This is a genomic window from Amycolatopsis sp. NPDC049868 (assembly GCF_044461365.1).
Taxonomy (GTDB): domain Bacteria; phylum Actinomycetota; class Actinomycetes; order Mycobacteriales; family Pseudonocardiaceae; genus Amycolatopsis.
In genome coordinates this window covers 168,350-283,692 of record NZ_JBITKV010000008.1, presented here as the reverse complement: position 1 = coordinate 283,692, position 115,343 = coordinate 168,350, and the positions used below count along the sequence as shown (strand labels likewise).

At 69.7% G+C, this 115,343-nt stretch carries 100 protein-coding genes (2 of these 100 running past the window's edge); 45 read left to right on the top strand and 55 right to left on the bottom strand.

The features are described 5' to 3' along the window. From ACIBTM_RS30385 to rsmD, 10 genes are all read right to left on the bottom strand, one after another. Positions 1–664, bottom strand: the start of a protein-coding gene (locus ACIBTM_RS30385; RefSeq protein WP_395880572.1) for a polysaccharide lyase 6 family protein. 695 nt of this gene lie to the left of the window's left edge; the window shows 664 of its 1,359 coding nt (coding positions 1–664); its start codon is at positions 662–664; its stop codon lies off the left edge, out of view. 111 nt (positions 665–775) lie between these two features. After that, complete coding sequence (gene rnc, locus ACIBTM_RS30380; RefSeq protein ID WP_395880571.1) at positions 776–1,522, bottom strand: ribonuclease III; 747 nt, start codon at positions 1,520–1,522, stop codon at positions 776–778. 15 nt (positions 1,523–1,537) lie between these two features. Then, positions 1,538–1,720 (bottom strand): 50S ribosomal protein L32, encoded by a 183-nt coding sequence (rpmF, locus tag ACIBTM_RS30375; protein ID WP_005160412.1) that lies wholly within the window; start codon positions 1,718–1,720, stop codon positions 1,538–1,540. 72 nt (positions 1,721–1,792) lie between these two features. Further along, positions 1,793–2,410 (bottom strand): YceD family protein, encoded by a 618-nt coding sequence (locus tag ACIBTM_RS30370; protein WP_395880570.1) that lies wholly within the window; start codon positions 2,408–2,410, stop codon positions 1,793–1,795. Between the two features lie 127 nt (positions 2,411–2,537). Beyond that, entirely contained in the window at positions 2,538–3,263 is a 726-nt protein-coding gene (locus tag ACIBTM_RS30365; RefSeq protein WP_395880569.1) for a DivIVA domain-containing protein, read from the bottom strand. A gap of 126 nt (positions 3,264–3,389) precedes the next feature. Beyond that, positions 3,390–4,145 (bottom strand): hypothetical protein, encoded by a 756-nt coding sequence (locus ACIBTM_RS30360; RefSeq protein ID WP_395880568.1) that lies wholly within the window; start codon positions 4,143–4,145, stop codon positions 3,390–3,392. Continuing rightward, positions 4,145–4,660: a SigE family RNA polymerase sigma factor gene (locus tag ACIBTM_RS30355; RefSeq protein ID WP_395880567.1), complete on the bottom strand. Its 516-nt coding sequence runs from the start codon at positions 4,658–4,660 to the stop codon at positions 4,145–4,147. The genes ACIBTM_RS30360 and ACIBTM_RS30355 overlap by 1 nt, the downstream gene beginning before the upstream one ends. A gap of 67 nt (positions 4,661–4,727) precedes the next feature. After that, positions 4,728–5,420, bottom strand: a complete 693-nt coding sequence (locus ACIBTM_RS30350; protein WP_395880566.1) for a ribonuclease domain-containing protein — start codon at positions 5,418–5,420, stop codon at positions 4,728–4,730. A 99-nt stretch (positions 5,421–5,519) separates the two neighbouring features. Further along, positions 5,520–6,002 carry a pantetheine-phosphate adenylyltransferase gene (gene coaD / locus ACIBTM_RS30345; RefSeq protein WP_016336395.1) on the bottom strand — a complete coding sequence of 161 codons (483 nt, stop codon included), beginning with the start codon at positions 6,000–6,002 and terminating at the stop codon, positions 5,520–5,522. 52 nt (positions 6,003–6,054) lie between these two features. Next, on the bottom strand, positions 6,055–6,609 hold the full coding sequence (gene rsmD / locus ACIBTM_RS30340; protein ID WP_395880565.1) for a 16S rRNA (guanine(966)-N(2))-methyltransferase RsmD: 555 nt from the start codon (positions 6,607–6,609) through the stop codon (positions 6,055–6,057). Between the two features lie 122 nt (positions 6,610–6,731). Between rsmD and ACIBTM_RS30335 the strand changes: the two genes are divergently transcribed. Next, entirely contained in the window at positions 6,732–8,846 is a 2,115-nt protein-coding gene (locus ACIBTM_RS30335; protein WP_395880564.1) for a HelD family protein, read from the top strand. 354 nt (positions 8,847–9,200) lie between these two features. Here the strand turns inward: ACIBTM_RS30335 and ACIBTM_RS30330 are convergent, their stop codons facing one another. After that, positions 9,201–12,995 (bottom strand): helix-turn-helix domain-containing protein, encoded by a 3,795-nt coding sequence (locus ACIBTM_RS30330; protein WP_395880688.1) that lies wholly within the window; start codon positions 12,993–12,995, stop codon positions 9,201–9,203. A gap of 185 nt (positions 12,996–13,180) precedes the next feature. Between ACIBTM_RS30330 and ACIBTM_RS30325 the strand changes: the two genes are divergently transcribed. From ACIBTM_RS30325 to ACIBTM_RS30270, 12 genes are all read left to right on the top strand, one after another. Continuing rightward, on the top strand, positions 13,181–14,176 hold the full coding sequence (locus ACIBTM_RS30325; protein WP_395880563.1) for an LLM class flavin-dependent oxidoreductase: 996 nt from the start codon (positions 13,181–13,183) through the stop codon (positions 14,174–14,176). A gap of 516 nt (positions 14,177–14,692) precedes the next feature. Further along, positions 14,693–15,487 (top strand): MlaE family ABC transporter permease, encoded by a 795-nt coding sequence (locus ACIBTM_RS30320; protein ID WP_395880562.1) that lies wholly within the window; start codon positions 14,693–14,695, stop codon positions 15,485–15,487. Continuing rightward, on the top strand, positions 15,487–16,338 hold the full coding sequence (locus tag ACIBTM_RS30315) for an ABC transporter permease (RefSeq protein ID WP_038509575.1): 852 nt from the start codon (positions 15,487–15,489) through the stop codon (positions 16,336–16,338). The genes ACIBTM_RS30320 and ACIBTM_RS30315 overlap by 1 nt, the downstream gene beginning before the upstream one ends. Continuing rightward, entirely contained in the window at positions 16,335–17,600 is a 1,266-nt protein-coding gene (locus ACIBTM_RS30310) for an MCE family protein (RefSeq protein WP_395880561.1), read from the top strand. The genes ACIBTM_RS30315 and ACIBTM_RS30310 overlap by 4 nt, the downstream gene beginning before the upstream one ends. After that, positions 17,597–18,604, top strand: a complete 1,008-nt coding sequence (locus tag ACIBTM_RS30305) for an MCE family protein (RefSeq protein WP_395880560.1) — start codon at positions 17,597–17,599, stop codon at positions 18,602–18,604. The genes ACIBTM_RS30310 and ACIBTM_RS30305 overlap by 4 nt, the downstream gene beginning before the upstream one ends. Beyond that, positions 18,601–19,590, top strand: a complete 990-nt coding sequence (locus ACIBTM_RS30300) for an MCE family protein (RefSeq protein WP_395880559.1) — start codon at positions 18,601–18,603, stop codon at positions 19,588–19,590. Before ACIBTM_RS30305 ends, ACIBTM_RS30300 begins: the two co-directional genes overlap by 4 nt. After that, the gene (locus ACIBTM_RS30295; protein WP_395880558.1) at positions 19,587–20,579 is read left to right on the top strand and encodes an MCE family protein; all 993 of its coding nucleotides are present in this window, start codon (positions 19,587–19,589) and stop codon (positions 20,577–20,579) included. The genes ACIBTM_RS30300 and ACIBTM_RS30295 overlap by 4 nt, the downstream gene beginning before the upstream one ends. Further along, a complete protein-coding gene (locus ACIBTM_RS30290; RefSeq protein WP_395880557.1) occupies positions 20,579–21,634 on the top strand; it encodes an MCE family protein in 1,056 nt (351 codons plus the stop codon). The genes ACIBTM_RS30295 and ACIBTM_RS30290 overlap by 1 nt, the downstream gene beginning before the upstream one ends. Continuing rightward, positions 21,634–22,827 carry an MCE family protein gene (locus tag ACIBTM_RS30285; protein WP_395880556.1) on the top strand — a complete coding sequence of 398 codons (1,194 nt, stop codon included), beginning with the start codon at positions 21,634–21,636 and terminating at the stop codon, positions 22,825–22,827. The genes ACIBTM_RS30290 and ACIBTM_RS30285 overlap by 1 nt, the downstream gene beginning before the upstream one ends. Further along, complete coding sequence (locus ACIBTM_RS30280; RefSeq protein ID WP_395880555.1) at positions 22,812–23,315, top strand: hypothetical protein; 504 nt, start codon at positions 22,812–22,814, stop codon at positions 23,313–23,315. The genes ACIBTM_RS30285 and ACIBTM_RS30280 overlap by 16 nt, the downstream gene beginning before the upstream one ends. Then, positions 23,312–23,914, top strand: a complete 603-nt coding sequence (locus ACIBTM_RS30275; RefSeq protein ID WP_395880554.1) for a hypothetical protein — start codon at positions 23,312–23,314, stop codon at positions 23,912–23,914. Before ACIBTM_RS30280 ends, ACIBTM_RS30275 begins: the two co-directional genes overlap by 4 nt. A 39-nt stretch (positions 23,915–23,953) precedes the next feature. Further along, on the top strand, positions 23,954–24,613 hold the full coding sequence (locus ACIBTM_RS30270; protein WP_395880553.1) for a hypothetical protein: 660 nt from the start codon (positions 23,954–23,956) through the stop codon (positions 24,611–24,613). A 63-nt stretch (positions 24,614–24,676) separates the two neighbouring features. Here ACIBTM_RS30270 and ACIBTM_RS30265 read toward each other — a convergent pair whose 3' ends face one another. Then, a complete protein-coding gene (locus tag ACIBTM_RS30265) occupies positions 24,677–25,591 on the bottom strand; it encodes an RCC1 domain-containing protein (RefSeq protein WP_395880552.1) in 915 nt (304 codons plus the stop codon). Positions 25,592–25,937: 346 nt separating this feature from the next. Here ACIBTM_RS30265 and ACIBTM_RS30260 point away from each other — a divergent pair, with 346 nt between their 5' ends. Together ACIBTM_RS30260 and ACIBTM_RS30255 are read left to right on the top strand one after the other, a co-directional pair. Continuing rightward, on the top strand, positions 25,938–26,564 hold the full coding sequence (locus ACIBTM_RS30260) for a DUF6801 domain-containing protein (protein ID WP_395880551.1): 627 nt from the start codon (positions 25,938–25,940) through the stop codon (positions 26,562–26,564). A 73-nt stretch (positions 26,565–26,637) separates the two neighbouring features. Continuing rightward, on the top strand, positions 26,638–28,014 hold the full coding sequence (locus tag ACIBTM_RS30255) for a DUF6801 domain-containing protein (protein WP_395880550.1): 1,377 nt from the start codon (positions 26,638–26,640) through the stop codon (positions 28,012–28,014). Positions 28,015–28,086: 72 nt separating this feature from the next. On the opposite strand, the gene ACIBTM_RS30250 is transcribed toward ACIBTM_RS30255, so the two are convergent. The 5 genes from ACIBTM_RS30250 to ACIBTM_RS30230 all read right to left on the bottom strand — a co-directional run bounded on the left by ACIBTM_RS30250 (position 28,087) and on the right by ACIBTM_RS30230 (position 36,248). Further along, the gene (locus tag ACIBTM_RS30250) at positions 28,087–29,370 is read right to left on the bottom strand and encodes a PucR family transcriptional regulator (RefSeq protein WP_395880549.1); all 1,284 of its coding nucleotides are present in this window, start codon (positions 29,368–29,370) and stop codon (positions 28,087–28,089) included. 231 nt (positions 29,371–29,601) lie between these two features. Further along, on the bottom strand, positions 29,602–30,396 hold the full coding sequence (locus tag ACIBTM_RS30245) for an arginase family protein (RefSeq protein WP_395880548.1): 795 nt from the start codon (positions 30,394–30,396) through the stop codon (positions 29,602–29,604). Positions 30,397–30,652: 256 nt separating this feature from the next. Then, positions 30,653–34,030 (bottom strand): pyruvate carboxylase, encoded by a 3,378-nt coding sequence (locus ACIBTM_RS30240; protein WP_395880547.1) that lies wholly within the window; start codon positions 34,028–34,030, stop codon positions 30,653–30,655. An 88-nt stretch (positions 34,031–34,118) separates the two neighbouring features. Continuing rightward, entirely contained in the window at positions 34,119–35,018 is a 900-nt protein-coding gene (locus ACIBTM_RS30235; protein ID WP_395880687.1) for a S8 family peptidase, read from the bottom strand. A 69-nt stretch (positions 35,019–35,087) separates the two neighbouring features. After that, positions 35,088–36,248 carry an erythromycin esterase family protein gene (locus ACIBTM_RS30230; protein WP_395880546.1) on the bottom strand — a complete coding sequence of 387 codons (1,161 nt, stop codon included), beginning with the start codon at positions 36,246–36,248 and terminating at the stop codon, positions 35,088–35,090. 31 nt (positions 36,249–36,279) lie between these two features. Here ACIBTM_RS30230 and ACIBTM_RS30225 point away from each other — a divergent pair, with 31 nt between their 5' ends. Then, positions 36,280–36,912, top strand: a complete 633-nt coding sequence (locus tag ACIBTM_RS30225; protein ID WP_395880545.1) for a TetR/AcrR family transcriptional regulator — start codon at positions 36,280–36,282, stop codon at positions 36,910–36,912. Between the two features lie 449 nt (positions 36,913–37,361). After that, positions 37,362–37,769, top strand: a complete 408-nt coding sequence (locus ACIBTM_RS30220; RefSeq protein WP_395880544.1) for a hypothetical protein — start codon at positions 37,362–37,364, stop codon at positions 37,767–37,769. Here ACIBTM_RS30220 and ACIBTM_RS30215 read toward each other — a convergent pair. The 5 genes from ACIBTM_RS30215 to ACIBTM_RS30195 form a co-directional block, all read right to left on the bottom strand. Next, the gene (locus ACIBTM_RS30215; protein ID WP_395880543.1) at positions 37,759–38,262 is read right to left on the bottom strand and encodes a GNAT family N-acetyltransferase; all 504 of its coding nucleotides are present in this window, start codon (positions 38,260–38,262) and stop codon (positions 37,759–37,761) included. The two genes, ACIBTM_RS30220 and ACIBTM_RS30215, sit on opposite strands and share 11 nt — an antisense overlap. Before the next feature lie 2 nt (positions 38,263–38,264). Continuing rightward, the gene (locus tag ACIBTM_RS30210; RefSeq protein WP_395880542.1) at positions 38,265–40,319 is read right to left on the bottom strand and encodes a caspase domain-containing protein; all 2,055 of its coding nucleotides are present in this window, start codon (positions 40,317–40,319) and stop codon (positions 38,265–38,267) included. After that, positions 40,316–40,696 carry a hypothetical protein gene (locus ACIBTM_RS30205; protein ID WP_395880541.1) on the bottom strand — a complete coding sequence of 127 codons (381 nt, stop codon included), beginning with the start codon at positions 40,694–40,696 and terminating at the stop codon, positions 40,316–40,318. The genes ACIBTM_RS30210 and ACIBTM_RS30205 overlap by 4 nt, the downstream gene beginning before the upstream one ends. 83 nt (positions 40,697–40,779) lie before the next feature. Continuing rightward, positions 40,780–42,933, bottom strand: coding sequence for an ATP-dependent DNA helicase RecG (gene recG / locus ACIBTM_RS30200; protein WP_395880540.1), 2,154 nt, complete (start codon positions 42,931–42,933; stop codon positions 40,780–40,782). A 4-nt stretch (positions 42,934–42,937) separates the two neighbouring features. Beyond that, positions 42,938–44,521 (bottom strand): DAK2 domain-containing protein, encoded by a 1,584-nt coding sequence (locus ACIBTM_RS30195; RefSeq protein ID WP_395880538.1) that lies wholly within the window; start codon positions 44,519–44,521, stop codon positions 42,938–42,940. Positions 44,522–44,654: 133 nt separating this feature from the next. Here ACIBTM_RS30195 and rpmB point away from each other — a divergent pair, with 133 nt between their 5' ends. Continuing rightward, positions 44,655–44,846, top strand: coding sequence for a 50S ribosomal protein L28 (rpmB, locus tag ACIBTM_RS30190; RefSeq protein WP_007031450.1), 192 nt, complete (start codon positions 44,655–44,657; stop codon positions 44,844–44,846). Positions 44,847–45,178: 332 nt separating this feature from the next. On the opposite strand, the gene ACIBTM_RS30185 is transcribed toward rpmB, so the two are convergent. Genes ACIBTM_RS30185 through ACIBTM_RS30175 form a run of 3 tightly spaced genes read right to left on the bottom strand, consistent with a single transcriptional unit; the run spans position 45,179 to position 46,877 of the window. Then, on the bottom strand, positions 45,179–45,856 hold the full coding sequence (locus tag ACIBTM_RS30185) for a uracil-DNA glycosylase (protein WP_395880537.1): 678 nt from the start codon (positions 45,854–45,856) through the stop codon (positions 45,179–45,181). Positions 45,857–45,867: 11 nt separating this feature from the next. Beyond that, on the bottom strand, positions 45,868–46,398 hold the full coding sequence (locus ACIBTM_RS30180) for a gamma carbonic anhydrase family protein (protein WP_395880535.1): 531 nt from the start codon (positions 46,396–46,398) through the stop codon (positions 45,868–45,870). 8 nt (positions 46,399–46,406) lie between these two features. Then, a complete protein-coding gene (locus ACIBTM_RS30175; protein ID WP_395880534.1) occupies positions 46,407–46,877 on the bottom strand; it encodes a GNAT family N-acetyltransferase in 471 nt (156 codons plus the stop codon). Between the two features lie 110 nt (positions 46,878–46,987). On the opposite strand from ACIBTM_RS30175, the gene ACIBTM_RS30170 reads away from it, so the two are divergent. Then, the gene (locus ACIBTM_RS30170; RefSeq protein WP_395880533.1) at positions 46,988–47,725 is read left to right on the top strand and encodes a GNAT family N-acetyltransferase; all 738 of its coding nucleotides are present in this window, start codon (positions 46,988–46,990) and stop codon (positions 47,723–47,725) included. Here the strand turns inward: ACIBTM_RS30170 and ACIBTM_RS30165 are convergent. After that, entirely contained in the window at positions 47,722–48,678 is a 957-nt protein-coding gene (locus ACIBTM_RS30165; protein ID WP_395880532.1) for a thiamine-phosphate kinase, read from the bottom strand. The genes ACIBTM_RS30170 and ACIBTM_RS30165 overlap by 4 nt on opposite strands. Positions 48,679–48,811: 133 nt before the next feature. Here ACIBTM_RS30165 and ACIBTM_RS30160 point away from each other — a divergent pair, with 133 nt between their 5' ends. Together ACIBTM_RS30160 and ACIBTM_RS30155 are read left to right on the top strand one after the other, a co-directional pair. Beyond that, a complete protein-coding gene (locus ACIBTM_RS30160) occupies positions 48,812–49,045 on the top strand; it encodes an Lrp/AsnC family transcriptional regulator (RefSeq protein WP_007031456.1) in 234 nt (77 codons plus the stop codon). Positions 49,046–49,064: 19 nt separating this feature from the next. Next, a complete protein-coding gene (locus ACIBTM_RS30155) occupies positions 49,065–49,607 on the top strand; it encodes a DUF3515 domain-containing protein (protein ID WP_395880531.1) in 543 nt (180 codons plus the stop codon). 4 nt (positions 49,608–49,611) lie between these two features. Here ACIBTM_RS30155 and ACIBTM_RS30150 read toward each other — a convergent pair whose 3' ends face one another. Then, positions 49,612–50,580 (bottom strand): zinc-binding dehydrogenase, encoded by a 969-nt coding sequence (locus tag ACIBTM_RS30150; RefSeq protein WP_395880530.1) that lies wholly within the window; start codon positions 50,578–50,580, stop codon positions 49,612–49,614. Between the two features lie 33 nt (positions 50,581–50,613). Continuing rightward, positions 50,614–51,972 carry a PLP-dependent aminotransferase family protein gene (locus tag ACIBTM_RS30145; protein ID WP_395880529.1) on the bottom strand — a complete coding sequence of 453 codons (1,359 nt, stop codon included), beginning with the start codon at positions 51,970–51,972 and terminating at the stop codon, positions 50,614–50,616. A 90-nt stretch (positions 51,973–52,062) separates the two neighbouring features. Between ACIBTM_RS30145 and ACIBTM_RS30140 the strand changes: the two genes are divergently transcribed. After that, positions 52,063–52,716 carry a pyridoxamine 5'-phosphate oxidase family protein gene (locus ACIBTM_RS30140; RefSeq protein ID WP_395880528.1) on the top strand — a complete coding sequence of 218 codons (654 nt, stop codon included), beginning with the start codon at positions 52,063–52,065 and terminating at the stop codon, positions 52,714–52,716. 89 nt (positions 52,717–52,805) lie between these two features. On the opposite strand, the gene ACIBTM_RS30135 is transcribed toward ACIBTM_RS30140, so the two are convergent. Both ACIBTM_RS30135 and ACIBTM_RS30130 read right to left on the bottom strand, forming a co-directional pair. Next, positions 52,806–54,242 (bottom strand): sensor histidine kinase, encoded by a 1,437-nt coding sequence (locus tag ACIBTM_RS30135; protein WP_395880527.1) that lies wholly within the window; start codon positions 54,240–54,242, stop codon positions 52,806–52,808. Then, the gene (locus tag ACIBTM_RS30130; protein ID WP_395880526.1) at positions 54,239–54,934 is read right to left on the bottom strand and encodes a response regulator transcription factor; all 696 of its coding nucleotides are present in this window, start codon (positions 54,932–54,934) and stop codon (positions 54,239–54,241) included. The genes ACIBTM_RS30135 and ACIBTM_RS30130 overlap by 4 nt, the downstream gene beginning before the upstream one ends. Positions 54,935–55,080: 146 nt before the next feature. On the opposite strand from ACIBTM_RS30130, the gene ACIBTM_RS30125 reads away from it, so the two are divergent. The 6 genes from ACIBTM_RS30125 to ACIBTM_RS30100 all read left to right on the top strand — a co-directional run bounded on the left by ACIBTM_RS30125 (position 55,081) and on the right by ACIBTM_RS30100 (position 59,960). Continuing rightward, complete coding sequence (locus tag ACIBTM_RS30125) at positions 55,081–56,418, top strand: ferric reductase-like transmembrane domain-containing protein (RefSeq protein WP_395880686.1); 1,338 nt, start codon at positions 55,081–55,083, stop codon at positions 56,416–56,418. A 17-nt stretch (positions 56,419–56,435) separates the two neighbouring features. Continuing rightward, positions 56,436–56,852 carry an FMN-binding protein gene (locus ACIBTM_RS30120; protein WP_395880525.1) on the top strand — a complete coding sequence of 139 codons (417 nt, stop codon included), beginning with the start codon at positions 56,436–56,438 and terminating at the stop codon, positions 56,850–56,852. After that, positions 56,849–57,586 (top strand): FAD:protein FMN transferase, encoded by a 738-nt coding sequence (locus ACIBTM_RS30115; protein ID WP_395880523.1) that lies wholly within the window; start codon positions 56,849–56,851, stop codon positions 57,584–57,586. Before ACIBTM_RS30120 ends, ACIBTM_RS30115 begins: the two co-directional genes overlap by 4 nt. A gap of 42 nt (positions 57,587–57,628) precedes the next feature. Continuing rightward, entirely contained in the window at positions 57,629–58,009 is a 381-nt protein-coding gene (locus ACIBTM_RS30110) for a VOC family protein (protein ID WP_395880522.1), read from the top strand. Next, entirely contained in the window at positions 58,006–58,830 is an 825-nt protein-coding gene (locus ACIBTM_RS30105) for a class I SAM-dependent methyltransferase (protein ID WP_395880521.1), read from the top strand. The genes ACIBTM_RS30110 and ACIBTM_RS30105 overlap by 4 nt, the downstream gene beginning before the upstream one ends. A 116-nt stretch (positions 58,831–58,946) precedes the next feature. Continuing rightward, positions 58,947–59,960 (top strand): asparaginase, encoded by a 1,014-nt coding sequence (locus tag ACIBTM_RS30100; protein ID WP_395880520.1) that lies wholly within the window; start codon positions 58,947–58,949, stop codon positions 59,958–59,960. Between the two features lie 8 nt (positions 59,961–59,968). Here the strand turns inward: ACIBTM_RS30100 and ACIBTM_RS30095 are convergent, their stop codons facing one another. From ACIBTM_RS30095 to ACIBTM_RS30085, 3 genes are all read right to left on the bottom strand, one after another. Then, positions 59,969–60,448 (bottom strand): cysteine dioxygenase, encoded by a 480-nt coding sequence (locus ACIBTM_RS30095; RefSeq protein ID WP_395880519.1) that lies wholly within the window; start codon positions 60,446–60,448, stop codon positions 59,969–59,971. 259 nt (positions 60,449–60,707) lie between these two features. After that, entirely contained in the window at positions 60,708–61,721 is a 1,014-nt protein-coding gene (locus tag ACIBTM_RS30090; RefSeq protein WP_395880518.1) for an NAD(P)H-dependent glycerol-3-phosphate dehydrogenase, read from the bottom strand. Next, a complete protein-coding gene (locus ACIBTM_RS30085; RefSeq protein WP_395880517.1) occupies positions 61,721–62,464 on the bottom strand; it encodes a lysophospholipid acyltransferase family protein in 744 nt (247 codons plus the stop codon). Before ACIBTM_RS30085 ends, ACIBTM_RS30090 begins: the two co-directional genes overlap by 1 nt. Positions 62,465–62,554: 90 nt before the next feature. Between ACIBTM_RS30085 and cofC the strand changes: the two genes are divergently transcribed. Genes cofC through ACIBTM_RS30070 form a run of 3 tightly spaced genes read left to right on the top strand, consistent with a single transcriptional unit; the run spans position 62,555 to position 66,454 of the window. Beyond that, the gene (gene cofC / locus ACIBTM_RS30080) at positions 62,555–63,160 is read left to right on the top strand and encodes a 2-phospho-L-lactate guanylyltransferase (RefSeq protein WP_395880516.1); all 606 of its coding nucleotides are present in this window, start codon (positions 62,555–62,557) and stop codon (positions 63,158–63,160) included. A gap of 58 nt (positions 63,161–63,218) precedes the next feature. Further along, positions 63,219–65,522, top strand: a complete 2,304-nt coding sequence (locus ACIBTM_RS30075) for an RNA degradosome polyphosphate kinase (RefSeq protein ID WP_395880515.1) — start codon at positions 63,219–63,221, stop codon at positions 65,520–65,522. Further along, on the top strand, positions 65,519–66,454 hold the full coding sequence (locus tag ACIBTM_RS30070; RefSeq protein WP_395880514.1) for an NUDIX domain-containing protein: 936 nt from the start codon (positions 65,519–65,521) through the stop codon (positions 66,452–66,454). Before ACIBTM_RS30075 ends, ACIBTM_RS30070 begins: the two co-directional genes overlap by 4 nt. Positions 66,455–66,890: 436 nt before the next feature. Here ACIBTM_RS30070 and ACIBTM_RS30065 read toward each other — a convergent pair whose 3' ends face one another. The 3 genes from ACIBTM_RS30065 to leuC all read right to left on the bottom strand — a co-directional run bounded on the left by ACIBTM_RS30065 (position 66,891) and on the right by leuC (position 69,871). Next, positions 66,891–67,556 carry an HU family DNA-binding protein gene (locus ACIBTM_RS30065; protein ID WP_395880513.1) on the bottom strand — a complete coding sequence of 222 codons (666 nt, stop codon included), beginning with the start codon at positions 67,554–67,556 and terminating at the stop codon, positions 66,891–66,893. A gap of 253 nt (positions 67,557–67,809) precedes the next feature. Continuing rightward, the gene (gene leuD / locus ACIBTM_RS30060; RefSeq protein WP_395880511.1) at positions 67,810–68,412 is read right to left on the bottom strand and encodes a 3-isopropylmalate dehydratase small subunit; all 603 of its coding nucleotides are present in this window, start codon (positions 68,410–68,412) and stop codon (positions 67,810–67,812) included. Positions 68,413–68,452: 40 nt separating this feature from the next. Next, entirely contained in the window at positions 68,453–69,871 is a 1,419-nt protein-coding gene (gene leuC / locus ACIBTM_RS30055) for a 3-isopropylmalate dehydratase large subunit (protein WP_395880510.1), read from the bottom strand. Positions 69,872–69,950: 79 nt separating this feature from the next. Here leuC and ACIBTM_RS30050 point away from each other — a divergent pair, with 79 nt between their 5' ends. Continuing rightward, the gene (locus ACIBTM_RS30050; protein ID WP_007031477.1) at positions 69,951–70,652 is read left to right on the top strand and encodes an IclR family transcriptional regulator; all 702 of its coding nucleotides are present in this window, start codon (positions 69,951–69,953) and stop codon (positions 70,650–70,652) included. 74 nt (positions 70,653–70,726) lie between these two features. Here ACIBTM_RS30050 and ACIBTM_RS30045 read toward each other — a convergent pair whose 3' ends face one another. The 6 genes from ACIBTM_RS30045 to eccCa form a co-directional block, all read right to left on the bottom strand. Next, entirely contained in the window at positions 70,727–71,119 is a 393-nt protein-coding gene (locus ACIBTM_RS30045) for a hypothetical protein (RefSeq protein ID WP_395880509.1), read from the bottom strand. A gap of 184 nt (positions 71,120–71,303) precedes the next feature. Next, complete coding sequence (locus tag ACIBTM_RS30040) at positions 71,304–72,485, bottom strand: hypothetical protein (RefSeq protein ID WP_395880508.1); 1,182 nt, start codon at positions 72,483–72,485, stop codon at positions 71,304–71,306. Between the two features lie 34 nt (positions 72,486–72,519). Next, positions 72,520–72,936, bottom strand: a complete 417-nt coding sequence (locus tag ACIBTM_RS30035; RefSeq protein ID WP_395880507.1) for a hypothetical protein — start codon at positions 72,934–72,936, stop codon at positions 72,520–72,522. Positions 72,937–72,947: 11 nt separating this feature from the next. Beyond that, a complete protein-coding gene (locus ACIBTM_RS30030) occupies positions 72,948–74,423 on the bottom strand; it encodes a hypothetical protein (protein WP_395880506.1) in 1,476 nt (491 codons plus the stop codon). Positions 74,424–74,432: 9 nt separating this feature from the next. Beyond that, entirely contained in the window at positions 74,433–74,816 is a 384-nt protein-coding gene (locus ACIBTM_RS30025) for a hypothetical protein (protein ID WP_395880505.1), read from the bottom strand. 91 nt (positions 74,817–74,907) lie between these two features. Then, positions 74,908–78,882: a type VII secretion protein EccCa gene (gene eccCa / locus ACIBTM_RS30020; RefSeq protein WP_395880504.1), complete on the bottom strand. Its 3,975-nt coding sequence runs from the start codon at positions 78,880–78,882 to the stop codon at positions 74,908–74,910. Between the two features lie 140 nt (positions 78,883–79,022). On the opposite strand from eccCa, the gene ACIBTM_RS30015 reads away from it, so the two are divergent. After that, positions 79,023–79,325, top strand: a complete 303-nt coding sequence (locus ACIBTM_RS30015; protein WP_395880503.1) for a hypothetical protein — start codon at positions 79,023–79,025, stop codon at positions 79,323–79,325. A gap of 4 nt (positions 79,326–79,329) precedes the next feature. Further along, positions 79,330–79,641 carry a hypothetical protein gene (locus tag ACIBTM_RS30010; protein WP_395880502.1) on the top strand — a complete coding sequence of 104 codons (312 nt, stop codon included), beginning with the start codon at positions 79,330–79,332 and terminating at the stop codon, positions 79,639–79,641. Positions 79,642–80,253: 612 nt separating this feature from the next. Here ACIBTM_RS30010 and mycP read toward each other — a convergent pair. After that, on the bottom strand, positions 80,254–81,534 hold the full coding sequence (mycP, locus tag ACIBTM_RS30005) for a type VII secretion-associated serine protease mycosin (protein WP_395880501.1): 1,281 nt from the start codon (positions 81,532–81,534) through the stop codon (positions 80,254–80,256). 118 nt (positions 81,535–81,652) lie between these two features. On the opposite strand from mycP, the gene ACIBTM_RS30000 reads away from it, so the two are divergent. Genes ACIBTM_RS30000 through ACIBTM_RS29985 form a run of 4 tightly spaced genes read left to right on the top strand, consistent with a single transcriptional unit; the run spans position 81,653 to position 94,260 of the window. Further along, a complete protein-coding gene (locus tag ACIBTM_RS30000) occupies positions 81,653–82,024 on the top strand; it encodes a YbaB/EbfC family nucleoid-associated protein (RefSeq protein WP_395880500.1) in 372 nt (123 codons plus the stop codon). Then, the gene (locus tag ACIBTM_RS29995) at positions 82,021–82,365 is read left to right on the top strand and encodes a hypothetical protein (RefSeq protein WP_395880499.1); all 345 of its coding nucleotides are present in this window, start codon (positions 82,021–82,023) and stop codon (positions 82,363–82,365) included. Before ACIBTM_RS30000 ends, ACIBTM_RS29995 begins: the two co-directional genes overlap by 4 nt. Positions 82,366–82,381: 16 nt before the next feature. Beyond that, positions 82,382–92,188: a toxin glutamine deamidase domain-containing protein gene (locus tag ACIBTM_RS29990; RefSeq protein WP_395880498.1), complete on the top strand. Its 9,807-nt coding sequence runs from the start codon at positions 82,382–82,384 to the stop codon at positions 92,186–92,188. Then, positions 92,188–94,260, top strand: coding sequence for a YrhB domain-containing protein (locus tag ACIBTM_RS29985; RefSeq protein ID WP_395880497.1), 2,073 nt, complete (start codon positions 92,188–92,190; stop codon positions 94,258–94,260). The genes ACIBTM_RS29990 and ACIBTM_RS29985 overlap by 1 nt, the downstream gene beginning before the upstream one ends. Before the next feature lie 79 nt (positions 94,261–94,339). On the opposite strand, the gene ACIBTM_RS29980 is transcribed toward ACIBTM_RS29985, so the two are convergent. The 5 genes from ACIBTM_RS29980 to ACIBTM_RS29960 all read right to left on the bottom strand — a co-directional run bounded on the left by ACIBTM_RS29980 (position 94,340) and on the right by ACIBTM_RS29960 (position 98,789). Continuing rightward, the gene (locus ACIBTM_RS29980; protein WP_395880496.1) at positions 94,340–95,302 is read right to left on the bottom strand and encodes a DUF6177 family protein; all 963 of its coding nucleotides are present in this window, start codon (positions 95,300–95,302) and stop codon (positions 94,340–94,342) included. Further along, positions 95,287–95,643 carry a hypothetical protein gene (locus tag ACIBTM_RS29975; RefSeq protein ID WP_395880495.1) on the bottom strand — a complete coding sequence of 119 codons (357 nt, stop codon included), beginning with the start codon at positions 95,641–95,643 and terminating at the stop codon, positions 95,287–95,289. The genes ACIBTM_RS29980 and ACIBTM_RS29975 overlap by 16 nt, the downstream gene beginning before the upstream one ends. Before the next feature lie 63 nt (positions 95,644–95,706). Next, positions 95,707–96,369, bottom strand: a complete 663-nt coding sequence (locus ACIBTM_RS29970) for a winged helix-turn-helix domain-containing protein (RefSeq protein WP_395880494.1) — start codon at positions 96,367–96,369, stop codon at positions 95,707–95,709. Positions 96,370–96,477: 108 nt separating this feature from the next. Beyond that, positions 96,478–98,136, bottom strand: coding sequence for a right-handed parallel beta-helix repeat-containing protein (locus tag ACIBTM_RS29965; protein ID WP_395880493.1), 1,659 nt, complete (start codon positions 98,134–98,136; stop codon positions 96,478–96,480). Next, entirely contained in the window at positions 98,136–98,789 is a 654-nt protein-coding gene (locus tag ACIBTM_RS29960) for a LuxR C-terminal-related transcriptional regulator (protein WP_395880492.1), read from the bottom strand. The genes ACIBTM_RS29965 and ACIBTM_RS29960 overlap by 1 nt, the downstream gene beginning before the upstream one ends. A 160-nt stretch (positions 98,790–98,949) precedes the next feature. Between ACIBTM_RS29960 and ACIBTM_RS29955 the strand changes: the two genes are divergently transcribed. Then, positions 98,950–99,615 carry a response regulator transcription factor gene (locus tag ACIBTM_RS29955; RefSeq protein WP_395880491.1) on the top strand — a complete coding sequence of 222 codons (666 nt, stop codon included), beginning with the start codon at positions 98,950–98,952 and terminating at the stop codon, positions 99,613–99,615. Further along, complete coding sequence (locus tag ACIBTM_RS29950; protein ID WP_395880490.1) at positions 99,612–100,865, top strand: sensor histidine kinase; 1,254 nt, start codon at positions 99,612–99,614, stop codon at positions 100,863–100,865. Before ACIBTM_RS29955 ends, ACIBTM_RS29950 begins: the two co-directional genes overlap by 4 nt. Before the next feature lie 89 nt (positions 100,866–100,954). Here ACIBTM_RS29950 and eccB read toward each other — a convergent pair whose 3' ends face one another. After that, entirely contained in the window at positions 100,955–102,388 is a 1,434-nt protein-coding gene (eccB, locus tag ACIBTM_RS29945) for a type VII secretion protein EccB (protein WP_395880489.1), read from the bottom strand. A gap of 4 nt (positions 102,389–102,392) precedes the next feature. Further along, positions 102,393–103,775 (bottom strand): type VII secretion integral membrane protein EccD, encoded by a 1,383-nt coding sequence (eccD, locus tag ACIBTM_RS29940; protein WP_395880488.1) that lies wholly within the window; start codon positions 103,773–103,775, stop codon positions 102,393–102,395. 102 nt (positions 103,776–103,877) lie between these two features. On the opposite strand from eccD, the gene ACIBTM_RS29935 reads away from it, so the two are divergent. Next, positions 103,878–105,296 (top strand): serine/threonine protein kinase, encoded by a 1,419-nt coding sequence (locus tag ACIBTM_RS29935; protein ID WP_395880487.1) that lies wholly within the window; start codon positions 103,878–103,880, stop codon positions 105,294–105,296. Positions 105,297–105,340: 44 nt separating this feature from the next. Here ACIBTM_RS29935 and ACIBTM_RS29930 read toward each other — a convergent pair whose 3' ends face one another. Genes ACIBTM_RS29930 through ACIBTM_RS29915 form a run of 4 tightly spaced genes read right to left on the bottom strand, consistent with a single transcriptional unit; the run spans position 105,341 to position 111,718 of the window. Continuing rightward, positions 105,341–107,512 carry a DUF3488 and DUF4129 domain-containing transglutaminase family protein gene (locus ACIBTM_RS29930; protein WP_395880486.1) on the bottom strand — a complete coding sequence of 724 codons (2,172 nt, stop codon included), beginning with the start codon at positions 107,510–107,512 and terminating at the stop codon, positions 105,341–105,343. Beyond that, complete coding sequence (locus ACIBTM_RS29925; RefSeq protein WP_395880485.1) at positions 107,509–108,636, bottom strand: DUF58 domain-containing protein; 1,128 nt, start codon at positions 108,634–108,636, stop codon at positions 107,509–107,511. The genes ACIBTM_RS29930 and ACIBTM_RS29925 overlap by 4 nt, the downstream gene beginning before the upstream one ends. Positions 108,637–108,638: 2 nt before the next feature. After that, on the bottom strand, positions 108,639–109,592 hold the full coding sequence (locus ACIBTM_RS29920; protein ID WP_016336476.1) for a MoxR family ATPase: 954 nt from the start codon (positions 109,590–109,592) through the stop codon (positions 108,639–108,641). After that, on the bottom strand, positions 109,589–111,718 hold the full coding sequence (locus ACIBTM_RS29915) for a fibronectin type III domain-containing protein (protein WP_395880484.1): 2,130 nt from the start codon (positions 111,716–111,718) through the stop codon (positions 109,589–109,591). The genes ACIBTM_RS29920 and ACIBTM_RS29915 overlap by 4 nt, the downstream gene beginning before the upstream one ends. A gap of 128 nt (positions 111,719–111,846) precedes the next feature. Between ACIBTM_RS29915 and ACIBTM_RS29910 the strand changes: the two genes are divergently transcribed. The 3 genes from ACIBTM_RS29910 to ACIBTM_RS29900 all read left to right on the top strand — a co-directional run bounded on the left by ACIBTM_RS29910 (position 111,847) and on the right by ACIBTM_RS29900 (position 114,205). Then, entirely contained in the window at positions 111,847–113,163 is a 1,317-nt protein-coding gene (locus ACIBTM_RS29910; RefSeq protein WP_395880483.1) for a type VII secretion protein EccE, read from the top strand. A gap of 86 nt (positions 113,164–113,249) precedes the next feature. Then, on the top strand, positions 113,250–113,996 hold the full coding sequence (locus tag ACIBTM_RS29905; RefSeq protein ID WP_395880482.1) for a nucleotidyltransferase domain-containing protein: 747 nt from the start codon (positions 113,250–113,252) through the stop codon (positions 113,994–113,996). A gap of 83 nt (positions 113,997–114,079) precedes the next feature. After that, positions 114,080–114,205 carry a hypothetical protein gene (locus ACIBTM_RS29900; RefSeq protein ID WP_007031507.1) on the top strand — a complete coding sequence of 42 codons (126 nt, stop codon included), beginning with the start codon at positions 114,080–114,082 and terminating at the stop codon, positions 114,203–114,205. A gap of 92 nt (positions 114,206–114,297) precedes the next feature. On the opposite strand, the gene ACIBTM_RS29895 is transcribed toward ACIBTM_RS29900, so the two are convergent. Further along, positions 114,298–114,912 (bottom strand): HSP18 transcriptional regulator, encoded by a 615-nt coding sequence (locus ACIBTM_RS29895; protein WP_395880481.1) that lies wholly within the window; start codon positions 114,910–114,912, stop codon positions 114,298–114,300. Positions 114,913–115,018: 106 nt separating this feature from the next. Between ACIBTM_RS29895 and ACIBTM_RS29890 the strand changes: the two genes are divergently transcribed. Next, positions 115,019–115,343 carry the 5' portion of an Hsp20/alpha crystallin family protein gene (locus ACIBTM_RS29890; RefSeq protein ID WP_395880480.1) on the top strand. It continues 116 nt past the right edge of the window, so the window shows 325 of its 441 coding nt (coding positions 1–325); the start codon lies at positions 115,019–115,021; the stop codon falls past the right edge of the window.

Here is a 115,343-nt window from a genome sequence, read left to right as displayed (position 1 = left end):
CGTCGGCCTTTTCGAACAGGTTGTACTCGACGACCCCGCCCGCCGAGTATTTCTGGTGGTGGCTCAGCCCGAACCGGATCGACTCGCCACCGTTCGAACCGGTGAACTTGTGGTTGGAGAAGTAGTTGTGATGCACCTTGACCCGCTTCGCCATGTCTTTGGCCGGGCCGAGCACCTGCAGGAAGACACCCTGGGTGGTGCGGTTCTGCAGCACGTTGTGGTCGAACTCGGTGTCGTCACCGTTGAGCGTGACCCAGTTGCCGCCGCCGGTGAGCTGGACGTCGAGCCGGGTCAGCCGGTTGTGCGTGCTGCCCACCGGAACGCTCATCGAGCCACCGTGCCGGAGCTTGAAGCCGCGCAGCACGACATGGGAAGCGCCCGAAGAGAACGAGAAACCCGCGGATCCCTTGATTTCGGCCTTGCCGACGTGTTCCGCGGTGATCGTGATCGGCGCGTTCGCCGTTCCCGACCGTTTGATCGCGATGGCCGAACCCGCCGAGTAGCTCCCGTCGGCCAGCCTGATCTCGTCGCCGGGAGCGGCCTTGTCGATCGCGGACTGCAACGCGCTCAACGACGTCACCCGGACGACTTGGGCGGCCGAAGCCGTGGCAGGACCTGTCACCAACGTCAAAATCGTCGCTGTGACCAGGCAGAAATGACGCATCCGCCGACCTCTCGACAGGCGACCTGAATGGTCGCGTCAGTGGCGGCGGACTGCGATGAGGTTACTGATTCACCGACTCGTGCGTCAACGAGCCGTCCCGGTGAAGGGAACTCAGGTCGTCTTCGGCGGCTGCTCGATGTCGAGTTCGGCCGAAAGCTGGCGCCAGGCCGTCTCAGCGGCCTTCTGCTCGGCTTCCTTCTTGGTCGTTCCCGAGCCGTAGCCGAGTTCACGCCCGCCGACGAGGACGGTGGCGCTGAACTCCTTGCGGTGATCGGGCCCGGTGTCCTCGACCTTGTACTCGGGCACGCCGAGCCCTGCCGACGCCGTCAGCTCCTGGAGGCTGGTCTTCCAGTCCAGGCCGGCGCCACGCAGCGGCGCCTCGGCGAGCAGGTCGTCGAACAGGTGGTGCACGAGCTTGCGCGCGACGTCGATGCCGTGCTGCTGGTACGCGGCGCCGATGACGGCTTCGAGCCCGTCGGCGAGGATGCTCGCCTTGTCCCGGCCGCCGGTGAGCTCTTCGCCCTTGCCCAGCAGCAGGTGCCTGCCCAGCCCGCCTTCACCGAGGCCGCGCGCGACCCTGGCCAGCGCGTGCATGTTGACCACGCTGGCACGGAGCTTCGCGAGCTGACCTTCGGCCAGGTCGGGATGGGTGTTGTAGAGGTGGTCGGTGACGACCAGGCCCAGCACCGCGTCCCCGAGGAACTCCAGACGCTCGTTCGGCGGCAACCCACCGTTCTCATACGCATAAGAACGGTGGGTCAACGACAGCGTCAACAGCTCGGGCTCGATCGTGATCCCGAGTGCTTCCAGCAGTGGTGCGGGGTCCGCGGGTGGTCCACCGGCCGACTTGCCCCCCATGTCGTCAGCTGCCGATCAGGCGGGCTCGACGACCTGGCGACCGTTGTGCTGGCCGCAGGCCGGGCACGCGATGTGCTGGAGCTTCGGCTGCTTGCAGGCGCGGTTGGAGCAGGGCACCAGCTGAACCGGAGCCGCCTTCCACTGGCTGCGGCGCGCGCGGGTGTTGGATCGCGACATCTTCCGCTTCGGGACGGCCACGAGTAGATCTCCTTCAGACGGTCTGCCCGCGGTCGCGAGCGAACTTGCTTCTCCGGAACGAGCTGGTGCTCGTCAGGCTTGCTTTCCGGGGCCATCGGCCTGGTCATCGCCCGTTTCGTTCTCGAAACGATCGACCAGCGCGGCCCACCGAGGGTCTATCTTCTCATGCCCGTGCCCGGGCTCGAGATCGGCCCACTTGACACCGCATTCGATGCACAGTCCCCGGCAGTCCTCGGCGCACAGCGGGGCCAGCGGCAGCGCCAGCACCACCGCGTCCCGGACCGTCGGCTCGAGATCGATCCGGTCGTCCACCAGGCGGGGGATCTCGTCCTCGTCGGTGGTCTCCTCGGTCGCGGAGCCGGGGTAGGCGAAGAGCTCGGTCAGGTCGACCTCGACGTCCTCGGTGATCGGGTCGAGGCACCGCGAGCAGTGCCCCGTCGCGACGGCGGACGCCGTACCGCTGACGAGCACACCCTCGACGACGGATTCGAGCATCAGGTCGAGTTCCAGGCTGGAACCGGCGTCGATGGTGATGACGTCGGGCACACCGAGCGCGGTCTCGACGGGGATGGTGCGTTGGACGGCCTTGCTCAGGCCGGCATGACGGCCGAGCTCGCGGGTGTCGAGCACCCACGGGTTCCGGTCGTCCAGCTGCGCAGGCCTGGCCTGCGGCGACTTGTTCTCAGACATCGGTTACCAGGGTACGCAGGTCCCGCCACTCACTTTCGGGCACGGTCCGCAACGCCATGAACGGTCCGTTCCTTGCAAATTTCGCAAGGAACGGACCGTTCATGGCACGCGTGTGAAGGGCCGGGGATCAGGACTGGTAGTCGTACAGCGAGGTCCGGCTGTTGCCCGGCAGGTTGACCGGCGACCGCAGGTGGTTGCGCCCGGAGTCGACCGTCCGCAGCGTGGTCGCCAGCAGTTCGGAGAACTCGGCCAGCTTCCCGTCGACGTAGGCGTCGCAGTCGCCGCGCTGCTTGTCGGCCTCGACGTGCGCCTCGTCGACGATGCGCGCCGCCTCGCCGTGCGCGGCCTGGACGACCTCGGTCTGGGCGACGAGCCGGGCCTGTTCGGCGCGGCCGTCCTCGATGGCACGCTCGTAGGCGTCGCGGCCCGCCTGGATCATCCGCTCCGACTCGGCGCGGGAGCGATCGGTGAGGCTCTGGAATTCGGCCTGTCCGGCGGCGACCATGCGCTCGGCCTCGCCGTGCGCGTCGCTCATCATCTGCTCGGCGCGGGCGCGGGCGTCGGCGAGGATGCGCTCGGCCTCGGCCTGCGCGTCGGCGACCGTGCGGTCGGCCTCGGTGTTCGCCGTGGTGATCGTCTCCGCCGCTTCGGTACGGGCGGTCTGGATCAGCTGATCACGTTTGTCCAGGACATCCTGCGCGTCGTCGACCTCGCCCGGCAGGGCGTCACGGATGTCGTCGAGCAGTTCCAGGGTGTCCCCGCGCGGGACGACGCAACTGGAGGTCATCGGCACGCCGCGGGCTTCCTCCACGATGGTGACGAGCTCGTCGAGCGCCTCGAAAACCCGGTACACGGCCCACTCCCTACCTACTGCTACAGCGATCCCCACATTCCCTGAGCTCAGTTTGCCCTCATCGCCGCCGTAAGGGGTGAAAGCGCGCGGTACCGGGCGTGTCCCCGCCGGTACCGCGCGCCATGATCACCTCGGGGCGAACGCCGGATCCAGGACCAACGCGAGCAGTTGCTGGTCGGTCAAGGACGGGGCACCGCGGTCGCCGTCGTCCAGCGTGCCGAGATCGGCGATGTTGACCGAGCCACCGCCGCTGGGCGGGAAGGCGATCGCGCCGCGGGTGACGACCCTCCCGGTCGTGAAACCTTGACCGAGGATGACGTCGCCGTCCGATTCCGCCGACTTCGGCGCGGTTTCGGAGATCACCACGAAGTTCCCGTCCGGCTGGGGAAGTTCCACGCACCTCGTCGGCTTGCGATCCGACCCGATCGCGTCGGCCCTCTTCGCCGGGTCACACCGGTTTTCGCGCGGATATCCGTCCTTCGTGGTCACCGGACCGGCGATCGTGAGGTTGACGCCCCGCGGCCTCCCTTCGGCATCGATGTACCTGACTTCCGAGGTCTTCAGGTCCCCGTACCCCACGAAGGCCCGCACTTCGATGTCCTTCGCGCCGGTGAGCACCTTCGGCATCACGTCCTTCAGATGCTGGAGCGGGTCCTTCGGTGCGGCCTGCGACGCCGCCGGCGCCAGCGGCGCGGGGCCACCCCCGGGCGCCACGAAGACCACCGCCGCCGCGATCACCGCCAGTGTCGCGACCCCCGTGGCGACCACCCCTCGCCGGTTCCGCACTTTCTTCGTCGCCTTCCCGGCGACCTCGTCCGGGTCGAAGCCGAGCGGGGGCTCGGCCAAGGTGATCCCGCGCAGCCTGTTTTCGAGTTCGTCCATCACGCGCTCCTCCCGGAGACAGCCTCGTCGTGCTGTCTCTGCAGGGCCGCGCGGAGGACGTCGAGTCCTCGCGCGGCCTGGCTCCTGACCGTCCCTTCCGAACAGCGCAGCGCGACGGCGACCTCCGCGACCGGGAGATCGGCGCAGTAGCGCAGCACGACGGCGGCGCGCTGTTTCGGGGGAACTTCGGCGAGGGCGCGAAGCAGCGAATCCGAGATCCCGGCGTCGGCCGGGGCCACGGGCTCTTCGGGGACGACACCGTCGCGGTTCTCTCTGTTCCGCCATGGTCGTCGCCGCTCGTCGAGCCAGCAGCGCAGCAGGATCTGCCTCGTGTAGTTGTCGACGGGCCCCTTCCGGCGGACCTTCGGCCAGACCCGGTAGAGCTTGATGAGCGCGGTTTGGACCAGATCCTCCGCGAGATGCCAGTCGCCGCAGAGCAGATACGCCGTCCGCCTGAGCGGTAGCGCCTTGTCCCTGGCGAACTCCCTGAAGCTCGCATCGTCCCCAGACCGCATCGTGCCTCCTCGTCCGTGTTCCGGTGTATCTCACGGACGGGGAGGCACGAAACGTTGCACGGACGGATCAGCCGGCGAGGTTCACCAGCTTGAAGGTGACGTAGCGGTCCGGCGTGTAGACGATCTCGCCGCCCTTGCCGGAGATCACGCGGTCGCTCGTGCCCACCGGGAACAGCTGGTAGTACCCGGCGGCGCACGACGGCAACACACCTTCGCGGTTCTCGTAGACCGTCCCGGTCGCGCCGCCGCGGGCCTTGTCCACCACGGACTTCGCCGCGGACGACAGCGTCGAGTAGCCGATCTTCGTCAGCTTCGAGGTGTCGCCGCAGGACGGCGCCGGGGTGCCGTCGACGTCGATCACGGAGAAGGTCTTGTAGTGATCGGCGGTGTAGAAGAACTCGCCGCCGTTACCGGTGACGATGCGCCGCGCGCCGCGGTCGGGCGAACCGGGCGTCGGGACCGTGTACTCGTGGTAGTAGGCCGAAGCGCACTTCGGGAGGATGTTCTCCCTGTTCGAGAAGACCGTGCCGTCCTTGTCCGGGTACGGGAACGGCCCGCCCTTCTTGATGAGGTCGTAGGTCGTCGTCGCCTCGGCGGGCAGCGACGAGAGCGATACGTGCTTGAACCCGGTGAGATCCCCACAAGGGTTCTGCTGGACGGAGACCGGGGCGGCCGTGGCCTGCGCGGCCCCGACCCCGCCGAAGAAGGTGACAAGCAGAACGAGCAGCGCGGCGGCGATCCGCGATCGTTTGTTGGTCATTTTCGGACCGTAACCCGATCGTGTATTCACCAGAAGGCGTCGAGATGAACTCTTCATCGCCGCCCGCGACTGCCCGACCAACGGCTTCGGCCGTTCGGGTCAACCTCGTTCGGAGTACTTCTCCGAGAGGCGTTTGAACACTATCGGCGGCACCAGGTGCTCGATGTCGCCACCGAGCGCGGTGACCTCCTTGACCAGCGAGCTCGACACGAACCCGTACGCCGGGTTGTTCGCCATCAGCAGGGTTTCGAGCCCGGTCAGCTCACGGTTCATCTGCGCCATCTGGAGCTCGTAGTCGAAGTCGCTGACCGATCGCAGGCCCTTCGCGACCGCGATGATGTCGTTCTCGCGGCAGTAGTCGACCAGGAGTCCTTGCCAGGAATCGACGCGCACGTTCGGCAGCTTCGCGGTGATCTCGCGCAGCATGTCCATCCGCTCCTCGGTGGTGAACAGGCCCTTCTTGCTCTTGTTCACCCCCACCGCGACGACGACCTCGTCGAACAGCTTCGCCGCCCGCTCGATGATGTCGAGATGTCCATTGGTGGCCGGATCGTAGGACCCGGGACAGACCGCACGCCGCATGGCGCGGACGCTACCAAGGCCGACGGCCTCCTGCGCGCTCATCGGTGCGGCGTCACACCTGATATTCGGCCCAGTAGAGCGCCGTGTCGCCGTACCGCTTCGTCCGCGTCGGCTCGAAGCCCGGCGGCCAGTCCGGCTCGCCGTCCCGCGCCGCCCGTTCGATGACCACCAGCGCGCCGTCCGTGATCCACCGGCCCGCCGCGAGCGCGGCCATGACCTCCCCCAGGCGGGTGGAATCCACGGCGTAGGGCGGGTCGGCGAGGACGATGTCGAACGTTTCCGGTGCCGGAGCGGCCACGACGGACTCGACGGCCCCGGCCCGGACCGCGCCGCCGAGTCCCAGCGCGGCGACGTTCCCCTTGAGCACTTCGACCGCGCGCCGGTCCGACTCGACGAACAGCGCGCCCGACGCGCCGCGGGACAACGCCTCCAGCCCGAGCGCGCCCGAACCGGCGTAAAGGTCGAGGACCTGGGCCCCTTGCAGCTCGCCGGCGACCTCCAGCGCGTTGAACAGCGCCTCGCGCACACGTTCCGAAGTCGGCCTCGTGCCCTTCGGCGGGACCTTCAGCCGCCTGCCGCCCGCGGTCCCCGCCACGATCCTGGTCATTGGAGCATCGTGCCTCAACGCCTTCCGCCGTGACGTTGGCCGGGACTTGGTGAAGCCTCCGCCCAGCTCGCGTAGAGTCGTCCTTCGCCCTCGGAGGCGATAGAAGCGTTTAGGAGCGTTGCGTGTCCGAACCTCGGGTCAGACGGGCCGAGATCGCCATCGAGCAAGCCCATGTGGACACCGTCTACACCCGGCTCGCCGAACTGCGAGCCCAGGCTGAGGCCATGCGTACCAAGGGCTACGAGATCGGCCATGGCGCCGGGCGGGAAGCCATCTTCGAGCAGGCGTCCATGCTGTTCGAACGGGACATGATGGTGTACCACGCCAATCAGACCCTCCAGACCCTCGACGCGGAGTACGAGGGCCTGGTCTTCGGCAGGCTCGACCACCTCGACAACGACCACATCTACGTCGGCCGGCTCGGCATCCGCGACGCCGAGTTCGACAACCTCGTCACCGACTGGCGCGCGCCCGCGGCCGCGGCGTTCTACCAGGCGACGGCCGAGGAGCCGATGGACGTCGTCCGGCGCCGGGTGATCCGGTGCTCCGGCCAGAACGTGCTCGACGTCGACGACGACGTCCTGATCGCCGACGCGGTCCCCGACGGGATGCAGATCGTCGGCGAAGGCGCGCTGATGGCCGCGCTCGGCCGGTCGCGTGGCGAGAAGATGCGGGACATCGTCGCGACCATCCAGAAGGAACAGGACGAGGTCATCCGGGCGCCGTGGCGTGGTGTCACCGAGATCACCGGCGGACCCGGCACCGGCAAGACCGCGGTCGCGCTGCACCGCGCGGCGTACCTGCTCTACCGCCACCGCCGCCAGCTCGGCGGCGCCGGCGTGCTGGTGATCGGCCCGTCCGGGGTGTTCACCAGCTACATCTCGCGGGTGCTGCCGTCGATGGGTGAGACGAACGTCGAACTGCGCGCGCTCGGCGAGGTCCTCGACGGCCTCGAAGCCACCCGGCAGGACCCGGCCCCGCTGGCGGCGATCAAGGGATCGCTGCGGATGCGGAAGATCCTGCTGCGCGCGCTGCGGGACACGCCGGAAGACGCGCCCGAGGACATGAAGATCGTCTACCGCGGCGAGGTGCTGCGGCTCAACGCGCGCGAGCTCGACAAGGTGCGCCGCAAGGTGCACACCGCGGGCGGGCCGCCGAACCGGTCGCGGATCCGCGCCGCCGAACTGCTGCTCGACGCGCTCGCCGCGAAGGCCGAGCAGCACGCGAAGGACGACGGCCGTCAGATCGACAAGGCCGAGCTGATCACCGAGCTCGGCGAGCGCATCGAGTTCCACCGGTTCCTGGTGGTCTGGTGGCCGATCCTGTACCCGGCGCAGATCCTGCGGTGGCTCGGCACCGAGAAGCGGCTCGCCTCCGCGGCGAAGGGCCTGCTCAACCGCAACGAGATCAGCATGCTCGCGGCCGACTTCGCCGACCGCTCGCGCGGCTGGACCATCGCGGACGTGGCGCTCCTCGACGAGCTGCGCGTCCTCATCGGCACGCCGCCCAAGAGCCGCCGGGCCCGCCAGAACATCGAGGTCAACCCGGAGCGTGGCGGCGCCCCGACCCGGCCCGAGCACTACGACGAGTACTCGCACGTGGTCGTCGACGAGTCGCAGGACCTCTCGCCGATGCAGTGGCGGATGGTCGGGCGGCGCGGCAAGTACGCGAGCTGGACCGTGGTCGGCGACCCGGTGCAGAGTTCGTGGCCGGATCCGGCCGAGGCCGCGATGGCGCGCGACCAGGCGTTCGGGCTCAAGACGACCCGGCGCCGGTTCACCCTGCGCACCAACTACCGGAACTCGGCGGAGATCTTCGACCTGGCCGCGAAGGTCGTCGCCGGGCACGCCGAGGCCGACGAGCTTCCGCGCGCGGTGCGGCAGACCGGCATCACGCCGGAGGTCCGGCCCGTCGAGGCTTCCGGGCTGGAGGCGGCGACACAGGCCGAGGTGAAGGAACTGATGGGGGCCGTCGAAGGCACCGTCGGCGTGATCACCGCCATGGACCGGGTGCCCGAGGTCGAGGGCTGGCTCGCCGAACTCGCGGACGAGCGGCTCAAGGTCGTCGGCAGCCTCGACTCCAAGGGCCTCGAATACGACGCGGTCGTGCTGGTGGAGCCGAACGACCTCATCACGGAGTCGACCACCGGCCGCCGGGTGCTGTACGTCGCGCTGACCCGCGCGACCCAGCAGCTGACCGTCCTGGCGTCCAACCCCGACTGGATCCCGGCCGCCTGATCACGCGTGTCGTCCATCTGATCACGTGAGTTCGCCGCCTGATCACGCGTGTTACGTGTTCGAGCACGCGAGTTCGGGGTTCGAGCACGCGAGTCGGCGTGCCTCGACGGACGACACGCGTGATCAGCTGGACGACACGCGTGATCGGGCGGCGAACACAACGGGGCGAGCGCGAAAAAGCTGAAGGGCTCCTTCAGGACACTGGTGAATGCCCTGAAGGAGCCCTTCAGACCCCCGGTGAGTGAACGATGTGGGGACGCATCGCACGTCCAGGGGTATTTCTAGCGCCTCTTCGTTGTTCGGTGTCACGGCGATTCCACCGAACAACAACGCCGAACAACGAATCGGCCGTCGTCAGGGGCACGGAGGCGCGTAATCGAGCCCCGGCAGGTGTTGCTCCCACTCGTCCGCCGTGATCCGCGGGTACACCGTCGCGCAGATGCGTTCGGCCGCCCGCTCGGGGCTGGTCTCCCACAACCGCACGCTGCCGTCCGCGACCGAGCCCGCGAGAGTGTGCCCATCGGGGGCGAACGCCACGGCGTTGACCCGGTCGACGTCGTCGGTCAGGTTCGCCGAACCGCGGACCGATCCCGGATCGGAGACATCCCATAGTCGCACGGACCGGTCGTAGCTGCCGGTCGAGAAGGTCTTCCCGTCGCCGCTGAACGCGACCGAGATGACGTTGTCGGTATGCCCTGCGAGCAGCGCGGCCTCCCGGGGTGCCGCCGGATCCGTCACGTCCCAGAGCCGGGCCGTGCGGTCGGCGCTTCCGGTGGCGGCGAGTTTCCCGTCCGGGCTGTAGGCCACCGAGAACACCGTGTCGGAGTGTCCCTTCAGTACTGAAAGCTGCTTCGGTGCCTTCGGCACGGAGACGTCCCACAGCCGGGCGGTGTGGTCCCAGCCCCCGGTGAGCAGGGTGCGGCCGTCCGGGCTGAACGCGATCGAATGGACGTCGTCGTCATGCCCGGTGAGCGTCGCGAGTTCGACGGGCCGCCGGATGTCGGCGACGTCCCACAGCTTCGCCGTGTGCCCGGAACCCGCGGTCGCGAGCGTCCGGCCGTCCGGGCTGAACGCGACGGGGTCGATGTCGTCCTCCGGGCGGTAGAAGACGCCCACGTCGACCGGCTTGCGCGGATCGGTGACGTCGATCAGCCGCATCGTGTGGTCCCAGGAACCGGCGGCGAGCGCCCGGCCGTCCGGGCTGAACGCGAGACCGCAGACACCTTGGCCGAACCCGGCGACCTTGCCCACCTCCCGCGGGTTCCGCGTGTCGGAGACGTCCACCAGTCGCACGACGCCGTCCTGGCTACCGGTGGCCAGCAGCTTCCCGTCGGAGCTGAACACCGCCCGGCAGGCCGACCTCGCCGGGCCGCTGATCGCGGGGCCCGGCAGATCCCACAGCCGCACCGTCTGGTCGTCGCTCGCGGTCACCAGCGTGCGGCCGTCCGGGGAGAACACCGCCCAGACCACGGCCGCGGTGTGCCCGACGAGCGCCGGCTTCTGGCGCGGCTTCGCCGGATCGGTGACGTCCCACAGCCGCGCGGCGCGGTCGAAACCGGTCGTGGCCAGCGTCGTCCCGTCGGGGCTGAACGCCACGGACCGCACGATGGTCTTGTGCGTGTCGATGGTCCCCAGTGGTGACGGCGCCATCGGGTCGGCGACGTTCCACAACCGCGCGGTCTGGTCGATGCTCGCGGTGGCGAGCGTCCGCCCGTCCGGGCTGAACGCCGCGGAGTGGACACCGGCGGTGTGCCCGGTCACCACTCCGAGCGGCCTGGCCTTGAGCGGGTCGGCCACGTCCCACAGTCGCGTGGTCTTGTCGGCGCCGGCCGAGACGAGTGTCCGCCCGTCGGGGGCGTAGGCGAGCCCGTTGACGTTGCCGGTGTGCCCGGTGAGGGTGGCCGCCAGTACCGGTTTCGCGAGGTCGCGGACGTCGAACAGGCGCACCGTGCCCTCGCCGTCCGCGGTGGCGAGCACCGCGGCCTTCGGGCTGAACGCCACCGCGTTGACCCGGCCCGGATGCTCCCCGACCAGTACCCCCGGCCCGGGTTTCGCCGGATCGGCGACGTTCCACAGCCGCGCGGTCTTGTCCCAGCCCGCCGTCGCGACCGCGCCACCGTCGGCGCTGAAGGACACCGAGTTGACGTTGCCGGTGTGCCCGGTCAGCGTGGCCAGCTCGCTCGGGCGGTGGGGATCCTTGATGTCCCACAGCTTGGCCGTCTGGTCCCAGCTACCGGTCACCATCACCTGACCGTCGCCGCGCAGTGCGGTCGCGTTGACCCGGTGGCCGTGCCCTCGGACGCGGGTCGAGTACGGCGACTCGAACATCGCGAGCACGCTGCCGCGGGTGTCCACGCTCGGATCGACGCGGTACGCCGCCAGCGCGAGCTGCGCGGCCAGCGCCGGGTTCGTCATCCGCATCTCGATGGCCTGCCCGGCGACCTTCTGCGCGAGCGCGCTGTTGCGCTGGGCGGTCGCGGTCTGCTCGGCCCGGACGGCGTACACCATCGCGGCCGTCGCCAGCACCAGCAGGACCGCCAGGAGCGCGACCAGCTGACGCAACCGCCGGGTGCGGCGCCGCGCGACGGCCTGCTCGTGGTTCTCGATCGCCACGCTCGCCTCTAGGAACTGGCGCTCACGCTGGGAAAGCGCGCTCTCGTGCTCCCCCGCCCAGTCCCTGGCGATAGAGAGCCGCGCGCCGCGGTAGAGCCAGCCGTCGTCGCGGCCGACCGATTCCCACGCGTCGGTCGCCTCGGTGAGCTGGCGGTGCACGCGCAGGCCCTCGCGATCCTCGGCGAGCCATTCGCGCAGCCGCGGCCAGCCCCGGATCAGCGCCTCGTGCGCGATCTCGATGCCGTTGTCGTCGAGGGTGACCAGCCGCGAGGACGCCAGCCTGTCCAGCACGACGGCGACGTCCGGGTCGTCGGCGTCCACCTCTTCGCGGGTGATGCGGCGTTTGGTGTCCTCGGTGCCTTCGCCGAGCGCGGTCATCCGTAGGAAGATCTGGTTCGCCAGCCGCTGCTGGTGCTCGCTCAGCGCGGTGAAGGTGTGCTCGGAGGTCTGCGCGACCGACCGTTCGATCCCGCCGGTGGACTCGTAGCCGGTGAGGGTGAGGGTGTTGCCGTGGCGGCGGCGCCAGGTCTCCAGCAGCGCGTGCGACAGCAGCGGCAACACGCCGGGCTGCCCGGTCGCGTCGGCGACGAGCCGCGAGACCAGCGCGTTCTCGACGCGGTACCCGGCGTCGATCGCCGGCCGCGAGATGGCCTGCCGCAGCTCCTCGGTGCTCATCGGGCCGACGAGGATCTGCGCGTCCTGCATGGCCTCGACCAGCTCGGGATGCCGCGCGCAGTGGGTGTAGAAGTCGGTGCGGATGCCGAGGACGACCCGCGTCCGGCTCTCCGGCTCGGTCGTCGCGGTGACCAGCGCCGACAGGAAGGCGGCCCGCTCATCGACGTCCTGGCAGAGCGTGAAGACCTCTTCGAACTGGTCGACGACCAGCACGACGTCGCCCTCGCGGTCGGCGACCAGCTGCCGGGCGGCCAGGCCGAGGTTGCGCGGATGCTCGGTGAGTTCGGTGAGCAGCCCGCCCGGTGCGAGCCCGAGCGCGGCGCCGAACTGGACGGCGCACTCCTGCAGCGGCCGCGACCCCGGGGTCATCAGCATGGTCACGGAGCTCTCGGCGAGCGCGGGGAGCAGCCCCGCCCGCAGCAACGACGACTTACCGGAACCGGACGCCCCCAGAACCGCCAAGAATCGTTGATCCGAAAGCCTCGCGACGAGTTTTCCGACAAGTCGTTCGCGACCGAAGAATCGGCTCGCGTCGTCCGGCCCGAATGCGGTCAGGCCGATATAAGGTGCCGATTCCCCATTCGCCGGGGCGATCGGTGAATCACGGACTCCGCCGCGCGTCCGCTCGGTCACGTCGTGCCACCGGGCCGTCCACTCCTCCTCGGGGCCGTCGCACGCCCGGACGTAGGCCAACGTCACCGCCAAGCTGGGCATCTTCTTCCCGCCGGCGGCTTCGGAGAGGGTTCCCGCGGAGTAGTGGGCACGCCTGCCCAGCTCGCGGTACGTCGGGTTTCCGGCCTTCTCACGCAGACGCCGGAGATCGGCGGCGAACTCCAGCAACGGATCGTCCCCGGGGTCCAAAGGTCTCTCCGGACGTGGCACTCTTAATCCTTTCTTTTCAGTGGTTTTCCCACCCTCGCATTCGGGGCAACCGTACCGTGGAAACGGTCGAACTCCGTCGAGTACCGGGTACATCGAGGCGGTTAATTTCGATCGATTGACAGGTGCGGGGAAGGGTTCGGGGGCCCGCCGCGTTGTACCGGGGCGTGACCTCTTTGCCTGACATCCCGCTGTCCGTGCTCGACCTCTCGCCCGTCGTGGCCGGAGGCGGTGTGGCGGATTCGCTGCGCAACACCCTCGACCTCGCCCGCCGGACCGAAGCCCTCGGCTATCACCGGTACTGGCTCGCCGAGCACCACAACATGCCCGGTATCGCGAGTTCCGCGACCGCCGTGATGATCGGCCAGGTCGCCGCCGCCACCGAGCGCATCCGGGTCGGCTCCGGCGGGGTCATGCTGCCGAACCACGCGCCGCTGGTGGTGGCCGAGCAGTTCGGCACCCTGGAGGCGTTCCACCCCGGCCGGATCGACCTCGGCATCGGGCGCGCGCCGGGCACCGACCAGCGGACCGCGCTCGCGCTGCGCGGCCCCGGCGGACTGTCCGCGGAGAACTTCCCGCAGCAGTTCGCGGAACTGCTGGCCTACTTCGAGCACTCCGACCAGCGCGCCGTCAACGCCGTGACCGCCGAGGGCAACAAGCCGCCGGTCTGGCTGCTCGGATCGAGCGGCTTCAGCGCGCGCATGGCCGGCGAGCTGGGCCTGCCGTTCTCGTTCGCACACCACTTCAGCGCCGAGAACACGCTGCCCGCCGTGGCGCTCTACCGTGACGCGTTCAAACCGTCGGACGTCCTCGACGAGCCGTACGTGATGCTCGGCGTCTCCGTGGTGGCCGCCGAAACCGACGAGCGCGCCCAGTACCTCGCCGCCCCGAGCGGGCTGACGTTCCTCAGCCTGCGCAAGGGCCGCCCCATCCCGCTGCCGACGCCGGAGGAAGCCGCGGCGTACCCGTACACCGACATCGAGCGCGTGTTCATCGAGGACCGGGCTTCGAGCAGCATCATCGGCTCGCCCGAGACGGTCCACAAGGGACTGGAGACCTTGCTGGCGGATACCGGCGCCGACGAGCTGATGATCACGACGATGGTGCACGACCAGGCGGACCGGGTGCGGTCGTACGAGCTGGTTTCCGAACTGGCGCGCTGACCGGCTTCCCGCAGATGCCATGAACGGTCCGTTCCTTGCAAATTTCGCAAGGAACGGACCGTTCATGGCATCCGGGCTCGGTGGAGGCGGCGGGTTCGCAGGGCGCGGGAGGCGGCACCGCGGCACGTGTCATGAAAGGGTCGTTCAGGACGAAAGATGTCCTGAACGACCCTTTCATGACACGTGAGCGACCGACTTCGAAGCAGGTCGAGGACCGACCCAGAACCACCCCGCGCCCCGAACGGACCAACGCCCCACCGAACACGAAAGAACGGACAAGATCCCCGCTCGCCTTTGTCAGAAAAAGACAAGAATTAACCGGTTACCAGGACGTGACGTCTTGATCACACCGAAGTTCTTGTCACCAGGCAGGCGCGTGATTAGCGTACCGACCAGTAGCAAACAGCACGGTAACACCCCGTTGATCCTATTCAACGATTCCGTTCCGCCATTCGGAGCATAGGAATTGCGCAAGCTGGGGTGTATTCGCCGTGCCCGGAAAACGGGAGGGTCGGCGTGGGCGTGAAGACTGGCGCACCCTCATTCCCCGGCGCGGGTGCGATCAGGGAGACCGGAAGGCTCTATTCACTCGGCCTCGACGTCGTCCGCCTGACCTTCCGGCGGCCCTTCCAGGCACGCGAGCTGATCCAGCAGTTCTGGTTCATCGCGAGTGTGTCGATCCTCCCGACGGCGCTGGTCGCGATCCCGTTCGGCGCGGTGATCGCGCTGCACATCGGTTCGCTGACCGCCCAGATCGGCGCGCAGTCCTTCACCGGCGCGGCCAGTGTGCTGGCGATCATCCAGCAGGCCAGCCCGATCGTGACCGCGTTGCTGATCGCGGGCGCGGGCGGCTCGGCGATGTGCGCGGACCTCGGGTCCCGCACGATCCGCGAGGAGATCGACGCGATGGAGGTGCTCGGGGTCTCCCCCATCCAGCGCCTGATCGTGCCGCGGGTGCTCGCCGCGATGGGGGTCGCCGCATTCCTCAACGGAATGGTCAGCGTGGTCGGCGTCCTCGGCGGTTATTTCTTCAACGTCATCATGCAGAACGGGACACCGGGTGCGTATCTGGCCAGTTTCTCCGCTCTCGCGCAGCTCCCGGACCTCTGGATCAGCGAGCTCAAAGCGGTCGTCTTCGGTTTCGTCGCGGCGATCGTCGCCTCTTATCGCGGGCTCAATCCGAAAGGCGGCCCGAAAGGCGTCGGTGACGCGGTGAACCAATCCGTGGTCATCACGTTCCTCCTCCTGTTCCTGTTGAACCTCGTGCTGACGACGCTTTACCTGCAGCTCGTCCCGGCGAAGGGCAGCTGATGGTCACGACAACACCCACCCGCGCGACGCGGGTCCGCGAAGCCGTCGATCGCCGGTTCGGGTTCCTCGACACGCTCGGCGACCAGATCCTCTTCTTCCTCAAGGCACTCGCCTGGGTGCCGCGCGCGGTGCGCCGATACCTGCGTGAGATCACCCGCCTGCTGGCCGAAGTCAGCTTCGGCAGCGGCGCGCTCGCGGTCATCGGCGGCACGATCGGCGTGATGATCGGGATGACCGTGTTCACCGGCACGGTCGTCGGGCTCCAGGGGTATTCGGCGCTCAACCAGGTCGGCACGTCGGCGTTCGCCGGGTTCGTCTCCGCGTACTTCAACACCCGCGAGATCGCGCCGCTCGTGGCCGGGCTCGCCTTGTCGGCCACCGTCGGTTGCGGGTTCACCGCGCAGCTGGGCGCGATGCGCATCTCCGAGGAGATCGACGCGCTCGAAGTGATGGGCATCCCCAGCGTCCCGTATCTGGTGACCACCCGGATCATCGCGGGTTTCCTCGCGGTCATCCCGTTGTACGCGATCGGGCTGCTGACCTCGTATCTCGCGTCGCGCCAGATCACCGTCTGGTTCTACGGCCAGTCCGCGGGCACCTACGACCACTACTTCCTGCTGTTCCTGCCGCCGGGCGACGTGCTCTGGTCGTTCGGCAAGGTGCTGGTGTTCAGCGTCGTGATCGTGCTCGCCCACTGCTACTACGGCTTCCGCGCGAGCGGCGGCCCGGCGGGCGTCGGGGTCGCCGTCGGGCGTGGCGTGCGGACCGCGATCGTGGCGGTCAGCGTGCTGGACTTCTTCCTCAGTCTCGCCATCTGGGGCGCGACCACGACGGTGCAGGTGGCCGGATGAGCCGGCGCGGGCTGCGCAAAGCCGGGGTCAGGACGGCCGGGGTGCTGTTCCTCGTGGTGATGTCCGCCCTCGTGCTGCTGTCGATCAAGATCTACCGGAAGGACTTCGTCACGTCGGTCCCGGTGACGCTGCAGGCGGACCGGGTCGGCAACCAGTTGCGCACCGGCGGGCAGGTCAAGGCGCGCGGCGTGGTGGTCGGTGAGATCCGCGACGTCCGCGCCACGCCGGGCGGCGCGGAGATCGATCTGGCCATGGAGCCCGGGAAGGTCTCCCAGCTGCCGAAGAACGTGTCCGCGTTGCTCGTGCCGAAGACGCTCTTCGGCGAACGGTACGTGCAACTGTCCATTCCGGACGGATCGAAGGCCGGGCCCTTGAGCTCGGGCGACGTGATCACCCAGGACCGGTCGGCCAACGCGATCGAGCTGGAGCGCGTCTTCGACAATCTGTTGCCGCTGCTCAAGGCAGTGCAGCCGCAGAAGCTCGCGACCACGCTGACCACGGTCGCCACCGCGCTGGAGGGCCGCGGCGACCAGATCGGCGACACACTCGCCACCGCGGCCGCGTATCTGAAGGAGTTCAACCCGAACCTCCCGGCGCTGAACGACAACATCCGCGACCTCGCCACGGTCTCCCGGCTGTACGGCGACATCGCGCCGGATCTGCTCGACGCGTTGAGCGCCTCGGCCGTCACGCTCGACACGGTCAAGGAGAAACGGGCCGAGCTGGCAGCGGTGTACCAGCAGGTGACGTCGTCGTCCCAGCAGGTCACGACGTTCCTCGCCAACAACCGCGCCAACATCATCGCGCTCGCCGCCGACAGCAGGGCACCGCTGGAGGTCGCCGCGAAGTACTCGCCGAGTTTCGCCTGCACGCTCGACGCGCTCGCCAAACTGAAGCCGCAGATGGACAAGGTGCTGGGCGCCGGAACCGACGAACCCGGCCTGCACGCGGAGATCGTCGTGACCCAGCCTCGTGGCAAATACGTCCCCGGCAAGGACGATCCGGTCTACAACGCCACCGGCGAACCCCGCTGCTATCCGTCCAACGGCCTGATGGGCCAAGGGATCGCGGCGACCGGCGAGAAGACCGCCGCGCTGCCGGGCGTCCAGGGTGACCTGGGCCTGCCGAACTCGCCACAGGAACGGGAACTGATCTCCACGCTGGTCGCGCCGTCCATGGGCGTCCCGACCGCCGAGGTGCCCGCCTGGGGCAGTGTGCTCGTCGGCCCGCTCTACCGGGGCACGGAGGTGACCCTGCGATGAGGAACTTCGTGAGCCCCCTGATCAAGGGGCTGATCTTCGTCGTCATCACGACGCTGGCCACGGTGCTGCTGGCGGTGTCCATCACGAACACCGGCCTCGGCGACACCAAGAACTACAGCGCCAAATTCCTCGACGCGACGTCGCTGAACGTCGGCGACGACGTCCGGATCTCCGGGGTGCGGGTCGGCCAGATCGAGGAACTCGAAATCGCCGACCACAGCCTGGCCCGCGTCGAGTTCTCCCTCGACTCCCAGCGCCGGCTGCCCGCCGATGTCACCGCGGTGATCAAGTACCGCAACATGGTCGGCCAGCGCTACATCGCCCTCGAACGCGGCAAGGGCACCGGCGAACTCCTGGAGCCAGGAGCGGAGATCCCGCTGGAGCGCACGACACCCGCGCTGGATCTCACGGAACTGTTCAACGGCTTCAAACCACTGTTCCAGGCCCTCTCGCCCAAGGACGTCAACCAGCTCTCCGGCGAGATCGTCCAGGTACTGCAGGGTGAAGGCGGCACGGTGGAAAGCCTGCTGGCGCACACCGGTTCGCTGACCACCACGCTCGCCGGCCGCGACAAGGTGATCGGCGAGGTGATCACGAACCTGGACACGGTGCTGAAGAGCATCAACGGCAAGGGCGACGCGCTGTCCACTTTGGTCTCCACGCTGAAAGAGCTGGTGATCGGACTCGCCGGTGACCGCACCGAGATCGGGGAGGCCGTCTCGGGGCTCGCGGAACTCACCACCGCCACGGCCGGTCTGCTCGAACAGGGCAGGAAGCCGCTCAAGGACAGCATCGAAGGCCTCGGCCTGCTCTCCGGTCAGCTGACGACCGAGGAAGGCAAGGCCGAAGTCGACCGCGTCCTCACCGTCCTCCCGGGGAAGCTGAACGAACTGGGGCGGATCAGCTCCTACGGATCGTGGATGAACTTCTACCTGTGCTCGGCCGTCCTCAAGACCACGCCTCCCCGCGGGGTCCCGGCGACGGCGGAGAGGTGCACGTCGTGAAACCCTTCAAGGAACGGAATCCGATCGTCGTCGGTCTCGTCGGCAGCGCCGTCGCGGGCGCGGTGCTGACCGCGACGCTCAACTACGAGAACCTCCCGATCATCGGCTCCGGAACCACCTACCAGGCCGAGTTCTCCGAAGCGGCCGGCTTGCAGGAGGACGACGAAGTCCGCATTGCCGGGATCAAGGTCGGCGTAGTGAGCGACGTCCGGCTCGCCGAAGACCACGTGGTGGTCAGCTTCCGGGTCAAGGACGCCTGGGTCGGCGACAAGACCGCCGCCGAGATCAAGATCAAGACCCTGCTGGGCCGGAAGTTCCTCGCGCTGCGCCCGACCGGTGGCGCGGTGCAGAACCCGAAACAGATCATCCCGCGCACCAGGACCGTGACGCCCTACGACGTCACCGAGGCGTTCAACGGGCTGGCCGACACCGCGGGCGCCATCGACACCGATCAGCTCGCGGAGAGCTTCACGACGCTGTCCGACACGTTCAAGAACTCGCCCGAGCACATCAAGAAGGCGCTCGACGGGCTGACGTCCCTGTCGAAGACCGTGTCCTCCAGGGACAGCGAACTCGCCAGCCTGCTGTCCAACGCGCACGGGCTCACCACGACGCTCGCGAACTCGAACGACGACTTCGCCAAGCTCCTCTCGGACGGCAATCTCCTGCTGACCGAACTGGACCGCCGCCGTCAGGCGATCCACGACCTGCTGACCGGCTCGCAGCAGCTCGCCACCCAGCTTTCGGGACTGGTGAAGGACAACAAGGACCAGCTCGGCGGAGCGCTCAGACAGCTCGGAGAGGTGACCGACATCCTGCAGCGGCAGAACGACAATCTCGCCAAGAGCCTCGACCTCGCCGCGCCGTACTTCCGCGTGGTGAACAACTCGCTCGGCAACGGGCGCTGGGTGGACGGCTACCTGTGCGGCCTCGTCCCGGAGAACCGGGACCCCTGCACCCCGAAGATCCCGGGAGGCCGGCGGTGATCAGCAGATTCGTCACCCTCGCGCTCGTGCTCGCGCTGGCCGTCGTCGGCGGCCTCTGGTGGATCTTCTCCGGCGCCGGGCTCGACCGCGTCACCGTGTACTTCTCACGCGCCGTCGGTGTCTACAGTGGATCGGACGTGCGGGTGCTCGGCGTCCGGGTCGGCCAGGTCGAATCGGTGAATCCACGCGGGGAACAGGTCGAGGTCGTGCTGACCGTCGACGGCGCGACGCCGATCGCCGCCGACACGAACGTCCTGGTCGTGGCGCCGAGCGTGGTGGCGGACCGGTACGTCCAGTTCACCAAGCTCACCCGCGCGGGGAACCGGCTGAACGACGGTGCGGTGATCCCGGTCGAGCGCACCGGCACCCCGGTGGAACTCGACCAGCTCTACTCCAGCCTCGACACGCTCGCCAAGGCGCTCGGCCCCAAAGGGGCGAACGCCGACGGCGCGCTTTCGGAGCTGCTGCGCACCGGCGCGAAGAACCTGCAGGGCAACGGCCGTCCGTTCAACGAGTCGGTGCGCAACTTCGCCGACCTCGCCAGGACCCTGTCGGGGAACTCGCAGAACCTGTTCGCCACCGTCGACGAGCTGCAGCGGTTCACCTCGATGCTGGCGACCAACGACCGCAACGTCAGCGAGGTCAACAAGCAGCTCGCCTCGGTGACCGGGACGCTGGCCGCGAACAAGGACGAGCTCGCCCGCGCGCTCAACGGCCTCGGCGGCGCGCTCGCGGAGATCCAGCAGTTCATCAAGGAGAACCGCGCGCTGATCAAATCCAATGTGGACAAGCTCGCGGTGACCACCGGGACGCTGGTCGACAAACGCGCCGCGCTGGCAGAGAGCCTCGACACGATCCCGCTGGCGGTGACGAACGTGCTCGAAGCCGTCGACCCGAAGACCGGCAAGCTGCAGAGCCGCGGCAACATGCTCGAATACCCCCCGCTCCCGCTGTCCGTCGCCGGCGACACCTACACCGGGGGGCGCTGATGGCCACGAAACGGGCGATCGCCGCGCTCACCGCGTGCTGTGTCGCGCTCACGGCCTGCTCGTCGGATTTCAAGGGCGTCTACGACCTGCCGCTGCCCGGCGGCGCGGATATCGGCGACCATCCGTACCGGGTGACCGTGCAGTTCGCCGACGTGCTCGACCTGGTCCCGCAGGCCGCGGTGAAGGTCGGCGACGTCCCGGTCGGCCGGGTCGAGACGATCAGGCTCGCCGACGACGGCTGGACGGCCGAGACCGTCTTGGCGGTCAACGGCGACGTCCATCTGCCCGCCAACGCCATCGCGCGGCTTCGGCAGTCCAGCCTGCTCGGCGAGAAGTTCATCGAACTCGCCCCGAGCGCGGCGAAGGCCGAGGGCAGGCTGGGCGACGGCGGGGTGATCCCCGTCGCGAGCACGAACCGCAACCCGGAGTTCGAGGAGATCTTCGGCGCGCTGTCCCTGCTGCTCAACGGTGGCGGGATCGGCCAGTTGCAGACCATCAACCGCGAGCTGTCGAAGGTGATGGACGGCAACGAGGAGGAGATCCGCTCCTTCCTGTCCACTGTGGAGCAGCTGGTGTCCAACCTGGACTCCCACCGCTCGGAGATCACCTCGGCGCTCGACGGGCTCAACCAGCTCTCGGCCACGCTGGCGAACCGGAAGAAGCAGGTCGAAGGCGCGCTCACCGATCTCACCCCCGGCCTTCAGAGCCTCTCCGATCAGCGCACTCAGCTCGTCTCGATGCTGCAGTCGCTGGACCGGCTCTCGGGGGTCGGCGTCGACGTGATCAAGAAGAGCCGCGCCGACCTCGTCGCGGACCTCACCGCGCTCGCGCCGATCCTGAAACGGCTGGCCGACGCCGGGGAGAGCCTGCCCAAATCGCTGGAGATCCTGCCGACGTTCCCGTTCACCGACGCCGTCCGCGACGGGATCAAGGGCGACTACCTGAACGTCTACGCCACGATGATCCCCGCGCCGGGCGTCGAACTCCCTCCCCCGGGCGAAGGGGTTCCGCCGGGACTCCCGACCCTGCCGCTGCCGTCCTCCGGAGGTAGCTGATGCTCACCACCCGTGTCCGGATCCAGGTGATCGCGTTCGTCATCCTCGCCCTGGCGACGACGGCGTTCGTCGGAGCGAACTACGCGGGCCTCGGCCGGCTCTTCGGCGCGAGCGGGTACACCGTGAAGCTCGCGCTGACCGACGGCGGAGGCCTGTTCACCAACGGCGAGGTGACCTACCGGGGCGTCGCCGTCGGCCGGGTCGGCGAACTGCGGCTCACCGACGGCGGGATGGAGGCGGATCTGCTGATCGACGACGGCGCGCCCCCGATCCCCGCGAACTCGCGGGCGGTCGTGGCGAACCGGTCCGCGGTCGGCGAGCAGTTCGTCGACCTGCAACCCCGGACCGGCGACGGGCCGTTCCTCGCCGAAGGTTCGGTCATCCCGCGCGAGGCGACGGCCGTACCGCTGCCGGTGCAGAATCTGCTGACCGATCTGGACTCGCTGACCGCGTCCGTGCCGACCGAGGATCTGCGGACCGTGGTCGACGAACTCGACAACGCCCTGCGCGGTTCCGGGGCGAACCTGCAGGTGCTGCTGGACTCCACCACCGACTTCACCAAACAGGCGTCGGATCACCTGCCGCAGACGGAGAAGCTGATCACCGACGGCTCGACCGTGCTGAAGACCCAGGTCGACTCGTCGCAGGCCTGGCGGCGGTTCAGCGGCAACGCCAAGCAGTTCGCCGAGCAGCTGTCCCGTTCGGACGGTGACCTGCGGCGGCTGATCGCGACGGCGCCCGACGCGGCGACGCAGCTCTCCGGGCTGCTGAAGGACAACGAGCCGGGCCTGCCGATCCTGCTGGCGAACCTGCTCACCACGTCGCACGTGTTCTCGGCGCGCACCGACGGCCTCCGGCAGCTGCTGATCAACACCCCGAAGGCGGTGTCCGCGGTCGACGCGGCCGTCGACGAGCAGTCCGGGAAGATCGGGCTGGTCCTGACCTTCTTCGACCCGATGCCGTGCACCAAGGGCTACGAGGGCACGAGGATCCGCGACAGCGCGGATCTCTCACCGCTGCCGTTCAACACGAGTGCCGCGTGCACGCTCGAACGGGGCAACCCGAGTTCGGTCCGCGGCTCGCAGAACGCGCCGAAGGGTGGCGTGCCGCCCGCCGCGATCCCCGGCGGTTTCGGCGCCGACGGCCAGCCGACGTCCACCAGCCTCGAGGAGATGTTGTGGCTGCGAAACTGAAGATCGCGATCGCGGTGTTCGCCGCGGCCTGCGCGTTCGCGGGGTGGGCCGGGTACACCTGGTTCACCGCGACGGCGTCCGAGGCCGTGTCCTACGGGAACTCGCGCGACGAAGCGCTGAAGTCCGGGCGCGAACTCGTCGCCCGGCTGACCAGCCTCGATCATCACCGCGTCGACCAGGGCATCGCCGACTGGCTCGCCGCGTCCACCGGCCCGCTGCGCGATCAGCTGGGCAAGACCGACGACGCGACGCGGCGGACACTCACCCAGGACGCGACGGTCTCGACGGGCAAGGTGCTCGACGCGGCGATCAGCGAACTCGACGACCACGCGGGAACGGCCAAGATGCTGGCTTCGGTGGAGATCACGATGGCGAAGGAAGGCGCGGCGCCGACGACGAAACGCAACCGCTTCGCCGCCGGGCTGACCAGGACGGACGAGGGCTGGAAGCTCAGCGCGCTCGACCAGCTGCCGGTGGGTGCGCGATGACCGCCACGGCCGATACCGACGCCGATGCCACTACGGAGACCGAGCCCGAGGCCACGGTCGAAGAGACCACCGAAGAGACCGCCCGGAAGCCGTCCCGCCGGCCGAACCTGTCACTGATCCTGCTGGTCGCGGCCGCCGTGCTGGCGGCGGCCGGGGTGTGGTTCACGCTGGAGGCGAAGTCGATCTCCGCGACGCCGTCGGCGGCCAACACCGCGCTCACCGATGTCGGGGCGACGGCCGAGGTGAATTCCGTGGTGACGGTGGCGCTCGACAAGATCTTCTCCTATTCCTACGACCGGACCGACGTCACCGAAAAGGCGGCGGCCGCGGTGCTCCGAGGAAAGGCTCTGGATTCCTACAACCGGCTGTTCGCCCAAGTCAGGGAAAAGGCCCCGGCGCAGAAACTCGTCCTCACCACCCGTGTCTCCTCATCCGCCGTCCAGGAACTCGGCGGCGGTAAAGCGAGGCTGCTGGTATTCCTCGATCAAGCGGCCGTCCGGGCCGACAACAATTCTTCGACGGCGGCCGCGGCGCAGCTTTCGATCACCGCGGAACGCGAAGGCGACAACTGGGTCATCACCGATCTCGTCCCCAGGTAATCCGCTTTGTAAATCAGGAGAGAAAACGAGGAGAAACCCATGTTCGGTCGAACGCGCCCTCAAACAGCCCGTCGCCGTCTCGGCACGGTCGTCGCGCTCACTTCCGCGCTCGCCATGGCGGGCAGCCTCGCCGCGACCCCGGCCCTGGCGGACGATCCGGTGGAGATCCCGGTGTCCTACACCGTCACCGGGACGACCACGGTGAAGAAGACCGGCGGCACCCTCAACCTCGGCCCGGGTCAGCTCGACGGCGCGCTGGTCATCGACGGTGACAACGTCGGCATCCGCGGTGATCTGGCCCTGCCGCCCTCGACGGCGAACATCTCGCTGGTCTCGGGGGTCTTCAAGATCAAGGCCCGCGTGCGGATCGAGCCGACCGGCCCGGTCACCGGCACGCTGGCCAACGGCGACCTGACCACCCACTCGCAGGCGAACATGCTGATCGACAACATCGTGGTCGGCCTGTTCTGGCCGGTCATCCCGCTCCCGACGGTGCCGAACGCCTGCAAGACGGTCACGCCGCTCGACCTGACCCTGGTGTCGAAGAACGTCGACCTGTTCGCGCCGACCATCCCGTCCTCGGGGACGTTCACCATTCCCGAGTTCAAGGACTGCTTCATCAACGACCTCGCGCTGGGTGCGTTGATCTCCGGTCCCGACAACACGATCAACCTGAGCATGAAGTCGAACCTGTCCTGACCTCAAGTCCGTGAAGGCCTCCTTGAGGGACCCTGGGTCGCTCAAGGAGGCCTTCACGGAACGTCAGCAGAAGTACGGCGCCGTGGGGTCGACCAGCGCGACGCCGGTGCTGTCGCCGGCGGAAACAGCGTAGACCGGAGCGCACACGCCGGAGAACTTCCAGAAGTCCGTCGGCGGTTCCGTGCTGGTGTCACGGCTTTCGGACTTCACGTTGCTGCCCCAGGCGAAGACGCTCCCGTCGGCCTTCAGCGCCACGTTGTGGTTGAAGCCCGCGTCGATGGCGACCACGCCGGACTGCGCTTCCGGCGGAACCGTGGCCTGGCCGTAGAAGTTGTCACCCCAGGCGAGCACGCCACCGTTCTTCAACGCGATGCTGTGCCGGAAACCGGCCGAGATCGCCGAAACCCCGGACGTGGCCGCCGCGGGCACGGTGATCTGGCCCTTCCCGTTGCTGCCCCAGGCGATGACGCCGCCGTTCTTCAGCGCGAGCCCATGGTCGCCGCCCGCCGAGATCGCGGTGACCCCGGAGGAGACGGCCGCGGGAACAGTGGTCCGCGAACCCCAGCTCAGCACGCTGCCGTTCGTTTTGAGCGCCAGGTTGAAGTACGCGCTCGTGGAGATCGCCGCGACCCCCGAGGTCGCGGCCGACGGCACCACGTTCTGCCCGTAGAAACCGTTGCCCCAGGCGAGAACGCCGCCGTTCTTCAGCGCGAGTTCGTGCGCCCAGCCGGCGGCGATCGCCGAGACGCCGGACGTGGCCGCCGCCGGAACCGCCAACTGGCCGTAACTGTCGTTCCCCCAGGCGATCACCCCGCCGTCCTTGAGCGCGAGATGGGTGATCGCGCCCGCGGAGACCGCACTGGCGCCGAGCGCCGCGGCCGGTATGGTCCCTTGCCCGTAGTCGTTGCTCCCCCATGGCCGCGCTTCGCCGGTCTGCGCGGCGCTCGCCGTACCGGAAAGGGAAACCGTTGCGATCATTACGACAATCGCGACGCTCGCTACCCGCCGTGATCGGATGCGTCGTTTCTCGGAAGACATGCGCGGAATATTAACCCGGCTCAACCGATCGGCCGCCTCTTTGTCATCCACGGACAAACTTCATAATCGCATTCAGCGCGCGCTGACAAGAAAGAACGGGCGTCTCACCCACTTCGAAACATGTCGACATGAATCCTTGTTACGTACATAACTCGCGGGTAACCTCGGTTTACCCCACCACCGAGAAAGCCGCTCCGAGTCGAGCATATTTGATCAGAAAAATCCGCCGAAAGGCGCATGGGGAAAGCCGCCCGAGACGTAAACTGGATCAAAGGAGATGACAGGTATGTCCCGTAGACTTGGCAAGTTGTCGGCAGGCGTCGCCACCACCGGCATCGTGCTCGGCGCCGTCGCCGTGCTCACCGCGGGCACGGCCGCCGCCGCGACCACCTACGCCACCGGCACCGTCGCCTACATGTGCAACTTCCCCGGCATCGGCCAGCAGCAGCTGGACGTGAAGGCGAGCTTCGTCGGGCCGGATTCGGTCGCCTCCGGCGGCACGGCCACTCCGTCGAGTGTCGGCGGCACGGCGACGATCAACGCGACCATCAACGCGCTGCTCAACGCCGCCAACTACGACGGTGTCCGCGGCAAGGCCAACATGCCGATCACCGCCACCAACGCCACCCCGACGTCGGCGACGGTGACCAACCTGGACGTTCCGACCCAGATCAACCCGTACGTGCCCGGCCCCCGGTCGTTCAACATCGTCCAGGACGCCGGCACCAGTGTTCCGACGCTGACCGCCGGCGCTCCCGGCTCGGGCGTGATCTCCCTCGGCACCACGATCAACGCTCCGCTGGACTTCCACAAGAAGGACGGCACCTGGACGGCGTGGAACTTCAACTGCACGGTGAAGAACACCAACCCGGCGCAGAACCGCGCGTTCAGCCCGGCGATCCCGATCACCTGATGAACCACCCGTGCGGGGCGGGGACGCCCGCCCCGCACGGTCCCCGTCCGCGCGAGGCACGAGAGGAACACCCATGACGCAGCAGGTTCGCCGGGCACTCGGGAGGTTTCCCGTTCTGGCGGGCGTCATCCTGCTCGTGGGTGTGAGCGGGGCACTGTCCTCTTCGGCCGCGACCGATCCGGCCACGCCGCCGCCGGCCCCGTTGCAAGGCGCCACGTCCGCGCACCAGAGCCTCGCGAACACCTGCGTCTTCCCGGATCCTGCCGGGGAACGGCCGGTCACCATGGACGTCCAGGCGACGCTGCCGAAGGTGGTCCCGACCGGGAAACCCGTTCAGATCAAGGACTTCACGCTGACCTTCACGATCGGTGAGGGGTCGCTCGGAACCGTCGCCGAGGTCACGGGTGGCGCGACCGTCGAGCTCACGGCCGCGAACGGGGACAAGAAGACCCCGATCCCGGTGTCCGTGACGATCCCGGCGACGAAGGTGCCCGCCACCGGCGAACTGAAGCTGGTCGCGACGGGCACCGTCCCCGACATCCTGCTGAAGGTGCCGTCCGAACTGCGGCTGAGCACGGGCGCGCCGTCGCTCGCGCTGACCGCCGCGGAGACGCCGCTCAAACCGATCACCTGCACCCAGACACCGGACCAGAACACGCTGCTCGGCAGTGTCGCGCTCCTGCCGCTCGGAAAACCCAAGCCGCAGTCCGGCAAACCCGGCGAGCAGAAGAAACCCGGCGCCGACACGCGGGCCGCGGACGACGTCCACGCCAGCGCCCTCTACCCGATCGCGTTGCAGCCGTTCGAACTGCAGGGCACGTCGTCGATCACGAAGCTCGGCGCCTTCGCCCGGCTGAAGCCCGCGTTCATGGTCAACGCGGTGTGGCACGTCGACCTGGAGAACACCGAAGGACCAGGCAAGATCACCGGTTCCGTCATCATGCCGCCGAGCAAGATGAGCTTCCTCGGTTTCGGCTTCGTCCCGATCACCGCGACCATGGAGTTGCTGCCGGAGGACTACGCGACCGGCAATCACATCATCGATGTGGACGGTGTTTCGATCCCGGAGCCGGAGGGCAGTTCGACCGTCCTCACCCCGCTCAAGGTCTACGGGAAACTGAGCGGGGTCACCATCAACGGGGTCGCCCTCGACGTCGGCGACCACTGCCTCACCGCCGAGCCGATCAAGATCAATCTCCGCGGGGAGAAGTACGGGATGTTCACCGGCGGCGTGGTGCGCACCGATCCGAAGTGGACGGATCCCGCCTATCGAGACTTCACGCTGCCCCCGTTCTCGGGCTGCGGCGCGAAGGAGGATCTCGACTCGCTGTTGAGCGGGATGGCGTCGGGACCGGGGAACCAGGCCTGTGTCGGGGTCAACCAGGTCGGGTTGCCCTGGGACCCCGAGCGCAAGTGCCCGAACGTCGATCCGCCGGTGGCGCGCCGCTGACGAGTGTCAGGAAAGGGTCGTTCAGGACGTTTTTCGTCCTGAACGACCCTTTCCTGACATCCGGACGTGCCCCTAGGACCCGCTCGGCGTCCACTGCGGACTCTTGCGCGGCGACGGCAGCACCTCAGGAAGCGCGAGACCTTCGGGCGAAGCGGAAGGATTGACGCCGGCCCGCAACGCGAGTTCCATTTCGAACCGCGCCCCCGGGTCGCGCAGGTGCTCGCCGAAGGTCGCCTGCAGCTGCCGCATGCGGTACCGGACGGTCTGCGGGTGCACCTGGAGCCGCTCGGCGATGTCGACGACGTTGCCCTGGCTGTCGAGCCACGCGCGGAGGGTTTCGAGCAGCCGTTCCCGCTGTTTCCCGGTCATCTCGGCGAGCGGGGCGAACAGGCGGTCGCGCAGCTGGCAGGTCAGCGCGGCGTCGGCGTTCACGAGCAGGGTGGCGAGATGGTCTTCGGCGCGGATCACGCGGCGGGCCTGGATGATGCCGCGTTCGGAAAGGAGCAGGGCCTCGCGCGCCCAGCGGAGGGAATCGGCGACGGCGTCCAGCGGACGGCACGGGCCGATCGACAGCCGGTACTCCGGCAGCGCGGCCTGCAATGTGGCCAAGCGGGCGATCGAGATCTCGCCCGGGACGAGCAATCGCGGCTCAGCGCAGTCGAGTTCGGCGAGGACGTCCGAATCCACCGCGTTGTGCCGCCGGGGTCTGACGGTGTCGCCGATCGGGTGCAGCACCACCGGCGTGGCGCGGTCGGGCACCGTCCAGCCGGTCAGCTGCGCGAGTTCCGCGATCGCCTTCGACGGCGCGGGCGGGGTCTCCAGCACCAGGTGCAGCAGTTTGCGGCGCCACGTGTCCAGCGCTCCGGCGGTGCGCGCCTTCGCTTCGAGGTACCCGTCCAGCGCGACGGACGCGAGTTCGTCCATGAACGCGAGCATCGCGTCGGCCAGTTGCGACATCACCGCGGACGAGAGCCCGCTGCGGCGGCCGACGCGCATGATGCGCCGCCACGAGACCCGGGCACCGACCCGGTAGGCCGACTGGAGGGTGTCGAGGCTGCGGCCTTCCCGCATCTCGTTCTGCCCCAGCCGATGGTGGACCTCGTGCGACTGTTCCTTGGAGACGGCGGGATCCGCGATCTGGGCGACGAACAAAGTGATCGCGTATTCGACGCCCGCGCGGATCGACTTGCCGTAGGGCCCGTCGAGCGGGCGCGCGTACGCGGGGATGGTCGCCCGGATCTCGTCGACGATCTCGTTGGCGAGACTGCCGAGCTCCGGTCGCAAAATGTCGGCGAGTTTGCGTGGAAGTGCCGCGGGAGGCTGCGCAGCGTGTTCGATTCCGCGCTCCACCGACATCGCAGCTCCTTTGCTCCGCCCAGCGTCCTGCCATCCCACGATCGTCGTGGGGTGACAACGAACACATCGCGAAGGCGCCCGTAAATGTGTCACCTCTCGCAGAAGAAACCGATTTCTTGTCAGCATCGTGACAAAATCACCGGGCAGCCCTGAATTTTGATGACAACTGCCCGGCAAACGCCTCGCGCGGTACGTACGAACGGCCGAAGTGGATACGACCGTGACGCAGCGTCACTGCTTTCCGGTGAGCAATTCACCGAGTACTTCGAGCACGGGGGCCAGCACGCGGACCTCGGTGCCGGCGCATTCGGTGATCCCCGCGCCGACGACCTCGAAACCGCTCAGCCCGCGAAGCATCGCCACCAGACGTTCGATCGTCAAGCCACCGGGCTCCGGATAATTCAGCCCGTCGAACTCCGCCGGGTCGAGCACGTCGAGGTCGAGATGGACGTAGACCTTGTCCGAACCGGCCAGCCCGGCGGCGACGTCGGCCGCTTCGACGACGAGCCCGCGATCGACCACGGCCCGCTCGGCGTCGTCGAAGGCCCTCGTCCCCGCGAGGACGACACGCCCCGGTTCGACCGGCGGATTCGCCGCGAACTCCGGATCGCCCTCGCCGAGCAGCGAGCGCAGCACCATGCCGTGGAACGCGCCCGACGGCGACGTCACCGCGGTGTTGAGGTCGGAATGCGCGTCGAACCAGGCGACGCCGAGCCCCGGCCCGAAGCGGTAGCGCGCGACCCCGATCGGGATCAGCTCGACGCCGCAGTCCCCGCCGATGGTGAGCACCGGCCCGCCCGGCGCCTCCAGCGCGGCGAGCTGCGCGGCCCGGTTCGCGCCGGTGAGCACCGCGCGGTTGGCGATGCCGTCGACCGCGGGCGAGGTCTCGCGCGTCTGCCGGATGTGGTGCACCGGCACGCCCAGCACGTGACCCGCGAGCTCGGCGAGCGCGACGCAGCCCTCGGGCAGCTCCGGTGCCCGCTCGGTCAATGCGCCCTGGAACTGGGGTACGGCGTTGATCAGCACCCGGTCCAGGCTAGCGGCGGCCGCAAGCGCGTGAAGGGCCCATAAGTGACTTCGGACGAGACGCGTGACTGGCGGGACGACACGCGTGACTGGATGGACGGCACGTCTGTCGTCCATCCAGTCACGCGTGTCGTCCGTCTGAGCACGAGTGTCGTCCGTCCAGGCTCGGTCCGGCGGCGCACTGTCGTCGGATGACGACGTGGTGAAGGGGCCCTTCACCGCGTGACATGCGGTGAAGGGGGCCTTCACGCGCAAATCACTCCAGGACGAGCAGCAGGTCCCCGCCTTCCACCTGCTGGACGGCGTTGATCGCGCGCCTCGACACCTTGCCGCCGGTCGACGCGGTGATCGACGCTTCCATCTTCATCGCCTCGATGGTCGCGACCGTGGCACCGGCCTCGACCTCGTCGCCCTCGGACACCTGCAGCGTGACCACGCCCGCGAACGGCGCGGCGATCTGCTTCGGGTCGCCCTTGGCGGCCTTCTCCGTCGCGGGGATGTCCGACGCGATCGCGGTGTCGCGGACCTGGATCGGGCGCAGCTGGCCGTTGAGCGTGGACATCACCGTGCGCAGGCCGCGTTCGTCGGCCTCGCCGATGGCCTCCAGCTCGATCAGCAGCCGCACACCCTGTTCCAGGTCGACCGAGTACTCCTCGCCCGGGCGCAACCCGTAGAAGAAGTCCTTGGACGGCAGGACCGAAGTGTCACCGTAGGCCTCGCGGTGCGCCTCGAAGTCCTTCGTGGGCCCGGGGAACAGCAGCCGGTTCAGCGTCTGGCGCCGGTTCTCGGCGAGCCCCTTGTGGTCCTCTTCGGACAGTTCCTGCACCGGCTTCGGCTGCGCGCGGCCTTCGAGGGCCTTGGTACGGAACGGCTCCGGCCAGCCGCCGGGCGGGTCGCCCAGTTCGCCGCGCAGGAAGCCGATCACCGAGTCGGGGATGTCGAACCTGTTCGGCTCCGCCTCGAAATCCGACGGCGAGACACCCGCGCCGACGAGATGCAGCGCGAGGTCACCGACCACTTTGGACGAAGGCGTGACCTTGACCAGATGCCCGAGGATCTTGTCCGCGGCCGCGTACATCGCCTCGATGTCCTCGAACCGCTCGCCGAGGCCGAGCGAAATCGCCTGCGTGCGCAGGTTCGACAGCTGACCGCCCGGGATCTCGTGGTGGTACACCCGCCCGGTCGGCGACGAGAGCCCCGCTTCGAACGGCGCGTAGATCTTGCGCACGCTCTCCCAGTACGGCTCCAGGTCGCCGATGGCCTGCAGATCCAGCCCGGTCGGCCGGTCCGAGTGATCAGTGGCCGCGACGAGCGCGGACAGCGACGGCTGCGAAGTCGTGCCCGCCATGGACGCGACGGCACCGTCGACGGCGTCTGCCCCTGCCTGGATCGCGGCGAGGTACGTCGCCAGCTGGCCACCCGCGGTGTCGTGCGTGTGGATATGCACCGGCAGGTCGAATTCCTTGCGCAGTGCGGAAACCAGCCGTGCCGCCGCAGGCGCCCGCAGGAGGCCCGCCATATCCTTGATGGCCAGGACGTGCGCCCCCGCGCCGACGATCTGCTCCGCCAGCTTGAGGTAGTAGTCCAGCGTGTACAGCTTTTCGGCCGGGTCCGACAGGTCCGAGGTGTAGCAGAGCGCCACCTCGGCCACAGCGGATCCGGTCTCACGGACGGCTTCGATCGCCGGGCGCATCTGCTCGACGTCGTTGAGCGCGTCGAAGATCCGGAAGATGTCGATCCCGGTCGCCGTCGCCTCCTCGACGAAGGCGTTGGTCACCTCGGTGGGGTACGGCGTGTAGCCGACGGTGTTGCGGCCGCGCAGCAGCATCTGGAGGCAGATGTTCGGCACCGCTTCCCGCAGCTTCGCCAGCCGCTCCCACGGGTCTTCGGCGAGGAACCGCAGCGCGACGTCGTAGGTCGCGCCGCCCCAGCACTCCAGCGAGAGCAGCTGCGGCGTGGTCCGCGCGACGATCGGCGCGACGGCGAGCAGATCCTTCGTCCGCACGCGGGTGGCGAGCAGCGACTGGTGCGCGTCGCGGAAGGTGGTGTCGGTGACGCCGATGGTCGGCGACTCCCGCAGCCAGCGGGCGAAGCCCGCCGGGCCGAGTTCGGTGAGCTTCTGCTTCGAGCCGGGCGCCGGTTCGAGGCCCTTGGGCAGCTTCGGCAGTTTGACCTGCGGGTCGAGGGTGCGCGGACGCTCGCCGTGCGGCTTGTTGACCGTCTTGTCGGCGAGGTAGGTCAGCAGCCTGGTCCCGCGGTCGGCGGAATGGCGCGCGGTGAGCAGATGCGGGCGTTCCTCGATGAACGACGTCGTGACGCGGCCTTCGCGGAAGTCCGGATCGTCGAGGACGGCCTGCAGGAACGGGATGTTCGTGGCCACACCGCGGATCCGGAACTCGGCGACCGCGCGGCGGGCGCGGCCGACGGCGGTCTTGAAGTCGCGGCCACGGCAGGTGAGCTTCACCAGCAGCGAGTCGAAGTGTGCGCTGATCTCGGTGCCGGAGAAGGCCGTCCCGCCGTCGAGCCGGATACCGGAACCGCCGGGCGAGCGGTACGCGCTGATCATCCCGGTGTCCGGGCGGAAGCCGTTGGCGGGATCCTCGGTGGTGATGCGGCATTGCAGCGCGGCACCGCGCAGGTACACCTTGTCCTGCGACAGGCCGAGGTCGTCGAGCGTCTCGCCGGAGGCGATGCGCAGCTGCGACTGGACGAGGTCGACGTCGGTGACCTCCTCGGTCACCGTGTGCTCGACCTGGATACGCGGGTTCATCTCGATGAAGACGTGGTTGCCGTCCCGGTCGAGCAGGAACTCGACGGTGCCGGCGTTGCGGTAACCGATCTGACGGGCGAACTTCACCGCGTCGGCGCAGATCCGGTCCCGCAGCTCCGACGGCAGGTTCGGCGCCGGGGCCAGCTCGACGACCTTCTGGTGCCGCCGCTGGACCGAGCAGTCGCGCTCGAAGAGGTGGATCACGTTGCCCGCGCCGTCGGCGAGGATCTGGACCTCGATGTGGCGCGGCTCGACGACGGCCTTCTCGATGAACACCGTCGGGTCGCCGAAGGCCGACTCGGCCTCACGGGCGGCGGCCTCGATGGACTCGCGCAGCTGCGCGGGCTCCTGGACGCGGCGCATACCGCGCCCGCCACCACCGGCGACGGCCTTGACGAAGACCGGGAAGCCGATCTCCTCGGCGGCGGCGATCAGCGCGTCGACGTCGGAGGACGGTTCGGAAGAACCCAGCACCGGCACGCCGGCCTCGCGGGCGGCCTTGACCGCGCGGGCCTTGTTGCCGGTCAGCTCGAGGATGTCCGCGCTCGGTCCGACGAAGGTGATTCCTTCGTTCTCGCACGCGCGCGCGAGGTCCGGGTTCTCGGAGAGGAAGCCGTAGCCGGGGTAAACGGCGTCTGCGCCCGCCTTCTTGGCGGCCGCCACGATTTCCTCGACCGACAGATAGGCCCGCACCGGGTGACCGGGTTCGCCGATCTCGTAGGCCTCGTCGGCCTTCAGCCGGTGGAGCGAATTGCGGTCTTCGTGCGGGAACACAGCCACCGTGCCCGCGCCGAGCTCGAATCCGGCGCGGAACGCGCGGATGGCGATCTCACCCCGGTTGGCGACCAGTACCTTGCGGAACATGCCGGTCCTTCCCATCATCGGATCGGTAGGTGAGGCACGTTACCTGTTCGGTCCCGCAGGGCGGGAGTTGTTGTCCAGGTGATGGACATCATCCCTGGTTGAGTTGCGCGCCAGGACTCTGCAGCAACCTGTTCGCGGTGCCCTCGTGGACCCCGGTCAGCACGTCGACCGAAGCGAGGTCGACGAGTGCTTTCGCGACGTCCGGCGCCGAGGCCTCGGGGTGCAGGGCCCGGTACTGCGCGGCCACCCCGGCGACGTGCGCGGCGGCCGACGACGTCCCGCTGAGCACCCGGCCGCCGCTCCCTCCGGCGTTGGGTCCCGGCACGTCGACGCCGGGCGCGAAGAGGTCGACGACCTCGCCGTAGTTCGACGTCGACCCGACCTGGTCACTGGCGTCGGTCGACCCGACGGTGAGCGCTTCGGTGACCCGGCCGGGTGAGAACTTCCCCGCGTCGGTGGCCTCGCCACCCGCCGGGAGGGCGATCGGGACGACCGCCGCGAGCGCCCGGACGGCGGCGTCGAGCTGGTCGTTGGCCGTGCCGCCGATGCCGAGGACGGCGACGGCGGGCTGCTGCGCGTTCTGCGTCACCCAGTCGATACCCGCGATGATCTTGTCCGTCGCACCGCCGCCCTGCGCGTCGATCACCCGGACCGGGACGATCTGCGCGGCCTTCGCGACGCCGAAGGTCCTCGACGCGGCGACACCGGCCAAGTACGTGCCGTGACCGTTGGTGTCGGCGGTGTCCGTGCCGCCGTTCAAGAAGTCCTTACCGGGTTTGACCCGGCCGCCGAAGTCCGGATGTGCCGCGTCGACCCCGCTGTCGATCACGTAGACCGTCACGTCCTTGGCGTCGGTCTCGTAGTGGTAGAGCTGATCGAGGCCCGTTCGCTGGTCGATCCGGTCCAGTCCCCAGTTCGGCGGGTTCTGCTGGACTTCCGTCGCGGAGGCGGGCTGCGCCACCAGCACCAGGAGCGCCAGCGCGGCCATGATCCGTACCAGTCGAATGATCATGCCTTGGCTCTACGCCTGTGCTCCCGGGGCGGCAACCCCGGAGTGTCACCCGTTCGGCTGGTCTTGGCCGATATGGGCACTGACCGTCGACTTCGGGAAGCAGACCAGCGCGTCGAACGCCTCCACGACGTCGACAGGGTTGAACAGATGTGCGTGCCGGATGCTCTGGGGACCCTCCGTGCCGCGCCGCGCGCGGAGGTCCAGCAGCCCGGGCCCCTGGGCTTCGACGCTGCCGTCCGCGGGCGCTTCCAGTTCCTGGCGGTACACGGTGAAACCGAGCCGTGCGGCCGGATCCGGCTTGAGCCCGGTGGTCTCGCCCTCGACCGCGGTGAGCCCGAGCGCGAAGTAGTCGTCGCCGAACTCGGCTGCCAGATGCGTACCCGCCGACGGTGAGGTGAGGCCGGGGAACGGCGAGAACGGCACGCGCTGGAGGTGTCCGTTGTGGAGCATCACGACGATCTTCGTGTCGTCACCGTGAAGCCGCCGGATCAGCCGGACGGTGTCTGCCATGTACGCGTCGCGCGAACCGCTCTGCAGGGCGGGCGCGTCGCCGGACATCATCGCGGCGACCTCGGCGAGGTACGCGTCGATACGCAACGCGCCTTCGACGTGGTGCTCCGCGACGGCGGTGTCCCCGTAGACGGGACGCAGCGAGGTGAGATGCGTTTTGAGCCGTGTGAGCGCCGCGGTCGCCTTGTCCTTGGCCGCGGTGTCGAGGGCGGCGTACTTGGCGGGTGCGTCCGCGCTGCTCACCGACGCGTACCCCTTGGTCGCGTCGATCGCCGCGTCGACGAGGCCCGACGCTTGAGGGTCCACAGTGGACAGGTAGGCGCGGACGGCGTCGAGCGACGGCACCGGCGAGCCCGCGGAACTCGGCACGTCGAGGCCGTAGTACCGGACGTCGCCCCGTTCGCGGAGCCACGTCAGCATTTCGTGCGCCTCGGGCGACTCCCCGAGCGAAAACGTGAAGCCGTCACGACCGATGTCGGCGACGTCACCCGGAGCGCCCTTCAGCCAGTCTCCGACGAGTTTCCCCTCGGCGAATCCTGATTCGAACGCCACGACCCGGAAGCCGTGGTGCTCGACGAGATGGCGAAGCAAACGATTGCGCAGGTCCCCGAACTCGTGGATGTGATGGTTGTTCTCACCGATGGCGACGATCCTGGCGTCCCCGATGAGTTCGGCGATCTTCGCTGGGTCTGACATACTGGCCACACTAACGCAACAGGAGTAGCAATTGGCAACCTCCGGTACCCAGCGGCCAGGCGGCCGGACCGAACGCACGCGCCAGGCCGTCCTGCACGCCACCCTCGACCTGCTGGCCGAACGCGGGTTCGGCGAACTGACCGTGGACGCGGTCGCCGAACGGTCCGGGGTGCACAAGACCACGGTGTACCGGCGCTGGTCCTCACCGGACGGGCTCGTCGCCGCCGCGCTGCAGATGGGCGCGGAGGACGACTGGAAGGCGCCCGACACCGGGTCGCTGGAGGACGATCTGTACGAGATCGCGGCGGAGGTCGTGCGGTACTTCACCGAGCCCGCGCTGAAGGAGCTGCCGACGGCTTCGGTGCTCGCGGCGTTCCAGTCGCCGCAAGCGGCCGAGGCGCTGCACGACTTCTACGCCGACCGGCACATACGCATGGCGCCGATCGCGGAACGGGCCGTCGCGCGGGGCGAGATCCCTTCCGGCACGGATGGCGACGAGCTGGTGCGGGCGGTGTGCGGGCCGATGTTCTACCGGCTTTTCCTGTCGCGGGAACGCGTCACGGTGGCGGAGGCGCGGGTCACTGCCCGGGCGGTGGCGGTGGCTGCCAGGGAAGGTGCCTTCACGGGATCGGCCGCCGTGGTCGCGAGTGGCGATTCGGGTTAGAGCCCGGGTCCGTGAAGGCCCCCTTCCCTCGGCTCAGCCGAGGAAACTCGACCTTCACACCATCCCAAGTACATGAAGGCCCCCATCCTTGCGCCTAGGTACAGGAAGGGGGCCTTCATGTACCTCAGGTTCCCAACCCGCCTCATGAGTGGCGATTCGGGTTAGGGCACTGGATTTGGCTACGGCTGATCGAGGGCCAGGTCCGTGAAGGCCTCCTTGCCTACCCTCAAGGTAGTGAGGGAGGCCTTCACGGACACGCGGCTCGCCACACTCGACCCAGTCACACCAGCAGTCACAGCGCCCAGTACATGAAGGCCCCCATCCTTGCGCCTAGGTACAGCAAGGGGGCCTTCATGTACCTCAGCTTCACGAGCCGAGGCAGTTTTACCGTCAGCGCCAGGAACTTTCCGGGCCAGACTGGTCTCTCCGTGCCACGAGAGGGGACAGTCATGACCGAGGAAGCCCGGAACCTGCCGCGGGAGATGCCGCGCCGGCTCAAGCTCGTCCGCGTTTTCCTCTGGGTGCAAGCGGTCTTCAACGTCCTCGTCAGCGTGCTCGTGACCGCCCTCGCGATCAACGAACTCGACCACGGCAACGAGGAAGCGGGCCTCGCCCTGGCGCTGGCGATCCTCGGATTCGTCGTCGCGGTCGTGCTGATCGCTTGCGCGATAAGGATTTCCCACGGTTCGCCCTGGGTGCGGCCGACGGTCATCGCCGTGGAAGGGCTGGCCGTCGTCATGGGACTGATCAGCCTGGTCAACGGCGGGGCGATCACGCAGCTGATCGGGATGGGCATCGCCGTCGGCATCATCGTCACCCTCAACAAACCCGAGGAAAGCGCCTGGTTCAAGCGCTGACGAGGTCGATCCGGTAGCGCACTTCGGAAAGCGGGACGTCCTCGCCGGGCATGGTGTCGGTCTTCGTCGCCCCGTCCGGCACCCATCCTCCGGCCGCGTAGAAACGCCGAGCGCGTTCGTTGGTTTCGAGCACCCAGAGCGTCGCCTCGCGATGCCCCGCGTCCCGCAGCGCGGCGACGGCGGTGTCGAGCAGCAGCCTGCCCAGTCCCGTGCCCCAGCGCGCCGGTTCGAGATAGATCGCGCGCAGCTCCCCGCGGACCCGGTCGACGGCGGTGAAGCCGAGGAGCGATCCGTCTTCGACCAGGACCAGGACATCGCCCCGGTTGGCGGGATCGGCGAGGGTCCGCTGCCAGCGGGCGGCCCGTCCCTCGACGGACAGGTCGCGAAGGTAGAGCTCGGGCAGCAGGCCCTGGTACGCCGACTGCCACGACCGCACGTTCACCTCCGCGATGGGCCAGGCGTCCTCGACGGTCGCGAGGCGGATAGTGGCCATCGTCAGCCGTTCACTTTGCGAGCGGCGAAACCGGTCACGATGGCCAGCGCGAGCACAGCCCCCAGCGCGATCCCCCAACCCGCGCCGGTGACGCTCGAACTGCTCGGCATCGCGTAGAAGAGCGCGCACACCATGACGATGCCGCCACCGGCCACCCCGCCGAGGAAGGCGACCCCGAAGGCCGCCGGCCGCAGCAGCGCGCCGAGCAACGTCCCGATCAGGAGCATCACCGAGACCACGAGATAGATCGCGGCTTCGTCGGCCCGGCTCGACGAGTAGTCGATCAGTTCGACGGCCTCCGCCACCAGCCCGATCGCGGAACCGGCCCCGGCCACGAGGGCCGCGATGGCGAGCCCGTCTCTCGGCTTCCCCAGCCCGAGGCGGAAGCTCCGATCACGCCGCACCGCGATCAGCGCGCAGACGGCCCCCGCCAGCAGGCAGACGTCCGTGAGAACGAGCAGCACCGGGCCGGACGGGATCGCCGAAAGCAGCGCAAGTCCGCACAGCGCGCCCGGCCCCGCCAACCGGCGTGTAGCAGGCAGGAACATCATGATCCCCACCGCGGTCGCGAAGACGCCGAGCGGTATGACCGTCCAGCCGCCGTCTTCGAAGAAATCCTCCATGCTGTCGCTGAGCGCGATGCTGATGGGCACCAGGTACACCGCGGCAGCGAACGCGAGCACACTCGCGGCGACGTCGAACGGCTCGAACTTCGGCGACGGAGCAACGGTTTCGACGGGCGGCACCGGTTTCGGGACCGGTGCGGGCGGCGGGCCGGGCTCGGGCTCGGGTCGCGCCGGCGGAACCGGCGTGGGTTCCGCGACGACCTGGCCCTCGATCCGCACCACCACCTCGCCGGTCGGTCCGGTCACCGTGATCCGCCCGTCGAACGCCCCGAGCTCCGACAGCTCCAGGGAGATCTCGGCACCGTCGCCGTCTTCGGTCACCCGCAGCCAGGAATGCGACGAGACGAAGTGGCACGCCCGCGCGATCGGCGGCCCGGCCAGCCTGATCCGCGCCACCGGGCGCGATCCCCGGACGACCTCGCCGAAGCGGACCACTTCGGACTCGGCCCGTACCCGCGCTTCCCGCCGCGCCAGGTCGGCGGCCTCGGCGATGTGCTGGATGTCGGTCTGCGCCATCGTGGTGAGGACTTCGTGTGCCCCGATGGCGACCGACAGGTTCTCGCTCGTCAACCGCCGCTGGAGTTCGGTCACCGCGCCGAGACGGGTGAACATGTTGGGATCCTCGCTCGCCGCGCGCAGATCGGCCGGGACCGGCGACGGTTTGATCCGGCGCCGCCTGCTCCTGGCCAGGTACAGCTCACCCTGCATCTCGATGTCGCGGCTCGGTGTCTGGTTCGGATTCCGCTCCCGGACGCTGTCGAACAGGTAGTCGTAAAGCTCGCCGAGCGCGATCCAGCCGTCCTCGTCGCGGTCCGCGTCGCCCGTCCGCAGCCCGTCGACCAGGGCCGAGGTGAACACCGACGGCCGCGCGTGGTCGTCGGCGAGCTGATCGCCCTCGAAGGCGTACTCGATGGAGTTCGACGCGGTGATCACCGCCCGGCCGCGGCCGCCGAAACCCCCGCCGGGGAACGCGTCGAGCACGTTGGCCTCACCGGTCGCGCGCACGGCGACCCCTTGGCTGAACGCGCCGCCGTAGCAGCAATCCAGCAGGAGGACGATGCTCCGCGACCGGCTCATCCGCATACAGCGCTGGACGAAATCGGCGGGGACGGCGGTCGACGCGAGCCGCTCCGGCCGGGTGTTGCGGGCGGCGAAGAACAGCTCACCCGACTCGCTTTTCAAGCCGTGGCAAGAGAAATGCACCAGCAGCACGTCGTCCGGCGCGCTGTCGGCGAACAGATCCTCGACCCGGCCCGCGATCACGTGCGCGGTCTCGTCGCGTACCACCTGGACGTCGAACTCGCTGACGGCGCGGTCTGCCAGGACGTCCGCGAGCGCCTCGGCGTCGGCGGCCGGGGACCGCAGCGCGCTCAGCCCGGGATTGTCGTACTCCCCGTTGGCGATGATCAGGGCACGCCGCTCGCCGGTCATGACGACGAATGCCTGCTCACGAAGAGATCGACGAGTTTGTCCTGATCGGTGAGCGTCGCTTCGGACAGCTCCAGCACGTCGCCGTCGATCTCCAGCCGGATGGTGCGTTTCACCCGTCCACCGCGCGAAAGCCATTCCCGCACGGCCGTCACCACCGAGCGCAAGCCGTCGGCGGACTTCCCCAGCGTGACCAGCAGTCCGCCCGCGGTCGCCACGTCGAAGCCCCGTGAACCGGGTGGTGCTTCGCCGGCGGGCAACGCCTTGACGTCGGCGACCCCGCGATCGATCAGTTCCCCTCGGAGGTACCCGGCGAGCCGGTCGACCCGTTCCGCGTCGGCACCGTCCTCACCGAGCTGGATCCGCACCGATGCTGTCATCCCGGCCTCCCTCGCGCGTACGGAACGAGGAAAACCCCTGTGCCCGTCCGGCGGCAAGGTCCGAACGGGCAGAGATGTTCAAGTCAGCTTTTTTCCAGGTACTCCACGCGATCTTCGTCGACGACGTCGGCGATCATATGCGCCAGCCCCAAGTAATTCCCCAATGCCGGGTCCTTTTCGACGATCTCCAACGCGCGGGCCCGCGCCTCGGCGATGACGTCCTCGTCCTGCAGCAACGACAGCAGCTTCAGCGTCGATTTCTTCCCCGACTGCGCGGCGCCGAGGATGTCGCCCTCGCGGCGCAGTTCCAAGTCCATTCTGGACAGTTCGAAACCGTCCGTCGTGGACTCGACGGCGGCGAGCCGCTCGCGGGTGGTCGTCCCGTCCAGGGTTTCGGTGACCAGCAGGCACAGCCCGGGCACGCTGCCCCGGCCGACCCGGCCGCGCAACTGGTGCAGCTGGCTGATGCCGAAACGGTCGGCGTCCATGATCACCATCGCCGTCGCGTTCGGCACGTTCACGCCGACCTCGATCACGGTGGTCGCGACGAGCACGTCCAGGTCACCCTTGGCGAACGCCTGCATCACGGCGTCCTTGTCGTCGGCGGGCATCCGGCCGTGCAGTGCGCCGATCTTCAACCCCTTCAACGGTCCTTCGGCCAGCTCGGGCGCCACGTCGAGGACGGCGAGCGCGGGCCGCTTGTCCCCCTTGTCCGAAGCCGGTTCGTCGCCGATGCGCGGGCAGACGATGTACGCCTGGTGCCCCTTGCCGCATTCCTCGCGGACCCGTTGCCATGCCCTGTCCAGCCACGCGGGCCGCTCCGCGACCGGCACCACCGACGTCTTGATCGGCGACCGGCCGGCCGGCATCACGCGCAGCGCGGACGTCTCCAGATCGCCGTAGACGGTCATCGCGACCGTGCGCGGGATGGGTGTCGCGGTCATGACGAGGACATGCGGGCTGGTCTCGTCGGAACCGCGGGACCGCAGCGCGTCCCGCTGCTCCACGCCGAAGCGGTGCTGTTCGTCGACCACGACCAGGCCGAGATCCGCGAAGGACACCGTGTCCTGGATGAGCGCGTGCGTGCCGACGACGATCCCGGCCTCGCCGCTGACCGTCTCCAGCAACGCCTTCTTGCGTTCCTTGGCGCCCATCGAACCGGTCAGCAAGGTCACCCGCGTCGCGTTCTCCGCGCCGCCGAGTTCGCCCGCCTGCCCGAGATCGCCGAGCATCTCGCGCAGCGACCGGGCGTGCTGCGCGGCGAGAACCTCCGTCGGCGCGAGCATCGCCGCCTGCCGCCCGGAATCGACGACCTGCAGCATGGCGCGCAACGCGACCACGGTCTTGCCGGAACCGACCTCACCCTGCAGCAGCCGGTTCATCGGATGCTCGGTGGACAGATCGCGGGCGATCTCGTCGCCGATCTCCTGCTGGCCCGACGTCAGCGCGAACGGGAGCCGTTTGTCGAAGGCGTCGAGGATGCCGTCCTCGGTGTGCGGGCAGGCTTTCGCGGGCCGCGAGACCAGGGAATGCCTGCGCTGGGCGAAAATCAGCTGCACGGCCATGGCTTCGTCCCATTTGAGCCGCCGGCGCGCGGAGTTCAGCGCGTCCCAGCCCGACGGACGGTGGATGCCGCGCAGCGCGCTTTCCAGGCTGGGCAGGCCGTATCGGGCGAGCAGCTCGATCGGCATCGGGTCCTCGTCGACCTCCAGCACGTCCAGCACCTGCCGGACGGCCTTGGCGATCACCCAGGTCGGGATCCCCTGCGCCGCCGGGTACACCGGGATGATCTCGGCGAGGAAGTCGTCCATCGCCTCGGCCTGTCGATCGGCGTCGAACAGTTCGTACTCGGGATTCGCCAGCTGCAGGACGTCACGGAAGGCGGTGACCTTGCCCGCGAAAAGCCCGTTCTTGCCGGGCACGAGTTCCTTTTCACGCCAGGCCTGGTTGAAGAAGGTGCACTGCAGGCGGCGTTTGCCGTCGGTGATCACCATTTCGAGCAAGGTGCCGCTGCGCGCCTTCATCCGGCGCTTGTTGACCCGCTCGATCCGCGCCATCACGGTGGCGTGCTCACCGAGTTCGAGCCCGGCGATGTCGGTGAGCTGCCCGCGCTCGGCGTAGCGGCGGGGATAGTGGCGCAGGAGGTCGCTGACCGTCTCGATCTTGAGGCCCTTGGCGAGGGCCTTCGCCGTCGCCGCGCCCACGACCAGTTTGAGATCCGCGCGCAGGTTGGTCATGCGGTCACTCCACCCCCATCAGCAGCACGGCGTCGGACTGGCCGCCGGCGTAACTCGTCAATTCGACCTCGGGATGCTCCAGGCGGAGCTGATCGGCCAGCTCACCGGGCAGCCGGACCGGCGCGTCCACGCCGGTCAGCACGGTGACCAGTTCGCCACCGAGGGCCAGCATCCGGTTCAGCACGCCGACCGCCGCCGCGACCAGGCTCGTCTCCGAGGCGGGCGCGGGCTCGATCAGCACGACCTCGCCGTCGACGAGGCCGACGACGTCACCGGCCTGCGCCCGGCCCACCCAGGTTAGCGACTCCTCCTGGGCGATCCGCAGTTCGCCACGCCTGGTCGCCGCCGCCGCTTCGGCCATCGCGACCACGTCGTCGTTGGTGCGGCGGTCCTTGTCGTGGACGGCCAGCGCGGCGAGCACCTGGACGGGTGACACGCACGGGATGACGACGACGTCGTGGTCCGCGGCCATCGCGTGACCCGCCGCCGCGTCGGCCGCCGCGGTCAGTTGCTGACCGCCGGGAAGGACGGTGACGTGATGTCCGGCGGCCTCGTTGATCAGGCCCAGCATCTCCTCGACCGTCGGCTCGCTGCCCTGCGGGACCGAAAGCACCGCGACCCCCTCCGCGCGGAGGAGCTCGGCCAGCTGCCCGCCATGGACCACCGCGACCACCGAGCGGTCGATCCCGCCGCCGACCTCGACCGGGGTGGGCGTGATCAGCGGCTCGACCCGGACCCGGCGGGGACGGCCCAGCTCGATCCCGGCCTCCAGCGCCGCGCCGATGTCCGCGCAATGGACGTGGACGGCGTACGCGCCCGCGCCGTCACCGGCGACCGTGACGCTGTCGCCGAGGCCGCTGAGGGTCTTGCGAAGGCCGGGAAGGCTGCCTTCGTCGACGCCATCGAGCAGGTACATGACCTCCCACGCGGTCGGCGCGTCGATCGTGTGGTGGTGATGCGCTTCGAGCGGGTGCTCCGGCTCGGTGAGGCCGCCGGAGATCACGCCGGAAAGGGCGTCGAGGACCGCGACCAGGCCGCGAGCGCCCGCGTCGACCACCCCGGCCACCGCCAGGACGGGCAGCTGCTTCGGGGTCTCTTCGAGCGCTTCGGCGGCGACGCCCGCCGCTGCGGCGGCGACCTCTTCGAGTGAGCCCGTCGCGTCGCGGACGGCCGCGGCGACGGTGTGGAGAACGGTCAGGATGGTCCCGGCCACCGGACGGCTCACCGCGCCCGTGGCGGCCCTGTCCGCGCAGCCGAGCGCCTCCGCGAGCCCGGGCCCGTCGAGGTCGCGGGCGGCCGCCGACTCGGCGATCCCGCGCACGACCTGCGACATGATCACGCCCGAGTTGCCCTTGGCCGCCGCGACCGCCCCCTTGGCGAACGCCGCCAGCGCCTCGGCGGTCGTCGCGGGCTCGGCCTCCGCCAGCGCGTCGCGGGCCGCGGTCATGGTGAACAGCAGGTTGGAGCCGGTGTCGGAGTCGGCGACCGGGTAGACGTTGATGCCGTCGATCGCCGGCCGCAGCACCGCCAAGCTGTGCACACAGGCCGCCGACCAAGCCGACACCGCCGCCACGTCGAGCACCCGCACCCCGTAACCTCCTACCTGTTCCAGCGAGGGTATCGACCCGGTGCCGGAGGGCTCTGAGCCACTGGTTACTATGGTCGAGTTGCCCAGCATGCTGGGCGCATCATTCTTTGTCCCAGATCCAGAGGAGTTCGACGTGGCTGCCGTGTGCGACGTCTGTGGCAAGGGACCGGGCTTTGGCAAGTCGGTCTCGCACTCCCACCGGCGTACCAACCGCCGGTGGAACCCGAACATCCAGACCGTTCACGCCAAGATCGGTCTGTCCCAGCGCAAGCGCCTGAACGCCTGCACCTCGTGCATCAAGGCGGGCAAGGTCGTTCGCGGCTGAGCCGGGTTTTTGGGGAATGGCGGGCGCTCTTCGGAGCGCCCGCCATTTTTTCTGCTCTGGTGGGCTCGGTCACGGAGTACATGAAGGCCCCCTTCCTTGCGCCTAGGTACAGGAAGGGGGCCTTCATGTACCGAGGAAGCGACCGCCTCAAGCCGGAAGTCCGTGAAGGCCTCCTTCCCTACCCTGAAGGTAGTGAAGGAGGCCTTCACGGACTTCGGCGAAACCTCAGGAGTCACAGCGGCCACTGCTGTCACACAAGACCGCAAAGCGCGTGAAGGCCTCCTTCCCTCGGCTGAGCCGAGGGAAGGAGGCCTTCACGCGCGAAAGCGGGCTTAGGGGAGCTTCCAGTCCACCGGACCGGCGCCCTGGTCGGCCAGCAGCTGGTTCGCCCGGCTGAACGGCCGCGACCCGAAAAAGCCCGCGTGCGCCGAGAGCGGGCTCGGGTGCGCCGACTCGATGCACGGCACCTTCCCCAGCATCGGCTTCAGGTTCCGCGCGTTACGGCCCCACAGGATCGCCACCATCGGCTCGTCCCGCGCCGCGAGGGCCTTGATGGCCTGCTCGGTGACGTCTTCCCAGCCCTTGCCCTGATGCGAGTTCGACTTGCCCGGCTGCACGGTCAGCGCCCTGTTGAGCAGCAGGACACCCTGGTCGGCCCACGGCGTCAGGTCGCCGTTCGACGGCAGCGGGTGCCCGAGGTCTTCGCAGTACTCCTTGTAGATGTTGATCAGGCTCTTCGGGATCGGCCGGACGTCCGGCGCCACCGAGAAGCTCAGCCCGACCGCGTGCCCGGGCGTCGGGTACGGGTCCTGGCCGACGATCAGCACCCGCACGTCGTGGAACGGCTGCTGGAACGCCCGCAGCACGTGTTCACCCGCCGGGAGATAGGTCCGGCCCGCGGCGATCTCCGCGCGGAGGAATTCCCCCATCGCGGCGACCTGCGGCGCCACCGGTTCGAGGGCCTGCGCCCAGCCTGCTTCGACGATGTCCTGCAGCGGTCGTGCGGTCACGGCGTGCGAGCTTACTCACGTCCGTCGAGCCGCCGGAGTTCGACCCGGAACCTGGCCGCCCGCTCGACATAACCGTCCACCACGAGTTTGATCAGGTCCGGCCCGAACGACGTGTTCGGCCGCGTCTTCGCCGGGACGCCGAGCGCGATCTGCCCACTGTCCACATAGGACCCGTAGGAGAGAACCGCGCCCGCGCCGACCATCCCGCCGTCCTCCACGACGGTTCCGTTCAGCACCACCGATCCCGAAGCGATCAGGCAGCCCTCGCCGATCCGCGCGCCCTCGATGTGCACGGAATGCCCGACGGCGGAGGACTTCCCGATCACCGTCGGCTCCTTGCGGGTGCAGTGCAGGACACAGCCGTCCTGGACGTTGGACCGCTCGCCGATCTCGATGAAACCGTGGTCACCGCGCAGGACGGTCTGCGGCCACACCGACGCGAACGCCGCGATCCGGACGTCGCCGATCACCGTCGCGTCGGGATGGACGTAGGCGTCGGGGTGGATCGAGGGTTCGAGATCGCCCAGTGCGTAGATCGGCATACGTCCTCCTATACCAGCGACTTGGCGTAGCAGATGCTTCCCTGCTCGTCCTTGTAGTACCCAAAGCCCGGTATCTCCCGGTAACCGGCCGACTCGTACAGCGCGATGGCCTCCGGCTGCTTGTCCCCGGTCTCCAGCACCATGCGCAGCCGCCCGGCCTCGGTCGCCGTCCGCTCCAGGTCGGCGAGGAGCGCCCGCGCGAGGCCCCGGCCGCGCGCCGAGGCCATCACGAACATCCGCTTGATCTCGGCGTCACCGGGCAGCAACGGGTCCGGCCCGTCGTGTGCCCGCCAGGCACCGCACGCGACCGGGACGTCGTCGAGGTAGGCGGCCAGGAACAGTCCCCTCGGCGAGGCGAACTGCGCCGCGTCCATGGGCGTTTCGTCTTCGCCGCCGTAGCGGGCGGCCAGCTCGAGCTGGGCTTCGGCCAGGAGTTTCACCGCGTCGGGGTGGTCGTAGGCCAGCACACGAAGGTCCATGAGCGCGAGATTAGCGATCGGCCGTGGCCCGGGGAAAGCAGAATTGGCCCATGCGGATGTGAGGTGATCGGCACTGTCGCCGAGGCCGATCCGCGCCTTAGGTTCTGATCATGTCGATCGAAGCCGGGGCGCCGCTGCGCCAGGCCCGCAACTCCGCCGCTTTCTGGGCCGCCACCGGCCGGTCCCGCGGCCACGAGGTGATCCATCGCCGCGGTTTTCTCGCCGTCGAGGGCGACGAGCGCGCGGGACTGCGCGTGCTGATCCAGGAGCCCGACCTGACCGCCGACGAGTTCGCGGAGATCGCCGAGCTGGCAGCGCGGGCGAAGGGTCCGGTGGACGCCGAGGATCCCTTCAGTGTCACCGATCTGAGCCACCTCGGGGATATGCGCAGCTGGCGGATGCCCGTCATGCTGCGCCCTCCCTCCCCGGTCGCCGAACCCTCGATGGAGGTGGTCCGGGTCCACGGGGAGGAAGAGCTGCGAGCGGCCGAACGCGCGGTCATCGAGGGCTTCGAACTCGCCAGGTTCGAGCCCTACCGCGCCGGAGAGATGTTCCCCGTTCCCCTGCTCCGGGAGCCGGGGGTCGCCGTGTTCATCGCCCGGCTCGACGGCGAGGTCGCCGGGGCGTGCGTCACCGTCGTCGAGGACGGCTTCGGCAGCCACTACTGGGTCGGCACGCCGGACGCCTTCCGCTCACGCGGCGTGGGACGCGCGGTGATGCTCGGCTCCCTCGCGCCGTTGGCCGGGCTGCCGGTCACCCTCACCGCGTCCCGGCTGGGCAGGCCGCTCTACGAATCCCTCGGGTTCACCGTCGCCGGCGAGTCGACCTGGTGGGCCTCACGTTCCTAACGCCAGTGCTGCCAGCCGCTGTCGTGGCCGTACCGCTTCCCGTCCACCGTGACCCCCGAATCCGGCATGGTGACCACGCCGATCTCGGTCCAGCCCTCCGGCAGTTCGGCGAACGAGGGGAAGGTGGCCGCGAACGCGTGGTCCTCGCCGCCGGTGAGCACCCATTTCAGCGGGTCGGCGCCGAGCGCGGTGCCGACCTCGGTCAGCCTGCTCGACACGTCGAGAGCCGCCGTCCGCACGTCGATCCCCACGCCGGAGGCCTCGGCGATATGGCCGAGGTCGGACAGGAGGCCGTCGGACACGTCGATCATCGACGTCGCGCCGCCGTCGGCCGCGCGGATGCCCGCCTCGTAGTCCGGCTCGGGGCAGCGCTGCGCGTTGACCACGCTGACCGGTGACCGGAAACCCCGGCCGAGCACGGCGAGACCGGCGGCCGCCCAGCCGAGCCGTCCGCAGACCGCGACGACGTCGCCGGGCCGCGCGCCGGACCGGGTCACCGGTTCCCGGCCGCCGAGGTCACCCAAAGCGGTGACACTGATCACGATCTGGTCGGCACGCACCATGTCGCCGCCGACGATCCCGACGCCCGCGCGATCGGCTTCGAGCCACATGCCCTGGGTGAGTTCGGTGACGAGTGACGTCGGAGTGTCCGACGGGCAGGCGAATCCCATGAGGACGGACGTCGGGCGGGCGCCCATCGCGGCGATGTCGGTGAGGTTCACCGCCACCGCCTTGCGGCCCACCTGCTCGGCACTGGACCAGTCGAGGCGGAAGTGGACGCCCTGCACGAGGACGTCGGTGGACGCCACCGTCCGGCCGTCCGGGGTGGCCACGACGGCCGCGTCGTCCCCCGGTCCGAGCAGCGTCGACTCCGGCTGTTTCCGGCCTGTCGTCACCGCTTCGATCAACCGGAATTCACCGGTCCCGGCGACCGTGCCGTCGTTCGGTGACACCCGTCACCTCCACTTTCCCTTGTCCGGACAAATATCGATCACCGATAGTCGGAAGCCCTAGGTTTTTCCCGGGGCTGGCGATACGTTGCTACAACGTTCCTACCTTGAGCCGACTTTTACGAAGGGGCGCGCCGTGGTCCACGCATACATCCTCATCCAGACCGAGGTCGGCAAAGCCGCAGCGGTCGCCGCGGAGATCTCCACCATCCCCGGCGTCACCAGTTCGGAGGATGTCACCGGACCCTACGACGTCATCGTCAAGGCCGCCGCCGACACCGTCGACCAGCTCGGTCAGCTCGTGGTCGCCAAGGTGCAGAACGTGGAGGGCATCACGCGTACGCTGACCTGCCCGGTGGTGCATCTGTAAGAGGTGGTGTAGTGGTCCGGTGGCTGACACGGACACCGGCGCTCCTCCGAAACCCCTGCTGATCGCGGCCGCCTGCCTGGCGATCCTGCTCGTCGCGGGCGTGGCCGTCTTCGGGCTGACCCGAGGCGCGGAATCCGACGCTCCGGCGGCGGACGGCCCGCTCCCGCTCGTCCCGGTCCCGGCGCCGCAGTCGGGGTCACCCGAATGCGCGAAACTCATCGGCGCGCTCCCCCACGAGCTCACGTCGTCCGGCACCACGCTGGTCCGGCGGACGCTGGCCGATCCCGCCCCCGAGGCGACGATCGGCTGGGGCACCGGCGATCCGGTGGTCCTGCGGTGCGGTCTCGGGAAACCGCCGGAGCTGACCAAGACCTCGCAGCTGCGGACGATCAACACCGTCCAGTGGCTGCAGGTCGAGGGCGAGGGCACCGCGACGTGGTTCGTGGTGGATCGTCCCGTCTACACGGCGCTCACCGTGCCGAACACCGCGGGGACGGGGCCGCTCCAGACCGTTTCGGACGTCATCGCCGCCAACCTCCCCGCGGTGCCGCTGCGTTTCTGAGCACTCAGGGCAGGAGCAGGCTCTTCCCGGTGTACCGCCGCGCCTCGATGTCCGAGTGCGCGGCGGACGCCTCCGCCAGCGGATACGTCCGGCCGATGACCGGGGTCAGCGTCCCGTCGGCCGCCAGCCGCAGCACCTCCCGCACCCGGCGCGGGTTGTCGGGCCAGAACCCGACCAGCTGCGCCATGTCCACAACGGACAGCCGAGCGCGGTCGGCGTCACCGATCACGGTCTCCGCTCCGCTGGACATGCCGTAGCCGGAGAACCGGCCGCCGTTCCCCAGCAACGCCAGGGAGGCGGCGCCCAGTTCGCCTCCGACGCCGTCGAAGACCACGTCCAGCCGGTGGCCTCCCGTGCGGGCGAGGACCTCCCCCGTCCAGTCCGCCGCCGAGTAGTCGACCGGCTCGGCGCCCAGTTTCCGCGCGATCGCCGCCTTCTCCTCGCCGCGGACCGCCGCCAGGACGGTCGCGCCCGCCGCGCGGGCGAGCTGCACCAGCACGCTGCCGAGTCCGCCCACGCCCGGCACCACCAGGATTCGCTCGCCGGCGGTGACCGGGGTCTTCTCCAGCAACGCCAGCGCGGTACTGCCGTCGTCGAACAGGGCGACCGCGTGCCGGGGATCCAGCCGCTCCGGGATCGGGAAGGTGTCGTCCGGCAGCGCGACGACCGTGTCCGCGTATCCCCCGCCATAGCCGCCCGGCGCGTGGGTGAGGACCGACTTGCCCAGCCAGTCCTCGTCGACGCCGTCGCCCACCGCGTCGACCTCGCCCGCCACCGCCCCGCCCGGCACGTAGGGCGGCTCGACCGCGAACACGTCCGGCCCGTCGCCTCGTCTGATGAGGGTGTCGAGCCAGCCGACCCCGGCCGCCGTCACCGCGACGCGGAGCTCCCCCGCACCGGGTTCGGGAGTGGACACTTCGACCTGCTCGAGGACGCTCGGATCGCCGAACCGGGACACTCTGATCTCACGCATGAACGCAAGCTATGACCTCCAGCTTGGTCGAGGTCAACCGAGCACGGGGATCAGCGGCTTGAGCGCGGAATGGAGCGCCTCGCGCGAGCAGCCCGCGTAGCCGATGAGGTTCCCGAACACCGTCGGCGTCCCGGCGAAGTGCCGGGCCAGCCCGTCGAGCCGGATCCCGGCGCGTTCCGCCGCCGCCATCCGCGCCGCTTCCTCGTCCGCGGATCCGCAAGGGACGACCAGATGCGCGCCCGCGTCGTCGCCGAGCACCGGGATCCCCGCCGACGTCAGCGCGGCCGACACCAGTGACCGGCGCTCCGACAGTTCTCGCCGGAGCTTCCGCAGATGCCGGCCCAGGTCGCCGTGCCGTGCCAGTTCGGCGAGCACCCGCTGCCCCGCGGGCGACGGTCGCGTTCCGGTCGCTTCGCGGTACTCCAGCACCGCGGCCGCGACCGGGGCGGGCGCGACCATCCAGCCCGCGCCCAGCGCCGGGGTCAGGATCTTGCTGGTGGTGCCGAGATGCGCGACGACGTCGGGCGCGAGCGCGGCCAGCAGCGGCAGCGGCGCGACGTCGAACCGCAGCTCGCCGTCGTAGTCGTCCTCGATCACCAGCATGCCGTGGGCGCGGGCGAGTTCGACCAGATCGACCCGGCGCGACGCGCTCATCCGGCTGCCGAGCGGATACTGGTGCGCGGGCGAGCAGTACACCGCGCGCACGTCGGCGGGAACGGCGTCCGGGCGCAGGCCCTCTCCGTCGACCGGGACAGGCACGACCTCCATCCCCGCCCGGCGGAACGCCTGCACGGCCCGCTGATAACCCGGCTCTTCGATCGCGACGCGATCACCGCGCGAGAGCAGCGCGCCCGCGAGTTCGATCACCGCGGCGGTCGTGCCGCCGGTGGCGAGCACCGTTCCGGCCGCGAGCCCGCGGTGCCGCAGCAGATGTTCGGAGACGGCGTTCCGGTACGCGAGCAGCCCGGCCCTGTCCTCGCGGTAGGTCGGGCGCGGATCGGCGGCGGCCCGCCACGCGCGGCGCCACGCGGCCTTCTCGACGCCGTCGGCCCACGGGACCCCAGGGGTGAGGTCGACCAGCGTGGGCGGCGCGGCGGGGGTGCCGGGCGCGGGCCCCTTCGACGGCCTGTCCGCGGGCGGCGTGGTGGTGACGTACGTGCCGGACCCGTGGCGGCCGGCGATCCAGCCCTCCGCGTGGAGCTGCTCGTACGCGGCCGACGTCACCGTGCGGCTGACGCCGAGACGGCTCGCGAGCGCCCTGGTCGAGGGCAGCCTGTCCCCGCCGCGCAGATGCCCGTCGCCCGCGGCCGCGCGCAACGCGTCGGCCAGCTGGACCGCGAGCGGGACGGCCGAATCGCGGTCGAGACTGACCGGCAGGGCGGTGTCGGACATGGATTACTCCACACTGGAGGGAAGTGGCCTTCTCAAGTATAGGAGAATTGGACATTATTACAGGCCACTCTCGCGGGTGAGACTGATCGCATGTCCACCCCGCTCTCTCCCACCGACCGGACCACCCTCGGCCGCAAGAAGAACCGCGCGCTCACCGACCGCTCGGCGCTGTACGCGGTGCTCGACGAAGGCCTGATCTGCCATCTCGGCGTCGTGCGCGACGGCGTCCCGCTGGTCATCCCGACCGGCTACGGCCGCGACGGGAACACGCTCTACCTGCACGGATCCACCGGGGCGAGGAGTATGCGCGACTCCGACGGCGCCGAGGTCTGCGTCACGGTGACCCTGCTCGACGGCATCGTCTACGCGCGCTCGGTCAACAACCACTCGATGAACTACCGCAGCGCGGTGATCCTGGGCAAGGCGGCCGCGGTCACCGATCGCGAGCGGAAGATGCACGGCCTCCACGTGCTGACCGACCATCTCGCGCCCGGTTCGTGGGAACACGCGCGGGACATCAACGCGAAGGAGTTCGCGTCCGTTTCGGTCCTGGAGCTCGACCTCACCGAGGCGTCGGTGAAGATGCGCGGCGAAGGTCCCGATGATCCCGAGGACGAGGTCGCGGCCGATCTCTCGTGGGCGGGGGTGCTGCCGGTGCGGACGGTGTTCGGGGAGCCGGAGCCGTCGGTGGACCTGGTCGGTGAGTGGACGGTGCCGGACCATGTGAAGCGGCGCGTCGGGTAGCTCTCGCCAACGCTATGAACGGGCCGTTCCTTGCAAATTTTGCAAGGAACGGACCGTTCATAGCACGCGGAGGGGCCTTCACGGACCACTCACGAGCGGTGACGCGGCAGCCGCACGGTGAACGTCGTCGCCCCCGGCACACTCTCGACCTCGATCCTCCCGCCGTGCGCCGAAACCAGCGAGAGCACGACAGAGAGCCCGAGACCGGTCCCGCCGTTGCCGCGCGTGCGAGCGGTGTCCACCCGGTAGAACCGGTCGAAGATCCGCTCCCGCGCTTCCGGCGGGATCCCGGGCCCGGCGTCGCTCACCCGCAGGACGACCTCGGAATCCGAGGCGGCGGCCGACAACGTCACCGCGGTCCCGGGCGGCGTGTGCACCGCGGCGTTGGCGAGCAGATTGTCCAGCACCTGCCGCAGGCGCACCGGATCCGCTTGCAGGGCAACACCTTCCGGTAACGCGCCGACGCTCAGCGGATGCTCCGGGCGCCCGGCCGCGAAGGCCTCCCCCGCGTCGGTGATCAGCTCGGCGACGTCGACGTCGACCAGCCGCAACGGCGCCTCGGTCTCCGGCGCGTCGAGGCGCGCGAGGAGCAGGAGGTCGTCGACGAGCACGCTCATCCGCTGCGTCTCCTCCCGGATCTTCGACAGATGCGCCTCGCGTTCGGCGGGTTCGTTCGCCGCGGCGTAGCGGAAAAGCTCGGCATAGCCCCGGATCGAGGTCAGCGGCGTGCGCAGTTCGTGGGAGGCGTCGGCGATGAACCGCCGCAGCCGTTCGTTCGCCTCCCGGCGCGCGACCAGCGAGGAATCGAGGTGCGCGAGCATCACGTTGAACGCGGTCCGCAGTTCCTCGACCTCGGCGCCGCCGCCACTCGCCTGCGCGCGCACCGGGAGATCGGCGTTCGCGGTGAGGTCGTGCGACGCGATGTCGTGCGCCGTCCCGGCCATGTCGCTCAGCGGCCGCAGCCCGCGCCGCAGCACCAGCCGTCCCGCGATCACCAGCACCGCGAGCGCCAGCAGGAACGCGACCACCTCGACCATGATCAGCTGGCTGACCGTCCGATCCAGATCCGCCTGTGGCGCGGCGCTGACCAGCACGATGTTATGCGCCGGTTCGATCGGGCAGGCCCGGACCCGGTACGTGCCCTTGTCCTCGATGTAGACGGTGCGCAGAACCTCGGTCCGCGTCGCGTCTTCGGCGACCTTTTCGAGCGCTTTCGTGTCCGGCGGCAGAGAACCGCCCGCCTGCGGCAGCGCGTCGCCGTTCTGCACCGCGAAGACGGCGGAGAACCAGCCGTAGGCCTGCTGCGGTTTCCCGCCGTGCGTGGTGCGCAGCGACGGCACCTGGCTGATCTGGGTCTTGGCGAGCTGTTCGTCGAGCCGGTCGTTCAGATAGCCCTTCATGATGCCGACCATCACGGTGCCGACGACGGCGAACACGACCAGCGCCAGCGCGCCGAGCCCGAGCGCCAGCCGGGTCCCGAGCCTCGACCGGCGCCAGGCGTCGTACCACCGGCACAACATCTTCATCTCGCCGCCCGCCGCACGACGTAGCCCACGCCGCGCACGGTGTGGATCAGCGGCTCGTCGCCCGTGTCGAGTTTGCGGCGCAGATGCGAGATGACGAGTTCGACCACATTGGACCGGCCGCCGAAGTCGTATTCCCAGACGTGGTCGAGGATCTGTGCCTTCGTCATCACCGAAGGCGAATGCCGCATGAGGTAGCGCAGCAGTTCGTACTCGGTCGGGGTCAGGTCGGCCGGTCGGCCGTCTCGGGCGACCTCGCGGGTGTCCTCGTTGAGGGTCAGGTCGGCGACCCGCAGCACCGCGGCCTTGGCCTGGTTGGTGCTCCGCCGCAGGACCGCGCGCAGCCGCGCCATCAGTTCCTCGACGGAGAACGGCTTGACGAGATAGTCGTCACCGCCCCGGGTGAGCCCGGCGACGCGGTCCGCGGTCGCGTCCTTCGCGGTGAGGAAGACCACGGGCACCGCCGTCCCGGCCTCGCGGAGCTTGTCCAGCACGGTGAACCCGTCGATCCCGGGCAGCATCAGATCGAGCACGACGATGTCGGGCGCGAATTCGGCCGCCTTGGCGAGCGCGGCCTCGCCCGATCCGGCGGTCACGGCCTGCCAGCCCTCGTAGCGGGCGACGGTGGCCACCAGATCGGCGATATGCGGCTCGTCGTCCACCACCAGCAGGCGGACGGGGTTCTCGGTGTTCACGAAAGCCATCCTCCGTGAACGCGCGCGCGAGGGCGAGGCGGGAGCCCACACGACAGCAAGCCGACAGCTTCCGCCAAGAAAGGTCACAGGTTGGCACAGCAGGCTCAGACCTTGAACCGGACCGGAAGGAACCACGTGTGACCACCATGACGCAGACCGCCGTGAGACCGCGCCCGGCGATCCGTCCCAGGATCGCCGCGCGCGCCGGGCTCTTCCTCTTCCTCGGGGCCAACGTGGCCACCGTGACCGCGCTCTTCTTCGCCGCCGGGCCGTCGGACAACGTGCTCATCAGCATCGGCAGGCTCGCCGGGCTGTACGGGGCGCTGACCATGGCGTTCCAGCTGCTGCTGGTCGCCCGGCTGCCGTGGCTCGACCGCCGCCTCGGCATGGACCGGCTCACCGGCTGGCACCGCTGGACCGGGTTCGCCCTGCTGTGGACGCTGCTCGCCCACTTCGTGTTCATCGTCTTCGGCTACGCGCAGGTCGAGGACAACGGCGTGGTGGACGAGTTCGTCACGATGGTGACCAAACTGGAGGGGATCCTGCGCGCGGTCGTCGCGTTCGCGCTGATCCTGCTCGTCGGCGCCGTTTCCGCCCGGTTCGCCCGGCGACGGCTGGCGTACGAGACCTGGCATTTCATCCACCTCTACACCTATGCCGCGGTCGTATTGGCGTTCACGCATCAAATCGCGTTGGGCGGATCGTTCGCGTCTTCGCCGGGGGCCCAGGTCTACTGGTGGGCGGTGTGGGGCGTCGCGCTCGGCTCCGTCGTCGCCGGCCGGGTGGTGCTGCCGCTGGCGCGGAATCTGCGTCACCGCTTGAAGGTCGTCGCCGTGGTCCCCGAATCCCACGACGTCGTCTCGGTGTACATCTCCGGCAAGGATCTCGACAAGATGCCCGCGAGGGCGGGCCAATTCTTCTTGTGGCGCTTCATGACCCGGGATCGTTGGTGGCAGGCGAATCCGTTCTCCCTCTCGGCCGCGCCGGACGGCCGCACCCTGCGGCTGACCGCGAAGGCCGCCGGGGACGGCAGCGCGTCCTTGCGGTCGCTCAAGGTCGGCACCCGCGTGTTCGCCGAAGGCCCGTACGGCGCGTTCACCACGATGCATCAACAGAAACCGGACGCGCTGCTGGTCGCGGGCGGCGTCGGGATCACCCCGATCCGTGCGCTGCTGGAGGAGATCTCCGGGCATGTCGTGGTGCTCTACCGCGTCCGCGACGAACGCGACGCCGTCCTTCTGCCGGAGCTGATCGGCTTGGCACGGGCGCGCGGCGCGGTCGTTCGAGTCCTCAGTGGACCGTCCGATCAGGCCGGACCGGTACTCGGCGCCCCCAATCTGCGGCGGCTCGTGCCGGATATCGCGGACCGGGACGTCTTCGTCTGCGGCCCGCCCGGGATGACCTCGGCGACGCTGCGCAGCCTGCGGGAACTGCGGGTGCCGGGCAGTCAGGTCCACGCCGAACGCTTCAGCCTCGCCGCCTGAACCAGGGAGATCCGATCATGAAGAAGACCATCGTCGCGGCCACGGTCGCGCTGTCGGCCGCCGGCTTCCTCGGTGTGTGGCTGTACGAACCCGGCCCGCTCGGCTCGGAGACCGTCGCCGTCGCGGCGCCCGCCCCGACGTCGTCCAGTGCGGACGGTGGCGCGTCCGAAGGCGCCGAACGCACCATCGACGGCTCGGTGGAGAGCAACCGGTACGGCACCGTCCAGGTGCGGCTGGTGATCTCGGCCGAGGACAAGATCTCCGAGGTCCGCCTGCTGCAACGGCCGACGAGCGGCCGCGGGGTCGAGGCGATCCCGATCCTGCAGGAGGAGACGCTGACCGCGCAGAGCGCCGACATCGACACCGTCTCCGGGGCGACGTCGACGAGCGAGTCGTACGTCAAATCGCTGCAGGCGGCGCTGGACGCCAGATGAACCGCGTCGAACAGGTGATGGGGCTGCCGGTCTCGGTCGACGTCCGGGCGGGCGGCGACCTCGTCGGCCACGCCATCGACGGCGTCTTCGGCTGGCTGCGGGAAGTCGACGCGCGGTTCAGCCCGTTCAAGGCCGGCAGCGAGGTCTGCCGCTACGACCGCGGCGAACTCTCGCCTTCGGAACTGAGCGACGACCTCCTGGAAGTGCTTTCGCTGTGCGACCACTACGAACGGCTGTCCGGCGGGGCGTTCACCGCCCGGCTCCCCGGGCGGCGGCTCGATCCGAACGCGGTGGTCAAGGGCTGGGCGGTGCAGCGGGCGGCGGACCTGCTGGTGGCGGAAGGACTGGACGTCTTCTGCATCAACGCGGGCGGGGACGTGATCACCTCCGGCGAGCCGGAACCCGGCCGCGCCTGGCGGGTCGGCATCCGGCATCCCGAACGGCCCGACGCGGTCTGCGCCGTCGTGGAATCGTCCGGCGGCGCGGTCGCGACCTCGGCCGAATACGAACGCGGCGCGCATATCCTCGACGGCCGGACCGGACGCCCGCCCGTCGGGCTGCTGAGCGTCACGGTCGCCGCCGACGACCTCGTCACCGCGGATTCCCTCGCCACGGCCGCCTTCGCGATGGGGACCGAGGGGATCGCCTGGGTCGCGTCGCGGCCAGGCTGCCAGGTGCTGGTCATCGACGCGGAACGGCAGGTGCACCGGTCGCCGGGGCTGCGGCTCGTTTAAACCATTCGCCCGGTTTCGCGGGCTCAGGCAGACTGCGACGTCATGACCTCTATCGTGCAGAACTTCTTCTTCGATTGCGCCGACGCCTACGAGCTGGGCCGTTTCTGGAGCAAAGTCGTCGGCAAACCGATGGCGGACGACGATCAGCCCGGCGATCCCGAAGCGATCATCGTGATGGACAACGGTGTCACGCTGTTCTTCGGGCAGGTCCCGGAGCCGAAGACGGTGAAGAACCGGATCCACCTCTGCCTCGAGCCGGACATCCCGCGCGACGAGGAGGTGGAGCGCCTGCTGAAGCTCGGCGCGACCCTCCAGCACGACCGGCGCAATCCGGACGGCACCGGCTGGGCCGTCCTCGAAGACCCCGAAGGCAACGAATTCTGCGTGCTGCGCAGCGCCGCCGAAAAAGCCGCGACGTCGTGACGGATTACGTGTCGGTCAACCGGGCGAACTGGGACGAACGCGCTCCGGCGCACGCCGCCTCGCCGGACTACGGCTACGAACGGTTCGTCGCCGACCCGACACACCTCAGCGGCGTGGTCACCTTCGACCAGCCGCTGCTCGGCGACGTCTCCGGTGCGCGCGGAGTCCACCTGCAGTGCCATATCGGCACGGACACGCTTTCGCTGTCCCGGCTCGGCGCACGGATGACCGGCCTCGACTTTTCCGCGCCCGCGCTGGAGATCGCACGGCGGCTGGCCAAGGAGGCCGGCACGGAGATCGACTATCACGAGTCCGATGTGTACAGTGCCGCCGACGTGCTGGGCGCCGGGGAATTCGACCTCGTCTACACCGGGATCGGCGCGCTCTGCTGGCTGCCGGACATCGCCCGCTGGGGACAGGTCGTCGGGAAGCTGCTGAAGCCGGGCGGACGGCTGTTCATCCGCGACATGCATCCGATGCTGGGCACCCTCGACGAGACACAGCCGCTGATCACGCCGCGGTACCCGTACTTCGAGCAGGCCGAACCGCTGGTGTTCGACGAGCCGGGGACCTATGTGGACACCGACGTTTCGTTCCAGCACAACCGGACGCACGAATGGAACCACGGGCTGGGCGAGATCGTCACTTCGCTGCTCGACGCGGGGCTGACGCTGACGCGGCTGGTGGAGCACGACAGTGTGCCGTGGAACGCGCTGCCCGGGTTCATGACCCTGAACGAGACGACCGAGGAATGGCGGCTGACCGAGGATCCGCAGCGGCTGGCGGCGAGCTTCACGATCGAGGCCGTCAAGGCGCGGTGAGCCCTGTCCATCCCAAGTACATGAAGGCCCCCTTCCTTGCGCCTAGGTACAGGAAGGGGGCCTTCACGTACTGCAAGCGCGGCGGTGGCCTCACGAGTTTTTGGGAAGATGTCCGTATGAGCGTCTCCCCCGAGAAACGGCCCCTTGTCGCCGTCGCCGCCCTGGGCGGCACCATCTCCATGGTCCCCGGTGACGGCGAAGACCACGCCATCCCCCGGCTCACCGCCGCCGACCTGCTCGGCGGCCTGGGCGAGAACCTCGAGATGGACGTCCGCGCGGAAACGCTCGCGGGGATTTCCAGCGCCTCGATGGACTTCGCGACCCTGATCAGGACACGGGACTGGGCCGCCCGGGCCGTCGACGAAGGCGCTGAAGGCGTCGTCGTGGTCCAGGGCACGGACACGCTCGAAGAGACCGCGTACTTCTTCGAGCTGACGTGGGCTTCCGAGGCGCCGATCGTGATCACCGGCGCGATGCGCAACCCCAGCCTGCCCAGCGCCGACGGCGCGGGGAACATCCTCGCCGCGCTGACCGTCGCCGCCGATCCCCGCAGCCGGGGCCGCGGCTCGCTGGTCGCGTTCAACGACGACGTCCACGCCGGACGCTGGGTCCGGAAGACGCATTCGAGCCACGTCGAGGCGTTCTCCTCGGCTCCCGCCGGCCCGCTCGCGCTGGTCAGCGAGGGTTTGGTGCACTACTTCCACCCGGCGGCCGCCCGCCCGGCGGCGTTGCCGCTGGAGAACGCGGACTTCTCCGGGCTGGTGCCGATCGTCGAAAGCGGAGTGGAGGACACCGGCGAACTCCTGGAAACGCTGGTCAAGGCCGGGGTCAAGGGAGTGGTGCTCGCCGCCAACGGCGCCGGGCACGTTTCGGCGGGGTCCGCCGACGTGATCGAGCGGGTCCTGCCGGAGGTGCCGATCGTGGTCGCCGGCCGCACCGGCGCCGGGCCGACGTTCCGCGGCACCTACGGTTTCCGGGGTTCGGAGTCGGATCTGATCGCGATGGGCGCGACGATGGCGGGCTGGCTGGACCCGCGCAAATCCCGGCTTTTGCTGCACACCCTGCTCGCCACCGGCGCATCCCGGGAGCGCGTCGAGGCCGAATTCCGCCTGCGCGGCGACCTCGCCTGAACCTCGCGTTAGTCCCGGATAGGGCCGGTGACGGGGTCCAGGTGGTACGGCCGCATGGTGCGGGGCCGGTGCCGGTAGACGTGCACGCTGACGGCGGGATCCGGCCCGTCGTTGCGCACCTCGTGGACGTAGCCGGGGCCGAAGACGCGGGACTGCCCCTCCGACAGCGAGTGCAGCTCGGTCACGGCCCGCCCGTCGACCGCGCGCCGGGCGACGGTCTCGCTCAGCTTCCCGCTGACCACGGTGAACGCGCCCGCGGCGAATTCGTGGTCGTGCAGGTCGGTGTGCTGGCCGGGCAGCCAGCTCATCAACCAGATCTCCTGCAGTTCGTCGGCGTCGACGAGAGCAGAGAAGCGCTCGTCGGGGTCGTAACGCAGCAGGTGCCGCCAGCGGTCACGGTCCGCGGCGAATTCGAGCGCGACCCGCACCGGGTGGCGCAGGGCGGGGTTTTCGGGAATGACGAGCGTGTTGTCCGGGACGGCGAACATGGAGGTGTCCTCGCAGAAGAAAGAAGATGTCGAACTGGGCCGGGGCTGGGTTCACCGACAACAGCGACACGCGCACGCGACCGCACCAAGACCCGAGAGGCCCCGCGACACAGTCATCCCACGTGCGAACATGCGCCCAGCGAACCAGTGCGGAGCCCGGCGGTCAACAGATCTCATACCGTGGACCGTGAGTTCTGCACCTGACGTCCATGCTCGCAACACGGATCCGCCCCGGTCTGTCGCGATATTGCGCTCTTCCTCAGGACCACTCGTGCTTCTGCGACCGCCCGAGCAGCTCGGCGCCCGCACGCCGCGGGTCGACGCCTTCGTGGCACACCCGGTGCATCGCGTCGGTGATCGGCATGTCGACACCGAGACCCATCGCCAGTTCCCGGATCGACGTGCACGACTTGACGCCCTCGGCGACCTGGCCGCCGGTGGCCGCCAGCGCCTGCTCCAGCGTCTCGCCCCGGCCGAGCCGCTCGCCGAAGGTCCGGTTGCGCGACAACGGCGACGAACAGGTCGCCACCAGGTCGCCGACACCGGCGAGCCCGGCGAAGGTCAGCGGGTCGGCGCCCAGTTTCGCGCCGAGCCTGGCCATCTCGGCCAGTCCGCGGGTGATCAGCGTGGCCACGGTGTTCGCGCCGAGCCCGAGCCCCGCCGCCATCCCGCAGCTGAGCGCGATGACGTTCTTGCACGCCCCGCCCAGCTCGCAGCCGACGACGTCGGTATTGGTGTACGGCCGGAAGTACTGGTTGAAGCTCGCCTGCTGGATCGCCTTGGCGTTGTCGTGGTCGGTGCAGGCCAGCACCGCCGCCGCGGGCTGCCCCAGCGCGATCTCCTTCGCCAGGTTCGGCCCGGACACGACCACGATCTGCCCGGCGTCGACCCGCGCGATCTCGGCGATGACCTCGCTCATCCGCTTGAGCGTGCCCAGCTCGACACCCTTCGCGAGGCTCACGAGGATCGCGTCGGACGGCAGCAGACCGGACCACTCCGAGAGATTGGTCCGCAAGGTCTGGCTCGGCACCGCGAGGACCACGGCCTGCGCGCCGTCGAGGGCCTCGGCCGGATCGGCCGTCGCGGTGATCCGCTCCGGCAGTTCGATACCGGGTAGATAGGGCGAATTGAGATGCCGCTCCCGGATCTCGGCCGCGACCTCGGGCCGCCGGGCCCACATGGTCACGTCGCGCCCCGCGTCGCCGAGCACCTTGGCGAACGCCGTCCCCCACGATCCGGCGCCGAGTACGGTGACCCGCTGGACCTCGGCCATCAGGCGTCGTCCTCCGGCTTCTTCGCGGGCGGTTCCTCCTGCCGGATCTCCGCGAGCAGCGCGGTGATCTCCGTCATCATCAGGTCGGTGACCTCGCGCAGCTTGGACGCGCTGCGGGTCGAACCGGCCTTGTAGGCCGAAAGGTCCATCGGCTCGCCGACCAGGTGTGTGATCTTCTTGCGCGGGAGCGGCGTGAACTTCTTCGTGTAGCCGTTGAAGATGTGGTTCGTGCCCCAGCGGGCGATCGGGATCACCGGCACGTCGGTCTCCAGCGCGAGCCGGGCGGCCCCGGTGAACGGCTTCTTCGGCCAGCCGTCCGGGTCCTTGGTGATCGTCCCCTCCGGATAGATCACCACGACCTTGCCGTCACGCAACGCCTGGTGGGCGGCCTTGAGACTGTCGCCGGCGGCGGCCGAACCGCGGGACACCGGGATCTGGCCGGCGCCGACGAAGATCTTGCCGAAGATCGGCGTCCTGGTCAGGCTCTCCTTGCCGAGGAACCGCGGCACCCGCTTCTGCCGGTGCACGAACACCGCGTCCACCGCCGGGTCCATGTGGGACACGTGGTTGAGCAGGAGCAGCGCGCCGCCTTCGCGGGGGATCCGCTCGGCGTTGCGGTAGACCCGCTTGCCGATGGCCGTCGCCGGGTAGAACAGTGCGGCGGCGATGCCCACCCAGATGCCGCCCTTCTCACGCCGGGCCAATTCGTCCTCCTCGAAGTCACACGTGTCGTCCCAGACCACTGATCCTGCCGCGCGCGTACGAGCGCGGTCCAGGGAGGGTCGGGTAAGAAGTGAGATGTGGACCGTGTGGGCTTTGACCTGATAGTGCCGATGAAACGCCCCGCCGAGGGCAAGTCGCGGCTTCGCGGCGCCGTCGTGCCCGAGCGGCACGCCGAACTGGTGCTGGCGCTGGCCTACGACACGTTGTCCGCGGCGACCTCGGCGGACGGGGTCCGGCGGGTGCTGGTGGTCGCCGCCGACCCGGCGTCCGTGGCGGATCTCACCGAGCTCGGCGTCGAGATCGTCACCGAACCGTCGCGCGGCGGATTGAACGCGGCCCTGCGCCACGGCGAGGAGCTGCTGCGCCGGGACTCGCCGACCGCTCTCGTCGGCGCCCTGCAGGCCGACCTGCCCGCGCTGCGGACCGAAGACCTCACCGCCGCGCTGGCCGAGGCCGCCGGACAGCGGGCGTTCGTCGCGGACCGGCAGGGAACGGGCACCACCCTGTTGCTCGCGGGTGCCGGCCAGGCACTGACGCCACGATTCGGCACGGGTTCCGCGCGGGCGCACACCGCCTCCGGTGCGACCCCGCTCACGATCGCCGCGGAATCGCTTCGGGCCGACGTGGACACCGCGGATGATCTCGCTCACGTCCGCACCCTCGGTGCCGGAAAGCGCACTTCAACGCTGTTGGGAACACCCTGCGTCGTGATGTGACGAGAGTTCACCCTGGCGACCCGCGCGCGGCGCACATAATCGCGCCGAGTGGTGAACAATGAAGCCCGTGAGCACAAATGACGGCGGCACCTCGAACTCGGCAAGGAAGCGGAAGACCTCCGCCGCGAAACCGGAACCGGACAACAGCACGGCGAAACCCGCCCGGGCACGGAAGACGAACAGCTCGGCCCCGCGCACGGCCGTCCGCGCGACGCGCGGTGGTTCGGCGAGCCGTCCCGCGCAGGAGTTCCGCGCGCTGCCCGCCGCGCCGCCCGCGGTGACGTCGGCGCCCACGGCCGTCGAGAGCCTTCCCGACGACCGGTACTTCAACCGTGAGCTGTCGTGGCAGGACTTCAACGCGCGCGTGCTCGCGCTGGCCGAGGACGAGTCGCAGCCGCTGCTGGAACGCGCCAAGTTCCTGGCGATCTTCGCGTCCAATTTGGACGAGTTCTACATGGTGCGGGTCGCCGGGCTGAAACGCCGCGACGAGACCGGCCTCCCGGTCCGCAGCGCGGACGGGCTCACCCCGCGCGAACAGCTGGCGTACATCGCCAAACGCAACCAGGACCTGGTCGAGCGGCACACGAACGCCTTCGAGCTGCACCTGCGGCCGCAGCTGGCCGACGAGGACATCCACATCGTCGGCTGGAACGACCTGACCGGCGCCGACCAGCTCCGGCTGTCCAACTACTTCAGCGAGCAGATCTTCCCGGTGCTCACACCGCTGGCCGTGGATCCCGCGCACCCGTTCCCCTACATTTCCGGCCTTTCGCTCAATCTCGCGATCACCGTCCGGGACCCGGAGGCGGGCACCGAGCGGTTCGCGCGCGTCAAGGTGCCGAGCAACGTGCCGCGCCTGATGCGCATCGAGCAGCAGCCGCGTGAGGTCCGCACCGCGACCTTCCTGCCGCTGGAGGAACTGATCGCCGCGCACCTCGGCGAGCTGTTCACCGGGATGGAGGTCACCGAGCACCACGCGTTCCGGGTCACCCGCAACGCGGACTTCGAGGTCGAAGAAGACCGGGACGAGGATCTCCTCCAAGCGCTGGAACGTGAACTGGCGCAGCGGCGGTTCGGCCCGCCGGTGCGGCTCGAAGTGGCACAGGACATGAGCGAGCACATGCTCGAACTGCTGCTGCGTGAACTGGAGGTCGACCCGCGCGACGTCGTCGAGGTGCCGGGTCTGCTGGATCTGACCTGCCTGCACCAGTTGTCCGGCGTCGACCGGAAGGAGCTCAAGGATCGCCCTTTCGTTCCCGCCACGCATCCGGCGTTCGGTGAGCGCGAGACGCCGAAGTCGGTGTTCGCGACGCTGCGCGAGGGCGACGTCCTCGTGCACCATCCGTACGACTCGTTCTCCACCAGCGTCCAGCGGTTCATCGAACAGGCCGCCGCGGACTCGAAGGTGCTGGCGATCAAGCAAACGCTGTACCGCACCTCCGGCGACTCCCCGATCGTCGACGCGCTGATCGACGCCGCCGAGGCGGGTAAGCAGGTCGTCGCGCTGGTCGAGATCAAGGCCCGGTTCGACGAACAGGCCAACATCACCTGGGCCCGCACGCTGGAACGCGCGGGCGTGCACGTGGTCTACGGGCTCGTCGGGCTGAAGACGCACTGCAAGGTGTCGATGGTGGTGCGCCAGGAGGGTTCGACCATCCGCCGCTACTGCCATATCGGCACCGGCAACTACAACCCGAAGACGGCGCGCCTGTACGAGGATCTCGGCATCCTGACCGCCGACCCCACGATCGGCGCGGATCTGACGGATCTGTTCAACGTGCTGACCGGGTACTCCCGCCAGGACACCTACCGCAACATCCTCACGTCGCCGCACGGGATCCGGCGCGGCATCGTGCGCGCGATCGGCGAGGAGATCGAGCTCGCCCGCGCCGGCCAGACCGCCGGGATCCGGATCAAGTGCAACTCGCTCGTCGACGAGCAGGTGATCGACGCGCTGTACCACGCCTCACAGGCCGGTGTGCCGGTCGACATCGTGGTGCGCGGGATCTGCGCGCTGAAGCCGGGTGTGGAGGGGCTGAGCGAGAACATCCACGTGCGCTCCATCCTCGGCCGCTTCCTCGAACACTCGCGGATCTTCACCTTCCTCGCGGGCGGCACGCGATGGATCGGCAGCGCGGACATGATGCACCGCAACCTGGACCGCCGGATCGAGGCGCTGGTGCGGGTCAAGGATCCGAAACTGACGGCGCAGCTGGACTACATCTTCGAATCCGCGCTGCACCCCTCGACCCGGTGCTGGGTGCTGAACTCCACCGGTGAGTGGACCCCGTTCCCCGCGTCCGGGGACGACGTCCGCGACCACCAGGTCGAACTGGCGAAGCGGCACGGGGCGGCGGGATGAGCGGGGTCGTGCGGGCGGCGGGGGCCGTTCTCTGGCGCCGTCAGGGTGACCGGATCGAGGTCGCGCTGGTCCACCGGCCACGCTATGACGATTGGTCGCTGCCGAAGGGAAAGCTGGACCCGGGCGAGACCATCGCGGGCGCGGCGGTCCGGGAGATCGGCGAGGAGACCGGATTCGAAGCGGTGCTCGGCCGGTATCTGGTCCGGACCGAATACACCGTGGCGGGAGCGCCGAAGACCGTCGACTATTTCTCCGCGCACGCGGTTTCCGGCGCCTTCGCGCCGAACGAGGAGGTCGACGAGCTGCGCTGGCTCGACACGGAGTCGGCGGAGAAACTGTTGACCCGGCCAGGGGACGTCCGGGTGCTGCGCGAGTTCTCCGCGCTGCCGCCCGAACTCACCACGGTGATCCTGGTGCGGCACGCCAAAGCGGGTAAACGCGACGAGTGGAACGGCGACGACGACCTGCGGCCGCTTTCGGACGCGGGCCAGCGTCAAGCCGAAGCGCTGCGTTCACTGCTGCGGCTTTACGCGCCGGGCAGGGTGCTCTCGGCGCCGCGGCTTCGCTGCGTCCAGACGGTGAGCGGGCTCGCCGAGGATCTCGGGGCCGAGATCCGGCACGAGCCGCTGCTGGCGGAAGAGGGCTACTGGCCGGACCCGGTGCTCGGTGTCGCACGGCTGCTCGCCATCGCCGGTGACGGCGGGACACCGGTGATCTCCAGCCAGGGCGGGGTGATCCCGGACGTCGTCAGCGCGCTGGCCGACCGCGACGGCGTCGACCTGACCGTCGCCCGCGGCGGTGTGGTGCCGTCGAAGAAGGGCTCGTTCTGGGTGCTGTCGTTCCGGGCGCCGACCGAAGAGGACGGGCCGGTGCTGGTGGCCGCGGACTACTTCGCGTCGCCTTTGCCCACGCCCGCTCCCGCACATCCCTGAAACCGGATCACGCGTGTTTGGAGCCGGATCACGCGTGTTTGGAGCCGGATCGCTTCCAATCACGCGAGTTCCGGCTTCAATCACGTGAGTTCGGTGTCCAAGCACGGATGAACGTCGTGCGGCTCCCCCACGTGGGTGACGTGCCTACTCCGGCTGTGTCGAGGCGAACCGGCGCTCGTCGCTCCACTGTGGAGCCTGGCACCGGGACGACGCGTCCATCGGGGTGACGGTCGAAGCGGATTCTTTTCCGCTGACTTCCCCTGGCAGCGCGAGAATCGCATCACATTCGTCCACTGGGCGGCCGCGGATCCACCGCGGGACAAGATCCCCGGAGACCGCGCGCGAGCGCGTCAGCGCCGATCACGGCCCCGGAAATGCGGCAAGGCCCCGCGCGGTGCGCGGGGCCTTGCCGTTGGCTCACTCGTGGAGAGGGAGCTTACTTCTTCTTCGCGGCAGCCGAAGTCCGCTTGGCCGGAGCCTTCTTCGCGGGAGCCTTGGCAGCGGTCGCCTTGGCGGCCGGCTTCGCGGCGGCCTTGGTGGCGGTCGCCTTCTTGGCCGTGGTGGCGCGAGTCGTGGCCTTGGCGGCGGTCTTCGGCGCGGCCTTGGTGGCGGTCGTCTTGGCCGCCGCCTTGGTCGCGGTCGCCTTGGCTGCCGGCTTCGCGGCGGCACGCGTCGTCGTGGCGGCGGCGCGGGTCCGCGTGGTCGTGGAACGCGTCGCGGCCGGGCGGCTGGCGGCCGTCCGGGTCGTCGTCGCGCGGGTGGTGGTGGCACGAGCGGTGGTGCCGGCGGTCGCGCGCTTCACAGCGGTGGCCTTCGGCAGCTTCTTCGAACCACTGATGACGTCCTTGAAGGTCGTGCCGGCGCGGAACGCGGGCACGTTGGTCTTCTTGACGCGAACGGTCTCACCGGTGCGCGGGTTCCGCGCGGTGCGGGCGGCGCGGGCGCGCTTCTCGAACACACCGAAGCCGGTGATGTTCACCTTCTCGCCCTTGTTGACCGTCCGGATGATGATGTCGACAAGGCCATCGACGGCCTCCGACGCGACCTTCTTGTCGCCCAGGCGCTCCGACAGCGCCTCGATCAGCTGGGCCTTGTTGGCCATTCCAGTCCTCCAAGAAGAACTACTTGTACACGGCCCCGTCGGCCGACTTAGCGCACACGGTATTACCAATGCAGCACAAATTCCAAACGACGCGCGGAAATTTCCCTTGTCTCGGGGGCTGTTCCGCCTCCCGAGGGACCCCTTCAGGGCCTCTCGAGGTGCCGTTCGGTGTGGTTTCGGGGCTGTGTGAGGCAGTCCCGGCGGGGGTGCGGATTCCCTGCTCAGCAAGGGAATCCGCCCCCTTCGGCCGGTGCTAGGAGGAGGCCGCCGGGAGGGTCACCGGCTTCCAGGAGGGGCGCTCGGTCTCGAAAGTGTCGATCTCCTCCGCGTGGCGGAGTGTCAGGGCGATGTCGTCGAGCCCTTCGAGGAGCCGCCAGCGGGTGTAGTCGTCGATCTGGAAGGGCGCGGTGAAGTCCTTGGCCCGTACCGTCTTCGACTCGAGGTCCACCGTGACCTCCGTCCCGGGCTCGTTTTCGAGCAGCTTCCACAGCAGTTCGACGTCCGCCTGCTCGACCTGAGCGGCGACGAGACCCTGCTTGCCCGAGTTGCCGCGGAAGATGTCCGCGAACCGGGAGGAGATCACGACCCGGAAGCCGTAGTCCATCAAGGCCCAGACCGCGTGCTCGCGGGAAGAACCGGTGCCGAAGTCCGGGCCCGCGACCAGGACCGACCCGTTCTTGAAGGGCTCGTGGTTGAGGATGAACGACTCGTCGGACCGCCAGGCGGCGAAGAGCCCGTCCTCGAAGCCGGTGCGGCTCACGCGCTTGAGATAGACCGCCGGGATGATCTGGTCAGTGTCCACGTTGGACCTGCGCAGCGGGACCCCGACGCCGGTGTGGTGGGTGAACGCGTCCATGTTGGGAACTCCTTCGCGGATGTCAGCGATGTCAGTGCCGTCAGTGGGAGGCGGCGGTCTGCAGGTCTTCGGGGCTGGACAGCGTTCCCCGCACGGCCGTGGCGGCCGCCACGAGCGGCGAGACCAGATGCGTCCGGCCGCCCTTGCCCTGCCTGCCTTCGAAGTTGCGGTTCGAGGTCGACGCGCTGCGCTCGCCCGGCTTGAGCTGGTCCGGGTTCATGCCGAGGCACATCGAGCAGCCCGCCTGACGCCATTCCGCGCCCGCTTCGGTGAAGATCTTGTCCAGCCCCTCGGCTTCCGCCGCCTGGCGGACGCGCATCGAGCCGGGGACGACGAGCATCCGGACCGAATCGGCGACCTTGTGCCCGCGCAGGACGTCCGCGGCGGCCCTCAGATCCTCGATACGACCGTTCGTGCAGGAGCCGAGGAAGACGGTGTCCACCGCGATCTCACGCAGCGGCGTGCCCGGCTTCAGGTCCATATAGGACAGGGCCTTTTCAGCGGCGATGCGCTCGTTCTCGTCGCCGATGCGCTCCGGGTCGGGCACCTCGGCGCCCAGCGGGAGACCCTGGCCCGGGTTCGTGCCCCAGGTCACGAAAGGCGTGAGCTCGTCGGCGTTCAGGCGCACCTCGGCGTCGAAGACGGCGTCGTCGTCCGTGCGGAGTTCGCGCCAGTTCTCGACCGCGGCGTCCCAATCGGCGCCCTGCGGCGCGTGCGGACGGCCCTTCAGATACGCGAACGTCGTCTCGTCCGGCGCGATGAGCCCGGCGCGCGCGCCGGCTTCGATGGACATGTTGCACACCGTCATCCGGGCTTCCATCGACAGCTTTTCGATGGCTTCGCCGCGGTACTCGAGGACGTAGCCCTGCCCGCCGCCGGTGCCGATCTTCGCGATCACCGCGAGGATGATGTCCTTCGCCGTGACGCCGGGGCGCAGCCGCCCGTCGACCGTGATCGCCATCGTCTTGAATGGACGGAGCGGCAGGGTCTGCGTGGCCATCACGTGTTCGACCTCGGAGGTGCCGATGCCGAAGGCCATGGCGCCGAAGGCACCGTGCGTCGAGGTGTGACTGTCGCCGCACACCACGGTCATCCCCGGCTGGGTCAGGCCGAGCTGCGGGCCGATGACGTGCACGATGCCCTGCTCGGCGTCGCCCATCGGGTGCAACCGGACACCGAACTCCTTGCAGTTGGCACGAAGGGTGTCGACCTGGGTACGGGAAACGGGATCCGCGATCGGCAGCTCGATGTCGATCGTCGGGACGTTGTGGTCCTCGGTCGCGATGGTGAGGTCCGGGCGGCGCAGTTTCCGGCCGGCCAGGCGGAGTCCGTCGAACGCCTGCGGGCTGGTGACCTCGTGCAGCAGGTGGAGATCGATGTAGAGCAGGTCGGGCTCGGCCCCCTCGCCGCGCCGCACCAGGTGCGACTCCCACACTTTCTCGGCCAGTGTCCGGGGCATTTCCGGCTCCTCACATGCGATGGAATAGGTACTTCCCACCATCTGGACATCTCAAACTTCGGGAAGATAGTATCGGCTTGTGGGACAGCATAGCGGTATCGGAGTACTCGACAAGGCCGTGGCCGTGCTTCAGGCCGTGGCCGAAGATCCTTGTGGCCTGGCGGAACTGTGCACGCGGACCGGTTTGCCGCGCGCCACGGCGCATCGGCTCGCGGTCGGCCTCGAGGTGCATCGCCTGTTGCGCCGCGGCCCCGACGGCCGCTGGCGGCCGGGGACCGCACTCGCGGAACTGGCGGGCGGCTCGACCGACCCGCTGCTCGACGCGGCGAGTTCGGTGCTGCCGAAACTGCGCGACATCACCGGCGAAAGTGTTCAGCTGTACCGTCGCGACGGTGTCCAGCGCGTCTGCGTGTCGACGGCGGAACCGCCGAGCGGGCTGCGTGACACGGTGCCGATCGGTTCACGGCTGCCGATGACCGCGGGCTCCGGCGCGAAGGTGCTCGCCGCGTGGTCGGATCCGCATACGCAGCGCACGATCCTCACCGAGGCGGTGTACGGGGAGCGCACACTGCTCGAAGTCCGCCGTCGCGGCTGGGCCCAGAGTGTGGCCGAACGGGAACCGGGTGTGGCGAGTGTCTCGGCGCCGGTGCGGGATTCGACGGGCACCGTCGTCGCCGCGGTGTCGGTTTCCGGGCCCATCGAACGGATAGGGCGTAAGCCGGGGGCACGCTGGGCCGCGGACCTGCTCGCCGCCGCGGACGCGCTCCAGGAGCGCCTCTGACCCCTCGAAACGAGTGAAGGCCCCCTGCGGCGCAGGGGGCCTTCACTGTTCCCGTCCCGAAAGGACGGGCCGGATCAGAACTCGTCGGCCTTGGTCAGCTCGTGTTCGAGGGTGTCGGCACGCGCGACGAGGGCCTTCAGCGGATGCTCGAACTCGTTGACCAGATTCAGGTCGACCAGCGGGATCGTGTGCTTGAGCAGCGCGACACCGTCCACCACCGCCGCTCCGCCGACCGAATCACCGCCCGCCAGTTCGAGCAGGCGCCGCAGGTCGATCTTGTCGGCCCAGCCGACCGGAGACGAGATCTCCACCCACTCCGCGCCGTCGTGGTCGGGCAAGTGGTGCAAGGACACCTGCTGGCCGCGGCCGTCGCCGGTGTCGACGCGGAACCGGAGCCAGCCGTCCCGCTCTTCGAGCACCTCGTACCGCGCCCGGACGAAATTGATCACGCCTGCCCAGATGGACACCCTCGTCACCTCTCGGTTTCGCCGCCTCGTGCGCTGTCGAGCATGGCACATCCGGGGCGGGTTCGGCCCGGGGGATGGCCCCCTTCCTTGTGCTGGGTGTAGTGGCCTGTGAGGCATCGCTTCTCAAGATGGAACAGGAGGAGCGGGGCGAGCGTGGCATGGTCGGCGCGGGGATTCCCTCAGCTCACTGCCAGGTGTCGTCCTCCAGCAGCTGCAGCGATCCCGTATCCGACTCGGCGGTCCGCCGGTGGCCGGGGATGGTGAAACGGGCCCCCTCGGCATCGACCGCCCTGCCACGCAGTGCCGAAGCCACACCGTCGGTCCCCAGCGCGGGCCGCTGATCCTCGGACCGCTCGTGGGGATGCTCGGCCGCTCCCGGTCGCACCGTTCCTTGCGTCGCCGCGGCGTGCTGCGGCATCCCCGGCGGCATCATCCCGCCGCCGGGCGCGGACTTCGAGGAACCGATCGTGCCACCCGGCGGGATCTCGGTCATCGGACTGGTGGCACGCTTTCCCGCGCCCGCCCGGGACGCCGGAATCCCGCCTGGCCCACCGGCGGCGCCGAGTGTCCCCAGCGGCATCGGCGGCAGTGAAGCCAGGCCGGACGGCGGCATCCCGCCACCGGACAACCCGCCCAGCGGAGCGCCCGGGAGAGGACCGGGAGTCAGCGCGCTCGGCGCCAGCCCGGCCAGTGTCAGCCCGCCCCCACCGGGATTCGACGCGGACGGCACGTCCGAACCGGTCCAACCGTCGAGAAGACCGGATGAGTCCGGCAGGGTCCCGCCGGACCCGACACCGAGGGACTCGGTCAGGCTCTGCACCTCCGTGAGCAGGTTCACCGCGGCGTCGGCCGTCTTCACCGCGTCCGCGGCGGAACCGGTGATCTGGGGGAAACCGGGCAGGATATCGGCCGGATTCGCGATCCCGGCCGCGGTGCACATGGAGAGCATCGCCATGTCGAAGCGGGTGCCCAAGGTGGAAAGGGTCGCGCCCGCCTTCTGCTGCGCCGCGAACGCCGCCGGGAAGTTGAGCGTGAGCATGAAGCCCTCGTACTCGGCGGCGAGGCCCAGCACGACCGCCTCCGCCCCTGGAAGGCTGGCCGCCAGCTCGGCCAGCTTCTCCGATACCTGGGAGTCGTCGATCCGCTGACCCCACAGCGTCAGATCGGCCAGCGACAGTTTGGTCTTCTCCTCGAACGCCCTGCCCGCGTCGTCGGTCCAGTCCGGTGCCAGGTCGTTCGCGCGGGTCTGCAACTCCACCTTGGCGTCCTCGACCCAGCCACGCGCCTCCTTCCACATCCTCGACTTCTCGGTGAGGACCGGGATACAGGCCTGTGTCTGCGAGATACACCCGACAATGACTTCCATCGGAAGTACGCCATACGGGAACAAGAGAGGCTCCTTAGGTCGTCTGCGCCGAGCCGTCGCCAGCGGCGGACCCGGTGGAATCGGTGGTGCCGGACTGCGAACCCCCGGCACCGGTCACCTGTTTCGCGACGCCGATCACCTTGTTCCCCAGCTTGACGCCGGAAGTGGCCAGATCGAGCGCGCTGGTGATGTCGGCGAGCGAGTAGGTCGCGGCCGCTTGTTTGACCTTCGCGCCGTAAGTGACCATGTCCGCGGTGACATAGCCCAGATAGGCGTTGATCTCGGCGGTGACGGCCACGTCCAGAACCGACAACAGCGCGCTCTCGACCATCCCGGACAGATTCGCCTGCGTGGCGAGGCCCGCGGTCACCGATCCCGGTATCGGGGGTGCCTTGAGTTGCTGTGAGTACGCGAACATCGAACTGGGGTTACCGTCGACGACGTCGGACATATGCCCTCCTCCTAGTATCCGGTGCGGTATTTCGGTTGATCGGTGGCCGGGTTCACTTGCCACAGGTCTTCGTCGAGAACGTGCACGACGTCGTCCTCGACGACAGGGCGCCGCCTGGCGACCGGCGGCCGGGGCGGCGTTCCCGCCCTGCCCCGGAGTGCCACCCCCGGTTCGCCGTCGGGTTTGCGCGAACGGACCGCGTTGACGTGCTCGGCGGCTCCCGGCCTGATGTCGCCGCCGCCCGCCGTTCTACCCGCGCCGCTCTGCGGATACATCGGCATCATCCCGGGGCTGCCGCCCATCCCCGCCGAACCCGTCCCCACCGAGGTCCCCGGCGTCCCGGCGGCGAAGCCTGCCGCGCCCGCGAGGGGTGAAACGGCACCGGACATCGGCGAAACGGCACCGCCAGGGCCGATTCCGCCCGCGCCCAGACCGCCGCCGATCCCGCCGCCACCGCTGTCGAGACCGGCGAGACCCGGCAGGCCCAGCGGATCGCCCGCGCCCGGGATGCCACTCAGCGTGGGAAGATCGGCTGGTTTCCAGCCGTCCAGCGGATTCGGCACGGTGGCCGGATCCGGCACGCCGGCCGAGCCGGTCCCGCCCGAGCCGAGCAGCTGGTCCGCGACCTTCCCCGCCAGGTCGACCGCTTTGCCCGCGACGTCGAGCCCCTGCGACGCGAGATCCAGCTGTTCCGCGAGTGTGAGTGGCTTTTCCTCTTCGGGGGTCTCCGGTGTTTCGCCGGGATTCGGTTGCTGGGTCTCACCGGGGTTCGGCGCTCCCGTGTCTCCTCCGGTGGTACCCGGATCCCCCGGAACCCCGGTGTCGGCGGGTGAATCGGATTTCACCAACGGGACCACTTCGCTGCGCGGCCCGGTCCACGCCAGGCCTCTGGCGTCGGGCAGCGCATTGCCGGTCACATCGTTGTAGTGGCGCGCGAGGTTGTCGAGCGCTGTGCCTGCTTTCTCGCGGTAGTCGTTCTCGACGGCCATCCTGTCTTCAGCCTGCACGCCAGGTTTGTTGTCGAACAAGTCGTGATAGTCGCGGTGCAGGGTGTCCACGTAGTCGAACGTCCGCTGGATGTCGCCGGCGAGCGAGCGCAGCCGCTCGACCACATTGGACATCGTGATGCCGTGCGAGGGACGGGTCAGTTGTGCTTGGAACCCGCTCGGCAGCATCGGGAGAGGCACGCCGCTCGTCACGGGGATCTGCGCGTCCGGGGTCTGTACCCAGGAGCGCAGGGTGTCGATGTCCCGCTTCGCCATGGCACGGAACGTGTCCCCTGCGCGGTCCGGCCAGTGCGAAACGAGGTTCTCCACCTGCTGGTTGAAGGAAACCGCTTTGTCCGCTATCCAGGTGGCCGCCTCGCTCCACATATCGGCCGCCGCATGGAGTCGCTTGATATGCGGGAGTTCGGCCGTGATCTTGGCGTGCTGCTCGTCGAGCCTGAAAACGGTGTACCCGAGGTCGGGCCACACGCCTCCACCCATGTCAGCCTCCTACTTCGGTTGCGACGTGCCGGGCACCCATGCGGGGAGCGCCTTCGTGATGTCCGGGAGCCCCGCCCCCCGGTCGTCGCGCCAGCGCTGAAGAAGGTCCGCCGCGGCCGCTTCGTCCGCATCGCGGTAGGCGATTCCGGAGCTCTGGGCGAACTTCCCGTAAGCCGCGATGCCGTACCTGACGTTCTGGACGAAGGTCTGCAGGTTGTTCGTCGCATACGCGTCGGCCTGCGCGAGCGGACCGCACTCCTGCAGGCCACCGCCGCACGCGGCGTCGACGGAACGGCCCATCAGGTTCGGGACGTCCTGCACGACGCTGTTGAAACTCTGGGCTGCCTCGATCATCACCACGGTGTCGCCGTCGACGGTTTCGCCGGATCCCATGTCCTGCTCCTCGTATCTGTTACGTCTCAAGAAGGCAACCACGCCGACGACGTGGCGAGCGGGCCGCGACAGGAAGCGGCCACGCGATCGGTCATTCCTTCGGCGGCAGCCAGGCGACCTGGGTCAGGCTCTTGCCGCCACGCCGGTCGACCAGCCAGCCACGGCCGGGCGGGAGCACCTGAGGCCGCATTCCGCCGAGCAGCGGCCCTTCGTCCCGGTCACCGGACATCATCAGCCCGGACGCGCCGACGTCCCGCAGCCTGGCGAGGAACGGTTCTCCGAGGCCGAGACCAGCACCTCCGCTGCGGCGGGCGAGCACGACGTGCAGGCCGATATCCGACGCCTGCGCGATCAGCGGGAAGAGCGCGAACAGCGGGTGATCCTTGTGCGTCGCCACCATGTCGTAGTCGTCGACGAGCACGAAGATCTCCGGGCCGGTCCACCAGCTGCGGTTGCGCAGTTGCTCGGTGGTGACGTCCGGGCCCGGCAGTCGCGCGGTGAGCTTTTCGGCCAGCTGTGCCAGCAGCTCGGAGCTGTGGGTGTCGTTGACCCCCATGCCGATCAGGTACTCGCCGTCGACCTCGCCGAGCAGCCCCCTGCGGTGGTCGATGAGGACGATCTGCGCCTCTTCCGGTGTGTACGCCTGGCAGATCCGCCTGGCGAGCACCCGGAGGAAGTTGGTCTTACCGCTGCGGATATCCGCCAGCACCAGGAAATGCGGATCGTCGGCGAAATCGAGGCGCAACGGGCTGAGATCGCGCTCGTGGATGCCGACGGCGAACCCGGCGTCCGATCCCGACGGCTCGTCGGTGGCGGGTAGTTCCAGATAGGGCAGGACCGCCGGCAGCAGCCGGACCGAGGGCGCGGACGGCCCCGGCCAGGCCTTCTCGACCGCGTCGACCATGGCGGCCACCCCGGTCGTCAGATCCTCGGTGCCGGAAACCCCGTCCACCCTCGGCAGCGCGACCAGCATCTGGTGCCCGCTCATCGCGACGCCCCTGCCCGGCGAATCGGGCGGCACGCTCATCGCGGCCCGCCGGTCGATCACCGAATCGATCGGATCGCCGATCTTCAGCTCCAGCGTGCTGACGAACAGATCCCTGACGTTCATCCGCAGATCGAAGGCGCGGGTGGCACCGGCGATGACATGGACACCGAAGGCGAGGCCGCGCGCGATGATGTCGTTGACCGTCTCCTCGAGATCCATGAAATCGTTGCGCAGCGTCAGCCAGCCGTCGATGACGAGGAACACATCGCCGTGCGGGTCGTCGGCGAATCCGCCTTCGGCCCGGAGTTTGCGGTAGGTGGCCATCCCGTCGATCCGGTGCTGAGCGAAAAGCCGTTCCCGTTGAGCGAGCAGGGTCGCCACTTCGGCGATGGTGCGCCGGACCGCGCCCGTGTCGAGGCGGCCGGAGACGCCGCCGACATGGGGCAGACCCGCGATCGAAGCGAGTGTGCCACCACCGAAATCGAGGCAGTAGAAGGTCGTTTCCCGCGGCGTGTGGGTGAGCGCGACGCTGCTGACGATCGTGCGCAGTGCGGTGCTCTTGCCCGACCGGGGTCCCCCGAGCACCAGCACATGCCCGGCGCCGCCGGACAGATCCAGCACCAGCGGGTCGCGCCGTTGCTCGTACGGCCGGTCCACGATGCCGAGCACCGGGCGCAGCGCACCGGCGAGCTCGGCCGAATTCGAGGTCATGCCGCGCTGCGCGTGGACGATCAGTGAGGGCAGCACCTGGTCCAGGGTCGGCGACTCGCCCAGCGGTGGCAGCCACACCTGGTGCGCGGGGGTCCCCCGCCCTTCCAGCCGGTCCACCAGGATGTCCAGCAGGGTCTCGCCGGAGGCCTGGTCGGGATCGCCGTCCGCGGCGGGTTTCTCCCGCGGATCCTCGTCGAGGTCCGGGGCGAGATAAGCGGTCGTGTACTCGTGCAGCGCGAACGCCTCGGCACCCGCCGACGGCGCGGGCACCCCGGTGGAGCGCTGGTACACGCCGGACACATAGGCGGACCGGAAGCGGTCCATCGGTTCGGTGCCGACCTTGACGAAGCCGTGGCCAGGAGCCCTCGGCAGTTTGAACGCGTCCGGCACACCGAGTACCGCGCGACTGTCCATTTCGGAGAAGGTGCGCAGCCCGATCCGATAGGACAGGTGCGCTTCGAGACCGCGCAACCTGCCCTCGTCCAGTCGCTGGGAGGCGAGCAGCAGATGCACCCCGAGCGACCGCCCGACGCGGCCGATCTGGACGAACATGTCGATGAAGTCCGGTTTGGCCGAGAGCAGTTCGGAGAACTCGTCGCAGATCACCAGCAGCGTGGGTACCTCCGGCAAGGGCGCACCCGCGGCCCTGGCCTTCTCGTAGTCGCGCAAGGAGGAGAAGTTCCCCGCCGCGCGAAGCAGTTCCTGACGGCGGATCAGCTCGCCGTTGATCGCATCGGTCATCCGGTCGACCAGATGCAGTTCGTCCGCCAGGTTCGTGATAACGGCACTGGTGTGCGGGAGGTTGTCCAGCCTGCTGAAGGTGGCGCCCCCCTTGAAGTCGACCAAGGCGAAGTTCAGCGAGTTCGGCGGATGGGTGACCGCCAGCGCCAGTACGAGCGTGCGCAGCAGTTCCGACTTCCCCGAGCCGGTCGCGCCGATCAGCAGACCGTGCGGGCCCATCCCGTCCTGGGCGGATTCCTTGAGGTCGATTTCGATCGGGTTCCCGTCCTCCCTGATCCCCAGCTTGATCCGGAGCCGGTCGCGGTTGGGCCGGGGCACCCAGGTGTCATCGGGGTCGAAGTCGAAGGGGTCGCCCAATTCCAGCAGCTCGGCGAGGCCGAGTTCGCTGCTCATCGGCGCTTCCCCGCGCTGGCCCGCGGTCAGCCGCAGCGGGGCGAGCTGCCTGGCGAGGCCTTCGGCGGCCACCGCGCCGAGCAGATCGGCCCGGCCGAGGGGAACCGCGCCGTCGACGGTCTCGCTGATCAGGTCGCCGTCCCCGGCGACGTCGAGGAGCACGGTGGCCCGGTCGAAGGCCCGGGGCGGCGCGGTGCTCAGGTCCACCACGGTCACTCCTTCGACGCCGCCACCGGTCATCAGGTGATCGGAACCGGCGACCGCGCCGCCGTCCAGCACCACGACCAGATGAGGGCCGGGCAAGCGGGTGCCCGCGTCCGGGTCGAACCTCGGCCGCCTGGTCAGTTCCTCTTCGAGCATCGACTCCAGCGCGGGGATGGTCGCGGCGACCAGGCGCAGCGGGCCGAGTGCGTCGGTGCGCTCCGGGTGCAGGGCGTGCGGAAGCCATTTGACCCATTCCCAGTCGACACGGCGGTCTTCGCCGACGCAGACCGCGACACGCAGATCGTCCGGGGATTGCATGACGGCCAGCTGGGCCAGCATCGCGCGCAGCATGCCCAGCACGGCGTCGCGATCGCCGCACGCGTGGATCCGGCTGAAACCGTTGACCGCGATGGCGATCGGGAGCCGGTCGAGAGTGGCGTAGGTGGTGACGAACCGGCGCAGCGCCAAGGCCGACAGCGGTTCGAGCTCCTCCAGTGGTTTCGTGTCCGGGGCGACCACGGTGAGCGCCGGCCGTTGCCGTCCACGGGCGATCCGGGCGACGGCGAAATCGGGGTCGTCCTTGCGCCGCTCCCAGAGCCGGTAGCTGACGGCGAGTGACCACAACGAGACGGGATCCGGGTGCAGGTACTCCATCGCCGCACGCTGTTTGCGGGCCGAGCGGCGCAACCGCAACCGGTGCTGTGAAAGGTGCCGCAAGTACTTTCGTCTGGCGTAACCCATTTCCCGTTTACTCGGGCCGCCGCCCTGCAGGAAACCCATGGCGACCATGCCGAGCATGCCGACGCCCATCAGTCCGTAGACGACGAAGCGCATGGACCCGCCGATCGAACCGGAGTACATCAGCAGCATCGCCGCCATCATGGCCACCATCGGCAGCACCATGAGGATCTGCGCCCACTGCCGCGACGGCGGCGGCGGGATCTCCGGCGGTGGCTGCAGAAGCAGCTCTCCGGCTGGCATGTCCGGAGCAGGCCGGCGGGCAGGCCTTTTCACGACGACTGTCGACATACCCCGAATCGTCCGTGACCGCGCGGTCGTCGGGACGGCGATGGCAGGAAGATGCCTGCCGCCCGAGTACGGGCTCCACGCCGCCTACTTTCGTTGAGGACGGGCATCGATCGTCGATCCGGCAAAGGAAGGAGAGCCCCTTGACGAATCCAGAAGTCGACCTCGATCTGGTGGCGGGCCAGCGCCACGTGTCGTTCATGAACGACTCGGTCAGCCAGATCCAGGACGGCCAGCAGCGGTTGAACGGCACCACCGAGGCGATGATCGCGATGAACAGCGGGCGGATGAACATCGCGGCCAACGACGCATACGGCGTTCTCGGCACGAAGGTCACCAAGGTGGGCACCGACTACACCGATACCGCCGACGGTATCCACTACGGCCTCCAGGTGCACGGCTCCGCCGACGCGGAAGCATCGGCCGGATTCAACTACGGAAGGTAGGAAAATGGTCTTCAGCACCGACAGGGTCACCTGTCACGTGAGCAGCAGCCTCGACGCCGCGCAGACGACGAAGGCGACCGGTACGGCGGCTCGGGACACCACCGATCTCATGTACGTCCGCGCGCAAGGGTTCAATGAAGAAGGCGCGCAGGGCCTGTACGGCGGAGCCGTCATGGAGGCGGATCGCCGCAACCGGCGGCTCGCCAACGAGCAGTGGGACGGCCACGACCAGATGAGCTGCGCCGTGTCCAACGGCGTCCACCGGCTGAAGGACGCGTGCGACCAGTCGATCGTCCGGTTGGGCAACACCGTCTGAGTCTTCGCTCCGCGGTACACGATGGCCCCCTTCCTTGCGCCTGGCGCAAGGAAGGGGGCCATCGTCACGCCACCCCCGTCCTTGCTTGCGCCTGGCGGAGGGATGGGCGTCTATCCGCTGGTCAAGTGGGCAACGGAGGGGCTTTTCACGGTGACCTGCCTCCTTCCCAACTGTCCACAGGTGACACTTTTCGGGTTGCTCATGCCCGATTGACCCCCATCGAAAACCGCACATATATACATCAAACAGACAAGCATCCAGGCACCTCGCGTCCTTTATGGACACCCGCGACCGGTTCTGCCGCCCTTGGTCTCATCGCGCCTGATCAACGCTCGCTCGCCGGCCTTGAATAAGGCAACAGCATCACTCAACGTCCCGATTCCCACATCGTCACCACCAGGCATGCCAACCCTCGTGCTGGTCAGGTGATTCGAGTGTGGAGGATTCGGGACGCTCAACGTCCCAATTCCTCCACACCCGGCCGTGCCGCGACGAGCCTCCGATGTTGATCAAGATCCGAGACCCGAGTGCGCCCTCGACGACCCGTCACATTCGCCCCGCTCAGACATGGGTAGGCAAATACCGGGTCGTTCTAACGACGCGAAACACGAGTCAGCGTTCAGGGATCAGGAAGACCTGCTCGGGCGGTTCCGGCACTCGCGGCTCGGTGGGCATCGAGGCGGTTCTGCCCGGCCGCCAGCGGCGCTTGTTCCCGCGCGGGATGATCGCCGCCGCCAGCCCGGCCAGCACCAGCGCGGCGGCCACGGAGGCGGTCAGCCATTTCGCCGTCGTCCCCGTCTCCTCGGTTCGCGCGGCCTTCTCCAGCCTCGTGAGGTCCGGTGGCGGCGGCAGGTAGGCCGGCATCGCAGCGGGTTTCTCCGGATCCAGGCCGTCGGTCACCGCACGGTAGGGATCGACCAGCCCGGCGCCGTAGGCGTCGCTGCCGAGTCCACCTCGCGCCGGGTCGGCCGTGGCTTTCAGTCGCTGGATCACCTGCGCGGCGGACAACCGCGGCCACGCCGAGCGCACCAGTGCCGCGGTCGCGGCGACGAAAGGCGCGGCGAAACTGGTGCCGTCGACCTGGGCGTGCCCGTCTTCCCTGGCCGTGGTCAAGATTTCGGCGCCAGGCGCGACGATGCCGACGTACGGGCCGATCTGGGAAGAGCCCATCCTCGCCCCCGCCCGGTCCACCGCGCCGACGCCGAGCACGCCGTCGTAGGAGGCCGGATAGGACGGCAGCCCGGCGGGTGAGTTCTGCTGCGAATTGCCCGCCGCGACCACCACGACCGCGTCCCTGGCCACGGCGTGCGCCACTGCCGCCCGGATGACGGGGAAATCGCTGAAACCCGCCAGCGACAGATTGATCACCCGCGCACCTTGATCGGCCGCGTAGCGGATTCCGGCGGCCACCGCGTCCGGGTTGATCCGCAGCGACTCGCCCCGGTCGCTGATATCCCGGTCGGTGATCCGCACCGGCAGTATCTCCGCGTCCGGCGCCAGACCGTGGAAACCGATACCGGGCAACGGATCAGCGGCGATGATGCCGGCGACGCCGGTGCCATGGGAGACGCAGTCGAAGTTTCCCGGCAACGCGCCGGGCAGGTAGAAGTCCCGGCCCGTACGCACTTTGCCGGGTCTGCGCAGCTGGGGATGATCGGCGTCGACACCCGAATCGACCACGGCGACCAGCACTCCCGCACCCCTGCTGCGCGGCCAGACCCGTTGCGGATCCAGGGTTTGCTGTGCCCATGGACGTACCTGGACCCGTTCGCGGGCCGGTTCGGGATCGTGACACACCCCCGCCGGAGGAGCCGCGTACGCCGGAACGGCCCCGCCGACCAGATGTATCGCGGCCAGCGCGCCGGCCGCCGCGAGTGCCGCAAGTCGTCTCATTCCGGCAATCGTCGGGCAGACGGCCCTGGGTCTCGCCGCGGTGGCCGCAACCTGTCACGACGCCTCACGGCCCCTTCGCCCCGGCGACACTCGTACCGGATCGAATCGAGGAGGCACGGTGGGCGACCACGCCGACAGGAAAGCTGGATACGCGAGGACGGAAAAGGGGCTCCGCGAACAGCAACGACGGATGGCGGAGATCCGGGCGACGGCTGAATCCGACGACGAGCTGATCAGCGCGACCGTCGGCGGCTACGGCGAATTGGTGGAGCTGCGCCTCGACCCGAGGGTCTTCCGCACGCCCGATTCGACAGGACTCGCGCAGGCCATCACGAAGACCGTCCAACGGGCTGCCGAACTCGCCCACGAAGAGGGTTTCGGCGTCATCTCGGATCTGTTCCCCGCCGGTGTCACCGCGGAGGAGGCCGATCTCCGCCTCGGCCCCGTACTGCACGAACTGGACCGGCGGATCGCGGGAGGCGAGCGATGAGCGCGGACGACGGCGTCAGCATGGACGGCGACGGTGTGGTCGACATGTACACCGTCGACACCGCCCAGCAGATGACCGTGCTCGACGCGGAGGGCGTTCATCTTTCGACCTCGTGGACCGGTATCGAGGGCACGCTGGCCGCGCCCAACACGTTCGGCCACGAGTTGCTCGGCGCCGTGTTCAACGAACGAACACGCGAAGCGGACGCTTCGATCCGTACGGCGGCTCCCTCGGCACCGCGTTTCTACCGCGACATCGCCGCGGCCGGCCGGCTACTGGTGAAGGCCTACGAAGCGCGCGACGCCGAGGCCGCCAACGACATCCTCATCCAGCTTTCCTGAACGGGGTCCGGCGAGTATGGCCGACGGCGACGTCCAGCAACCCGACTGCGATCTGTGGCACGCGGTCCGCAAACTGCTGCCCGCGAACGCGGGATGGCCATCGGACAGTGAAACGCTCGCCGAACACCAGTCCGGCCAATGGACCAAGGCCAAGGACGTGTTCAACGCCTCGATGGACATCGTCGACTCGGCGGCGGCGAAGATCCACCCGCCCGGAGGAGCCGGCGGTACCTGGCCGGACCCGGCAGGCGGGTTCATGCAGCGCGTCATCGCGAAGGCGAACGGCAAGGAGGGTTTCCGCCAGATCGCCGACGCGATGCAAGGTATGGCCGCCGAGTACCAGTACTACGGGGCGATCCTCAGGAGCACCAAAACCTCGATCAAGGACTACGTCGAGGATCTGAGCTGGCAGTACACCGCGATGGGCTTCGGCGTGCCGAGCCAGGCGAAGCGCAACCAGGAGGACTTCGCCAGGGGGGTGGCGTCCAACGTCCTCAAGATAGTGGAGGAGCACGCCGGGTGGCTCAAGGACCCGGACACTCGCCCACAAGCCGAGGACCCCAGCAACAATGTCTTCAGTGGACTCTGGAAGTCGGCGAAGGACCAGGTCAAAGCGCTCGCGGGACTGTTCGGCCGCGGCGAGGACGGCAGCTGGTCGGTGTTCAACGCCCAGGTGGCGTGGGGTCATATGGACAAACTCGTCGCCGGGCTGGCGTTGTACTCCCTGCCGGGCGGTCTCGGTATGGAGATCGACAACCGTCTGCTCAACGGTGTGCTGGGCGAGTACCTCGCCGACGCGGGCAAGGCCTTCGTCGACTACGAGAACTGGGACAACGCTCCTCTACACGCCCTCGGTTACACCACCGGCATGGTCGCCGGGCTGCTCGGCCCCACCCGGGGTGTCGGCGCCGCGGTCAAGCTCGCCGGAAGAGGACTCAAAGCCCCGAAGGTCATCAAGTTCGGGGAGGGCATCCAGAAGGCCACTCTGACCAATGGAGTCTTCAAGTCCATCGGCAAACTCGACGACACCCTCAAAGCGCGGAGGATCGCGAAGGGGGACGAGTTCGTACTGCACCCCAGTGTCACCCCCGAAGTCGCGCGCTTGATCCACGACCGTCCCCCGGAGCCTCCCACCGCGGGCCCGCACGGCCCCAGCACCCCCGAACCGCACGGACCCGGCCCCACCAAACCACCCTCCACGCAGACGCCGCATCCCGAAGTCCGGCCCGAGCCGACTCCACCGCGCGACGGCAATCCGCCCTCGCACCAACCGACGCGGGAGCAGCACTCGACGCCACCCAGCGGTCACGGTGAACGACTCGCCGGTGAGACCCCGCGAGCCGAACCTCGGGCCCCGCACGGCGACCAGACTCCGGTGGCCAAGGGCGATGGTCCCGAGAGTCTCAAACGAGAGCCGGGCCCGTCCGCAACCGAACCGCCCGCAGCTCGCCACGACCCGTCCCCCGAAACCCCGGAACCGCGACAGCCACGACTACATGACGCTCTCGACGGCACGCCGTCACCGACCGCGGACCACGCGCCCGCCACCAGAGCCGAAGGTCAGCCGTCGAGTCATGGGGCCGAGACCGCGCACACCCGGAGTGCCGATACGCCGTCGGGCGCGCCGGGCCGGGAGGCGCCCACGGCCACGCCGCCGCTGCATACGACCGTGGGGGATTCCCCGGCGAACGCGGCGAAACGGGCCGACACGGGCGGGCCGGAACGCGGGACGCCGGCCAAGCCGTCCGCCGAGGAGCTCAGGCGGCTGTACGAGAACCGCGAACTGGCCCGGATGGAGCGAAAGCTCTACGAGGAAGCGCAAAAGGCGGACGGAGGCGCCGTCTACCCCGACCACGTCGTCAAGGCCTGGTCCCGGCACGCGGCGCATTCCGAATCCATCCGGACCGGGCACGAGACGCCCGGCGAGACGACGGCCCGGCCGCGGACAGGTCTCCGTTCGGGCGAAATACTCCACAACCGCGGAGCACACCCCGAACCGGAAACCGGCCGCCCGCACAGCAACGACAAGAACCCAGACGGAAAACCCTCCCGGAACGACGAACACGGACGCCGGGACACACCGGAACCGGACCGGCCGGGGCCGGAGAACGTCCGGAACTCACCGCGGCGGCTCGGGCTCGACGAGTTCGCCAGGACGCACTTTCCGGACGAGTACCGCAAAGCCCACGGGGACGACGGCGGTGGACCACGGGACGAAAGTCCATCCGGCACGGGAACCGGGAATCCCGATCGGCCTTCGCCAGGGCCGTCCGGCTCCGGGGGCGCCGCCCAGGCCGAGGCCGCGCGAGGCGGCGTCGCGCTCGAAACACGGCCACCCGCCGTTGAAAAGGCTCCGCAACCGGCCGGCGCGCCCGCCGCGGCCAAAGCCCAGGTCGAAGCACCGAAGCCCGAGCCGCGGACCGCTCAGCCCATCCCGAACAAACCGGTCATCCTCCATCCGGACGGCACCCCCGAACCTCTGCGCCCGATGACGGTGACCCCGGTGGAGATTCACCCGGATCCCGTCACCGGTCCGGGAAAGCCGGTCGACCCTGCCGTGCCCTCGCGTATGAACCCCGGGTGGGCCGAGCCACCCCGGTTCGGCGACCCCGAACCACCCCGCTTCGGCGACCCCGAACCACCCCGCTTCGGCGATCCCGAACGACCCCGGTTCGGCGACCCCGAACCACCCCGGTTCGGCGACCCCGAGCGGCCGAAGGTCGGCTGGCCGGTCCGCCCGGTTCCGGGAGAGCTGCCTGCCCGGCCCGATCGTGCGCCCGATCCTTCGCCGCCCACCCTCCCGCGGACCTTCCCGCCCGCGGAGAAGCCCGAGCTTCCGGCGCTCCCGGAAGTCCCGGAGGTTCCGGAAATCCCGGAGCTGCCCACGGGACCGGAGATCCGGGAGCTGCCGACGGATCCCGAAATCCCGGTGACTCCCGAAGGCGCCAGGATCACAGAACTGCCGACGGATCCCGAAATCCCGGTCTTGTCCAAGGAACCGGAGATCCCCGAGCCGCCGAGGGAACCCGAGATCCCCGCGAATCCGCTCCAGGCGGCGCGAGAGAAGCCCGCCCCCGAGTTCCGGCCATGGGACAAGTGGTACGACCCTCGGTGGGAGACACCCTGGCCGCAACCGGAAGGTGTCCAGGAGTACATCGACGGTGCCATCGAACGAAGCGCCCAGCGGGCGGAGGCCGAGGCCGCCTGGGAGGAATGGAACGCCGCGGTCGAATCCGCCGCGCGCGAGGACCCGCGTGAAGCGCATCTCGACAATGTGGCGTTCGGGATCGCCGGCGACAAGGAGCTGACCCCCGAGGAGTGGGCGAAAGTCGCGGCGATGGACGACTACGCCCCCGAACTTCCCGAGCTCCGCGCCAAGCTGGACCAGGTGCGGGCGAGCGACCCGGAGCGCCATGCCGGTCTGCTCGAGCTGCTCTCCGATCCCGGGTTGTCGTTCGACAAGAAGCTCTTTTACGCGACGACGTTCCTCATGCCCGCCATGCCATCGAGCCTTCCGGCACAGATCCGGTCCGCGGCACCGGCGGTCCGGGACCGGCTGGAGCGAGCCGTGGCCGACGGCATGATGCCGCCCGAGGAGTTCCAGCGGCGTATGGCGGCGTGGGCGGACTTCGTCGTACGGGCCGACGGACTACGCGAATCGATCGACGAGGCGAACCGGACCGACGACGTGCGGCCGGTCCTCGACGAACTGCGCGCGTTCAGCGAAGCCTTGCGTGAATACGCCAGAACGCACGCGGATTCCGCCGTCCCCGCGTGGCGCGAGGTCGTCCGGTTCGATCTGCTGGACCCCCATCGCCTGCGGACCCTCCGGCCGTCGGTCACCCAGGAGGGCCACTTCGACGTCGTGACCCAGGCGATCGTCGCGCATTGGTTCGACTCGATATTCGGTGCGCCTGGACTGGACTACGCCACCAGGGCCGCCGCTCTCGCGGTGCCGCTGGACATGGCGGCGCTGAAGCGGCGCTTCCCCGGTGTGGACATCGACGAGGTCTTCGGAGACCTGGTAAGGGTCGACAACCCGCTCGACGGCATGTTCATGACGGAAACAGGTACCGGGTTCCTCCGCCCTCAGCTCGGGATGGCCGATTTCATCACCACCATGCTGCACGAGTTCGCGGTGCACGGATTGCAGGATCCGGCTACCGTCCCCGTCGGCGAAGGCGCCGCGGGGCTGTGGGCCGACCTCCTGTTCCGGGTGGCTCATGAATTCCAGGGCCGGAGCGGGGAAATCCTCGTGACCGAGGCGATGCGTGCCGAGGCGGAGAAGTCGATCGTGCCGCCGGAACTGCGCCGCGACATATCGGATCTGCCGCGGTTGTCACCGAAGGCACGGGATCTGCACCAGCTCGAGCAGGTGATCCGGATCGAGTCCGGTGATCTCGCCCCGGCGTACAAAGCGGCACTGTTCCAGCAGCTGATGGCGATCGGGGTGAGCCACGAACGCGACCTGGCCCGGATTCGCGACGCCGTGGCGGGCGGCCCGAAGATCCAGAACCCCGTCGTCGAAGCCTTCGAGGCCGATCCGCACGGATTCACGACCAGGTACTCCCTGCCCAAGCCACCGGATGAGCCCGAACCGCCGGACGCGCCGTCCCCGGGACCCGTCGATCGCCCGACTCCGCCTGGGCCGGGGATGCCGCCGTCGGCGGCTTCGCCGCAGCCGGACACACCCACGGATCCGTCCGGTCCGGTGACTCTCGGCGACCGGCCGCGCCCTGGCCCGGATGTCCCCGCCCGGCAGCCCGAATCCGGGGTTCCGGTGGGCACACGGCCGCCTTCGCCGCTGCCACCGCCGGGAATCCCCTTCACCGTGTGGCGGGAACTGAGCGCGACCGAACGGCTCGCGCTCGCGACCCTCCACTCCCGCGGGCTGAATGCGGCGGGCACCCTGGCGGCGACCGTCGCCCAGGTGCGGAGCAAGACGAAGCCCACCGCGATGCGGAAACTCCCCCGGCTGCTGGGCAAAATGCCCGCGGGGCGGCGCGCGGAGGTCGAAGCACGGCTGACCGGCTTCACGATCGAGGGGCAGGCGCCGTCGTTCCCCCCGCGCTACCTCGACCGGACCGGCGATCTCAGCGGTCCGGCCACCCTGACCGCCGCCGACCACGAGAGCCTGGGCCGGGTCGCCACTCTCGACCGGGAGATCGGCCGTTCGTGGGCGAACCCGTGGCGACGGCGACGGCTGCTGGACGAGCTGAGCGGTCTCCTGGACGAGCTGGGCCTGAACCCGAACCACCGCGATTTCGCGCACCGGGCGGCCGCACTGGAGAACCATCCGGTCGCACCGGTGGTATGGCGCCGGCTCGGTCCGCTCGACGATCAGCACGGGCTCCCGACCACCTCGGACAACCTCGTCACCCAGCTCAGCGGGACGATCATCCCCGGTACGGTCCCGAGCGCGGTGTTCATCGCCATGGGCAGTGTTCAGGCCGGTATCGCCTACACGCTGACGACATTCCTCGCCGCGGTGACCGCCGGTCTGCTCACCCGCCGTCACGAGATCGGGGACGACGCGGCCATCGCCGCACGGAGGAAGGAACTGGACGCCCTGCGGCAGTACGAGCGGGTCTTCATGCCGACCGACCGGCTACGCCTGCATCTGCGACGGCTGGGACTACCCGAAGACCACGGCCCGGACCTGGCCGCGGTCAAAGCCCCGAAAGACCCCAGCTCCTCCGGCACGCAGAAACTGCGGCACTTCTACCTGCGGTACGGCGTCCCACCGCTGACCGGGGTCGGCGTGGCTACGGCCCCGGTGCTGGACCTGGCGGCGTCGGCCCGGTGGGGGCTCGCCATCGGCGGTGGCGTCGCCGCCATCGTGGCACCGCTCCTCCAGTGGAAACGGGCGCGCGCCAAGGTGAACACCGAACTCCGGGCGGGCGAGCGCAACGCCCGCGCGCTCCTGACCGAGGCCGCACACGCCGAGGACGTGGCCTACCGCGAACAGGTACGCGCGCTGAGCGGCCGCCCGGTCCCCGGTCCGGACGCCCCCGGCCCCGCGCCGGAGCCGGTGGACCCCGGCCTGCCGATGAGCGCCACCACGACCGAGGGCGTCGAAGGGCTCGTCCAAATCGGACGGCGGGTGGTACCGCCGTCCGAGCCGAAACTCCTCGACCCGAACGCGGCGTTCAAGGTCACCCTCTACGAAGCCATGATCGACTACGGCATCGCCAAGGCGTTGCTCGTCCTTCCCGCGATCCCGTTGGTCAGCCGCGCCGACAAGATCGAGATGATCAACAAGGTCGCCAGGACGGCGGTCGACAAAAGGGCCAAGTTCGAAGCGGAGCAGGCGAAGGAGCGAGAACTCCAGGCTTCACAGGTGGCCGCGCTGGAAGCCGCCCGTACCGCGGCGGCCGATGCGGTGGCACCGCGCCCTGGCCTGCTCCGCCGATTGTTCGGCAAACCACCCGCCAGTACGGCTCCGGTTCCGGCACGCCCGGCGGAGACCGCGCCCCCGCTGTCGCCGATTCCCGCCGAGAGGCCGGGCTCGGTGACGAAGACCGACTACAAGAACATCCAGCGTGCGCTCGCCGTCGTCGGCGCCTTCGGCTCGGCCGCCACCGCGCTGGCACTCGGGCTGGACGTCGCTTACGCGGTCGCGGCGCTGACCGGGGTGGCCACCGGCGGCTGGGTCGGCCGGGACAAATGGCGGCATCGGCAGGTCGAACTGGCCGCGAGGAACAAGAAGGCCGACGCCGACGCGGTGACAGGCTTGGAGGATTTCGAGCATGACGCCACCGCGCTCGCCGACTTCCTCACCGAACGGCTGACCGATCCCCTTCTGTCGATCGCCGAGGACGCGACGCGGGCGGGCCGCTCGGATGTACTCGATCTGCTGGCGAAGGTCTGGGAAATGTTGACGAGGAACGTCGAGGCCGGGCCGGCGACGGCACCGCCGCCGGCCTCGTTCGACGACCTCGGACCGCTGCCGATCGAAGGCGACCGCTGGCACGATCCGATGGTGCGGGACCGGGCGCTCGCCGCGCTCGAAGAGATCCGCCGTTCGGCCATGGCCGAACGGCTCGGACTGGCCGTCCACTCCGGCGATTGGTCCACGCTGCCCAAACGGCTCGGCCTGCTGGCAGGTGTCCTCGACCTCGCCGCCCGGGCGGTGACGCATCTCGGCCGCATCGGGGAGAACGGCGCCGGGCCGGTTCAGACGACGGTCGCCACGCTGAACGACGCCGTACACGAGTACCAGCAGAGCGGGCCGAGGTACCTCGAACCACCCGATCACGTCCAGGCGATCCGCGCGAATCTGTCCGAAGTGGACAGTGCGGCCGCCCGCTATCTGGACCGGAGCGCACCGACGTGGCGACGTCCCCGGACCGCTGACATGCGGGCCGCGCTCGACGCCGTGGACGCGGCCATCCACCGGTACCGGCAGCCGTCCGTACCCGGCGAGCACTCGATGGGCGAAGAGGCCGCGGTGCACAAGGCCATCGACCGCTATGAAAGTCTCCGGGGTCCGAACCGGCACGAGCCGTCCCCGCCCGTGATGCGGGCCGCGGTCACCGAACTGCGGAACGCGATCGACCGGCACCGGCAGGAGACCGCGCCGGGCTGGCGATGGCCTGAGTCCGCAACCGACGAGGTCACAGCCGCGCTGACCGGATTGAAACACGCGATCACCCGCCATCACCAGCTCAGTGCCACGCATCGGACGAACCCTCGCGCTGGGAACGTCACCGCCGCGCTCAACGAGATCGAGCGGATCATCGACCGCTACCGGCGCGAAAGCGCGCCGAAATGGCGTGAGCCCGCCGGTCAGGACGCGAAGCTCGGCCAAGTGCTCGGCGAACTGCACTGGGCACTCCACCACTATTGGCTCCTCAGCGCCCCGCGTGGACGCGCGTCCACCGGCTACGACAAGGCATTGAAGGCTGCGGACAAGGACCTGAAGAAGGCGGTCTACGCCGTCAAGAAGCTGGATGTCGCCGGGCTGAAGGGGAAACCCGTCGAGACTGCTCCCCCGCCTGCTCGGCGCGCGCTGAGCACCGGGCAAGAAGTCCACTACGCGGCGTCGGGAATGTCGGTCGGGCACGCGGCGGAGACGCATAAGGCACATCTGCGGACGATGCTCGCCAACCGGCCGGATCCCGCCCAGCCGTACGTGGTGACGGTGCACGACGACGGCGCGCTTCCCAGCCCCGAGGAACTCGCCGCCGCGACGCTGCGCAGCGAGTACTACACACCGGGGCGGCCGGTGCGCCTGCATTCCTGTCGTTCGGCGACGTGGGCGCGGCGGTTCGCCATCGCGCTGGGCGCCCCGGTGGTGGCCCCGGTCGCCGATCTGCACGTGCTGGGCCGTCGCACCGAACTACCGGACGGCACCGTGCTGCCGTTCGGCCAGGAGGTCGTCGAGGGGTACGCGATCGGTGACGGCTGGGCGGAATTCCCGCCGAGCGGGAAAAGGCCGGTCATGCTCCGCTCGGCGGCTGGATCGCGCCCGATCACCCTCGACGAACTGAACAGCGCGAACCCGGTCGGGCTGGGGCGACCCGACGATTTCGCGAAACTGTTCAGGAGCACACAACTCCACGAACTGAGCGCCCTGCACGCCGGGACCGCGCGGCTGCGTCCGGTGGAGGTCAAGGCGTACCTCGATGAGTTCCATCCGCAACTCGACAAGGTCAATCCCGGCTATCACGGGGAAGACGCGGCGGAGCGCGGTTACACGACGAACTGCACGCGGGCGGTGGTCTACCACGAACGCCGCCGTCTCGGCGAAGACGTCACCGCACCGCCGCTCCGGCCGGAAGACGCCGCGCTGGGGAGCCTGGGTTACGTCTCCGACCGGCTCGGCGGCGAGTGGGACCACAGCCACGGCACCAGTTATGACAGCGTGATCTCCGCGATGCTGGACCGGCCGGTGGGCGCGATGGCCGTGATCGCCGTCGACTCCAAAACCCCCAAGGGCACGGAGAACAAGCATGTCGCGCTGGTGAGCAGGGACCGGCACGGGGTCGTCTTCCTCGATCCGCTGGACGGCACGCTGATGGAATTGCCGTTGAGGCCGACGAAGATCTCCCTGCTGCCCTACATGGACGTGAACACGCCGTCCGGGAACCTACACCTGCCTGAACCGGGGAGAACTCGTGTAGTGGGAGAAAAGGTCGTCACGACGTCTCCAGACGGCGGCGCCGTCTACCGATCATTGACGGAATTGTCTTCCGACTTCGGTTACAACGGGCATCCCGCCTATGACCGGTACCCGCCCTCCCCGGAATCCGGGCCGGAGGACGGCTCGGCGTTGTTCCGCGCGACGCCGCTCCATTCGTTGCCCGCGATGGACGCGGACACTGTGGACGGCCGCTGGAGAGAGGCCGTCGCGTTCATCATGGAGCACTTCCCCCAGCTGCCCGAGACAAATCCCGGCTACTACGCGGACTGGGCCGCCCAACTCGGCTTCCACACCAACTGCACGCGGTCCGTGGTCTATTTCGTCCGGCGGCTGCTCGGTGAAGACCTGACCGCACCGCCGGTTCCGGTGGAACTCAAAGACGACATCGCCACGCTGGATTACGTGTCGGACAATCTCGGCGGGCAATGGACGGAAATCGACGACGCCGGCTACGACGGTGTCATCTCGGCCATGCTGGCCCGTCCGGTCGGGACGCTGGCAGCGGTGAACTTCCTTTACCAGAAAGACAAGAAGACGACCGGATCGCATGTGGCACTGGTCGCCCACCATCCGGGCGGAGTTGTGTTCCTCGACCCGCTGACGGGCTGGCTGACGCTGCTGGAGGAGATCCCCTTGCAGATTCTGCTGCTCCCCTTCCCTGGAAAACGAGGTGTCTAGTGCAGGCGCAGGAAGCGGCCGCGAAGGTCGAGGAATGGCTGCGGACCGGCGGCGAGTACGCGGTACGGGTCGATCACGCGAACGTCCTGCGCGTTCCCGAGGGCTGGTTCGTGCCTTACGACACGATCCGCGCGCTGGACGGCGGCGACCGGCTGGCCTCACTGGTTCCGAAACCGGCGCTGATCGTGCGTGAGGACGGGGAATTACGCCGTCCGGACACCGGCAGGGAGGGGACGGGACCGAGCAGCCCGGTACCGGTGGCGGGCGAGGACGACTGGCGGGAGATCCTGGAACCCGAGTTCCGTCGAAGCGGAGTCGCGTATCTAGGTGTCCGGCCCGACGCGGTGATGGCGTGGCGCAAATACGCTCCCGACGGCTCCGCGACTGAGGAGATCCGGGTCAATCCGGACTACCGGCCCGGTCCGGAACGGCTGGGATACCCGCCCATGGACACCCCGACGGACCGCCTCCTCGGTTACCTGGCCGCGGAGCGGTACGACCGCGCGCGGTATCTCGCCGGTCTCCTGTGCTCGGAAGTGCTTCTCCCGCTCGACTTCCGGACAGAAAAGGTGCTTCCGGCGCTCTGGCAGGAAGAACCGCGTGCGCTGCGGGTCTTCGGTTCGCGGCGGCGGTTGCCACCCGGTACGGAGAAGTGGTTGCGCCTGGACGTCCTTTCGTTCGTCCGCGAGTTCCCCGGAGTCGGTTTGTCGATCAATCCCGGTTCGTTCCCGTCGGATACCGTCGACGCGGCCGAACTGGCGGACGCCGTGCCGCGGTGGCCTGAATTCCTGGCCACCACCAGGGAAGTAGAGGTCTCACCGGAGTATTCGGAGTCCGTGCTGGTCGCGGCCGAGCGGATCAGGAGGGAACTGGGGCTCGCCGGACCCGTCACCGGACTCGCGGAAGCGGCCGCCAAGGCACGGTCGGCCGGTTTCGAGCTCTCGGAGAGGGAATGCGAGCTGTTCGTCCTCGGCAGGGCGTGGGAACAGCGCAACGACGTGCCGGACGCCCCCGCCGGACAGCACTGGCCTGACGACCTCCACGCCAACGGGCTCGCCGCCGGATACGACGAGGCAGGCCGGGTCCGCCCGCACGCGGCGACCTTCGGCAAGTTCTTCCGCCATCCGGCGGACGAAGGCGAGTCCGCCTGGCATCGCGTCGCGGGAGCGTTCACCGGGTTCGCCCTCGGCGAGTCGCTCGGCTCGGCGGTGGACATGCTCACCTGGGCGGAGATCGTGGCGCGCTTCGGTGAGAACGGGATCAGCGGGCCGTCCGGGGCTCTCCGGCTCGGCCCGCTCACCCGACGGTTGCTGTTCTGTACGGAGGGCTTGCTGCGAGCGCTCCCCGGTCCGTACCAGGGCGCTGTGCCGAGCGGGCTGATGACCGTCGGCGTACGGGCCAGGCGGCGCGAACAAGACGGCTGGCTCAGCCAGGTCCCGGAGCTGCGCGCGCTCCCGCCGGAGGCGCCGGGTCCCGGTGACGACGCCGGTTTGCTCGTGCCGGGCATCGTGGCCGCGCTGTGCGGTCGCCCGGCCCCGCGCGTCGCCCGCCTGCTGGTCTCCGGCGATGGCGCCGACGAAGTGACCGCCGAGGCCGCTTCCGCGGTGGCGGGCCTGTTCGCCGGGCTGTTCCAGCGCGAACCCGCGCCACCGCACATCCTGGTGCGGCGGCTGATCGACTCGGGCACGACGACCGGACCGGTGGCCGGGGTGCTGGCCGCCGCGCTGGACCTCGGCACCGGCCTCAGCGACGGCGATCCCGTGCCGGCGGCGGACACGTCCGCTGTGGACACCCTGGGGCAGTCCATGACCGCGGTGTTCCGGCATTTCTTCGATCCACAACGGACGATGCTGGCCGCGGTCAACCACTCCGGCCGCAGCGCGCTCACCGGTGCGCTCGCCGGAGCCGTCGCCGGATCGCGAGCCGGGATTCCCGGACTACCACCGAACTGGCTCGCCCGGTTCGCCGCGCGCGATCTGGTCGAGACCGTGGTGAGCGACGCCTTCCGGCACTTCTCCGCGCATCCGCCGTCCGCGGACGAGTGGGCGAGGCGCTATCCGCGAGATCTATGACAGCGGCTGCGCGTGAAGGCCCCCTTCCCTCGGCTCAGCCGAGGGAAGGGGGCCTTCACGCGCCATTCAGGGGCAAGCCTCAGGAGGAGTCCGGCAGGCCGAAGTGCCGCAGGAGGTCGGCCAGCTGCTCGTACGGTGGCCGCGGGCCGCCGTCCAGCGTGCACCAGGCCGCGGACCCGAGGATCTCGACCCGCGCGGCCGGGGCACGCTCGGCGTGCTCCACCCCGCGCACCGCGACTATCTCTTGTCCGGCAAGGAGTCCGTAAGGCAAAGCGGGACGACTCGGCGCGCTGGAACGCGAACCGCCGCGCCGACCGGGATGCACCGCGACGAGCATCAGCCGCGCGGTCCCGGCGACCTGCCCGGCTAGCGCGGCGACGTCGTCCGGGCGCACGGTCCCGGCCACAGGGCCGCTGAGCAGCGTCTCCTCGACCAGGCCCCGATCCGCGGGCGAAACGCGCAGCTGTCCCGTCATTCCGGGGCCGACCACGAGGAGCTGGGTGTGCCCTGGCGCCCGGTTCCGGCAGTATTCGGTGACCTCCTCCGCCGACCAGGGCTGAGTGGCGGGCTCGGCGTTGCCCCATCCGGTGGGTGCTTCGCCGGTCAGCGCGCGCAGCGCCGCTTCGACGGCGGTCCCGAGCCGGAGCGGCTCCCCTGCCGGATGCACGATGCTGATCCGCATCTCCAGGTCGCCGGAGTCGATATCCGGCTCCACCGGCAGAGCGGCCCGCCTGCCGGGATCGCGGGCGAAACGCGTTCCGGTCCAGCTCATCGGGACACCACGGATCCCGTCGCGGTAACGGCCGTCGTCCTCCTGCACGATCCACTCGGCCGCGGCGTCGGAGAGCAGCAGCTCCATCGGATAGGTGATCCGGCTTTCCCCCGGCGTGAGCAACTGGAGAATCCTCTTGCTCCGCAAGGCGGATCGCGCCGCGTCGAGCACCCACGAGGAAGCGGGCACGACACCACGGGACTGCTCGACGATCAACGCCTCCGAGGTGGCCCAATCAGCGGCCGGATGCCCGGTCACCTGCTCGACCACGACAATCCTCCCGTCCCGCCCACCAGCGTGTCGGTGAACGCCCTCGCGACGGCCTCCGCCTCCGGGTCGCTTTCGGGTGCGCGGCACTCCACCCACCACACCGGATGCGGTACCTCGGTTTCGCCGCCGATGCCGAGCACCCGCCGTACCTCGCCGGGGACGCGCACCAACCGGGCCTCCTCGATGCTCAGCAGCAACCGGCCGTCGGGATGGCACAGCTGAACCAACGGCCGCCCCTTCGCCGTCGACGCGGTCAGCCCGCCACTCAGCGGCAGGACCGCCGCTATGGCGGCCGCCGGATCCGGCCGTTCCGCGCACAGACCGATGATGTCGAAGGTCACGAAGTGATTAGACGTCCGCCAGGATGGCCGTGACCGCCGCTGGCCGGAACCTGCCGCCCCTGGTCAGAGCGGCGCCATCCGGTACCCGGATCCCCGGACGGTGTGGATCAGCGGCGGGTCCTTGAGCTTCCGCCGCAGCCGCGCGATCACGACGTCCAGCACGTTCGACGCCGGATCGGCCATCTCGTCCCACGCGTACCGGATCAGTTCCCGCCGCGAGACCGGCCGCCCGGTCGCGGCCATCAGCCGCTCCATGACCAGATACTCCTTGCGGGTCACGGTGAGCAGCACCCCCGCCCGCGAGATCTGGTGCCTGCCGGTGTCGAGTTCGACGTCGGCGCAGCGCAGGACCACCGCCTGCCCGGCCATGTCCCGGCGGCACAGGCTGCGCACCCGCGCGATCAGTTCCGGCATCGCGAACGGCTTGACCAGGTAGTCACCGCCGCCGACGCGCAGACCGTCGATCCGGTCGGCGACGCTGTCGCGGGCGGTCAGGAACAGCACCGGCATCGGCCAACCGACGCCGCGCCGGTTGCGGACGTACGCCAGCGCGTCGCCCGAGGGCAGCATCCGGTCGAACACCGCGCAGTCGTAGGCGTTCACCATCAGCGCCTCGTCGGCGCCGGGCAGATCGGCGGCGGTGTCCACCGCGAACCCGTCCCCGCGCAGCGCGAATTCCAGCGCCACCCGCAAGTTCTCGTCGTCCTCGGTCACCAGCACCCGCACACTGGCCACGTTAGCGTGTACAGGTGAACCCGTGTCCGCGACCGACCTTCCGCAAGGCAGCAGTGTGTACAGGTGAACCAGTGTCCGCGACCGACCTTCCGCAAGGCATCAGCGTGTGATCGCCACCGCCACGTCGGCCACGTGCAACCCGCGCAGTTCCTCGACGGTCGGCATCCGGCCCAGCAGCCGCAACCGTTGCGATTGCGCCTTGCGCGCCCCTTCGAACAGACGGCGCGCGTCCCTCGCGTTGCCGAAATTGACGTCGCCGGAAACACGCTGGAAGTGCTCGGTCAGCACCGGGGCGGCATCAGGATCGAGTTCGTAGTCACCCGCGGTCACCATGCGCCCGAAGATGGAGAGCAGCTCGCCAGGACTGTAGTCCTCGAACTCGATCGTCTTGCCGAACCGGGACGCGAGACCGGGGTTGGCGGCGAGAAAATCGACCATCTCGCCGGTGTACCCGGCAACGATCACCGCCACTTCGTCGCGATGCTCCTCCATCAAGGGGACCAGGGTATCGATCGCCTCCTGGCCGAAGTCGCCGCCCGAACCGGCGAGCCGCGAAAGCGTGTACGCCTCATCGATGAACAGGACGCCCCCTTTGGCCTCCTCGAACACGGTGGCCGTCTTCTCCGCGGTATGCCCGATGTACTGCCCGACGAGATCCCGGCGAGAGACCTCGCGGAACTGCCCCCGCGGCAGGATTCCCAGTGCCTTCAACAGTTTGCCGTAGATCCGCGCGACCGTCGTCTTACCGGTGCCCGGCGCACCCGCGAAGATCAGGTGATGCGCGGCGGCGCCGATCGGCAGCCCCGCCCGGCGGCGCCATTCGTTGACCTGCAACTCGTCGACGAGCGCGTGTACCTCTTCCTTCACCCCGGGCAGGCCGATCATGGCGTCCAGTTCGGCCAGCATCTCGTCGAGTTCGAAGTCACCGGAACTCGCACGTCCCGCCGGATCCGCCGCCGCGGTCACGGTGGCGGTCGCGCCGTCGGCGATCGCGATCCCCGGTTCGGCGGTGTTCTCGACCCGGCAGGCGGTGACGGAGCCGCCGCAGCCGGCGCCGAACACGATCCCGGCACCGCCCACTTCGCTGACGGTGCATCGCTTCAACACGGGCGCGCTGTGGTGCGCCACGGCGATACCCTCATGGCCCGCGTTCGAAATCGCGCAGCCTTCGAGAACGGGCCGGGCGTACTGGTAGACGTAGAAACCACGCAGCCCGCATCCGGTCACCGTGCAGTTGCGGACGACCGGATCAGCGCCGGATCCGATGGTGATCCCGTCACCGGTCACGTCCTCGACGGTCGTGTCTTCGATCCTGCCCGGAGCGCCGTCGACGGCAATCCCCTGCTCAGCCGCCGAGATCACACAGCCGGTCACGGTGAAGGCCGCGGTCCCGCGGAGAGTGACCGCGGGACCGCGGCCGCCTGAGACGGTGCAGCGATCCATGACCAATTCGGTGTCGTCGGTGACGACCGCGGACGACGTGTCGGCCAGCAGCTCGAGCCCGTTCAGGACAAGCCCTCCGCCGGTGGCACGGACGACAGGCCGGTCGGCACCGCGGCCGTCGATGACCACGCTGGCACCCCTCGCCGCGGCAAGGGTCACCCGGAGACCGGTCACTTCGATGGTCTCCGGGTATTCCCCTCCCTCGATGGTGATGACCGCGCCCTCGGACGCTTCGAGCAGTGCGTCGCCGATGCTCGGGAAGGCACCGGGCCGCCGCGCGACGAGCATCGCGCGGCCGGGGATCGAGGTGGTCATCAGCCCGCCTTCGCCATCAGCCAGCCGCGGTCGACGGCCTTGGCGCCCGCCTGGAACCGGCTGCGGGCACCCAGCCGGTTCATGATGTCGGCGACCATCCGGCGCACCGTGCGCACCGAGACGCCGAGCCGCGCGGCGGCGGATTCGTCGGTCGTACCGGAGAAGAGCAGCGTCAGCAGCTCCTGTTCGCGGCAGGTCAGGATCGAAGCGTCCTCGGGCCGCGGGATGTCGAGCGGCACGAGCGGGGCGGCGGTCTGCCAGATCCGCTCGAACAGCCCGACCGTCGCGGTGACCACGCCGGGCAGCCGGAACACCGCGGAACCGGCCTGCCTGCCTTCCGCCGGAAGAACGACCGAAGTCCGGTCGATCACCAGCGCGTCCATCGGGACCTCGGCGTCGGTCCGCACCTCGGCACCCGCCCGCGACATCCGGTTCAGCGCGCCGGACATCCGCGCGGAATCGGGGAAGAGCACCTTGTGACGTACGCCGGGACGCACGTTCGCGAGCGCGATGCGCTGGAACGCGGTGTCCGTTCCCGTGCTCATCACGAGCACCTCGCCGGTCGCTTCCGCGAGCAGCTCGCCGAGCCCCGCCCGGTCGCCGCCCGAGCCCGCTCCCGTGACCAGACTGAGCTGGCCGGTCTGCACGGTCATCGCAGGTACCTCCCTCTTCCCCCCGGCGCGGTGCCGCCGACGACGTCCTGTTCATGCCAGTTCCCCGCCGCCCGGGCGGTCACGGGCACCCGACGCGTTAGCGTTCAGGGGCACCGGGAACTGCACGCGTCTACTTTCGCTGTCCGAACATGAGGTTTTGATGACACGGGTGATGGTCGTCGAAGACGACGAGAATCTGCGGCTCGCGCTGGTCACGCAGCTGCGCGCGGCCGGCTTCGCCGTCGACGAGGCGGGCGACATCGCGACCGCGGACCGGCTGCTGCGCGGGACGCACCACGACTGCGTGGTGGTGGACCGGATGCTGCCGGACGGCGACGCCATCGAATACGTCCACATGCGACGGCAGCTGGGCTGGCGGGCACCGGTGCTGTTCCTCACCGCCCGCGACACGCTCGCCGACCGGGTGGCGGGTTTCGAGCACGGCGGCGACGACTACCTCGTGAAGCCGTTCGTGATGGCCGAGCTGACCGAGCGGGTGGCGAACCTGTGTCACCGGTCCGCGTTCGACCGGCCTTCGGTGTTGCAGCACGAAGACCTGGTGATGGACTGCGCGCGGCGTGAGGTGCGCCGCGCGGGCGTGCTGCTCACCTTGACCAACAAGGAGTACGCGGTGCTCGAATACCTGCTGACCAGGGCGGGCCTGCCCGTGCGGCGGGCCGACCTGATCGAGCACTGCTGGGACGCTCAGGCCGATCCGATGTCCAATGTGGTCGATGTGGTGGTGAAGCGGTTGCGCCGCAAGCTGAAGGAACCCGAGCTGATCCACGCCGTTCGCGGCCTCGGCTACCGGCTGGGCGCCCGGTGAACACCCACTCCTCGGCCGACCGGCTGCGACGGCTGCGCTGGACGCTGACCGCGTTGTTCACCGTGATGAACACGCTCGGGCTGGTCGTCTTCGCGTGGCTGCTCATCAACGAGGACGGAGACCAGGGCGATGAACGGATCGACGCCGCGCTGACCCAGGTCACGTCGTCGGTCAGCAGGCTGGTCGAATTCGACGGCACCATCGGCTTCGGTCTGGTCAACACCGACGTGCTGAACGACCGCTGCCCCCAGTTCGCGATCCTGCCCGGCGGAGCGCCCGCCTTCCAGCCGCACTTTTCGCGGGCCAACTGCGTCCCGATGAGCGCGCAGCTGTTGAACAGCCTGGCGACCGAGGCGATGAAGACCGGCAAGCTGGTGCAGGGGCACCAGAAGGCGACCGACGGCGCCATGGTCAAGGTTCGCGCCGAACCGCTGCGCGACAGCGACGGCAAGACGTTCGCGGCCGTCGTCGCGGTGCAGTCCATCGAGGCCGAAGACGCCGCGCACACCCGGTTCACGTTGCTGGTGATCGGCGGCACCGTGCTGCTGGTCGCGATACTCGGCTTCGCGGGCCACCTGCTGTCCGGCCGCTCGATCCGCCCCGCGGCCGCGGCCTTGCAGCAGCAGGAGGTCCTGCTCGCCGAAACCGCGCACGATCTCCGCACCCCGGTCGCCGCCCTGCGCGCGCTCGCCGAAACCGCGATGGCCAACCCCGCGCAGTCCGCGGAACTCCTGCCGCGCACCGTCCGGCTCGCCGCGAGAATGGGCGGGATCATCGACGACCTGCTCGTCCGCGCCCGGCTGGCCGCGGGTGTGGAACAGCTGAGCATCCAGCCGATCTGGCTCGATCAGCTGGTGGTGGGCATCGTCGAGGACACCGCGACAGAAGGCGCCGAAGTCACCGTCACCGCCGCGCCCACGAAGGTCAACGCCGATCCCGCGCTGCTGCAACGGGCGATCGGGAACCTTCTCGACAACGCCATGCGCTACGGCCGCCACCCGGGTTCGAAGGCGTTCGTGCACCTGACCGTCGCCGGCGGCACCGTGACCGTCGCCGACCACGGCCCGGGGATCGACACGACGATGGCGGGCGACGCCTTCGACCGGTTCGCCAGCACCGGCGGCTCTTCCGGGCTCGGGCTGTCGATCGTGCGGTGGGTCGCGCAGGCGCACGGCGGCACGCTCGCGGTGTACAACGCCGACGAGGGCGGCGCGATCTTCGAACTGCGGTTCCCGGTCAGCCCGAACTGACTTCGCCGTCGGCACCGGACTGAAGGGAGCTTCCCCGCATCACCATGCGGGGAAGCTCCCTTAATTGCGTCAGACGCGGGAAAGTCCCGTCAGCCGCCCAGTGTCTGGCGCCGCGCGGCCACGGGATCGAGGCTCGGCCCCTCGGGCAGCCGCGCCACCAGACCGGCGGGCAGCCGCACCGGACGCGCCGACGGATAGCCCAGCATCTTCAGCACGTCGGGGGAAGCCAGCGGATAGCGGCGCCCCATGTCGGTCACGACGGTCAGCGTCCCGGCAGGCGCCTGCGCGGAGGGCATCGCTTCGACGACGATCGCGCTGCCGGGCGGCACGTGGACGCGGTCCGCGAGCGGGGTCCCGGAGGCGGTCCGGCGGGCGGTGGTGGACATCGGATCCGCGGGCGGGATCGAGGGGTCGACGGTCAGGGCGGGGGCAGCGGAACCGTCGCCGAAGGTCGCGCACACGGTGGTGTCCTGGTCGCGCAGGCGCGCGATCGCCGGGCGGGTGGCGGGTGCGGCGCCCGCGTCGGCCTGAACGGGGTCCAGTTGCCGGGACATGGTCGCCAGCGAAGGCGGCAGCGACACGGTTTTCGGTTCGCTGCCGGGATAAGCGGCGAGCATCTGGGCGCTCGCGCGCTGGACGTCGTACTGCAGTTCGCTGATCGGCCGCAGGGCGTCCCGTTCGGCCAGGTAGTACTGCTGTCCCCCGCCGGAGGTCCGCACCATCAGCAGCATCCCGTTCCGGATGTCGGTCCGGCCCGGTACCGCGGTGGACACCTCGCCCGCCGCCGCCACCGGCAGCGGGCCGATCGGCGTGCCTTCGGGGAGCACGTCGAGCCATGCCCGGCCGACCCGCGCCCACGGTTCGGCGGTCAGCGCGAGCCCGGTGCCGACGGCGCCGTAGTCGTTGATCCGGTGCCGATGCCCGCGCCAGACGACGAACCGGTCGCCCGTCGACGTCGATTCCACGAGCAGCGCCTGGTCCCCCAGTTCCGCACCGCCGGACGGCGAGGCGCCCGCCAGCAGCACCGATTCCTCGATCCGGCTGCCCGCCAGATCGCTCGCGGGCGCGGAGCACAGCGACCACGATCCGGTGAGCAGTTTTTCGGGGCCGGGCAAGCCGTCCGGAGCGTCCGCGATACCGATCCTGGGCCCTCGCGGGACTCCGGCGAGGGATTCACGCGAAACCCGTTCCGTGGTGCCGTGTTCGCCGAGCAGCAGCAAGGCGGAGGCGTAGTTCGCGACGGGATGCAGCCGTTCGTCCAGGTAGACGTACCGGGTCCCGCTCTCCTTCTCCACGATGACGGCGGCGTTCTTGCGCCAGGCGTTGTTCCCGCCGGGCACGATCATCCCGTAGACCCCGACGCACGCCAGCGCCACGATCGCCAGTGCGACACTGGCGAAAGCGGCGCCGGACGGACGGCGGAACGGCGGCTGCTCCGGATCGGTCTCCCTCGTCACGAGCGCGGAGATCGCGCGCTGCACCAGGAATTGGTACGCCTGCAGTTGATCCCGTTTGGACGCCATGGTTTCAGCCCCCCAGTCCGCGCACGTAGCCGTACAGGCCGAGCACCGAACACGCCACCGGGACGACGGCGATCGTCACCAGGATCTCGAAGTACTCGGCGATCCTGCCGAGATACGGGTTGGCGGCGCGGGTGCTCAGCACGACACCGGAGGCGATGACACCCGCCGCCACCGCCAGGGAAAGCGGTCCGGCCAGGACGAGCAGCAGCGAGCGGTCCGCCATGAGCGGGCCCGCCAGCAGGCATCCGGCACCGAAGATCCCGGTCACCAATATCGGTGTCCGCTGCCGCAGGATCGGATACAGCCGTGCCCGCACCAGGAATCCGGCCGCGAGGAGGGCGACGAGGACGACCGCGGCCTCGCTGTCGCCGCGGATCAGCTGCAGCTGGCAGTACATGGCGACGATCGCCGCCCCGCCCAGCATCCCGGTGAGCAGCGCGTCCGCTCTGGCGACGGCGGCGTGCACGAGGTCGAGCGGTGGCTGTGGATCGTCGCGGACCAGATCCGCGGTCGACCGCGGCAGCACCGGCATCGGCACCCGGCCGAGCCGCAGCGACAGCGGCGCGAACGTGGTCGAGAGCACGAGCACCCCGCCGCCGATCACCGCCGCCGACCGGTAGCCCGCCAGATCGTCGAAGGTGGCCAGCCAGCCGCCGAGCACCCCGAGCAGGCCGACGGTGGCGGCCCCCGAGAACAGGGCGGGCGCGGCGGTCACCCCCAGGTGGCCGACGACGGCCGCGAGCAGCAGCGCCGCGCTCGCCGACAACAGGTGCCCGGCGGACAGCTCGCCGATCGGGTCGTCGCCCGCCAGCAGCAGCCCGCCGCCGGCGAAGGCGAACGGGAGTGCGACCGCGGCCAGCACCGCCCCGGCCCCGGCGTCGCGCAGGGCCCGCGCGAGCAGGACACCCGCCGCCAGCAACAACGCCGAGACCGCCAGCGCCCAGGCCGCCGGCAACGTCCAAGGCGGACCGGCGCGCAGCACAGCGAGCAGACCGAAGGACATCGCCACCGCGCCGACGGCCAGCCCGGCCTGCCGCGTGTGGCGCGGCCCCCAGGCCTTGCCGGTGCGGCCGGAGCCGGTGGCGATCGCGTCGACGAGGTCGTCGTACTCGGGCTCCGGCCATTCGGCGCGGCGCGGTGTCAGATGGAGGATCTCCCCGTCCCGGACCCGGTGCGCGCCCAGCGTCCGGTCCAGATCGAAGGCCGTCCCGTCGGCGCGGCGCAACTGCCAGCCGCCGCCGGCGACCCCGTCGTCAGCCATCCCTTCCCCCGCCCGCGCGAGCAGGCCGGGGAGGATTTCGGCGACGGACGCGTGTTCCGGCAGCGCCATGTCGATGCGCCGGTGCGGAGTGGTGATGGTGACCCTGACCAGGCCGGCAGTCTGCATGGGAAAAGGGTCGGCCAGCGACGGGTCCGCCGGGTACCGGCGGCAGGAACCTGCCGCCGGGAAAGTGCTCCGGATCCGGACTTCTTGCGCGACAATGGGGTCATGAGCATCGAGACAGGAGTCGGCGGACCGAGGCTGCTCGCCCAGGGCCCCATCGCCACCGTGTACGCGGGCAGGGATCCCGCCACGGGCAACGACTTCGCGATCAAGATGTTCCCCGGCGGCTTCGACCGCGAGACCTCCGCGTGGCTCGAACGAGAGCGGAAGGCGCTGGCCGCCGTGCGCTCGACGCGCTCGGTCCTGCAGATCGACGACGTCCTCACCCATCCCGACGGCCGGTCCGGTATCCGCCGCGAACTGTGCCCGGGTTCACTCGCCGGTGTCCTGGATTCCGGTGCCCGGCTGGGTGTTCCCGACGTGCTCGCCCTCGGCGCCGCGATCGCGTCGGCACTCGCCGCGGCGCACGGCGCGGACGTCCTGCACGGCGGAGTGAGCCCGCACAACGTGTTGTACCGGGCGTCCGGCGAGTTCGTGCTCGCCGACTTCGGGGTGGCCCTGCGGCGGCGATTCCCGCGCGACCCGATGTACGCGGTCGAGTACACCGCCCCGGAAACCCTGCGCGACGACACGCTTTCCCCCGCGTCCGACCTTTATGGACTCGGCGCGGTGCTCTACGTCGCGTTGACCGGAACGCCGCCGTTTCCCCGCCACACCGGGCAGCAGCCCGGCGAGCGGATCCTCCAGGTGCTGCGGGAGCCGGTCGCGCCGATCCAGGATCCGGCCGTCCCAGGCGAACTCGCCGCCACGATCCTGCGGTTGCTGGCCAAGGAACCGGCCGACCGGCCGCAGGACGTCGCGTCGCTGGCACGGCTGTTCACGAAGCTGAGCCGTCCCGGTGGCGAGATCGTCACCGGCGATTCCTCGGACCTGCCAAGCGAAGAAGAAGACGCCGAAGTCGAATTCGACGACTTCGCCGAGGTTCACCGGCCCGCCGCCCCGGTCCACGCGGCCCCGGCGCCGGTCCAGGTGGTGCAGGCGCCGCCGAGGGGCGGCCGCACCCTGATCCGCGAGTTCAGCGGTCCGCTCAAAACCGAACGCGGGCTGCCATGGAAGCCCGTCGCGCTGGCGGGCGCCGGGGTGCTCGCCGCCGGGCTGGCCGTGCTGCCGCTGGTACTCGGACCGGCGGAGATCGGCGGGCAGGCCGTTCCGGTGGCGGCCGCTATCCCGTCGCCCGCAGCGGCTTCCGCGCCGGCGCCGGACGTCAAGCTGGCCCTCGCGCCGCCGCAGGACCAGAGCGATCACGTGCAGCTGACCTGGACCGCGGAAGGCGAACTGGACTTCGTCGTGATCATGGCGGGCGAGCGGCTCGAGACGAAACAGCTCGTCGCCCACCGGCAGCGCAGCATGGACGTCCCCGTCGACCCGGCGCGCCGGTACTGCTTCCAGCTCAGGGCGACCGACGGGCGGCACATCTACACCACCGAACCGGTCGCGATCCGGGGCGCCCGCTGCAACCCGTGAGATGAAGGGAGCTTTCCCCGCATGACATGCGGGGAAAGCTCCCTTCAGCCCTCTTTACGTCCCTTGATCGGGACCAGGGTCCGCGGCTCGAGTGCCGCCAGCACCCGAGCCGCGAACGGTCTGGTGGCCAGTCCCCGGCGTACCTCGCCGACCTCCTGCCACGCCCTCCGGACCGAACCGTCGCCCACCGGGACCCCGGACCACAGTGTCACGTCCAGCACCTTGGCCAGCCGCGCGACCGGTTCGCGGATCCCTTCCCCGGCAAGGGATCCGGCCGATTCGGCGAGATCGCGCGGGGTCATCCCGATCCGGAACGGCACGCCGTGCGCGCGTAACCGGTCGCGGATCTCGTCCCACGCGCCGAGCACGCCTTCGGCACCGGACCGTCGACGCCGCCGCCGGGCACGGACGACCTTGGCCGCCGGAACCCCGGCGAGCCAAAGGAGTCCGAAAAGGACGATCGCGGCCACGAGCGACGGCCACCACCAGCTCATCCCCGCTTCGGCGCTCTGGTCCTCGCCGGTTTCCGCAGGCGTGCCCGGCGGGAGCTGGGGCGGCCGCAGTTGCTGTTCGGCGGGCAGCTGGGCCCGCGCGCGGGCGACCGCCTTGCCAGGACCTGCCTGGTTCCGCTCCGCCTTGCCCGCCGCGGCGGTCGGGTCGAGTGCCACCCAGCCCGCCCCGTCGACCGCGACTTCGGGCCACGCCAGGACATCGCGGTTGCGGACGACGTGCATCCCGCCGTCGGTCTCGGCCGAACCCCGGAACCCGACGACGAGCCGGGCCGGGATACCGCTCATCCGCGCCAGGACGACGTACGCGGCGGCGAACTGCTCGCTCGTGCCCCGCTTGCTTTCCAGCAGGAAGTGCCTCAGCTGCGGCCAGCCGTGTCCGGTCGGCAGCTCCTCCGTACCCGTCGCGACCTGATAGTTCGTGCTGAGGAAGCGTTCCAGCTGCAAGGCGGACTGGAACGTCGGGCGCAGACCGCGCACGGCGTCCTTCGCCACGTTCTCCACGTCGGGCGGCACCGCGCCGAGTCCGCCGAGCCCGCCCGCCCGCGGGTCGATCTCCCCGGAACCGAGATCGACCTCGGGTGACGACCAGCTGAGCCGGTAGTTCCGTTCCTGGCCCGTCGACGGCGATTCCGTCATCAAGGTGCCCGCGGCCTGGTCCACCAGCGGGGTCAGACCGTCCACACCGGTCAGATCCTGATGGCTCGGCAGCCACGGTCCCGACAGCCCGCGCACCTTCAGCTCGGCGGTTCCCCCCACGCCACCGGGGGCGCCGTCGAGTCCCGCGCCGAGCCTGCGGAGCCGGGAGTCGGACAGCCAGTTCGACCCGTCGAAACCGTTCAGCACGATCAGGCGCCACTGATCGACCGGGGTGTCACCGCGGTAGCGGAACACCTCCTCGCCCGGCCGGATGAGCCGCTGGGCGATCTCGTCCAGCGGGTTGCCGACCCTGCTCCTCGGCGGCGGCGCGGCCTGGGTGTCCTTGAGTGTCATCGGATCGCGGCCGACCGGGTCGAGCCAGGCGAACGCGGCCGCCCCGGCGACGAGAGCGACCACAGTGGACAGTGCGGGCCAGACCGCCGAGCCGGTCACCCGCCAGGAGAACCGAGGGCCACCGGGTGCCCGGCCCACCGACCGGACGCGACGGCCCGACCACAGCAGGAGCCCGGCGGGCAGCGCGTAGGCCAGCGCGGCCACCACCGCGAAGCCACCCGTCAACGCCTGATAAGCCTGAGCGAGGCAGGCGACGGCCAGGCTGGGCACGAGCGCCACGAGCGGCTTCTTGAGACGCAGCAACAGTTCCAGGCCGAGTACGACGGCGAGCAGCACCGAAAGCGGGACGAACAGCAGCTGTTCGGGGATCGGCCGCGCGGGCCAGGTGGACTGCAGCGTGAGCCGCCAGCCTTCGGTGAGGCCGCGCGCCAGCCCCTGCACCGAAGCGCCGGTCGGCAGGAAGGCGAGCGTGGTCGACGTCAGCACCGTCTCGATCAGCCCGAGCAGGCCGAGCAACGCGACGAGCAGCGGCCGGTAGGCGGTCAGCTTGGGGAACTTCGCGGTCAGTTCGGCACAGCCGTACGCGACGAGGACGACCACGAGCACCGGGACGAGCAGCGCCGCCCAGCCGAACACGGGCGCGAACAGCAGTCCGGCGATCCCGGTCGCGCCGAGCAGCGCGGCGACCGCGATCCGGTCGAATCGGTCGCTCATGACTTGCCCACCAGGGAATTCCACTGTGCCGCGGCACCGGCGGCGTCGACCGCGACGATCAAGCCGCCGGAGCCTGCCGACGGCCGGAGATCACCGAGCCGGACCACGGTGTCGGGCCGCCAGCGGGCGGCGTGACCGAGATCGGCGTCGGGACCGGTGACGAGCACCAGCACCCCACCGGGGCGTTCGGCGGCGGCCAGCGCCGAGGGCAGCAGCGGCGCGTCGTCCGCCGCGTCCTGGGTGACGAGCGCGAGTTCGTCGAGCAGCGTCCTCGCCGCACGCACCCCGCTGTCGGTCAGCGTGTCCGCGCCCGCGGACGTGATGAAACGGCAGTGCTGCCCCGCCGACGCCGACGCGTAGAACAGGGAGGCCGCCACCTCGACGGCTTCTTCGAAAACGGCCGGGCTCATCGACGCGGGCCGGGTGTCGAGTACGGCGGTGAACCGGGGCTGGGCCGGGTCGGCGTACTCGCGCACCATGAGCCGCCCGGTCCTGGCGGTCGCCTTCCAGTGCAGATGCCGGACCTCGTCGCCGACCACGTACTCCCGCACCGCGCGCAGATCCGCCGAACCGCGCAGCGGCGGGTCGGTGATCGGGCCCTCGTGGTGGTGGCGCGGATGACCGGCCTGCGCCGCGCGCACGGCGTGCCGTCGCGGGTGCACCCACAACCACGCGGAGCTCCCGACGGTCTGATCGCCGCGCGCGAGATCGAACAGGTCGGGCCGGTGCGCGACGAGCGGGCCGACCCGGAGTTTCCCGCGGGTCGTCGTCGGAAGTTCGTAGTGGTACGTCGCTTCCGCGCCGGGGGCGAGCGCGCGGACCCGCAGGCTGTGCGTTTCGCCGCCGATACCGTCCGCCGCGGCGAAACCGCCGTGCCGCCGCGAATCGGTGTTGCGCACGACGAGCGAGGCCAGCGCGGGCTTGCCGCGTTCGACCCGATCCGGCTGGACGGTCCGGCCGATCTCCACCTTCGGGCGGAACCTGGTGGTGGCCAGCGCGATCAGTACCGCGCCGGCCGCGATCCCCGCGAAGGCACGGAAAAACGTGTATCCGGCCAGCTCGCCGAGGGCGTAGAACCCGGCGGCGAAGGCCAGCACGATGACGCCGCGGCGGGTGAGCCGCACGCCTACCTCCCCATCGCGGCCATGGGAGCGGCCGTCGCGCCCAGGAGCTCGTCGACGATGTCGGCGGTCCGCCGCTGGTTGAGTTCGGCGTCGGGGGTCAGCACGAGCCGGTGGTCGAGCACCGGATGCGCGACGTCCTTGACGTCGTCCGGGGTGACGAAGTCGCGGCCGAAGGTGGCGGCGAGTCCCTGTGCCGCCCGGATCAGCGCGATACTGCCGCGCGGGCTCGCGCCGTAGCGGACGTCGGGATGCGATCGGCTCGCCGCGGCCAGGCGGACCGCGTAGTTGACGATCTCCGGTGCCAGATGGGACTTCCGGACCTCGTCGATGACCGACTGGACGTCGGCGATGCCCAGTACCGGCTTCAGTTCGTCCGGCGTCACCCCGGCGCAGTCCCCCATCACCACCCGCATCTCGGATTCCAGATCCGGGTAGCCGACCGAAATGCGCATGAGGAACCGGTCGAGCTGCGCTTCGGGCAGCCGGTAGGTGCCCTCCAGCTCGATCGGGTTCTGCGTGGCCACCACGAGGAACGGCCTCGGCACCGCCTGGCCGACCGAATCGACGGTGACCCGTCGTTCGGCCATCACCTCCAGCAACGCGGCCTGTGTCTTGGGCGTGCCCCGGTTGATCTCGTCCGCCAGCACCACGTTGGCGAAGATGCCGCCGGGGTGGAACTGGAAACGTTCGTTGTTCTGGTGGTAGACCATCACGCCGGTGATGTCGCCGGGCAGCAGGTCGGGGGTGAACTGGATCCGGCTCCACCGGCCGCCGATGCTGGCGGCGACGCAGCGCGCGATCGTCGTCTTGCCGACGCCGGGCACGTCCTCCATCAGCAGGTGCCCTTCGGCGAACAGCGCCGCCACGGTGAGCCGGACGACCTCCGGCTTCCCGCGCACCACCGATTGCACGTTCTCGGCGATCTGCTCGAAGGCGACCCTGGGTGTGAGCGTCACAGAAGTTCCTTTTCCTTTCGTCGGCGCAGGCCCACCAACGCCATCGGGCCGAGCCAGACGAGCGCGCCGCCGTTCACCGTGGGCACACCTCGCCAGGTGTCCGTGGCGGTACCCGCGGAGGTCTTGATGGTCGCGGTGATCGTGATGGAGCCGATCCAGGCGACGTTGGAGATGGTCAGGGTCGTGGCTCCGGAACAGGCCGTCGGCTTGGTCTCGCTGAAGAACTCGGCCGTGCAGGTCGCGGAGACACCTTTCCCGTTGGCGTTCACGGAAACGTACAGCGCGTTGTCCTTGCTCCGCACCTGGGTGATCGTGATCGTCGGCGGCCCCGAAGCCACCGGCACGGTGACCTTCCGGCTCCCGGCGGCACCGTTGATCGCCGCTCCCGAACCGAATTTCGTCACCGCGCGGACCGTGACGGTCGCGGTACCGGTGACCCCGGTGAACTCCGCGGACGTGGCCGAAACCGTGCGCTGGCCCTGGCCCGTCACGCTCACCAGGTAGTGCACCAGCGTGCCACCACGGAGGTCGGGCTGGGTCCAGCTCACCGAAACCTTGCCGTCGGCGGTGGCTTTCGCGGTGACGACCGGCGCCCCGGCAGGCCGGTTCGCGGGTCCCGGGATGACCGCCTTGGCGCTGGCACCGACCCCGAGGCCCGCCGAGTTCTCCGCGACCACGGTGACCACATACGGGGTTCCGTTGGTCAGCCCGGAAATCGTGGTTCCCCTCGACGATCCGCCCACCCTGGTCGAACCGCCGGTCCAGGTCACCCGGTAGCCGGTGATCCGCGCGCCGTTGTCCGCCGCCGGGCTCCACGAGACCTTGATCGAGCCGTCCCCCGAGCTCGCGCTCACCTTCCTCGGCGCACCGGGCGGAGTCGCCTTCGCCACCGGTGGGGGTGCCTGCTGGGTGTTCGGCGGCGCCTGCTGTCGCTGGTCCTGCTGAGGCGGGGGCTGGTCGCCGGACGGTTCCGGATCGGCCGACGGCGCGCCGGCGGTCTGGGTGTTGGCCGCCTTGTCGACGTCGACGTCGACCACGGTGCCGTCCTCACCGTTGACGACCAGCACGTGCGAGCCGTCGGAACTGTCGACGTAGATGCGGTTGTCCTCGCCCTTGGCCAGCCTCGGCGGCGTGCCCTGGCCCGGCACCTTCGCGGTGGACTTGAGCTTGCCGGCGACGTCGTAGGTCAGCACCTCGCCGCGGGTCTCGTCGACCATGGCGACGACGTTCGAGGAGGAGAGCGGGCCGTTGAACCGGCTGCCCTTGGTGAGCTCGACCGAAATCGGCTTCGCGGAAGGGCGGTCCTGGTCGAGGCCGCTGATGTCGATGAGGTGGAGCTGGTTGCGCTCGGGGTCGGCGATGGCCAGCCGGTCGCCGACTGCGCTGTTGGCGACCTGCGCCGACGGCGAAAGCTTGATGCCGAGCGGAAGGCCGTCCCCGAGCCCGTCCGGGCCGACGCGGTGGAGGCTGTCGCCGGTGGTGTCGAGCACGACCGGCCGGTCGCCGACGAGCGTGAGCCCGCCGCCGTGCCCGGGCGGGAGCTGAGCGGGACAGGTCATGACGGCGGCGCCCTTGGGCAGATCACAGATCGAGCCGTTGTCGACGCGGTGCGCCCACACCGTCCCGTCGGTGGTCGCGACCGGCCGGGACAGTGGCCCCCCTGCGGGCACCGTCGCGGCCGGGTCGCCGAGCCGCACGATCTGCCCGGCGTTGCGGTAGACCAGGTACGGGCCACCCGCGATCTCCATCACGAACGGCGTTTCCGGCGCGGGCGGCGGTGTGGACTCCTCCACGCTCAAGGTCGCCTTGTCGAACTCCGTGATGCGGTTCCGCCCGACCACGTAACCGGAACCGTCCCCTTGCGCGACCTGGCTGCCGTTCGCGCCGGGTACGTCCGCGCGCGCGTCGACGCGGTTCGTCGAGCCGTCGACGTGGAACGCGGACTGGGCGGCGTCGTTGTAGACCCAGTGGCCGACCTGGACGAACTCCAGCCGTTCCGGGGTCGCCGCCTGTCCGGTCACGGCCAGCCCGACCAGCGCCAGGCAGCCGGCGACCACCAGCGCCACGGCCATTCTCGTCCTGGCGACCACGCTGAACCGCTTCGTGCCCCGCTCGTCGGTGTTCACGCGATCAAGCTAGAGAGCGACCATGAAATTTCGATGAAACAGCCTGTCCCGTGCTCGCGGACGCCGTGTCATCGAAACCTCATGTTCGCCGGGCAGGCTGAGGCGACCCGGTTCGAGGAGGCACGACGATGACCGATCTCGGCGCGGCGAGGACGGACGGGCGGTACCCCGCACCACCCCCGCCGCTCCCCCAAATCGCCCCGGCCGTACCGCGGACCCTGGCCGCGCCCGATCCGCTCGCCTACGCCGCGCCCGCCGCGCGGGCAGCCGCCCGTGAGGCCGCGCTGGCCGCGCTCACCGCGGCTCGCCAGGCGGAGCAGCGACCGCGATGGTCCGCGGCGGCGCCGGTCCCCGCCCCCGCGCCCGGTCCGCCGCGGCCGAATCCGCCGTCGCCCGGCCGAGGACGGCGGCCCGGCCGGATCGGCGGGATCGGGGTGGCGCAGATCGTCTGCTGGCAGCTCGTCCTCGTCGCGCTCGTCCTGGTGGCGGGGCGGCCCTGGCCGCTGGCGGCCGCGGTGGTCACCGCCGCCGTGGTGGTACTCGCGCTGACCGCCGTGCGGATTCGCGGACGCTGGCTCTACGCCTGGCTCGGTTCGGCGGCGGGTTACCTGACCCGCGACCGTGACCGGGATCTCCGGAGCTCGGGCGAGGCGGGCCGGGCGCTGCTGCGCCTGCTGTCGCCGGAAGCGACGGGGATCACCGGCGAGATCGGCGACGAGACGGTGTTCATGGTCAGCCGCGCCGACGGGATAGCCGCTGTGCTGCAACCGAAATCCGCCGCCCGCGAGCAGCCGATGCCGTCGCCGCCGTCCTTGCTGCCGCCGTCCCGCGAGCAGGCCTTGGACGTCGCCGCGCAGGTCATCCACCATATCGGCGCGGACCGCTCCCGGCCGCCGCGTGGCTGGGTCGCGCTGCAGGCGCTGCGCACCGCCGACGTCCACCGCGACGCCGATGTACGGCAGGCACTGGGGAACACGGTCAGGCGCGTGCGGCGGCAGCTTCGCCGCGACGGCCTGCCGGTGCGGGCACTCAGCGAGAACGAGGTCCTCGGCACGCTGGCGTCGCTGGCGCACGTGACGGCGGGCCGGGCACGGATCCGCGAAGACTGGCGGTTCTGGCACAGCGGGCCGATCTGCCAGGCGACCTTCCGCCTCGACGGCTGGGACGCGCTTCCCCCGGCGCTCGCGGCGGATCTGTCACGCCGTCTGCTCGCCGCCGCTCCCGGATCCGCGGTGACCCTGGCCGTGACCGCGCGCCGGAGCGCCGCCGAGACCGAACCCCGCGTCAGCGCCGCGATCCGGATCGCGGCCGCGGGGGCGCAGGCGGTGGACCACGCGGTGCGGGACCTGGAACTCGCCGCGCGCCGGGGCGGGATCACACTGGACCGGCTCGACGGCAGGCACGCCAAGGGAGTGGCCGCCACGCTGCCGATCGGGGCCGGTTGAGCCCGAGGAGTCCACTGTGGACAGAGCGGGCGCGCGCTCAAAACCTGTCGCTTCCACCCCGGGCGGGGCCTTACGATCTTCACGCGATGAACGATGACACTTTCCTTGCCCACGTGGCCGACGGCCTAGCCGCCTTGCCCGCCGTGCACGCCGTCACCCTCGGCGGATCCCGCGCCCAGGACACCCACGGTCCTGACAGCGACTGGGATTTCGCCGTCTACTACCGCGGCGGCTTCGACCCGGCCGACCTGCGCGCCGCCGGCTGGGACGGCGAAGTCTCCGAGATCGGCGCCTGGGGCGGTGGCGTGTTCAACGGCGGCGCCTGGCTGACGATCGACGGCAAGCAGGTCGACGTCCACTACCGCGACCTGGACGCCGTCGAACACCATCTCGCCGAGGCACGGCAAGGCCGGTTCCACTGGGAGCCGCTGATGTTCCACCTCGCGGGCGTCCCGAGCTACCTGCCCGTCGCGGAACTCGCGGTCAACCGCGTGCTGCGCGGCGATTTGCCACGGCCGGACTACCCGGAAGCGTTGCGGGAGACGGCTCCGGAGATGTGGCGGGGCCGCGCCGAGCTGACGCTGCGGTACACCCGCGGCGCCTTCGTCCCGCGCGGGCAGGCCACGGAGGTCGCGGGCGCGCTGGCCACCGCCGCCATGGAGACGGCGCACGCGGTCCTCGCCGCCCGCGGCGAGTGGGTCACCAACGAGAAACGGCTGCTGGGGCGCGCGGGCCTGCGCGGGATCGACACGATCCTCACCGGTTTGCGCGCGGACCCCGGCGTCCTCGCGAAGGCGGTGGACGACGCGGAAACGCTGTTCCGGACGGTCTGATCCCTGTGGCGCGGGTCACGGAATGACCGGCGATCTTCAGCGCTACAGAGAGATGAGACCAAGTTCCGTACCGAGGGAGAGACATGTCCGCCACCGCCACGCCGGAAGAGACCGCCCTGGCCGTCCCCGCGCTCGACGATTTCGACTTCCCGCTCACCGACGGCGCCGCCTGCCGCATCGACGACCCGGACTGCGAAGCCTGCCAGTAGCGCACTGGCCGCGATGCGCGCTCCGGCCGAGACGCGTCGCGAAAGCCACTTTCGGGACGTCAGACGTCGCGAAAGTGGCTTTCGCGACATCGTCACCGTGAGGATTGGCGATCCCGCCGGTCGTCGACGGCGTCCCGCCGGACCTGCTCGGTGTGCATGCCGATCTCGCCGAGCCGTTCGGCGAACCCGGTGTGCTCACGCGGCAATCGGGCGCGCAGGTCGGCCAGCGGGGCGAGGAGACCGGTGACGTCGTCCTCGCCGAGCACGGCGCTCAGCCTGTCCGCGCTTTCCCTGGCCTCGGCGTCCAGCCCGGGCAGCGCGCCGGCCTGACCGGCGAGTTGCCGCAGGATCGCCGAATTACGCCGAGCCCACTCCGCGACCGCGCGATCGCCCGCCCGCCGGTCACGTTCCGCGTCGACCCGCGCCTCGCCCGTGCTCTCACCACTGACGGACGGCCGCAACCGCAGGAACCGCCGCTCCGCCGCCTGACGGCTCGCGACCCCCAATGCCGGAGCGAGCGCCGTCCAGCTGATTCCGCCCGCGCGAGCCGCCGCGATCAGCTCCGGCTCCCACGCCGCCAGTTGTTCACGTACCTCTTTCAGCGCCGCCAAAGCCGCCAGCAGCCGCTGCGGTTCCGCGACGCCGGAGCGGGCCTCTGCCACGACGTCGCGCACCGCGCGCACGGTCCGGGCGGGGTCTTCGTCCATCTTTGTCATCCCATCGACGACTTGGTGGTTGTCATCGTTTCGATGACATGTTAGAACAGTAGTGCGTGTTGACACCAGAGACAACGGACCCAGGAGGTGGAACCCGATGTTGATGCGCACAGACCCGTTCCGCGAGCTGGACCGGCTGACCCAGCAGATGTTCGGCGCCGCGAACCCCGGGACATGGTCCAAGCCGGCCACCATGCCGATGGACGCCTACCGCGACGGCGACGAGTTCGTCGTCTGCTTCGACCTTCCCGGCGTGACCGCGGACGCCATCGAACTGGACGTCGAACGCAACGTCCTGACGGTCAAGGCGGAGCGGCGGCCAGTGCCGGGCGAGGACGTCCAGATGCAGGTTTCCGAACGCCCGCTCGGCGTCTTCTCCCGGCAGCTGTTCCTCGGCGACACCCTCGACACCGACCGCATCG

Coding starts and splice junctions, on each gene's coding strand:
- ACIBTM_RS30100 (WP_395880520.1), top strand. CDS start 58,947: ATGAGCGTCTCCCCCGAGAAACGGCCCCTTGTCGCCGTCGCCGCCCTG.
- ACIBTM_RS29990 (WP_395880498.1), top strand. CDS start 82,382: ATGGCCGACGGCGACGTCCAGCAACCCGACTGCGATCTGTGGCACGCG.
- ACIBTM_RS30145 (WP_395880529.1), bottom strand. CDS start 51,972: ATGTCCGACACCGCCCTGCCGGTCAGTCTCGACCGCGATTCGGCCGTC.
- ACIBTM_RS30075 (WP_395880515.1), top strand. CDS start 63,219: ATGAAGCCCGTGAGCACAAATGACGGCGGCACCTCGAACTCGGCAAGG.
- ACIBTM_RS30305 (WP_395880560.1), top strand. CDS start 17,597: ATGAGGAACTTCGTGAGCCCCCTGATCAAGGGGCTGATCTTCGTCGTC.
- ACIBTM_RS30255 (WP_395880550.1), top strand. CDS start 26,638: ATGACGCAGCAGGTTCGCCGGGCACTCGGGAGGTTTCCCGTTCTGGCG.
- ACIBTM_RS29930 (WP_395880486.1), bottom strand. CDS start 107,512: ATGAGCGACCGATTCGACCGGATCGCGGTCGCCGCGCTGCTCGGCGCG.
- ACIBTM_RS30035 (WP_395880507.1), bottom strand. CDS start 72,936: ATGTCCGACGTCGTCGACGGTAACCCCAGTTCGATGTTCGCGTACTCA.
- ACIBTM_RS30170 (WP_395880533.1), top strand. CDS start 46,988: ATGTCGATCGAAGCCGGGGCGCCGCTGCGCCAGGCCCGCAACTCCGCC.
- ACIBTM_RS30025 (WP_395880505.1), bottom strand. CDS start 74,816: ATGGGATCCGGCGAAACCGTCGACGGCGACACCGTGGTGATGATCGAG.
- ACIBTM_RS30235 (WP_395880687.1), bottom strand. CDS start 35,018: ATGGCCGCGCTGGCGCTCCTGGTGCTGGTGGCGCAGCCCGCCTCCGCG.
- ACIBTM_RS30310 (WP_395880561.1), top strand. CDS start 16,335: ATGAGCCGGCGCGGGCTGCGCAAAGCCGGGGTCAGGACGGCCGGGGTG.
- ACIBTM_RS29965 (WP_395880493.1), bottom strand. CDS start 98,136: ATGACCACCTCGATCCCCGGCCGCGCGATGCTCGTCGCGCGGCGGCCC.
- ACIBTM_RS30230 (WP_395880546.1), bottom strand. CDS start 36,248: ATGTCAGACCCAGCGAAGATCGCCGAACTCATCGGGGACGCCAGGATC.
- ACIBTM_RS30175 (WP_395880534.1), bottom strand. CDS start 46,877: ATGGACCTTCGTGTGCTGGCCTACGACCACCCCGACGCGGTGAAACTC.
- eccB (WP_395880489.1), bottom strand. CDS start 102,388: ATGGCGTCCAAACGGGATCAACTGCAGGCGTACCAATTCCTGGTGCAG.
- ACIBTM_RS30110 (WP_395880522.1), top strand. CDS start 57,629: ATGACCTCTATCGTGCAGAACTTCTTCTTCGATTGCGCCGACGCCTAC.
- ACIBTM_RS30150 (WP_395880530.1), bottom strand. CDS start 50,580: ATGCGTGAGATCAGAGTGTCCCGGTTCGGCGATCCGAGCGTCCTCGAG.
- ACIBTM_RS30010 (WP_395880502.1), top strand. CDS start 79,330: ATGGTCTTCAGCACCGACAGGGTCACCTGTCACGTGAGCAGCAGCCTC.
- ACIBTM_RS30355 (WP_395880567.1), bottom strand. CDS start 4,660: ATGCGGTCTGGGGACGATGCGAGCTTCAGGGAGTTCGCCAGGGACAAG.
- ACIBTM_RS30180 (WP_395880535.1), bottom strand. CDS start 46,398: ATGCCGATCTACGCACTGGGCGATCTCGAACCCTCGATCCACCCCGAC.
- ACIBTM_RS30115 (WP_395880523.1), top strand. CDS start 56,849: ATGAACCGCGTCGAACAGGTGATGGGGCTGCCGGTCTCGGTCGACGTC.
- ACIBTM_RS30070 (WP_395880514.1), top strand. CDS start 65,519: ATGAGCGGGGTCGTGCGGGCGGCGGGGGCCGTTCTCTGGCGCCGTCAG.
- rnc (WP_395880571.1), bottom strand. CDS start 1,522: ATGGGGGGCAAGTCGGCCGGTGGACCACCCGCGGACCCCGCACCACTG.
- ACIBTM_RS29995 (WP_395880499.1), top strand. CDS start 82,021: ATGAGCGCGGACGACGGCGTCAGCATGGACGGCGACGGTGTGGTCGAC.
- ACIBTM_RS30275 (WP_395880554.1), top strand. CDS start 23,312: ATGACCGCCACGGCCGATACCGACGCCGATGCCACTACGGAGACCGAG.
- ACIBTM_RS30315 (WP_038509575.1), top strand. CDS start 15,487: ATGGTCACGACAACACCCACCCGCGCGACGCGGGTCCGCGAAGCCGTC.
- ACIBTM_RS30205 (WP_395880541.1), bottom strand. CDS start 40,696: ATGACAGCATCGGTGCGGATCCAGCTCGGTGAGGACGGTGCCGACGCG.
- ACIBTM_RS30240 (WP_395880547.1), bottom strand. CDS start 34,030: ATGTTCCGCAAGGTACTGGTCGCCAACCGGGGTGAGATCGCCATCCGC.
- ACIBTM_RS30265 (WP_395880552.1), bottom strand. CDS start 25,591: ATGATCGCAACGGTTTCCCTTTCCGGTACGGCGAGCGCCGCGCAGACC.
- ACIBTM_RS30270 (WP_395880553.1), top strand. CDS start 23,954: ATGTTCGGTCGAACGCGCCCTCAAACAGCCCGTCGCCGTCTCGGCACG.
- ACIBTM_RS29905 (WP_395880482.1), top strand. CDS start 113,250: ATGAACGATGACACTTTCCTTGCCCACGTGGCCGACGGCCTAGCCGCC.
- ACIBTM_RS30090 (WP_395880518.1), bottom strand. CDS start 61,721: ATGGCCGAGGTCCAGCGGGTCACCGTACTCGGCGCCGGATCGTGGGGG.
- leuC (WP_395880510.1), bottom strand. CDS start 69,871: ATGCCCCGGACACTGGCCGAGAAAGTGTGGGAGTCGCACCTGGTGCGG.
- ACIBTM_RS30065 (WP_395880513.1), bottom strand. CDS start 67,556: ATGGCCAACAAGGCCCAGCTGATCGAGGCGCTGTCGGAGCGCCTGGGC.
- leuD (WP_395880511.1), bottom strand. CDS start 68,412: ATGGACGCGTTCACCCACCACACCGGCGTCGGGGTCCCGCTGCGCAGG.
- ACIBTM_RS30140 (WP_395880528.1), top strand. CDS start 52,063: ATGTCCACCCCGCTCTCTCCCACCGACCGGACCACCCTCGGCCGCAAG.
- ACIBTM_RS30260 (WP_395880551.1), top strand. CDS start 25,938: ATGTCCCGTAGACTTGGCAAGTTGTCGGCAGGCGTCGCCACCACCGGC.
- rsmD (WP_395880565.1), bottom strand. CDS start 6,609: ATGACCAGGATCGTGGCGGGGACCGCGGGCGGCAGGCGGCTGAAGGTC.
- ACIBTM_RS29900 (WP_007031507.1), top strand. CDS start 114,080: ATGTCCGCCACCGCCACGCCGGAAGAGACCGCCCTGGCCGTCCCCGCG.
- ACIBTM_RS30215 (WP_395880543.1), bottom strand. CDS start 38,262: ATGGCCACTATCCGCCTCGCGACCGTCGAGGACGCCTGGCCCATCGCG.
- ACIBTM_RS30285 (WP_395880556.1), top strand. CDS start 21,634: ATGCTCACCACCCGTGTCCGGATCCAGGTGATCGCGTTCGTCATCCTC.
- eccD (WP_395880488.1), bottom strand. CDS start 103,775: ATGCAGACTGCCGGCCTGGTCAGGGTCACCATCACCACTCCGCACCGG.
- ACIBTM_RS30030 (WP_395880506.1), bottom strand. CDS start 74,423: ATGGGTGGAGGCGTGTGGCCCGACCTCGGGTACACCGTTTTCAGGCTC.
- ACIBTM_RS30250 (WP_395880549.1), bottom strand. CDS start 29,370: ATGTCGGTGGAGCGCGGAATCGAACACGCTGCGCAGCCTCCCGCGGCA.
- recG (WP_395880540.1), bottom strand. CDS start 42,933: ATGACCAACCTGCGCGCGGATCTCAAACTGGTCGTGGGCGCGGCGACG.
- ACIBTM_RS29910 (WP_395880483.1), top strand. CDS start 111,847: ATGACCGATCTCGGCGCGGCGAGGACGGACGGGCGGTACCCCGCACCA.
- ACIBTM_RS29960 (WP_395880492.1), bottom strand. CDS start 98,789: ATGACCGTGCAGACCGGCCAGCTCAGTCTGGTCACGGGAGCGGGCTCG.
- ACIBTM_RS30120 (WP_395880525.1), top strand. CDS start 56,436: ATGAAGAAGACCATCGTCGCGGCCACGGTCGCGCTGTCGGCCGCCGGC.
- mycP (WP_395880501.1), bottom strand. CDS start 81,534: ATGAGACGACTTGCGGCACTCGCGGCGGCCGGCGCGCTGGCCGCGATA.
- ACIBTM_RS30125 (WP_395880686.1), top strand. CDS start 55,081: ATGACGCAGACCGCCGTGAGACCGCGCCCGGCGATCCGTCCCAGGATC.
- ACIBTM_RS30360 (WP_395880568.1), bottom strand. CDS start 4,145: ATGGACGAACTCGAAAACAGGCTGCGCGGGATCACCTTGGCCGAGCCC.
- ACIBTM_RS29935 (WP_395880487.1), top strand. CDS start 103,878: ATGAGCATCGAGACAGGAGTCGGCGGACCGAGGCTGCTCGCCCAGGGC.
- ACIBTM_RS30370 (WP_395880570.1), bottom strand. CDS start 2,410: ATGTCTGAGAACAAGTCGCCGCAGGCCAGGCCTGCGCAGCTGGACGAC.
- ACIBTM_RS30290 (WP_395880557.1), top strand. CDS start 20,579: ATGGCCACGAAACGGGCGATCGCCGCGCTCACCGCGTGCTGTGTCGCG.
- cofC (WP_395880516.1), top strand. CDS start 62,555: ATGAAACGCCCCGCCGAGGGCAAGTCGCGGCTTCGCGGCGCCGTCGTG.
- ACIBTM_RS30350 (WP_395880566.1), bottom strand. CDS start 5,420: ATGACCAACAAACGATCGCGGATCGCCGCCGCGCTGCTCGTTCTGCTT.
- coaD (WP_016336395.1), bottom strand. CDS start 6,002: ATGCGGCGTGCGGTCTGTCCCGGGTCCTACGATCCGGCCACCAATGGA.
- ACIBTM_RS30210 (WP_395880542.1), bottom strand. CDS start 40,319: ATGACCGGCGAGCGGCGTGCCCTGATCATCGCCAACGGGGAGTACGAC.
- ACIBTM_RS30095 (WP_395880519.1), bottom strand. CDS start 60,448: ATGTTCGCCGTCCCGGACAACACGCTCGTCATTCCCGAAAACCCCGCC.
- ACIBTM_RS29895 (WP_395880481.1), bottom strand. CDS start 114,912: ATGGACGAAGACCCCGCCCGGACCGTGCGCGCGGTGCGCGACGTCGTG.
- ACIBTM_RS30135 (WP_395880527.1), bottom strand. CDS start 54,242: ATGAAGATGTTGTGCCGGTGGTACGACGCCTGGCGCCGGTCGAGGCTC.
- ACIBTM_RS30220 (WP_395880544.1), top strand. CDS start 37,362: ATGACCGAGGAAGCCCGGAACCTGCCGCGGGAGATGCCGCGCCGGCTC.
- eccCa (WP_395880504.1), bottom strand. CDS start 78,882: ATGTCGACAGTCGTCGTGAAAAGGCCTGCCCGCCGGCCTGCTCCGGAC.
- ACIBTM_RS29955 (WP_395880491.1), top strand. CDS start 98,950: ATGACACGGGTGATGGTCGTCGAAGACGACGAGAATCTGCGGCTCGCG.
- ACIBTM_RS30040 (WP_395880508.1), bottom strand. CDS start 72,485: ATGGAAGTCATTGTCGGGTGTATCTCGCAGACACAGGCCTGTATCCCG.